The organism is Paenibacillus sp. EPM92 (assembly GCF_016586185.1).
GTDB classification, from domain to species: Bacteria; Bacillota; Bacilli; order Paenibacillales; family NBRC-103111; genus Paenibacillus_G; species Paenibacillus_G validus.
Genome location: NZ_BCPS01000081.1, coordinates 112,648 through 225,796 on the forward strand (window position 1 = coordinate 112,648; position 113,149 = coordinate 225,796).

106 protein-coding genes, 4 pseudogenes and 1 riboswitch (1 of these 111 cut by a window edge) are annotated in these 113,149 nt (G+C 53.6%); of the genes and pseudogenes, 28 read left to right on the forward strand and 82 right to left on the reverse strand.

What is annotated here, in order from left to right:
• The 3 genes from JMF85_RS20565 to JMF85_RS20575 form a co-directional block, all read right to left on the reverse strand.
• Positions 1 to 448 carry the beginning of an LLM class flavin-dependent oxidoreductase gene (locus JMF85_RS20565; protein WP_127605567.1) on the reverse strand. The gene continues 653 nt to the left of window position 1, outside the view, so only the first 448 of its 1,101 coding nucleotides appear in the window; the start codon lies at positions 446 to 448; the stop codon falls past the left edge of the window.
• 558 nt (positions 449 to 1,006) lie between these two features.
• Positions 1,007 to 2,383 (reverse strand): phosphoglucosamine mutase, encoded by a 1,377-nt coding sequence (gene glmM / locus JMF85_RS20570; protein WP_127605569.1) that lies wholly within the window; start codon positions 2,381 to 2,383, stop codon positions 1,007 to 1,009.
• A 177-nt stretch (positions 2,384 to 2,560) separates the two neighbouring features.
• Complete coding sequence (locus JMF85_RS20575) at positions 2,561 to 3,499, reverse strand: hypothetical protein (protein WP_201318817.1); 939 nt, start codon at positions 3,497 to 3,499, stop codon at positions 2,561 to 2,563.
• Positions 3,500 to 3,879: 380 nt separating this feature from the next.
• Here JMF85_RS20575 and JMF85_RS20580 point away from each other — a divergent pair, with 380 nt between their 5' ends.
• Positions 3,880 to 4,761, forward strand: coding sequence for a hypothetical protein (locus JMF85_RS20580; RefSeq protein WP_054795234.1), 882 nt, complete (start codon positions 3,880 to 3,882; stop codon positions 4,759 to 4,761).
• On the opposite strand, the gene JMF85_RS20585 is transcribed toward JMF85_RS20580, so the two are convergent.
• Genes JMF85_RS20585 through JMF85_RS20605 form a run of 5 tightly spaced genes read right to left on the reverse strand, consistent with a single transcriptional unit; the run spans position 4,758 to position 10,514 of the window.
• On the reverse strand, positions 4,758 to 7,016 hold the full coding sequence (locus tag JMF85_RS20585) for a hypothetical protein (protein WP_201318818.1): 2,259 nt from the start codon (positions 7,014 to 7,016) through the stop codon (positions 4,758 to 4,760). The two genes, JMF85_RS20580 and JMF85_RS20585, sit on opposite strands and share 4 nt — an antisense overlap.
• Before the next feature lie 17 nt (positions 7,017 to 7,033).
• Positions 7,034 to 8,716, reverse strand: coding sequence for a hypothetical protein (locus JMF85_RS20590; protein ID WP_127605577.1), 1,683 nt, complete (start codon positions 8,714 to 8,716; stop codon positions 7,034 to 7,036).
• A gap of 44 nt (positions 8,717 to 8,760) precedes the next feature.
• Positions 8,761 to 9,195: a divergent PAP2 family protein gene (locus JMF85_RS20595; protein WP_397376001.1), complete on the reverse strand. Its 435-nt coding sequence runs from the start codon at positions 9,193 to 9,195 to the stop codon at positions 8,761 to 8,763.
• Between the two features lie 18 nt (positions 9,196 to 9,213).
• Positions 9,214 to 9,567, reverse strand: coding sequence for an SMR family transporter (locus JMF85_RS20600; RefSeq protein ID WP_054795240.1), 354 nt, complete (start codon positions 9,565 to 9,567; stop codon positions 9,214 to 9,216).
• A 35-nt stretch (positions 9,568 to 9,602) separates the two neighbouring features.
• Entirely contained in the window at positions 9,603 to 10,514 is a 912-nt protein-coding gene (locus JMF85_RS20605; protein ID WP_054799074.1) for a decaprenyl-phosphate phosphoribosyltransferase, read from the reverse strand.
• Positions 10,515 to 10,822: 308 nt separating this feature from the next.
• On the opposite strand from JMF85_RS20605, the gene JMF85_RS20610 reads away from it, so the two are divergent.
• The 6 genes from JMF85_RS20610 to JMF85_RS20635 all read left to right on the forward strand — a co-directional run bounded on the left by JMF85_RS20610 (position 10,823) and on the right by JMF85_RS20635 (position 18,842).
• Positions 10,823 to 11,164 (forward strand): helix-turn-helix domain-containing protein, encoded by a 342-nt coding sequence (locus tag JMF85_RS20610; RefSeq protein ID WP_054795296.1) that lies wholly within the window; start codon positions 10,823 to 10,825, stop codon positions 11,162 to 11,164.
• 2 nt (positions 11,165 to 11,166) lie between these two features.
• A complete protein-coding gene (gene glmS / locus JMF85_RS20615) occupies positions 11,167 to 12,993 on the forward strand; it encodes a glutamine--fructose-6-phosphate transaminase (isomerizing) (RefSeq protein WP_054799073.1) in 1,827 nt (608 codons plus the stop codon).
• A gap of 44 nt (positions 12,994 to 13,037) precedes the next feature.
• Positions 13,038 to 14,234, forward strand: a complete 1,197-nt coding sequence (locus JMF85_RS20620; protein WP_127605583.1) for a HEAT repeat domain-containing protein — start codon at positions 13,038 to 13,040, stop codon at positions 14,232 to 14,234.
• Between the two features lie 13 nt (positions 14,235 to 14,247).
• Positions 14,248 to 15,708 carry a glycosyltransferase family 2 protein gene (locus tag JMF85_RS20625; protein WP_127605585.1) on the forward strand — a complete coding sequence of 487 codons (1,461 nt, stop codon included), beginning with the start codon at positions 14,248 to 14,250 and terminating at the stop codon, positions 15,706 to 15,708.
• Positions 15,709 to 15,778: 70 nt separating this feature from the next.
• Entirely contained in the window at positions 15,779 to 16,585 is an 807-nt protein-coding gene (locus tag JMF85_RS20630; protein WP_127605587.1) for a response regulator transcription factor, read from the forward strand.
• Between the two features lie 31 nt (positions 16,586 to 16,616).
• Positions 16,617 to 18,842, forward strand: a complete 2,226-nt coding sequence (locus tag JMF85_RS20635; protein ID WP_236595936.1) for a hypothetical protein — start codon at positions 16,617 to 16,619, stop codon at positions 18,840 to 18,842.
• A gap of 122 nt (positions 18,843 to 18,964) precedes the next feature.
• Here the strand turns inward: JMF85_RS20635 and JMF85_RS20640 are convergent, their stop codons facing one another.
• The 3 genes from JMF85_RS20640 to JMF85_RS20650 all read right to left on the reverse strand — a co-directional run bounded on the left by JMF85_RS20640 (position 18,965) and on the right by JMF85_RS20650 (position 19,858).
• On the reverse strand, positions 18,965 to 19,300 hold the full coding sequence (locus JMF85_RS20640) for a helix-turn-helix domain-containing protein (RefSeq protein WP_054795244.1): 336 nt from the start codon (positions 19,298 to 19,300) through the stop codon (positions 18,965 to 18,967).
• Between the two features lie 155 nt (positions 19,301 to 19,455).
• Positions 19,456 to 19,614: an anti-repressor SinI family protein gene (locus tag JMF85_RS20645; protein WP_127605589.1), complete on the reverse strand. Its 159-nt coding sequence runs from the start codon at positions 19,612 to 19,614 to the stop codon at positions 19,456 to 19,458.
• Between the two features lie 76 nt (positions 19,615 to 19,690).
• A complete protein-coding gene (locus tag JMF85_RS20650; RefSeq protein WP_127605591.1) occupies positions 19,691 to 19,858 on the reverse strand; it encodes a XapX domain-containing protein in 168 nt (55 codons plus the stop codon).
• Positions 19,859 to 19,998: 140 nt separating this feature from the next.
• Here JMF85_RS20650 and JMF85_RS20655 point away from each other — a divergent pair, with 140 nt between their 5' ends.
• Positions 19,999 to 20,796 carry an exodeoxyribonuclease III gene (locus JMF85_RS20655; RefSeq protein ID WP_054795245.1) on the forward strand — a complete coding sequence of 266 codons (798 nt, stop codon included), beginning with the start codon at positions 19,999 to 20,001 and terminating at the stop codon, positions 20,794 to 20,796.
• Here JMF85_RS20655 and JMF85_RS20660 read toward each other — a convergent pair.
• The 22 genes from JMF85_RS20660 to JMF85_RS20765 form a co-directional block, all read right to left on the reverse strand.
• Positions 20,777 to 21,466, reverse strand: coding sequence for a GntR family transcriptional regulator (locus JMF85_RS20660; protein WP_236595944.1), 690 nt, complete (start codon positions 21,464 to 21,466; stop codon positions 20,777 to 20,779). The two genes, JMF85_RS20655 and JMF85_RS20660, sit on opposite strands and share 20 nt — an antisense overlap.
• A gap of 168 nt (positions 21,467 to 21,634) precedes the next feature.
• Entirely contained in the window at positions 21,635 to 21,841 is a 207-nt protein-coding gene (locus JMF85_RS20665) for a hypothetical protein (protein WP_054795247.1), read from the reverse strand.
• A gap of 52 nt (positions 21,842 to 21,893) precedes the next feature.
• Entirely contained in the window at positions 21,894 to 22,151 is a 258-nt protein-coding gene (locus JMF85_RS20670) for a YciI family protein (RefSeq protein ID WP_201318820.1), read from the reverse strand.
• A 23-nt stretch (positions 22,152 to 22,174) separates the two neighbouring features.
• On the reverse strand, positions 22,175 to 22,942 hold the full coding sequence (locus tag JMF85_RS20675) for an SDR family NAD(P)-dependent oxidoreductase (protein ID WP_127605597.1): 768 nt from the start codon (positions 22,940 to 22,942) through the stop codon (positions 22,175 to 22,177).
• A gap of 59 nt (positions 22,943 to 23,001) precedes the next feature.
• Positions 23,002 to 23,520 carry an aromatic-ring-hydroxylating dioxygenase subunit beta gene (locus JMF85_RS20680; RefSeq protein WP_054799067.1) on the reverse strand — a complete coding sequence of 173 codons (519 nt, stop codon included), beginning with the start codon at positions 23,518 to 23,520 and terminating at the stop codon, positions 23,002 to 23,004.
• 48 nt (positions 23,521 to 23,568) lie between these two features.
• Positions 23,569 to 24,915, reverse strand: a complete 1,347-nt coding sequence (locus JMF85_RS20685) for an aromatic ring-hydroxylating oxygenase subunit alpha (RefSeq protein ID WP_201318821.1) — start codon at positions 24,913 to 24,915, stop codon at positions 23,569 to 23,571.
• A gap of 494 nt (positions 24,916 to 25,409) precedes the next feature.
• The gene (gene hpaD / locus JMF85_RS20690) at positions 25,410 to 26,351 is read right to left on the reverse strand and encodes a 3,4-dihydroxyphenylacetate 2,3-dioxygenase (protein WP_155614260.1); all 942 of its coding nucleotides are present in this window, start codon (positions 26,349 to 26,351) and stop codon (positions 25,410 to 25,412) included.
• A gap of 13 nt (positions 26,352 to 26,364) precedes the next feature.
• Positions 26,365 to 26,628 carry a hypothetical protein gene (locus tag JMF85_RS20695; RefSeq protein WP_201318822.1) on the reverse strand — a complete coding sequence of 88 codons (264 nt, stop codon included), beginning with the start codon at positions 26,626 to 26,628 and terminating at the stop codon, positions 26,365 to 26,367.
• Positions 26,625 to 27,506, reverse strand: coding sequence for a VOC family protein (locus tag JMF85_RS20700; protein ID WP_155614258.1), 882 nt, complete (start codon positions 27,504 to 27,506; stop codon positions 26,625 to 26,627). The genes JMF85_RS20695 and JMF85_RS20700 overlap by 4 nt, the downstream gene beginning before the upstream one ends.
• A 13-nt stretch (positions 27,507 to 27,519) precedes the next feature.
• Positions 27,520 to 28,038, reverse strand: coding sequence for a cupin domain-containing protein (locus tag JMF85_RS20705; RefSeq protein ID WP_127605607.1), 519 nt, complete (start codon positions 28,036 to 28,038; stop codon positions 27,520 to 27,522).
• Positions 28,039 to 28,055: 17 nt separating this feature from the next.
• Complete coding sequence (locus JMF85_RS20710; protein ID WP_054795256.1) at positions 28,056 to 28,844, reverse strand: SDR family oxidoreductase; 789 nt, start codon at positions 28,842 to 28,844, stop codon at positions 28,056 to 28,058.
• A 13-nt stretch (positions 28,845 to 28,857) separates the two neighbouring features.
• Positions 28,858 to 30,318: a 4-hydroxyphenylacetate 3-hydroxylase family protein gene (locus JMF85_RS20715; RefSeq protein WP_127605609.1), complete on the reverse strand. Its 1,461-nt coding sequence runs from the start codon at positions 30,316 to 30,318 to the stop codon at positions 28,858 to 28,860.
• 2 nt (positions 30,319 to 30,320) lie between these two features.
• Positions 30,321 to 31,184, reverse strand: a complete 864-nt coding sequence (locus JMF85_RS20720; RefSeq protein ID WP_127605611.1) for an alpha/beta fold hydrolase — start codon at positions 31,182 to 31,184, stop codon at positions 30,321 to 30,323.
• A gap of 429 nt (positions 31,185 to 31,613) precedes the next feature.
• Positions 31,614 to 32,840 (reverse strand): hypothetical protein, encoded by a 1,227-nt coding sequence (locus JMF85_RS20725; protein ID WP_201318823.1) that lies wholly within the window; start codon positions 32,838 to 32,840, stop codon positions 31,614 to 31,616.
• Positions 32,841 to 32,918: 78 nt separating this feature from the next.
• Positions 32,919 to 33,110 (reverse strand): hypothetical protein, encoded by a 192-nt coding sequence (locus JMF85_RS20730; RefSeq protein ID WP_054795259.1) that lies wholly within the window; start codon positions 33,108 to 33,110, stop codon positions 32,919 to 32,921.
• Between the two features lie 25 nt (positions 33,111 to 33,135).
• Positions 33,136 to 33,750, reverse strand: a complete 615-nt coding sequence (locus tag JMF85_RS20735; protein WP_201318824.1) for a TetR/AcrR family transcriptional regulator — start codon at positions 33,748 to 33,750, stop codon at positions 33,136 to 33,138.
• Between the two features lie 354 nt (positions 33,751 to 34,104).
• Positions 34,105 to 34,983 (reverse strand): alpha/beta fold hydrolase, encoded by an 879-nt coding sequence (locus JMF85_RS20740; protein WP_141334025.1) that lies wholly within the window; start codon positions 34,981 to 34,983, stop codon positions 34,105 to 34,107.
• Between the two features lie 220 nt (positions 34,984 to 35,203).
• Positions 35,204 to 36,787, reverse strand: a complete 1,584-nt coding sequence (locus JMF85_RS20745; protein WP_201318825.1) for a long-chain-fatty-acid--CoA ligase — start codon at positions 36,785 to 36,787, stop codon at positions 35,204 to 35,206.
• Positions 36,788 to 36,899: 112 nt separating this feature from the next.
• Positions 36,900 to 38,081, reverse strand: coding sequence for an acetyl-CoA C-acetyltransferase (locus tag JMF85_RS20750; RefSeq protein ID WP_201318826.1), 1,182 nt, complete (start codon positions 38,079 to 38,081; stop codon positions 36,900 to 36,902).
• A gap of 11 nt (positions 38,082 to 38,092) precedes the next feature.
• A complete protein-coding gene (locus JMF85_RS20755; protein WP_201318827.1) occupies positions 38,093 to 38,416 on the reverse strand; it encodes an enoyl-CoA hydratase/isomerase family protein in 324 nt (107 codons plus the stop codon).
• A gap of 161 nt (positions 38,417 to 38,577) precedes the next feature.
• Positions 38,578 to 40,800: a helix-turn-helix domain-containing protein gene (locus tag JMF85_RS20760; RefSeq protein ID WP_201318828.1), complete on the reverse strand. Its 2,223-nt coding sequence runs from the start codon at positions 40,798 to 40,800 to the stop codon at positions 38,578 to 38,580.
• Positions 40,801 to 40,996: 196 nt separating this feature from the next.
• Entirely contained in the window at positions 40,997 to 41,536 is a 540-nt protein-coding gene (locus tag JMF85_RS20765) for an HXXEE domain-containing protein (protein ID WP_127605627.1), read from the reverse strand.
• Positions 41,537 to 41,776: 240 nt separating this feature from the next.
• Here JMF85_RS20765 and JMF85_RS20770 point away from each other — a divergent pair, with 240 nt between their 5' ends.
• Positions 41,777 to 42,751, forward strand: coding sequence for an MraY family glycosyltransferase (locus JMF85_RS20770; RefSeq protein ID WP_230875987.1), 975 nt, complete (start codon positions 41,777 to 41,779; stop codon positions 42,749 to 42,751).
• Positions 42,752 to 42,840: 89 nt separating this feature from the next.
• Here the strand turns inward: JMF85_RS20770 and JMF85_RS20775 are convergent, their stop codons facing one another.
• The 7 genes from JMF85_RS20775 to JMF85_RS20805 all read right to left on the reverse strand — a co-directional run bounded on the left by JMF85_RS20775 (position 42,841) and on the right by JMF85_RS20805 (position 52,410).
• Positions 42,841 to 43,983: an AbrB family transcriptional regulator gene (locus tag JMF85_RS20775; protein ID WP_141334030.1), complete on the reverse strand. Its 1,143-nt coding sequence runs from the start codon at positions 43,981 to 43,983 to the stop codon at positions 42,841 to 42,843.
• A gap of 33 nt (positions 43,984 to 44,016) precedes the next feature.
• A complete protein-coding gene (locus JMF85_RS20780; RefSeq protein WP_155614249.1) occupies positions 44,017 to 45,132 on the reverse strand; it encodes an aminopeptidase in 1,116 nt (371 codons plus the stop codon).
• A 155-nt stretch (positions 45,133 to 45,287) separates the two neighbouring features.
• Positions 45,288 to 45,761: a nucleoside-diphosphate kinase gene (ndk, locus tag JMF85_RS20785; RefSeq protein WP_054795267.1), complete on the reverse strand. Its 474-nt coding sequence runs from the start codon at positions 45,759 to 45,761 to the stop codon at positions 45,288 to 45,290.
• Positions 45,762 to 45,847: 86 nt separating this feature from the next.
• Positions 45,848 to 48,538 (reverse strand): pyruvate, phosphate dikinase, encoded by a 2,691-nt coding sequence (gene ppdK / locus JMF85_RS20790; protein WP_155614248.1) that lies wholly within the window; start codon positions 48,536 to 48,538, stop codon positions 45,848 to 45,850.
• Between the two features lie 442 nt (positions 48,539 to 48,980).
• Positions 48,981 to 50,270, reverse strand: coding sequence for a UDP-N-acetylglucosamine 1-carboxyvinyltransferase (gene murA, locus JMF85_RS20795; RefSeq protein WP_155614247.1), 1,290 nt, complete (start codon positions 50,268 to 50,270; stop codon positions 48,981 to 48,983).
• A gap of 72 nt (positions 50,271 to 50,342) precedes the next feature.
• The gene (locus tag JMF85_RS20800; protein ID WP_236595937.1) at positions 50,343 to 50,951 is read right to left on the reverse strand and encodes an FHA domain-containing protein; all 609 of its coding nucleotides are present in this window, start codon (positions 50,949 to 50,951) and stop codon (positions 50,343 to 50,345) included.
• A gap of 226 nt (positions 50,952 to 51,177) precedes the next feature.
• The gene (locus tag JMF85_RS20805) at positions 51,178 to 52,410 is read right to left on the reverse strand and encodes a DUF2087 domain-containing protein (RefSeq protein ID WP_155614246.1); all 1,233 of its coding nucleotides are present in this window, start codon (positions 52,408 to 52,410) and stop codon (positions 51,178 to 51,180) included.
• A 234-nt stretch (positions 52,411 to 52,644) separates the two neighbouring features.
• On the opposite strand from JMF85_RS20805, the gene JMF85_RS20810 reads away from it, so the two are divergent.
• Positions 52,645 to 54,201: an LTA synthase family protein gene (locus JMF85_RS20810; protein ID WP_230875986.1), complete on the forward strand. Its 1,557-nt coding sequence runs from the start codon at positions 52,645 to 52,647 to the stop codon at positions 54,199 to 54,201.
• 179 nt (positions 54,202 to 54,380) lie between these two features.
• Here JMF85_RS20810 and JMF85_RS28170 read toward each other — a convergent pair whose 3' ends face one another.
• The 4 genes from JMF85_RS28170 to JMF85_RS20825 form a co-directional block, all read right to left on the reverse strand.
• Complete coding sequence (locus tag JMF85_RS28170; protein WP_230875985.1) at positions 54,381 to 54,629, reverse strand: hypothetical protein; 249 nt, start codon at positions 54,627 to 54,629, stop codon at positions 54,381 to 54,383.
• Between the two features lie 42 nt (positions 54,630 to 54,671).
• Positions 54,672 to 55,532, reverse strand: a complete 861-nt coding sequence (locus tag JMF85_RS20815; protein ID WP_230875984.1) for an ABC transporter transmembrane domain-containing protein — start codon at positions 55,530 to 55,532, stop codon at positions 54,672 to 54,674.
• Between the two features lie 24 nt (positions 55,533 to 55,556).
• Positions 55,557 to 56,009: a GNAT family N-acetyltransferase gene (locus JMF85_RS20820; protein WP_306439332.1), complete on the reverse strand. Its 453-nt coding sequence runs from the start codon at positions 56,007 to 56,009 to the stop codon at positions 55,557 to 55,559.
• 104 nt (positions 56,010 to 56,113) lie between these two features.
• Positions 56,114 to 56,464, reverse strand: coding sequence for a response regulator (locus JMF85_RS20825; protein WP_155614282.1), 351 nt, complete (start codon positions 56,462 to 56,464; stop codon positions 56,114 to 56,116).
• A gap of 429 nt (positions 56,465 to 56,893) precedes the next feature.
• On the opposite strand from JMF85_RS20825, the gene JMF85_RS20830 reads away from it, so the two are divergent.
• Positions 56,894 to 57,892 carry an acrylyl-CoA reductase family protein gene (locus tag JMF85_RS20830; RefSeq protein WP_155614245.1) on the forward strand — a complete coding sequence of 333 codons (999 nt, stop codon included), beginning with the start codon at positions 56,894 to 56,896 and terminating at the stop codon, positions 57,890 to 57,892.
• A gap of 102 nt (positions 57,893 to 57,994) precedes the next feature.
• Here the strand turns inward: JMF85_RS20830 and JMF85_RS20835 are convergent, their stop codons facing one another.
• From JMF85_RS20835 to JMF85_RS20845, 3 genes are all read right to left on the reverse strand, one after another.
• Positions 57,995 to 58,171, reverse strand: coding sequence for a hypothetical protein (locus JMF85_RS20835; RefSeq protein WP_155614244.1), 177 nt, complete (start codon positions 58,169 to 58,171; stop codon positions 57,995 to 57,997).
• A 101-nt stretch (positions 58,172 to 58,272) separates the two neighbouring features.
• Positions 58,273 to 58,356: riboswitch (cyclic di-GMP riboswitch) on the reverse strand.
• A 76-nt stretch (positions 58,357 to 58,432) separates the two neighbouring features.
• Positions 58,433 to 58,570, reverse strand: coding sequence for a hypothetical protein (locus tag JMF85_RS20840; RefSeq protein ID WP_155614243.1), 138 nt, complete (start codon positions 58,568 to 58,570; stop codon positions 58,433 to 58,435).
• A 185-nt stretch (positions 58,571 to 58,755) separates the two neighbouring features.
• Positions 58,756 to 59,397, reverse strand: coding sequence for a sensor domain-containing protein (locus tag JMF85_RS20845; protein WP_127605641.1), 642 nt, complete (start codon positions 59,395 to 59,397; stop codon positions 58,756 to 58,758).
• A gap of 251 nt (positions 59,398 to 59,648) precedes the next feature.
• Here JMF85_RS20845 and JMF85_RS20850 point away from each other — a divergent pair, with 251 nt between their 5' ends.
• The 3 genes from JMF85_RS20850 to JMF85_RS20860 all read left to right on the forward strand — a co-directional run bounded on the left by JMF85_RS20850 (position 59,649) and on the right by JMF85_RS20860 (position 61,355).
• Positions 59,649 to 59,897: a DUF1450 domain-containing protein gene (locus JMF85_RS20850; RefSeq protein ID WP_054795275.1), complete on the forward strand. Its 249-nt coding sequence runs from the start codon at positions 59,649 to 59,651 to the stop codon at positions 59,895 to 59,897.
• 456 nt (positions 59,898 to 60,353) lie between these two features.
• The gene (locus tag JMF85_RS20855; protein ID WP_127605643.1) at positions 60,354 to 60,989 is read left to right on the forward strand and encodes an FMN-dependent NADH-azoreductase; all 636 of its coding nucleotides are present in this window, start codon (positions 60,354 to 60,356) and stop codon (positions 60,987 to 60,989) included.
• A 192-nt stretch (positions 60,990 to 61,181) separates the two neighbouring features.
• Complete coding sequence (locus JMF85_RS20860; RefSeq protein WP_155614241.1) at positions 61,182 to 61,355, forward strand: hypothetical protein; 174 nt, start codon at positions 61,182 to 61,184, stop codon at positions 61,353 to 61,355.
• Positions 61,356 to 61,564: 209 nt separating this feature from the next.
• On the opposite strand, the gene JMF85_RS20865 is transcribed toward JMF85_RS20860, so the two are convergent.
• Entirely contained in the window at positions 61,565 to 62,410 is an 846-nt protein-coding gene (locus tag JMF85_RS20865) for a D-2-hydroxyacid dehydrogenase family protein (protein WP_236595938.1), read from the reverse strand.
• 58 nt (positions 62,411 to 62,468) lie between these two features.
• Positions 62,469 to 62,723 (reverse strand): YkgJ family cysteine cluster protein, encoded by a 255-nt coding sequence (locus tag JMF85_RS28175; protein ID WP_127605646.1) that lies wholly within the window; start codon positions 62,721 to 62,723, stop codon positions 62,469 to 62,471.
• A gap of 242 nt (positions 62,724 to 62,965) precedes the next feature.
• Between JMF85_RS28175 and JMF85_RS20870 the strand changes: the two genes are divergently transcribed.
• Both JMF85_RS20870 and JMF85_RS20875 read left to right on the forward strand, forming a co-directional pair.
• Positions 62,966 to 63,493 (forward strand): type 1 glutamine amidotransferase domain-containing protein, encoded by a 528-nt coding sequence (locus JMF85_RS20870; RefSeq protein ID WP_054795277.1) that lies wholly within the window; start codon positions 62,966 to 62,968, stop codon positions 63,491 to 63,493.
• Between the two features lie 198 nt (positions 63,494 to 63,691).
• Positions 63,692 to 64,723 carry a Leu/Phe/Val dehydrogenase gene (locus JMF85_RS20875; RefSeq protein ID WP_054795278.1) on the forward strand — a complete coding sequence of 344 codons (1,032 nt, stop codon included), beginning with the start codon at positions 63,692 to 63,694 and terminating at the stop codon, positions 64,721 to 64,723.
• 90 nt (positions 64,724 to 64,813) lie between these two features.
• Here the strand turns inward: JMF85_RS20875 and JMF85_RS20880 are convergent, their stop codons facing one another.
• The 11 genes from JMF85_RS20880 to JMF85_RS20930 all read right to left on the reverse strand — a co-directional run bounded on the left by JMF85_RS20880 (position 64,814) and on the right by JMF85_RS20930 (position 76,397).
• The gene (locus JMF85_RS20880; RefSeq protein WP_127605648.1) at positions 64,814 to 65,602 is read right to left on the reverse strand and encodes a DeoR/GlpR family DNA-binding transcription regulator; all 789 of its coding nucleotides are present in this window, start codon (positions 65,600 to 65,602) and stop codon (positions 64,814 to 64,816) included.
• Positions 65,603 to 65,741: 139 nt separating this feature from the next.
• Entirely contained in the window at positions 65,742 to 66,785 is a 1,044-nt protein-coding gene (locus JMF85_RS20885) for a galactitol-1-phosphate 5-dehydrogenase (protein WP_054799092.1), read from the reverse strand.
• Positions 66,786 to 66,790: 5 nt separating this feature from the next.
• Positions 66,791 to 68,284 (reverse strand): xylulokinase, encoded by a 1,494-nt coding sequence (xylB, locus tag JMF85_RS20890; RefSeq protein ID WP_141334031.1) that lies wholly within the window; start codon positions 68,282 to 68,284, stop codon positions 66,791 to 66,793.
• Positions 68,285 to 68,318: 34 nt separating this feature from the next.
• Complete coding sequence (locus tag JMF85_RS20895) at positions 68,319 to 69,173, reverse strand: class II fructose-bisphosphate aldolase (protein ID WP_141334032.1); 855 nt, start codon at positions 69,171 to 69,173, stop codon at positions 68,319 to 68,321.
• A gap of 29 nt (positions 69,174 to 69,202) precedes the next feature.
• Positions 69,203 to 70,141, reverse strand: coding sequence for a sugar kinase (locus tag JMF85_RS20900; RefSeq protein ID WP_201318829.1), 939 nt, complete (start codon positions 70,139 to 70,141; stop codon positions 69,203 to 69,205).
• Positions 70,142 to 70,152: 11 nt separating this feature from the next.
• Positions 70,153 to 71,163 (reverse strand): alcohol dehydrogenase catalytic domain-containing protein, encoded by a 1,011-nt coding sequence (locus tag JMF85_RS20905; RefSeq protein WP_127605654.1) that lies wholly within the window; start codon positions 71,161 to 71,163, stop codon positions 70,153 to 70,155.
• Positions 71,160 to 71,978 carry a carbohydrate ABC transporter permease gene (locus JMF85_RS20910; protein WP_054795283.1) on the reverse strand — a complete coding sequence of 273 codons (819 nt, stop codon included), beginning with the start codon at positions 71,976 to 71,978 and terminating at the stop codon, positions 71,160 to 71,162. The genes JMF85_RS20905 and JMF85_RS20910 overlap by 4 nt, the downstream gene beginning before the upstream one ends.
• A gap of 6 nt (positions 71,979 to 71,984) precedes the next feature.
• Positions 71,985 to 72,878: a carbohydrate ABC transporter permease gene (locus JMF85_RS20915; RefSeq protein ID WP_155614238.1), complete on the reverse strand. Its 894-nt coding sequence runs from the start codon at positions 72,876 to 72,878 to the stop codon at positions 71,985 to 71,987.
• A gap of 65 nt (positions 72,879 to 72,943) precedes the next feature.
• A complete protein-coding gene (locus tag JMF85_RS20920) occupies positions 72,944 to 74,263 on the reverse strand; it encodes an ABC transporter substrate-binding protein (RefSeq protein ID WP_127605657.1) in 1,320 nt (439 codons plus the stop codon).
• 113 nt (positions 74,264 to 74,376) lie between these two features.
• Positions 74,377 to 75,324 (reverse strand): 1-phosphofructokinase family hexose kinase, encoded by a 948-nt coding sequence (locus JMF85_RS20925; protein WP_054795300.1) that lies wholly within the window; start codon positions 75,322 to 75,324, stop codon positions 74,377 to 74,379.
• A 323-nt stretch (positions 75,325 to 75,647) separates the two neighbouring features.
• On the reverse strand, positions 75,648 to 76,397 hold the full coding sequence (locus JMF85_RS20930; RefSeq protein ID WP_127605661.1) for a hypothetical protein: 750 nt from the start codon (positions 76,395 to 76,397) through the stop codon (positions 75,648 to 75,650).
• A gap of 246 nt (positions 76,398 to 76,643) precedes the next feature.
• Here JMF85_RS20930 and JMF85_RS20935 point away from each other — a divergent pair, with 246 nt between their 5' ends.
• From JMF85_RS20935 to JMF85_RS20950, 4 genes are all read left to right on the forward strand, one after another.
• Positions 76,644 to 76,874 carry a hypothetical protein gene (locus JMF85_RS20935; RefSeq protein ID WP_054799049.1) on the forward strand — a complete coding sequence of 77 codons (231 nt, stop codon included), beginning with the start codon at positions 76,644 to 76,646 and terminating at the stop codon, positions 76,872 to 76,874.
• A gap of 91 nt (positions 76,875 to 76,965) precedes the next feature.
• On the forward strand, positions 76,966 to 77,949 hold the full coding sequence (locus tag JMF85_RS20940; RefSeq protein WP_201318830.1) for a zinc-binding dehydrogenase: 984 nt from the start codon (positions 76,966 to 76,968) through the stop codon (positions 77,947 to 77,949).
• A 577-nt stretch (positions 77,950 to 78,526) separates the two neighbouring features.
• On the forward strand, positions 78,527 to 78,886 hold the full coding sequence (locus tag JMF85_RS20945) for a response regulator (RefSeq protein WP_127605665.1): 360 nt from the start codon (positions 78,527 to 78,529) through the stop codon (positions 78,884 to 78,886).
• Positions 78,887 to 78,997: 111 nt separating this feature from the next.
• Positions 78,998 to 79,774 (forward strand): SDR family oxidoreductase, encoded by a 777-nt coding sequence (locus JMF85_RS20950; protein ID WP_201318845.1) that lies wholly within the window; start codon positions 78,998 to 79,000, stop codon positions 79,772 to 79,774.
• Between the two features lie 21 nt (positions 79,775 to 79,795).
• On the opposite strand, the gene tenA is transcribed toward JMF85_RS20950, so the two are convergent.
• Positions 79,796 to 80,461 carry a thiaminase II gene (gene tenA / locus JMF85_RS20955; protein WP_127605667.1) on the reverse strand — a complete coding sequence of 222 codons (666 nt, stop codon included), beginning with the start codon at positions 80,459 to 80,461 and terminating at the stop codon, positions 79,796 to 79,798.
• Between the two features lie 209 nt (positions 80,462 to 80,670).
• On the opposite strand from tenA, the gene JMF85_RS20960 reads away from it, so the two are divergent.
• A complete protein-coding gene (locus tag JMF85_RS20960) occupies positions 80,671 to 80,850 on the forward strand; it encodes a hypothetical protein (protein ID WP_127605668.1) in 180 nt (59 codons plus the stop codon).
• A 112-nt stretch (positions 80,851 to 80,962) separates the two neighbouring features.
• Here JMF85_RS20960 and JMF85_RS20965 read toward each other — a convergent pair whose 3' ends face one another.
• Positions 80,963 to 81,766 carry an RDD family protein gene (locus tag JMF85_RS20965; protein WP_201318831.1) on the reverse strand — a complete coding sequence of 268 codons (804 nt, stop codon included), beginning with the start codon at positions 81,764 to 81,766 and terminating at the stop codon, positions 80,963 to 80,965.
• 71 nt (positions 81,767 to 81,837) lie between these two features.
• Here JMF85_RS20965 and JMF85_RS20970 point away from each other — a divergent pair, with 71 nt between their 5' ends.
• Positions 81,838 to 82,863: a stage II sporulation protein M gene (locus JMF85_RS20970; protein WP_201318832.1), complete on the forward strand. Its 1,026-nt coding sequence runs from the start codon at positions 81,838 to 81,840 to the stop codon at positions 82,861 to 82,863.
• A gap of 23 nt (positions 82,864 to 82,886) precedes the next feature.
• Here the strand turns inward: JMF85_RS20970 and JMF85_RS20975 are convergent, their stop codons facing one another.
• The 7 genes from JMF85_RS20975 to JMF85_RS21005 all read right to left on the reverse strand — a co-directional run bounded on the left by JMF85_RS20975 (position 82,887) and on the right by JMF85_RS21005 (position 91,723).
• Positions 82,887 to 84,263: a DUF58 domain-containing protein gene (locus JMF85_RS20975; protein WP_236595939.1), complete on the reverse strand. Its 1,377-nt coding sequence runs from the start codon at positions 84,261 to 84,263 to the stop codon at positions 82,887 to 82,889.
• Positions 84,214 to 85,134 (reverse strand): AAA family ATPase, encoded by a 921-nt coding sequence (locus JMF85_RS20980; RefSeq protein WP_201318833.1) that lies wholly within the window; start codon positions 85,132 to 85,134, stop codon positions 84,214 to 84,216. Before JMF85_RS20980 ends, JMF85_RS20975 begins: the two co-directional genes overlap by 50 nt.
• Positions 85,135 to 85,140: 6 nt before the next feature.
• Complete coding sequence (locus JMF85_RS20985; protein WP_201318834.1) at positions 85,141 to 86,268, reverse strand: DUF4350 domain-containing protein; 1,128 nt, start codon at positions 86,266 to 86,268, stop codon at positions 85,141 to 85,143.
• The gene (locus tag JMF85_RS20990; RefSeq protein WP_201318835.1) at positions 86,252 to 86,893 is read right to left on the reverse strand and encodes a DUF4129 domain-containing protein; all 642 of its coding nucleotides are present in this window, start codon (positions 86,891 to 86,893) and stop codon (positions 86,252 to 86,254) included. Before JMF85_RS20990 ends, JMF85_RS20985 begins: the two co-directional genes overlap by 17 nt.
• Entirely contained in the window at positions 86,886 to 87,986 is a 1,101-nt protein-coding gene (locus JMF85_RS20995) for a DUF7847 domain-containing protein (RefSeq protein ID WP_201318836.1), read from the reverse strand. The genes JMF85_RS20990 and JMF85_RS20995 overlap by 8 nt, the downstream gene beginning before the upstream one ends.
• 178 nt (positions 87,987 to 88,164) lie before the next feature.
• Positions 88,165 to 89,934: an ABC transporter ATP-binding protein gene (locus tag JMF85_RS21000; protein ID WP_201318847.1), complete on the reverse strand. Its 1,770-nt coding sequence runs from the start codon at positions 89,932 to 89,934 to the stop codon at positions 88,165 to 88,167.
• Between the two features lie 13 nt (positions 89,935 to 89,947).
• Positions 89,948 to 91,723: an ABC transporter ATP-binding protein gene (locus JMF85_RS21005; protein ID WP_127605682.1), complete on the reverse strand. Its 1,776-nt coding sequence runs from the start codon at positions 91,721 to 91,723 to the stop codon at positions 89,948 to 89,950.
• Between the two features lie 437 nt (positions 91,724 to 92,160).
• Between JMF85_RS21005 and JMF85_RS21010 the strand changes: the two genes are divergently transcribed.
• The 4 genes and pseudogenes from JMF85_RS21010 to JMF85_RS21025 all read left to right on the forward strand — a co-directional run bounded on the left by JMF85_RS21010 (position 92,161) and on the right by JMF85_RS21025 (position 95,648).
• Positions 92,161 to 92,922 (forward strand): sulfite exporter TauE/SafE family protein, encoded by a 762-nt coding sequence (locus JMF85_RS21010; RefSeq protein ID WP_127605683.1) that lies wholly within the window; start codon positions 92,161 to 92,163, stop codon positions 92,920 to 92,922.
• A gap of 128 nt (positions 92,923 to 93,050) precedes the next feature.
• Positions 93,051 to 93,826 (forward strand): annotated as a pseudogene (locus JMF85_RS21015) (ABC transporter permease).
• A gap of 74 nt (positions 93,827 to 93,900) precedes the next feature.
• Positions 93,901 to 94,637, forward strand: a pseudogene (locus tag JMF85_RS21020) (ABC transporter permease).
• A gap of 17 nt (positions 94,638 to 94,654) precedes the next feature.
• A pseudogene (locus JMF85_RS21025) lies at positions 94,655 to 95,648 on the forward strand (ABC transporter ATP-binding protein).
• 86 nt (positions 95,649 to 95,734) lie between these two features.
• On the opposite strand, the gene JMF85_RS21030 reads toward JMF85_RS21025, so the two are convergent.
• From JMF85_RS21030 to JMF85_RS21075, 10 genes are all read right to left on the reverse strand, one after another.
• Positions 95,735 to 97,198 carry an amino acid permease gene (locus JMF85_RS21030; RefSeq protein ID WP_127605687.1) on the reverse strand — a complete coding sequence of 488 codons (1,464 nt, stop codon included), beginning with the start codon at positions 97,196 to 97,198 and terminating at the stop codon, positions 95,735 to 95,737.
• A gap of 329 nt (positions 97,199 to 97,527) precedes the next feature.
• Positions 97,528 to 98,733: an anhydro-N-acetylmuramic acid kinase gene (locus JMF85_RS21035; RefSeq protein WP_201318837.1), complete on the reverse strand. Its 1,206-nt coding sequence runs from the start codon at positions 98,731 to 98,733 to the stop codon at positions 97,528 to 97,530.
• Positions 98,730 to 100,490, reverse strand: coding sequence for a beta-N-acetylhexosaminidase (nagZ, locus tag JMF85_RS21040; RefSeq protein WP_236595940.1), 1,761 nt, complete (start codon positions 100,488 to 100,490; stop codon positions 98,730 to 98,732). Before nagZ ends, JMF85_RS21035 begins: the two co-directional genes overlap by 4 nt.
• Before the next feature lie 39 nt (positions 100,491 to 100,529).
• Complete coding sequence (locus tag JMF85_RS21045) at positions 100,530 to 101,699, reverse strand: exo-beta-N-acetylmuramidase NamZ family protein (RefSeq protein WP_127605691.1); 1,170 nt, start codon at positions 101,697 to 101,699, stop codon at positions 100,530 to 100,532.
• On the reverse strand, positions 101,696 to 102,385 hold the full coding sequence (locus JMF85_RS21050) for a DUF2189 domain-containing protein (protein ID WP_127605693.1): 690 nt from the start codon (positions 102,383 to 102,385) through the stop codon (positions 101,696 to 101,698). The genes JMF85_RS21045 and JMF85_RS21050 overlap by 4 nt, the downstream gene beginning before the upstream one ends.
• 35 nt (positions 102,386 to 102,420) lie before the next feature.
• Positions 102,421 to 103,527, reverse strand: a complete 1,107-nt coding sequence (locus JMF85_RS21055) for an ABC transporter ATP-binding protein (protein ID WP_127605695.1) — start codon at positions 103,525 to 103,527, stop codon at positions 102,421 to 102,423.
• Between the two features lie 15 nt (positions 103,528 to 103,542).
• Entirely contained in the window at positions 103,543 to 104,376 is an 834-nt protein-coding gene (locus JMF85_RS21060) for a carbohydrate ABC transporter permease (RefSeq protein ID WP_054800397.1), read from the reverse strand.
• A gap of 14 nt (positions 104,377 to 104,390) precedes the next feature.
• Entirely contained in the window at positions 104,391 to 105,311 is a 921-nt protein-coding gene (locus JMF85_RS21065; protein WP_127605697.1) for a carbohydrate ABC transporter permease, read from the reverse strand.
• A 165-nt stretch (positions 105,312 to 105,476) separates the two neighbouring features.
• Positions 105,477 to 106,877, reverse strand: coding sequence for an ABC transporter substrate-binding protein (locus JMF85_RS21070; RefSeq protein WP_127605699.1), 1,401 nt, complete (start codon positions 106,875 to 106,877; stop codon positions 105,477 to 105,479).
• A 24-nt stretch (positions 106,878 to 106,901) separates the two neighbouring features.
• Positions 106,902 to 107,756 carry a MurR/RpiR family transcriptional regulator gene (locus tag JMF85_RS21075; RefSeq protein ID WP_054798416.1) on the reverse strand — a complete coding sequence of 285 codons (855 nt, stop codon included), beginning with the start codon at positions 107,754 to 107,756 and terminating at the stop codon, positions 106,902 to 106,904.
• Positions 107,757 to 107,926: 170 nt separating this feature from the next.
• Here JMF85_RS21075 and JMF85_RS21080 point away from each other — a divergent pair, with 170 nt between their 5' ends.
• Together JMF85_RS21080 and murQ are read left to right on the forward strand one after the other, a co-directional pair.
• Positions 107,927 to 108,973, forward strand: a complete 1,047-nt coding sequence (locus tag JMF85_RS21080; RefSeq protein WP_201318838.1) for an N-acetylglucosamine kinase — start codon at positions 107,927 to 107,929, stop codon at positions 108,971 to 108,973.
• A 118-nt stretch (positions 108,974 to 109,091) separates the two neighbouring features.
• Complete coding sequence (gene murQ / locus JMF85_RS21085) at positions 109,092 to 110,006, forward strand: N-acetylmuramic acid 6-phosphate etherase (RefSeq protein ID WP_054800401.1); 915 nt, start codon at positions 109,092 to 109,094, stop codon at positions 110,004 to 110,006.
• A 206-nt stretch (positions 110,007 to 110,212) separates the two neighbouring features.
• Here the strand turns inward: murQ and JMF85_RS21090 are convergent, their stop codons facing one another.
• From JMF85_RS21090 to JMF85_RS21100, 3 genes and pseudogenes are all read right to left on the reverse strand, one after another.
• On the reverse strand, positions 110,213 to 111,292 hold the full coding sequence (locus JMF85_RS21090; RefSeq protein ID WP_155614227.1) for a glycosyltransferase: 1,080 nt from the start codon (positions 111,290 to 111,292) through the stop codon (positions 110,213 to 110,215).
• Positions 111,289 to 112,380 carry a glycosyltransferase gene (locus JMF85_RS21095; RefSeq protein WP_201318839.1) on the reverse strand — a complete coding sequence of 364 codons (1,092 nt, stop codon included), beginning with the start codon at positions 112,378 to 112,380 and terminating at the stop codon, positions 111,289 to 111,291. The genes JMF85_RS21090 and JMF85_RS21095 overlap by 4 nt, the downstream gene beginning before the upstream one ends.
• Positions 112,381 to 112,475: 95 nt before the next feature.
• Positions 112,476 to 113,149 (reverse strand): annotated as a pseudogene (locus JMF85_RS21100) (NTTRR-F1 domain); the annotation flags it as partial.

Below are 113,149 nucleotides of genomic sequence, written 5' to 3' on the forward strand. Positions count from 1 at the left end.
CGATTTTCTCCTTGAACAGCTCTTCATAATCGTCCAGCTTATAGCCGAACAGCGGGAAAGATTCAACAAACGCCCCGCGTCCGGCGATGATCTCCGCGCGGCCGTCCGAAATCAAATCCAAGGTCGCGAAATCTTCGAACACCCGCACAGGATCGGAGGTGCTGAGCACCGTCGTGGCGCTCGTCAACCGAATGCGCTTGGTCACCTGGGCAATGGCGGCCAAGACAACGGGTGTGGAAGAAGCCGCAAAATCCAGCCGGTGATGCTCGCCGAAGCCGAAGACGTCGAGCCCCGCCTCATCGGCAAGCTTGGCCGCCGCCACAATTTCTTCCAGACGCTGCCTGGCGCTCAGGGTCCGTCCGGTTTGCGGATCGGGCAGCAAATCCCCGAAAGTGTACACGCCGAACTCAAAATCCGGCCCATGCGCTCTGTTTGATTCGTCATTCATAGGGATGGATCAGCTCCTCGGAAAAGTAGTCAATCTCGTAACAAGTGCTATGAGTTTATTATGCATCTAAAAGGGAAATTCCGGAAGTAGGCTTTTGGCTGCTGATCTTCATCGCCGTCGTTCCTTCCAAGCCTCGCGATGGAAGATGTGATTTAAATCACTTACCTTTTTATTTCACTCCGCTATGATGGTTCTAAGGACGACAGAGGCAAACAATACGATCTGAAATGGGGGAGTATACGAATGCAAACGGTAATAAAAACGGAGAAAAAGAAACAATTTGACGGCCTTCCGCTGGTTATCCTCGTATTCTGCGCGGTCCTTTCGTCACCGTTAGTTTATTTCTTAATTCACCTTATGCTTGGGAACGAAGAACTTTTTATTTACGTTAATTAATAAAGCTGATCGAATAGCCTGACTGCAGGAGACAGTCAGGCTATTTGCGTTCAATATGAATTCGAGCCCGCGGGAGCGATGCATCCTGTATGCATTTACCTCTTCCTTTAACTCAACAAGGAAACATGGGCAACTGAGCCGAACGAATGGCCCCCTGCGGTACTAACGCGATGAAACCGGATGAAATGCAGGGTGCACCAAGCCTGTTTCCGAGCGAATGACGCGAGCAATTCGCTCGGCATACCCCTCCAGCAAAGCGGCATCGGGGCCCTCAACCATAACACGAATGAACGGCTCCGTTCCGGAGGGACGTACAAGCACACGCCCTTCGTCCCCAAGCTCCGCCTCAACCGCCTCTATCGCCCGCTTAATGCGGACATTGGCATCCCAGCCTTGCTTGCTTGCGGCCGGAACATTCACAAGCAGCTGCGGGTACGAGCGCATGATTTGGCGTAACTCGCTCAAGGGTCGCCGTGTTTTCACCAACACACTTGCCAGCTGGACAGCGGTTAGAATACCGTCTCCTGTCGTGTTGAGATGCAGCATAATCGTGTGACCCGACGGTTCACCGCCCAGTACATAGCCTCCTTTACGCATGGCCTCCACGACATAGCGATCTCCGACAGCCGTCTGAATCAGGTTAATATTCAAGGCTCTCATGGCTTTAACAAAGCCCATATTGGACATGACGGTGGTGACTACTGTATTCCGGTCCAGCTTACCGGCGTCAAGCAAACTGCGTGCCAGAATTGCCGTTATATAGTCGCCATCCACAAGCTCCCCTGTCTCATCCACCGCAATCAAGCGATCTGCGTCGCCGTCGAATGCAAGGCCTAATTGCGCCCCTTCCCGCACGACTGCCTTCCGCAGTTCATCCGGATGCGTAGAGCCGCAGTTTGCATTGATATTGATCCCATCCGGCTCTGCAGCCAAGGGAATGACATTCGCTCCCAGGGCACTAAACACAGCCGGCGCAATCCGGGCTGCCGCGCCATTCGCACAATCTACGACAACCTTCATTCCGTTCAGACGAACAGACGCTGTATTCTCCAGAAATTTCGCATACATTTCAGCTGCATCTTTACGCACAGACAGACGCCCAAGATCAGCTCCAACAGGACGCGGCAGCCGGTCATCCGGCTGATCCATCAAATCCTCAATCTGATCTTCCAGCTCGTCAAGCAGCTTAAAGCCGTCACTGCCAAAAAACTTAATTCCGTTATCCGCTACAGGGTTATGCGAAGCGGAAATCATCACACCGGCATCCGCTTGCAAGGTTCGAGTTAAGTAGGCAACGCCTGGCGTTGGGATAACACCCGCTTGAATAGCCGTGGCCCCTACCGAAAGGATCCCGGCAATTAAAGCAGACTCTAGCAGATCGCCCGAAATACGAGTATCTTTGCCGACTACAATCGACGCCTTGGCTTTCTGTTTCGTGATCAGATACGCACCTGTACGCCCGAATTTATAGGCTAATTCCGGAGTCAGTTCCTGATTGGCCAAGCCTCTCACACCGTCTGTTCCAAAATAACGTCCCATTATGCATTCCCCTTTCCTTAGCGCCACCGCAATGGTTCGGCGTATTCCAGTTTGGTTACTTGTTCCACTGCTTCAAATAAGACGGAGTATCTCTCCTCACAATGGCAATTCGTGCTGCTCTATGCCCAGCCGTTCGGAATTGCGTTCGTGGAGTCCCAACCTTGTCCCGATGCCGTCCTATTCCTTTAAACGGCTCCAGCCGTCATAATCATGCACGGCATATCCGGTAAAAGGAGCGCGGCTGATAAGCGCTTCGCCCACGGTGCCGAGCTCGCGCATCATTTGCAAGCTGCCTTTGTCGAAATAGGAGATGGGGCCCTCGGAACTCGGCAATGTTTCCACCGCCACGATGACGGACTTGCTGTTTCTCTCCGCCTCGCCCAGCTCTGTAGCAATGCTGCTGATGATGTCTGCCGCATTGTCGCGGTAAGCCATGAGGGTCGTTTGGTCAAGCTTGCCGATCATCCAGTTGGACAAGGTTGTCCGCCCCCCCTCCCCGTCCGGCACGTTGAATTGCTCCAGCCAGACCGGCAAATCCGCACCGGCGATCAAATCGGGGGTTTCAATTTTCATTTCTTCGACAAATCCGCTCACCGTATCCCGCCAAAGCCCCAGCATCGTATCCGTATCCTCATACCATGCCCGCATGACGTACGGCTCGACATCGAGATGGATTCCTCTAAACCGTTCCTCGGCTGCAACGCTGTTGTTGTATGTTTTCACCCAATTGATCAGCTTGTACATCTTAATCTGTTTGTCCTGAAGGATCCAATCTGGAGCTCCTCCCAGAGCATGAACCTCAATTCCGCGGGCGGCAGCCTCCCGGATAAAGCCGCTGTAGTCACTCGTCTGAACATCCGGATCGGCCTGCAAAAAAATAAGATTGACGCCGTTCTGCCGGAGAAATTGGAATGTGCCTTCTCTGTCCTTCAGCAGCGTAGCTGTATTCCACAGCCAAGTGGCTTTATGTATCGGGCGATCCGCTGCCGCGGCATATACCTGACGGGTCAAACCGGCTTCCGCCGGAAGGGCGACAAGGGCCTGGGTAAAAGCTAAACAAATGACCAGTACTTTTCCAACAAAGCGGGATCTTGACCGTAGACGTTGTCTTTTCACTTATGAACTCCTTCGATATCGTATTTTTCAGCTGCACACAAGGTAAATTATACCATTCTAGTTCGTTATAAAGAATGTTTCCTATGTCATTTTTTTATGTATAGTAAAAATAGCTCAACTTTTGCATAGGGATGATAGAAGACTGCACCCAAAAATGCGTTATAACGAATCCCTTTAACTGCGAAACTATCGTTTGGTATAATGGATGCAAGCTTTCTATTTAATCACCCAAGAACGAAAGAACGAGACCGGACGATCGCTATCCATGCTTAACCCCGCGTACATCGATTCACAAACTTTGGGAGAAATACAATAGTGGCGGCAAAGGAGAGCTGAATCGGATATGTTGCATAATTGCAGTAGCGGGGTAAGGATTTGATATGATTATAGTGATGGTGATGCTCATGTGGTTATCGGCAGGCTTTACAACTTCGTCCCTTTCCTCGGCAGACTCCTTGCCATCCAACATGCCAAGGGCAACCTGGCTGTGGGATACTTCGCTCATCGGTACGAACGCAGGGCGAACCGACATTTTGCAATTTGCCAAAAATGAGCGGGTCGAACGCATCTACTTACAGGTGAACCGGGATGTCGCCCAAAGCGATTATCGAAGCTTCATCCAAGCGGCGGCGGACAGCGGTATTCAAATCCACGCGCTGGACGGCGCTCCGAAGTGGGCACTTCCGGAAAACCGGAAATACATGACAGCTCTGGTCGATTGGGTAAAGTCCTATAACGCATCCGTGCTTGTTAACGAACGGTTTGCGGGCATTCAAGTGGACATCGAGCCTTATCTGCTGCCGGATTGGACCGCGGACCAACATGCGGTTGCCGTGAATTGGCAGCAATCCATTGCCTATTTTCATGATCTGGTGAAGAAGGATTCCGCCGCTTTAACGACATCCGCCGCCTTACCGTTCTGGCTCGACGGCATTCCGCTATCGGACGGCAGCGGCACGCTCAGCGAAGCGATGATGGGCAAGCTGGATGAAACCGCCTTGATGACCTACCGCAATCAAGCGCTGGACGTCATTGATTTGGCAGCGGAGGAAATAGCCTTAGCCGACCGTCTTGGCAAGAAGGTATGGATTAGCGTGGAAACGAATCCGGCGCCGGATACTCCGTATATCACCTTCAGCGGGGAAAGCAAGGCAGAAATGGAGCGCCAGCTGGCTGTCATCGACGGCTTGCTGAAAGCTCGCCCGTCTTATTCGGGCATCGCCGTTCATGATTACACCGGCTGGCGCCATATACGCAACTAAGGCTTGGCGGCTGCCGCTCCGTCCGGAGGAGTCGCTTTAGGCGGCTGTTTCCCGAGCTTGCCGAACGCCTCCTTCAGAATCGGATAGCTTTGCTTGAGACGCTCATGCGATGCCGGCTTGTTCCAGTTATCCCACTTGTAAGCGACAGGCTCTGCCGGGTTCGAATTTCCGGAGAGATGCGGCTCAACCCGGACCGCCTTGCTTTCCTCCATCTTAAACGCCGCTGCTTGATAAGGGTAACGCCATACCTTGTGCGAGCTGGGATCGGTAAATCCGAGCAGCATCCAGGGCACGCGAACCTCGATGACAGACCCGGCGGCGTGCCAGTCGGCCAAATTGTTGAACTCGGCGCTCTTCGGGTCTGTCGTGCCGTGATGCAGCCGGCCGATCTCGACATCCTCGAACGGCACCGGCTTCTTGCTTTGCGGGAGCACCAGCGGTTTGCTGACCGGCAGCCTCCACGGCAGGAAGAGACCGTTCTCTGCCTGAGACCAGGCTTCCTGCCAGGGCATCATACGGTTCACGAAGCCATACTGCCAGGAATGGTAATCATACGCGCTTTGCACATAGATGGCCGAGTCGTTCTCCCCGCTCAGCTTCATAACAAACTCCTGACCGCCGCTGAAGGTGATGCCAGGCGCTTTATCCGCCTTCGCGCTCCCGCTATCCACCGTATCAAAGCCGATATAAAGCGGCTGTTCCCCCGGCTTCCAATCGCCGTTCTTATTTTTCAGCAGCAAGTACAGGTAAGCTTCATCATGCGAGACGGTGAGGCTGTACCCCGGATAATCCCGGCTTTCGGTGTTTTTTCGGCGGTCCCAATCATCCGTCTTCCCGTCAAGCACGATCGTGTCCTCCTGCGATTTGCCCGGTTCCACCGCAAGCAAGCCGAAATGCTCCTCGTTCGTCAGCATGTTTCGCCACATGGGACGGCGGTCGATCGGCGAATCCAGCTCCATCGTGTTCCAAGTGATCTTGAACCATTCATCCTGCCAGGCGAACAGGACTGCGCCATCCAAGTTCTCGTTGTAAATACTGCGGTACAAATCGGCGTCGATTTCCCCCTGTTCTTTTTCCGAATGCATGCCTTGATTGCGGTTTAGCGGACCGTAGTGGGCCATACCGCGCGAGCTCGGCACGCCGTATTCCGCCACGATCAGCGGGATGCCCTTGTGATGCTCCCGCAACTCGTGCAGGTACCCCGCATACGGATTGATGTTCCCTTCGCTGTCTTTGTAGGTTTGATACTTCTCCTCGTACCGCAGCAGGTCCGGGTAATACGGGTAAATGTGATAGGAGGCGAAATAGCCGGCCTTCCAGCCCGCTTGCGGACGAACCTGCATAGGGTCCACCGAGACCAGGTCTTCGGTATCTGATGGTTCGTTCGGGTGGGTCAGCGGGTCGGTGGTCACCCAATTGGTGAACGAAACCGGATGCTGCCAGCCGAATTTCATATCCTCCTGCGCCAACGTGTCCAGCATTTGAGCCAGCCAGCTTTCAAAAGGGGAGGCCCCGGAAGCCGCCTGAAAATAGGTACCTTGAAACGGCTTCATACCGGGATGCGCATCGTTCGTCGCTTTCACGGTGTAAGGGTCCCACTCGATGCCAACCACCCAGCCGAGCACATAAGGCGATACGTCGGCTTCGAATTTGCCCGAAGCATGACCGGACTCCGCCTTCCTCTTCAACTGCCCGTGGATGACCTGAACGGCATCCCGGATCTCTTTCCGGAACTGGTCGATCGTGTCCTGCTGCAGCGCATCATAGCCCTGCCCGCCCGCGCCGACGAGCTGTTCCTCAGGCGCCCAGATGCCCTGCAGGATGTAAAGCGGGTCCTTGCGTCCGGCATTGAATTCGGCCAGCGCTTCATAGAAGTGCGGCGGCAAAATCGTATAAATCCGGACGACATCCGCATGCATAGCCTTGATTTGTCCGAACCATCGCAAGTAATCCTCCTTGGTCGGACTGAGCTCTCCGGGCGCATGCCCCGGAGTCGTAGCCCCCATGTTCACGCCGGACCAAAACTGCGGTTTCCACGCCTTCCCGTCGTAGACCTGCAGATGCCCGTCCTTAACGGCGGAGGTTTGCTTCACGCCCCCCTCATCGTACACCGGCAGGGCTGACACGGGAATGTCTTTGCTGCCGCCGGCAAACAGGTTTCGGGCCGTTTCGCCCCATGGCGGGGTGCAGCCCGCCAATAAGGCGAGAAGGACCAGCCCGGGCAGGATTCTTTTTTTTACCGAAATGACGTGCATGATACCCTCCTTGATCTTTACTTCGCTTTAACCTGCATCTCCTGTTTATCCTGATCTACGCAGAGGGTGGTTCCTGATTTAATCAGCGTCACCTTCTCGCTGCTGCAGACGAGCGGCGTTTCCTCCTTGAATTCGATGCCGTACGCTTTAAGCCGTTCCCGGTTGGACCAGCTGTAGGTAAACTCAGCTTTCACCGGCTGGGACGCCGACTGCAGCTGCGCCAGCTGGCCGCGGAGCTCCTCGCTCATCGCCCACTGCCTGGTCGTGAACGAGCCGCCGACCAACAGCGCATTCGCGGCAATCACGACAGCCAGCGCGATGCCGACGCCGTTCAAGAACCGGTAGCCCTTCACACACAGGGCAAGCCATACGCAAATCAACGGCACGGTCCAGAGCTGGGGCACATAGCGTGCCCACCAGGCCGCCGGGTTGATCAAGGAAGTTACCACCACCAGCGCAATGACCCCGATGGCAGCCAAGGTGATTCCGGGGCGCCGCCGCAAGGCCAACGCCAGCACCAGCAGAGCAAGCAGCAGCGCACCGCTGAACAAAGGCCCGAAGCCGGCTACCGCGACATCATTCTCGGCATAGGTCGGCAGCGCTTGGGCGCTGAATATAAACGGCCATTGGAACTGCGTTGGCTTCTTATCCGTGCGGTTGCCCATCGGTTCGGCGAAGTAAGAGGCTGCCACCCGCTCGAAGCGGTTCATCCGTTCCAGATTGCGAGGCGTAAAGTTCTTCACAACATCGATGGCATTGTCCCCGGCAAGCGGATGAAAAGGATGCCCGTAGTGGAGCGTATTGGTCACGTAAGGATTGTATCCGACGAGAAGCACGCCGATCAGCCCCCCGACTGCCGCCATGCGAAACAGATGCTTCAGCCGGGCAAACTGCTCACCCATGTACAGGGCAATGAGCAGCCCCACGGTCAGCACACCCGCGTAACCGACGGCGGTGAATTTGAGGTTCATCATCATGATCATCCCCAGCGTATACACCGTCGTCAGCAGCCAGCCCGGACGGGTGAAGATCAAGCACCCGAGCGCAAGCAGACATAGCAGCAGCGAACCCAGCAGTCCATCGACATAAAAGGTGAACGACTGGTAAACGCTGACCGGGTTAAGCGCAAGCAGCAGGGCCACCACCCAAGCGGTGACCTTGTTCTCAGGCTTCAAGGTCAGCAGCGCCGCCAGACTGAGCAGGCCGGAAGCCGCCATCATCATCAAGTTGATGACCTTGCTTGGCTCGAGCAGACCGGTTGCCATATAGATGGAAGCCGCGGCAATCTCGGCCGCCTTCGCGTAATGGTTAACCCAGATACTGTTGCCCGTCGGCATGGAAATTTCCTTATCGTAGACGGGGTTCCATCCTTCCGCCAAATGAATGATCGCTTCTTGGTGATAAGCCTGGCCGTCATAGGACAGATCGTAGAAATACCCGCACACCACGAAGCCGCCTATAAACAGCAAAGCGCTCAGTCCCGCCGACATGGCGAACACCTTCATGTGCTGTTCCTCCGCCAGCTTCTTCGACGCGATCCAGGAGAGCAAGGCGGCCAGAGCCGCCGCGAGCCAAAAGTCCGCCTTCATCACCGGCAGCCCGGCAAGAAACAGCAGCGCCGGGATCATAAAGGCGGCGACGTTGAGCGTCAGGAGCGTCATTCCGCTGACCAAACTAATAGATGCCATCCGGTTTCTCATAATGCCCACTCCCATTATCCGAAAAATCTTTGTATGTACCTGGACTAACCCGTCAGCTGCGAGGCGAGCCAAGCAAGCAGCGTGCCGACCGCCAGGCCGCCAAGCACCTCTGACCGGGTATGCCCCTGCCTTTCTCTCAGGCCGGCCCCGCCGGCGGCGGCAATTTCGCGGGTCAGTTCGTTAATGCGTTTCGCGCTCTCCCCGACGGCGCGGCGGATGCCCACCGCATCGATCATCACGATGTAGGTCAAGGCGACGGCGAGACCGAACAGCGGCGTCCCCCAGCCCTGATCGAAGCCGATCAGCATGGCGACAGACGATACAACCGACGTATGCGTACTCGGAAAGCCGCCGTTGCCGATCAGCTTCCGGGCATCGCGGCCGTGCCGCACCCTGTTCACCGCATACTTCAGCGTCCCGGACACGAGCCAGGCGATGAAAGGCAGCGCCGGATACAAGAAGCCTGCACCGATGTCCACATCCACTCCCCCTTTCCGTTATGCTCGCGCAATGAGCAGCACGCCGAAGGAGATGAAGGCGGCGCCGATCCATTTTTGCATCGATAACGATTCATGAAACAAATAAAATCCTAGCACCATGACGACAATATAGCCCAAACTAACCATCGGATAAGCGGTGCTGAGCGGGAACTTCTTGAGCGCAAGCAGCCAGAACACCGAGCTTAAACCATAACAAGCCAGCCCTGCCGCAATCGGCCCATAAGACGCCATAGAGGACCAGGACAACATGGCGGCGCCCGCCGGTTTGGGTGTACCGACGCCCCATTTCATCAGCACCTGCCCCGCGGCGCCTAGCAATACGGATACGAATAACCATACATAATGGATCACCGCAGCTTCTCCCTTCCCAACCGAGCTTGTTTTAATTAATTGAAGAACAGCAGAATGCACACGACGGAAAATCCGTACAAAATCACCGTCAGCAAAATATGCTTATCCTCAAGCAGCAGCTTTTCCGGGCGGCCGCCCTTTCCTTCCATGTGAATCAGATACAAGTAGCGGAACACGCCGTAAAGCACGAAGATTAACGTCCACATCAGCTGGATCGTATGGCCCGAGGTAAAGGTGAACAGCGCGTAGCTCATAATCGTCGCCGTCGTCACGATCCCCGACATTTGGTTCAGCATCTCCATCGAATACGAATCCAGCACTTTGCGGTGCGAGCCCATGCCGTTCTGCATCAGCGCCAGCTCGTGCCTGCGTTTGCCGATCGCCAGAAACAAGGCCAGCAGCATCGTGCAAAGCAGGAACCACGGCGTTAACGGTACACCGATGACGAGACCGCCGCCTACCGCGCGCAGCACGAACCCGGAGGCGACGATGAGCAGGTCGACAATCACGACATGCTTGAGCCGCAGGGAATACAGCACATTCATGCAAAAATAGGCGGACAGCACAAGCCCGAAAGCAACCTGGAAGCGGAACGCCAGCATCAGGCAGCATGTCAGCAGGACGAAGCCGAACAGCAGCGCCGCCTGCGGATGAATCGCGCCGGAAGCAAGCGGCCGGTTCTTCTTCTCCGGATGCATCCGGTCCCGTTCCCGGTCTACGTAATCGTTCAGCACATACACGCAGCTGGAGACGAGACAGAACAGCACAAAGCCGACCAAAGCTTGACCGAGCATGTGCATGTCCGCCTGTTGAATGGAAAAGATCAGGGCAGCAAACACGAGCAAATTTTTCGTCCACTGCCGGGGCCGCATCAAGGCCAGATAGCGGATGGGAACCGGCCGGCTTCCCCAGCCTTCCAGCTCGGCGTGCGCTTTGGATTGGGACATGACCAAACCTCCTTTGTCATCGATTAGGTGCGGCTTATGTCTGATAATTACGGGTATACCTCCATTCCGCAATTCATTATAACGAACGAAAGATTCTTTATAAAGAACGATATTTGGTAGTATTTTGGAGAATATGGCAGGAAATCCACGTTTTTTGTTCTTTAAAACGGAATAATCCGAGCTGTTCAATTTTTAATTTGACGTTTTTTACGTTATACTCCAATTATTCGTTCGTTATAAGGAACGTCGTGACGAACGATACGCCTGTGTTTTTGCGCAAGGAAACTACAACAAAGGACCGATGGAGCATGTTGGGAAAACGAGTGAGGAAGCTTCGCATGGAAAGAGGGTTAACGCTCTCTGAACTGGCGGAGGCCGCTGGTGTTGCCAAATCTTACTTGAGTACCATCGAACGGGACATTCATTCGAATCCGTCCGTCCACTTGTTGGACAAAATTGCGGCCGCGCTGGACGTTTCATTGAAACAGCTGGTTCAACCCGATACGCCGGAGCGTGATCCCATGGTGATGCAGGAGTGGTATGACCTGTTTCAGGACGCTCTGAACTGCGGCATCAGCCGGGAAGAATTGAAGAGCATTATCGAATTTCGAAAATGGCAAGTAGGCCAAAGCGAACAAGAGGAGGAGTAATCATGTGCGGCATTGTAGGTTATATCGGCAACCGGAATTCACAGAACATATTATTGGAAGGTTTGAAAAAACTGGAATACCGGGGATACGATTCCGCCGGGGTGGCCATTCACACGGAAGCTGGGCTTGAGCTCCGCAAAACGAAAGGAAGAATCAGCGAGCTGGAAACGCGGCTGGAGGCGCAGCCGCTCACGGGCTTCGCCGGCATCGGTCATACCCGCTGGGCCACTCACGGGAAGCCCTCGGATGCCAATTCGCATCCGCATACCGACAACGACATGAAAATTTCCGTTGTACATAACGGTATCATTGAGAATCACCTGCAATTAAAGGAAGAGCTCGAGCAGCTCGGTTACCGGTTCTTGTCGGAGACCGACACCGAGGTCATCTCTCATCTGATCGCCCACCATTATGAAGGAGATTTAACCGAAGCCGTCAGGAAGGCCGTCAGCCAAGTGCGGGGCGCCTACGCCATCGCCGTGCTTTCCGAGCACGAGCCGGACAAGCTGGTTGCGGTCCGCTGGGCCAGTCCGCTCATTATCGGCGTCGGACAAGGTGAAAATTTCATCGGCTCCGATATTCCGGCCATTCTGGAATATACGCGCGATGTTTACATTTTGAATGACGGCGAGATGGCCGTGCTGACGCGGGACGGGGTCGAACTGATGACGCTTGAGGGCAATTTCATCGCCAAGCAGCTGTTCCACATCGATTGGGATCTCATGATGGCGGAGAAGAACGGGTTCGATACCTTCATGCTCAAAGAAATTCATGATCAGCCGCGCGCCTACCAGGATACGATGCGCGGAAGAATCAACGAGGGGAAGGAAATCGTGCTTCCCGGCATGACGCTGTCCGCAGAGCAAATCCGCGGTCTGAAGCAGATCCATATGGTCGCCTGCGGCACGGCTTACCATGCGGCGCTCGTCGGTAAAACCGTCATCGAACGACTGACCCGCATTCCGGTTGAAGTCGACCTCGCCTCCGAGTACCGCTACCGGATGCCCGTGATCCGCGAGAACACGCTCGTCATCGCCGTCAGTCAATCGGGAGAAACCGCGGATACGCTGGCCGCCATGCGCGAGGCCAGGCAGTGCGGCGCCCGCGTCATGGCCATCACGAATGTAATCGGCAGCTCGGTGGCCCGCGAAGCGGACGATGTCCTGTTCACACTGGCCGGTCCCGAGATCGCCGTCGCCTCGACCAAAGCTTACAGCTCGCAGTTGATCGCCTTCTATTTACTCGGTCTGTTCATGGCCCAGTCCATGGAGACGCTGGACCAAGCCTCGCTCATCGAGCTGATTGCCATGCTGGAACGGCTGCCTTCCCAAGTGGAAGAAATGCTGGAAGGCCTGGAACCGGTCCGCCAGATCGCCGAGCAGATTTCGAATCAGAATCACCTTTTCTTTATCGGCCGCGGACTCGACTACAGCCTGGCGATGGAAGCGTCGCTTAAGCTGAAGGAAATATCCTACATTCATTCGGAGGCGTATGCCGCGGGCGAGCTGAAGCACGGCTCCTTGGCGCTGATTGAAGAAGGCACGCCGGTCATTGCGCTGGCAACCCAGGAGCTGCTGCTGGAGAAAACCGCGAGCAACATCAAGGAAGTCAAGGCACGGGGCGCTTACGTGATCGCGCTGGCTTTGGAAGGTCAAACCGAGCTGGAGAAAACCGCAGATCAAGTGATCTACGTGCCGCGCACCTATTCCCTGCTGGCGCCTGCCCTTGCCGTGGTGCCGCTGCAGCTGCTCGCTTACTACACGGCTTCGATTCGGGGGAATGACGTGGACAAACCTCGCAATTTGGCGAAAAGCGTAACGGTCGAGTAGCCAAGCTGAACACGCACGGATAGAGAGTAAGGAGGATAAACCGTATGTGGATGGAGCCATTAGACCAGGCCGACTCCGTGTTGACCGCTTTGAGCTTGACGATCGCCGGCGGTTTTACCGCACTATTCCTGCTGCGGAGCCGGCACAGGACCATCACCGAACGAATGAAACAAAGCCTGGAAAAGCATCAGGATTACTTTACTTACCTTAGCGCCAACATGCACGGGGCGGACGCGCTGTTCCCGCCCCCCGGGCGTTTGACCCCCGTAGAGCTGAAAGCCATTCAGTCGAAGCTGCTGCAGTGGATCGAGGCGATCGACGGCGAGCAGCGGGGCAAGCTTACCGCCCTTTGCCGGGATCTGGGACTTGTGGAGCTGGAGCGTCAGCGGCTGCGCAGCTCCAGGCACGGGGTACGCATGGAAGCCGCTTATCATTTGGGTGTCATGCGGGCGGCCGAATGTACCGGTGAACTGCTGAATCTCTTGGAACGGGAAGGCAGCGAACCGACCGCATTCGTCGTCGGACGCGCCGCCGCCAAGTGCGCCGCAACGCTCGAGGATTTGCGCCGCCTGATGCAGCTGCTTACCGAACACCATCCCAAGGCTCATCAGCTTATCGCCGATACTATCGCCTCTTCTTCCTTAGATCCGGCACCGCTCTTTGCCGAGCTGCTTCGCAGCGAAAATAACGAAGCGGTGCTCACGGTGGCTTTGATCAGTCTTTCCGGACGAAACGATCCGCATGTGTTCGGCGCATTGGACCGGTTGATCATGTCCGGGCATAAAGAAATCCGGGTCAAAGCGGCAAAAATGTTCCTGCAGTATCCTCACCTGCTGCCGCTCGAGCGAATCGGCGAGCTGATCCGCCATCCGGATTGGGAAATCCGTGCCGCTGCGGCCAAGGCCGTGGGCGAACAGCAGCTTGACTTTTATCTCGAAGCGCTCACCCGCAGTATGGCCGACGAGGAATGGTGGGTCCGCTATTACAGCGCCAGAAGCTTATCCAAGCTCGGCTCCGCCGGTTTTGAGGCATTGTGCGAGACGGCCTGCAGCTCCGAGAACGGAGCCTCCCGCGAGTCCGCCTGGGAGGCTGTGCATGAAGAGCTGAACCAAGCGGAGGTTTCGGCTTCACAGGAGGCGCTGCAAATGCCTCACTACAACCGGCTGAATTTCATTTTCCGGCGAACACTTGGTGAACACGGCGCGTCCCGGCCATCCCATAGGCCCCGGATCAGCTCGTAGAAAGGGGACCCGGATGAGATCGTTTTTGCTGAACTACGGAATCATTGCCTTTTATCTGATTATCGGATCCAGTTTACTGCACTTATTCATACTCGCGATCTCCCATCAGAAGATACTCTCCATTGTCAAAAGCACCATGAACTCGCGCTTCCGGGAGCTGGCAGGCTCGGAATACGTCCCTCCCGTATCGATTCTGGTCCCCTCCTATAATGAGGAGCTGACCATCATCGAGAGCGTGCGTTCCTTAATGACGCTGGAATTTCCCATGTATGAAGTCGTCGTCATCAATGACGGCTCAGCCGACCGGACGCTTCAAGTGCTGGTGGATACGTTCGAATTGAAGCCGACCCGTCTGACCGGCTTCCGTCCTCTGGTGCAATCCAAACCGATCCGGGGAGCGTACCGCAACCCCCTCTATCCCAGACTGGTCGTCATCGACAAAGCGAACGGCGGTAAAGCCGATGCGCTGAATGCCGGTATTAATGTTGCTAAATATCCGCTGGTCTCCACCATCGATGCCGACAGCCTGCTGGAAAAAGACGCCTTGATCCGATTGGTTAAAGTCTATATGGAAAACCCCGAGCAGCATATTGCTGTCGGGGGCAATGTCCGGATCGCGAACGGGAGTACCATTGAGGACGGCCGCGTGCTGTCGGTCCGGCTGTCGAACAAATGGCTTCCCGCCCTTCAATATGTCGAGTATATGAAAGCCTTCCTCGGCGGCCGGATCGGCTGGAGCGCTATGAACGGGCTGCTTATCGTGTCCGGGGCCTTCGGCCTGTTTCGCAAAGATTACTTGGTCAAAGTGGGCGGCTATCAAGAGGACTGTCCCGGCGAGGACATGAACATCGTGATCAAGCTTCACAAATATATGCTGGACCGCAATTTGCCCTACCGGATCGTGTTTTGTCCGGACGCCGTCTGCTGGACGCAGGCGCCCGACACGCTGAAGGTGCTCAGCGCCCAGCGCCGCCGCTGGATCCGCGGCAGCTTATGGAACGTCAGCCGATTCCGCGCGATGCTGTTCATTCCGAAGTACAAGGTGATCGGCTGGTTATCCCTGCCCTACACCATCGTGTACGAGATTCTGAATCCTTTTGTCCGGCTGTCCGGTTTGGCGGCGCTCGCGGGATACGTATTGCTGGACATGACACAGCTGCCGGTGCTCCTTATCTTCCTGCTGGTCAATCTGCTTATTGGCATGATCTTTACTTGCGGGTCGCTGTTGATTGAACAATTGGCTTTCCGCCGCCCCATTCGCACGTACGACCTGCTGCGCATGATCGGGTTATCGGTGGTAATGGCGGTCGGTTACGATCAAATCAATGCACTCTGGAAGCTGCTCGGACTGTGGGATTATATTCGCCGCAATAATGCTTGGGGCAACATGGTACGCCGCAGCTGGCAGGATGAAGCGGCCCATCAGGCCGGATCCTCTTCCTCAAAAAAGACTACCAAAGCACAGGCCGTCTAATGGACGGCCGCTCCCCTATATGTGCGTATGATCGCCACCTCAATATGAATGGAAATGGAGTGAAAGAACAATGAACAATGCGTTATTAACCGGTTCCCGCTTGTCACAACGTCTAACCAATCGAATGAACAGCGTCCTTCAAGCAGCCGTCCCTTGGACGGAGTGCGGACTGATCGCAGCTTCAACGCACGGCATCAGCCCGATATGGCTTCAGGATTTGGAGACACGTCTGGCCAAGGAGAACGAGAACCTGGCCGTTATAGCCAATTACGAAACGGATGAAGGGACATTGACTATCCTGCTGCCGGGGCAATCGCTGGCTTTCACCCATTTCGTGTCTCTGTCGGTCAAGGCTTACCTGCAGGATGCCGGACTGTTGAACGGCGCCATGGCCGTTGCCAGCTTCCCGGAGAGCGCTCCCGCTTCCGATGAAACCTTGATCGACTTCCTGGCTTTGCTGGATGAGAAAGAACAATCGGACATCGCCGTTTATCAGGGCCAGCCTCAATCCCCGGAACCACCGACGGTCGTGATGATCGATCCGAACGCCGATTTGCTCGATTTCCTGAACGTCCGGCTCGGACTTCAAGGATACGATGTCCGTCCAGCACATGACGGCATGGAAGGGCTCCGGCTCGTGGAATCGGTCCAGCCGGACCTGGTCATCACAGAGCTGGCGCTGCCTGCACTCGACGGCTACCAGGTGATACACCGCATCCGGCAAACCCAGAGCCGGGCGTGCAAAGTTGTCGTGCTGACCGACCTTACCGTCGAGCAGGACATTTGCAAATGCTTTGACCTGGGCGCCGCCGATGTGATCAAGAAGCCATTCTCACCCATGGAGCTTGAAGCGCGCCTCAGGCGGCTGCTCGCCTAACTTAGCTTGTGGATAAAAGGAGTTCGTGCCCATGAAAGGGAACACTTCACCCATCGCCTGGCTGATGCGCTTTGCCTTGCTGTCCGTCGCCTTTTTCCTGGTCTGGCATTACTGGCCAACCAAGAAAGTGGAGAGCGTCCAAAGCGCGGACGGATCGCAAATCAAGTTCCGTACGCTGGGGGATCACATCGAGATGTACGATAAGCAGCAGTGGACTCCTTTTTTTGTCAAAGGAGTCAATGTGGGTGCTGCGCTTCCCGGGCATGACCCGGGCGAGCTGCCGATCAGCAAGGAAAAGTATTTGGAATGGTTCAAACAAATTCAAGAGCTCGGCGCCAATACGATTCGGGTATATACGATTCTAACGCCGATTTTTTATCAAGCGCTTGTGGAATACAACCAGCGTCATGCGGACCAGCCGCTCTATTTCATTCAGGGCGTATGGACTCCGGAAGATGAGCTGATCGAATCAAAAGACGCCTACCTCGAAGCGATTTACTCGGAGTTTCAAAGCGAAATCACCTACGCCGTAGGAGCGGTGTACGGGACCGCCGATATTCCGGAGCGGCTCGGCAAGGCGACCGGCTCCTACCGTTACAATGCCGGCCCTTATTTGCTGGCGTGGCATATCGGGACGGAATGGGATCCGAAGATGGTTCAGAATACCAACGACCTGCATAAAGACAAGACCGGCTTCCAAGGCACCCACATTTCCGCTAAACCGAACGCTTCCCCTTTTGAGAACTGGCTTGCGGAAATGCTCGACCATTTGGCGGTGCTGGAGTCGGAGAACGGTTGGAAGCATCCGTTGACCTTTACGAATTGGGTTACAACCGATCCGCTCAAGCATCCCGGCGAGGTCCTCGTTCAAGAGGATATGGTAAGCGTCGATGCGACCCGCCTGAATGCGCACAACTGGCCTGCCGGATATTTTGCATCCTTTCACGCTTATCCTTATTATCCCGACTTTTTCCTCTTGGATCAAACATTGATGGATATGAAGGACAAGGACGGAACGGCCAACACCTACTTAAGCTATTTGACCAAGTTGAAGGCCTACCATAAGGACATGCCGGTTATGATTACGGAATTCGGCGTTCCTTCCTCTTTGGGAATCGGACATCTGGCCAATAAAGACCGGCATCAAGGAGGGCATGACGAGACGCAGCAGGGACAGATCAACGCCTCTCTCCTGCAGGATATTGCAAGCGCAGGCATGGCGGGAGGTATCGTCTTTTCCTGGCAGGACGAGTGGTTTAAGCGCACCTGGAACACGATGCACTTCGAAATCCCGCAAAGCCGCCGCAAGCTGTGGAACAACGTCTTGACGAACGAACAACATTTCGGGCTGGTGGCCGAGATGTCCGGCAAGGCCGGGACGCTCCAAATCGACGGAGACGCAAGCGACTGGCAATCGCTTAAAGAGGACGAGAAGCGAACGCTCGCGGGCGGCTATCCGGGATGGAAATCCATTTGGATGACCCATGACGAGGCCTACGTCTACATCGCGGGCGAGCTGGAGCAGCCGTTTGATCCGGAGCGCGAGAAGCTCTACTTCGGCGTCGATACGATTCCCGGCGGCAACCGGCATGCGAAGGAACTGGGCGGAGCCAAGCTCGACGAAGGGCTGGAAACGCTCATTGAGCTCGGAAAAGACAATGAAAGCCAAGTGAAGATCGCATCTAACTACGATTTTCACACCCGGTTATACGGCAATCAGTATGGAATGCTGAAGGTCAAGACCGAGGACATGAAAGACGATTCCGGTATATTTAACCCGTGGAAGCTGGCCGTGGGTCTGGAGCAGATTCCGCCGGATTCCACCCGGTACAATCCGTTTCAGGATGTACCTGCCGGGATGCTGAAGCGCGGATCGACGGATCCGGCCTCGGCGGACTTCAATTCCTTAACCATGTGGCAGGCCAAGGGCAGCGTCGTAGAGATGCGTATCCCCTGGATGTTGCTCGGTTTCACCGACCCCAGTTCCCTGCAGGTCATGAGCTACGGCGAGAAGGATGGTAAACTGGCAGCCACGACAACCCAAGGGATTCGCTTGCTTCCTTGGATCGTTCAGCGCTCGGACGGTTCCGTCCGCGGATTGGTGAAAGACGCCGGCGCCGAATACCCTGTCTCCAAGCTGCCGGCCTATACATGGCCTGCCTGGAACAAGGTCCAGTACGTCGAGCGCCTCAAGAAAAGCTACGACCTGATGAAGGACGCTTTTCATCAGATTGACGATCACGTTTCCCAACCATAGCCGTACTTTACCGGCGCACAGCTTAAAGCAGCAAAAATGCCCCCATAGCCGATGAGCGGAAACTCATAGGTTATAGGGGCATTGGTACAACCATTCACTCGCCCGCACCAGCTTTATCTCTATCATTCCTCGGAGCGTTTCTGCCTGTTGCGCCACTTGTTATACTCCAAAAATTCCACAAACTGCTCTTTGCTGATGCCCGAATCCATGGCCTCTCTTACCAGACCAAGCCATTCCTCATCCAACTGCTCATGAGGATGGGGGTGATGTTGAATAAACGTTTCCAGCGGAACGCCCAACACCGCACTAATCTTTTCAAGAAACTGGATCGATGGATTCGACTGGACCTCGCGTTCGATCGAGCTCAAATAGGATTTCGCTACCCCCGCTTTCTCTGCCAATTCGGTAAGGGTAAAGCCTTGTTCCAAGCGCAGCTGCTTGACTTTCTTGCCAATCATGGTAGTGACCCCTTTGTCATCCTGCAGTATAACAATATTTTAACAAAAAATGTTCATAGTGTGGATGATTATTTTTTATATCATAACCATGTAAGCGCTATCAATACAGGTTAAAAAAATTTTGTTTACCTGCGCAGCTTTTTTCTCTCTTGAAGTTAACGTTTCAGCTCATCATCATCTTCGTTTTGTTTGCATTCGCGGAAAAATTGCCGGACTTCCTCCGTGGAAAGCCCTGAATCGCGAGCTGCGATCATCAGGTAGACCCAGTTCTCGTCCAGGTTCTTGTTGGGTACAAGCGTTTGTTTTACGGACATAGCCCGGTCCCTCCAGATTTCCGGTAACTTGACGCACCATACTATTCGTGTCCAAGTTCTATTTTACGCGGGTCTATCATTTCAACCATTCCAACAAGCGCTGCGTGAGGATACCGCCCAAATATATGCCTACGATGCCCAGTATCCCGGGCAGGACAGGCGGGGCTGGAAGCGGTAATTTGAGCAGCTTAAAAATGCATCCAACGATAAGCCCTGCCAGCAGGGCCAGTATCCATTCTCTCATTCTGCTCACTCCATTATCAACCGACTTGATTTGAAATTCGATGTTATAGATATCATATCCTTTTTACTATCCATGCAACCGTGGGCATGTCTAAATATGATATACTACTAGAAACGTGCGCTGCAAGGAGATGAACGACAATGAAGCTGGTATCATGGAATGTTAACGGTTTAAGGGCGTGTGTGAATAAAGGATTTAACGACTACTTTACAAAAATGGACGCCGATATTTTCTGTATTCAAGAAACGAAACTGCAAGAAGGGCAAATTCGTCTGGAATATGGTACGGCGTATGATCAGTATTGGAATTACGCCGTTAAGAAGGGGTATTCCGGAACTGCTGTATTAACAAAGATCAAACCGCTTTCCGTACGATTCGGCTTGGAGGAGGATCAAGAACCTGAGGGGCGGATCATCACGCTGGAGTTCGACGCCTTCTATTTAGTCAATGTATACACGCCGAATGCAAGACGCGATCTGTCCAGGCTGGAATATCGACTGGAATGGGAAGACCGGTTCCGAAGCTACCTTCAGCAGTTGGATGCACATAAGCCTGTTATTATTTGTGGTGATCTCAATGTGGCCCACCACGAGATTGACCTCAAGAATGCGAAGTCCAATCGTAACAACTCTGGCTTTACCCCGGAAGAACGAAGCAAAATGACCCAATTGCTGGATGCCGGCTTTATCGACACCTTCAGACATTTCTACCCCGACCAGGCAGATGCCTATACATGGTGGTCGCATATGCCTAAGGTGAGAGAGCGGAATATCGGATGGCGAATCGATTACTTCCTCGCCTCTTCAAGACTTGCTCCCTCCTTACTTGACGCACAGATTGATGCCCATGTTACAGGCAGCGATCATTGCCCTGTTATCCTGACAATCGCAGATAACTTGAACGAGGGTGCCGGTCCGGTCAGCGTTGTGAATCAGTAGCCGACGATCTCGAGCCCGCTGAGTTCGGCACGATTTTCTTTTGAACGAGTGTTGCAAAGGTATGAATATGCGTTTCCATTAATGTCCGTGCACCTACAGCGTCTTTATCTGCAATCTTTTCAATGATCATCTCATGCTCAGTGATTGTACGGTTTAGATTTTGTTCAAATAAAGGGATGTTGCAAAGGAAAAAATCATTTAAATCCCATTGACTCTTCGTCATACTTAACAGCTTTTCCGATCTGGACATTTTCAAAATCACATAATGCAGCTCCCGGTTCTCATGAAAATACCTATCCCTGGAAAATCTTTCATTAATCACTTTTTCCAGTTGTTCATTGATCAAATATAATTCATTGACCTCCCGGTCTTCTCTTCTTTGTGCAGCCAAATAAGCTGCCATTCCCTCCAGGGCCATAACCGTCAAAAAATGGTCAGCCATTTCATCCTGTGAATACTTCTTTACACGACACCCGGTTTGCGGAACAATTTCAACAAAATACTCCGCTTCCAGTTTCTTTAGAGCATCGATGACAGGACGCCTGGAAACCTCAAGCTCATCTGCTACTTCAACAACCGATATTTCATCCCCAAAAACCCATCTTCCGGACTTCAGGCCATCTTTTATATATTCATAGGTTCGAATGGTTTTGGACAAGGATAGGTCCATTTTATTCACTGCGACGTCCTCCATGTAAAGCTTCTCAACATAATAGGATATTATAACTCTTTATCATAAATTTCTCAAATTAAGGTATTTTATGTCAATAATAGTAAACCGTGTCCTGTAGATCTAAAGAGATCTACGAAGGACACGGCTACTTGTTCATATTTAGCCTTATTTACCGAATGGTTTAGCTAAAAATTCCGTAAACACTTCAGGCTCCTGCCAGGTCAAGCTTTCAAGGGCTAACGGATCGAGTAGAATCGATTGATTTAACTTTGGCGAAGTAATTTCCAACCTCTCTCCGTTTCTTGTATATACCTTCTTAATGAGCACTTGGGTAAACTCATTACCCACTATAATTTGCGGTTCGGCTGGCATTTTCCTCCTCCTTTCTATGAGTTACGCAAGTACAGACCGCTACTGATTTCGCTTAAAACGCAGCGTTCCATTCTTTGTACTCGTAGTCAACAACGCCATTGACAACTAAGGGGTCGGATTCGATAATGGACACAAATTCCTCTTTTGAGCAGTTGTAAACAATACAACCGCCGCTTCCATCGGCAAAGGGCCCGTTAGCCGCTATGACGCCTTTTTCGCGTAATTGTTGATTGCGGTTATTATGTTGTTCAAACCATGACGGATCGATTTGATCCATCGATTTTTTTATACCTAATTGAACTAACCACATGGAAACCACTCCCTTAACTGGTTTTAAACGATCGTCAATCCTCCGTCGGCGACAATCACAGAACCTGTGACAAACGAAGATTCGTCGGAAGCCAGGAAAAGAGCAATATTCGCAATTTCTTCCGGCTGTGCTCCTCTGCCAAGGGGAGTTGCTTCGGAAGCCACTTTGTCTAACTCTGGCAAAACTTCTTCCATGGCCTTCGTCATCGCTGTAATTACATACCCCGGGGCAATGACGTTAGCGCGAATCCCTTTTCTCGCATAGGATGCAGCGACTTGACGCGTAAACGAAATGATGGCTCCCTTAGATGCGGAATAGGAAGGACCGCCTGGACTGTTGATTAAGGCAGCTGTGGATGCTGTATTGATTATAGTTCCACCACCTGCGCGTAATAGTTCAGCAATGCCATACTTCGATACAAAGAACAACCCTCTTGTATTTACATTTTGAATTTTATCCCATTCTTCCACACTTGTGTCTTCTACCGATATCATAAAGTTTTTATGAGCAATCCCTGCATTGTTGTAAATCGTAGTCAACTTCCCAAAAGCATCCACCGTCTTTTGAATCGCTTGCTTGACTTGTTCTTCATGGGTAACATCGCATTCAATAGCGATGGCTTCACCACCTGCTTCGCTTACTAGCCTGACCGTTTCCTGGAGACCATTCGCATCCATGTCGATGGCCGCCACTTTCGCTCCTTCACGGGCAAAAACAACTGCCGCCGCTCGCCCTTGACCTCCTGCTGCCCCCGTAATAAACGCGACTTTGTTTGCTAATCGATTTGTCAACTTCGGTTCCTCCCAGTGGATTCATATCCAATCTCAGAATCATTGCTGAACCATCAGATTTAGAAAAAGACCGCTATATTGTCCATCCCTAATGTCGTTTGATCGATCAGTATTTCTCTTGTTTTTAATTTAATTTCTTGCCCGGCACGCGTCAGGATGTCGTTACGAACACAAGTAATAAGGCCATATTCAGGTTCGTTACCACGGCTGCGGGTTAGAAGAAGGTAGCTCTTTACTTTAAATTCATGTTCAGCCGTTTGCTCGACACGAACATTATTGATAAACCTTCTTGTACGAGACGGCGGATCTTCCGCCCAAGCAAATTCCGTCTCAAACCGCTCTACCCTTTTCCTCAGAGAAGCAAAGTTCTCCTCAAAGTGATACATATTTCCAATAAAACCTTCTCCGTGTACTCGCTCGCGATTCGTCCTTACAGGCATGATGTACTGAATCTCTTGATCTAACATGTTTAACCATTCCCGAAAGTCCCCGCTGTCCAGTACTTCTGCTTCATTTTGTAGAAATTCCACAATTTCGAAGTAAACAGGATTTCCGATTCTAATGCTGGTAGAATGCATGTACTCTCCTCCTCTGCATGTTATTTTCCAATTCGTGTTGAACGATGATCAATCATTGCTGCCAGTCAACAGTTTTTGCCATTGATGCCAAATGTTCAATTGGTTAGCCTCGCTGTAATCCCCTTGATAAACCGTTCCTGGCCCTGGCCAATCGCCTTGCTCGGGCTTTCGATCAATACCCATGCGATAAATAAACTTTAATTTCGATTGCGCTATATATCCCTTTGTGGCCCGAGTAATGTTTTTCCACATTTCCGTATCGTCTTGTTCCAGCATACCGCTCGATCCAAATGTTCGGACATACGTCTCTCTTGCAAGCTCTTTCCACCAATCCGGCGCTTCTTTCTCGATAAGCACCCAAGAGAAGACTTCCATTTCATGCGGTCCTTTCGGTACCCATTGTCTTAATGTCAAATAGGAACCCGGATGCTTTCCATCTTCCGTTGCCCAAGAGAAATATCCAAACGACATGTTCGGGTATATGTTTCCATGAATATAAGCGAGTCGTCTAAACGCTTTTTGATGTTCAGGTGTTAATTTCTGTTCAATCTTTTCGACGATATCTTGGGGAACGCCGTAGAAAGGCGGAAGCTCATATTCGGGTGGACCGCCGATCAATCCAAGACCATTTCCATTCTCGCAAGAAACATGTACGCCATAGAACGCAAACTTCGGATCCCCACTCGGAACAAGCTTTAATTGCACAGCTGACTGGTGGGTCATAAATGTATGATAAGCATCCCCAACAAAGTTGTCGGCACCTAGCTTCCAGTTCGACTTTACGGTCCAACGCTGTGGTGCTCCGATCACTTCCATGCCCTCATTCGTGTGCTGCAGCATCATATCCAGGTACCACTTCAAGCTTCCCAGCTGCTCTTCTAAAGGAGGAGCTGATTCGTTAAAGGTCCCAAAAATAAGCCCTGCATAGGTGGCGGCCCTCGCCTTTACCAGACTGTACTGACTTTTATCAAAGCCATCACCGAAGGCCTCCTTATGGGCCGGAACTCCGATGAGATCTCCATTCTGTTTAAACGTAAATCCATGGTAAGGACATCTGAAATGGGAAGAGTTTCCCATTTCCGAGCGGCATACAGGAGAACCTCTATGCGTACAAGCGTTCAGTACAATGTTGACGACACCCGCCTCTGAACGCGAAACAATCACCTCTTCGTTTCCAATAAATCTCAAGACATAATCGCCTTTATTCGGTATTTCAGATTCATGAGCAACAGGAATCCATATTTCGGAAAATATTTTTTCAATTTCCATCTGATGAATTTCGGGATCACCGATGACTCGCGATGAGATATACCCTTCATCCAAATCCAACAAATCTTTAACCTTTGTACCATCCGATAAACAAACATCTTCGCCCACTTTTTTTGGAATTGTCACTTGTTAATCGCTCCCTTCTCTTCATCAACGGTTTACGTTTTGACTTAAGTTCAGATTCTAGAATCTTAAATCGGTTATTAATTTTCTTGGATTCCGATATGGATAGCTGTTCTTTGCTTGCTGACTTTAGCGTGCGGCTTGGTTGAGTGTGTAGAATACTGCTGTGAAGGTAGTGTAAGATAGCGATCGTGCTGGCGGTGGTTCCTGCGCTGGGGTTGCTTGTTGTTTGTTGAGCAATGGCGAGTTAGTTGAAATACTAGAATATTAGAACGTTTCGGGAGATTTTGTATGCGCTTACAACTTCAATAATTTCATTATACATAGATGGATATAGATAGTCAATATATGACCAACCGGCTGCTATGGCACGACCCCGCTCGGGAACCAATGGAAGAGAAACACAAAGCCCAGCGCCGAACCCTCCTAACGTCTTAATTTTCAGCAAGGAAAACGTAAGAGTGAAATGAACGGATATCTCAGCAGCCTGCTGCCTGTTACAGCCAATTCTGGTTGACCGGTCTTGTTTCCTGGAATCGTTCAGGATGAGCGGCTCCCCACCAAAGTCTTCCTCTGGTGCTGTAATCCTCCCAGGTCCATTTTACAGGCGGCATATCTAGATCCCGTAAATAATCCCCGGTATAAATTTCCATTCTATTCCCATCCGGATCGCGGATGTACAAGAAGAACGCATTGCTCAAACCGTGTCGTCCCGGTCCGTATTCAATCGAATCTTGATAGCCGGCATCAGCCAGCAGATCGGCGGTTCGAATAATTTCAGCCGGCCCCTGCACCGTGTACGCCACATGATGCAATGCCGCTCCGCTTGCTTTCACAAGTGCGACATCGTGCGTACCAGGGAAACGCCGGGTCCACGCTGCGAAAGTTTCTCCGTCCCGCTCCACATATTCAGAAACACTAAAATTCAATTCGTCTCTCCAGTAATTTAATGCCTTGTCAACACTGGCTACACGCAAATTGACATGATCGATCCGCAGCGGTGGAATTCCTTTATCCGTATGAGTAAAACGCATCGGCAATCTTTTTAACCGCCCGGTTTCGTCAAATATATCAATTTGTTGCATGTCGTGGTAAAATTCAATCGGATGTCCGTTCGGTTCCACGATTCGCAATGAAGCACCTTGCCCGGGCTCGGCACCATCGGGTACCCTCGTATACGGAATTCCCAATTTTTTGTGATGGTAAGCCAATCGTTCCAAATCTTCAGGATCCGAAACCCGCAGAGCGAAATGACCTAGTCCACTGTAGCTATTTTTCGTAAGCGTAAGCGTATGGGTATCGAACTCGTCTACCCCCCGCAAGTATATATGCTGCTTGTCAGAATCATGTTCGCGAAAGCCCAATACATCAACATAAAATTCCCTGGCCTTTTCCAAATCGGTAACGAAAAGTTCCGTGTGTCCCAGTCGTAAAATCATCCTACTGTCTCCTTCACGCCACATGGGCAATTATAATTTTGGCGAATTGATCTTCTATAATCAAATATTCCGACCATTTATTGGCTAACCAAGCATCCGCACGGGCCGGGTGTCCCAGCACGGCTGCACCAGCAGCCGTACCGGTAACATTACCGTTTCTTTCAAGCACCAAACCGATGTTAGGCCAATCCAATCGATCAAAATGAAAGCGATTACAGATTTGAGTCCAAGTACACTGCGGTTTTGTTTCTCCATGAATTTCAATTAAATGCCTCAAGACCCCTTACCGAATGATTCGACTGGAAATGCCCCCCATGAACTGAATGCGGTCGGGAAATCCTCCCACACTCTATGGGAAATAGCGTGATCCGCTCTTGGCATTTCAGCAGACAGCTCCATTCGGTTTCCGCTCGGATCCATAAAATACGTATACAGATTGCCGCCTACCGAATGTCTTCCCGGACCAACTTCAATTTTATAACCGGCCTGCGCGAGCAAATCTGCGGCCCGCTTCATATCCTCTAAACCGTTTACCTGAAATGCGTAATGATGCAGGGTCGTATGTTCCGGAGTGCCTATCGCAGCCACGTCATGATGGTAATCGGAAGCATGCGTCCACGCTGCTCCCCATATGCCGGGCGCCGGCTCGAACACATCGGAGACGCTAAAATCAAGAGCATCTTTCAAAAATTGCACAAATCCGTTGACGTCCTTGGTATGTACCGTGATATGATCGGCATCCAGCAAACCAAGACCTCTGCTTCCTTTATTGCCCACTACAGGATGAATGTATTTGGGCCGGTGATCCAGAAGTACCAGTTCCATTTGGTGATTCGAGGGGGCCGCAAACCGCAGCGCTGCCTTTTTCCCTGGTTCCGGATCCGTCAAACGTTGACTGGGTACGCCCAGTGATGACAGTTTTTTCTCAAAATAGCTGAGATCCTCTTCGTTCACTACCTGCAGTGCAAAAAGGTCTAAACCTGTTCCACCTTGTTTAATGGCTAGGTCATAGTTATGATCAGCCCCACAGCCGAAATAAACCGTATCTTTCTCTCTTGCAATTTCATGCAATCCGATAATATCGCGGTAGAATTCAATTGATTTTGCTAAATCGATGACATTAATTGTTCCGTTGGCAAATTTAAAAATCCCCATTTCCTATACCTCCTTAATTTTTCACGCTATTATTTTTAAAATATTGTTCAAAACTAACCATCCCTAGACTTTCCCGGCGATTAGCGTCAAGTGCGTCCAAGGCTCTGGAGTTTTCAACCAACAGCATTTGTACTTCAGCAGAATGCGGATTGTAGTGTCGATGCCAAATCCATGGAGGAGTATAAACAAAATCTCCCTTTGACCACGTTACAACCTGATCGCCGATTTCCGAATAGCCTTCCCCTTCGATTACATAATGGACCGATTCATGAACATGACGCTGCAGATCTGAACTGCTGTTTGCCGGTATTTTTTGCAAATAAAATTCCAACGATTTGGCAGGAATATCTACTAAAATTCCAATTTCACTTGGGTTCCCTGTTGCTTGGCTATCAAGCCAAATTGCGTCTTCGGAGTGCACGACCAGACCATCGGAAGAAATTTCTTGATGGTCACGCTGTTTCAACTTTTTTAAATTGGCAAAGAAAGAATTCAGTTTTTGTTCGCTTGTCGGTTTGTTCCCATGATGCATTTCTTTACCTCCCCAGTTCAGAGTGGACTTACAATGGTGAACCCCCCGTCAATAACATGGGTTTGACCTGTTATGAAGGAAGCGTGCTCCGAAGCAAGAAATGCTACGAGGGAGGCCACATCATCCGGCTTGCCGAACCGTCCGACAGGAATGCTCTCCTGGTCTTGCCTAAGAACCTCTTCTAGAGGTATCCCTGCTTGTTTCGCTCTGTAATCAGCGATTTGCCGGATGCGATCCGTATCGATATGAGCTGGCGCAATCACATTAGTTGTCACGCCGTAAGGCCCTACTTCGCAAGCGAGCGATTCTGAAAGCGCTTTAACACCAGCCCGCATTACATTGGACAAGTGAAGGTTAGGCAGCGGACGAATCACAGAGGATGATGTCATATATATTAAACGTCCCCACTGATTTTCCTGCATGCCAGGCAACACCGCTCTTGTCAGACGAATTGCAGCATCCAGAATTAGACGATAAGAGAAATCCCAATCGGAACTGCTCAAGTTGAGAAAGCTGCCCGGTTTTGGGCCTCCGGTATTGTAGACAAGGATGTCAATGCCGCCCATTTCGGCAATTGCTGCGCTCGCCAATTCATCTACCGAAGCCGGATTTGTGAAATCGGAGGGTTGGTAAAACACTTGCGAACCTGTTTCCCTGTGAATTTCCTGTGCTGTTTGTGGAAGCAGATCCCTTTCAATACCGCTTAAAAATACGGTAGCTCCCTCTTTTGCAAGCCGTTCCGCAATCCCTCTACCAATACCTGAGCTTGAAGCTGTGACCAACGCTTTCTTTCCTTTTAAATCCATATGCATATCCCACCTATAATTTGCTGTTATTTTCAATCCCATACGATGCAAGCATTTTGTCTACCAGAGCCAAAGGTTCCCGTTTGTCATAACCGGAATATTGTGTTTGAATACGCAGGAACATCGGATCCCCTGCATAGAAGCGCTCATATAATTCATGGCGAGATCCAAAGTCTGAAACAGCAATCTCCGCAGCGGCTTTGAACAGCTTCACTTTCTCTTCGGCTGTCACTTCGGCTCCCCGATAATACTTGCGGACATCACTTGCAATCGGACTATTAAACACATCCACACTTGCCGGTTGATACATCAACCCGCCTGCGACCACAAACTGAATGATCTCCCTGACGCGGGGGTACCAACGGTTACCCGAATTTCGAATCGCATACAAAGGAGTAACATTCGGTAAATAGATGCCGTCAGGACTTTGTTCGCTGGTAGCTTCTGAAGAATGTACCGCTGCTCTAATTAATTCAATATAGGTGGTTATTTCACCTATCATATCCTGAACATGAGGAAATTGATTGGTATTCACCATTTCGGTCGCTCTCATGACGAGTCCAGCCAGGAACTGCAGCTTAGCTTGCAAACGGATAGCGGATTGATGCCCCGTAAATGCGTTTGAATTTAGTTTCCAAATCGTGTTTACACGTTCAACATCCTGATAGATGAACACTCGCTCCCATGGAACCAGCACATCATCAAATACAACTACACTATCCAGTTCATCAAACCGCGAAGCCAACGGATGGTCAAATACGGATTGGCGGACGAAAGACTCTCGGGCAATTAATCGTACGCCGGGGGTGTTTAGAGGAAGCGCGAAGGAAATTGCATATTTGTAATCTTTTTCGGTTGGTTTTCGCAAATGGAACGGCCACACAAGCATCTCATCCGCATATGGGCCTGCGGTAGCCAGCATTTTGGCCCCGCGAACAATAATACCGGCATCCGTTTCTCTTACGACTCCCAGATATGTGAATTCATCCGGCTGTTCAGACGGCGCCTTACCGCGATCTACCTGAGGATCTATCAGCACATGGGTTAAATACAAATCATTTTCCCGTACATATTCAAAATAATTCCGGGCATTATCCGCGTAAGGGCCAAAGAAATCCGCATGGATATACCATGCTGTCAGCATGGCGCTCATAAAATCAGTGGAGCGCCCCATCATCCCAAACGTTTCTTCCGCCCAATCTTTATGCATCAACCGGCGGCGGACCAGATCTTCCTTCGACTTCGGAACAAGAAAAGAGGTACCGATTAGGTCGCCCGTTTTAGGTGATTTCGACAACATATAAGAACGCTTATCCTTTTCCCATTGTGAATCATACAGTCGTGCTATCGATTTTACAGCCGGCGCTACAAGCGGATGGGTTGTTGGATCCTTTACTTGTTCATTGCCGATCCAAGTTTCCGGAGGATTGTCCTTCAACCTTTGTATATAGTCCGTTCCTCTTCTTGCCCCCATGTTTACAATCTTCCTTCCTTAAGAAATCTGTGATGTACGTCATTGAACTCTCCAGGCTTCTCCCATTGCGGCCAGTGGCCGGCTTCGCTGATTACATATAACTGGCTGCTAGGTATCCATGACTTTAATATGAATGCTTCATCAACCGTCCCTGTGGGATCGTTATCTGTCCATAACAGCAAAGTTGGACACTTGATCTTTCCGCACCATTCAGGCCCCCAGGCATAATCTTTCCTGACTTCCCAATCCTGTAGACACACAATATTGTAGACTGCCCTTTTAAACTCCCGTTGGGTATATATCTGATAACGAATGTTCACCAGTTCATCCGTCACAAAACTCTTATCAAGAAACAACCACTCCAACCGCGATCTTACATTTTCATAAGTCGCTTCCACTACAGCGCTAATTGTGGAATCTTTTACTTTCTTCATGACTTCCGGCTTATTGGTAATATTACCGGGAGTGTTTAGAATCACTTTATCGACCAGATCCGGGTAATGAGCGGCTGTCCAAGCCGCGACCCATCCTCCCAATGACTCCCCGGATAGATTGAATTTCTGCAATCCCAAAGCCTCCGCCAGACCAACCAGATGATCACTCAAATAATCGATGGTGTACGGTCTATCAGGTTTGTCACTATATCCGTGTCCAACCATATCGTAAGCGATTACCCTGAAGTCTTCCGACAGTCTCCCTATGTTCCTGGCATATGCTTCAAGATGTCCACCCGTACCGTGAACGAAGATGAGAGGATCTCCTTCTCCTGCTTCCAATATGCGCGTTCTAATTCCTTTTACATTGATATAGTCCTGTTTTAAAGGGACACCCGCTAATTGTGACCACATGCCGACCTTCTCTCCCATGGTTCACCTCATTTTTGGTATACTAGTATCTTAGTAATAGAATACCATAATTTCCTTTTCTATGCAACCGCTTTTTTCTGCTGAACGCGGGTATCGATTAATGCTCTGCTTTGATAACACCTGCTTTCCTTTTGGTATTTTCCTATAGTGAGGCCACATCACCTCCTTATATCTGATATACTAATATCTTAGTTGTTTGTTGTCAACCGGTTTTTGAATTTTCAATTGAATAGAAAGCGCTATAATGAGGCTGAGGTCTGTCCGTTAGCGCAGCAAAGGACTGCCATGTGGCAGCCCTCACGGTATTTAACCAGCTTCTTTGGCGGACATCACTACATAGTTGTGTGATCATGATCCAACTGGAATACTTGCGTAAAACATGCATTTCATGAGAAATATGAAGTGTCCGCGCACGGGGATTACGCCTGCTCAGGGCCGTACCCATTTAGGGCCCTGCCACGTATGGATGTAATACCAGGACTCCCCGTTAGGGGACGTCCATACGCGTGAAGCGGTAATGGTTTGCGGTGTGAAGGTTAGCGCGTTGTTCAGCAACGAACTGTCTACATAAGGCGTATCGAGTGCAATCGATGATTCGGTCAGGTCGAGGCGGGCATTACTCTGCTTCACTCCGAGCTTGGCATCGTTCTCAAAATCCCCTGTCAACTGCGAGGCGATTTCCTTGGCCGGGTTGATCCACTTGCCTGAATCGTCCGCTAGCACGAAGTACCAGCCGTCTCTTCGGCCAATCGCATGAACGGCTTGCGGCTGCTGCTGCTCCGATGGCTCCGCGTAGTAGTCGAAGGGTGACCTGTAATAGTAGAATGGGACGGGAATGTCCAGCTTAAGGTCGACGCTTTCTACACCCTCAAATCCGTACCCATAAGAGTCAAGGTGGATCCATCTCAGTCCTTTCGGGGTATCGATCTGGTACCAGACGCTTGGAGGAACCATGCGCGTCTGCTGAATATACTTCGCGACAGGCTTCACCACCTGAGGAGGCAGCTTTGGCTCGTCAGTCATCGGATTATCGAAGGGAAATAGGTACACCTCGCTCTCCTGAGCAATCGCGATCATGCCTTCGACCGGATCCCCTTTGTATTTCTCGGCAAAATGATACGGACGAATCCATTTGTTTCCAAGCCAGGAGGTCTGGATCAAATACCACTTATCGTTCGCGTTCGTATAGCAGGGGGTGTAAGGATCGCACACGCTGATGGAAGCAACCGCCTGAACCTGTTGCGGAGAAAGTCCATACGCTGTCATTTTCATCGGTGATTCATATATTGGGGTCTCCTGTTCAAGTAAAGTCAGCGTCTGCTCCTGAAGCTCCAGCTTGCCGTACTTGTAGGAGCCTTCCTTCAAGTTAATCCATGCTTCGCCAAGCCACGTCTCAACCCGCACCTTATCCATACGTGTGATGTCAAGCAGCCTGCTGCTTTCGATCGGGGCTAGATGTACCGATTGGAGGGCACTCAGCGCGCCGATGGCCTCATCCGGTCTTGTCTCGCTGCTTGCATACAGCGTAAAGTCGTCAAGCAAGGTTACATAAGGCATAACGCTTGGCGCGGCGAGCTCCTGCTCTGCGTGAGAGAGCTGCGGTCCGGACAGGACGGCCATGGCTGTGGCCAGCAGCAAGATGAACCATTTGGTCATACCACTCACCTCCTTTCCCTATTTAGACGAAAATTCAACTGAAAAGTTACGTGCGGTGTCTCGCACCGTTCAGTCCTGTTATTGCGTTTCGTCTTTCTCTACGACTTCCCAATGAATGCTGATCATCTTGTCCACCCAGTTGCGGATATTCATTTCGATCGCTTGTTCGACCTCTTCGTCCATGAGCTCGCCAAGCTTGTTTTCCTCGAGCACGAGTTCATCTACCTTTGCTATTTGACCACCAATAGACAATTCGACTTTAATTCGCATCTACAACCCTCTTTTCGTCTTTTCTCTACATGCATTCTTTGGCATGATCATCATCTTTTCGATGCGATAAAATTCCATAAAGTATGACGTCAGTAATGTCATTTGCAAGGGAAACCGGATTTGTTTCTTCGTTCACAATCTTGGTGACCATTCGTTCGAGCATGGCAACCATACATTCTGCGGCCACCTCGATCGGCAGGTCTTTTCGGACGTGCCCCGCTTCCTGGTTGCTGCGTAAGTTATGAATGATCATGTCCCTCATTTCTTTTTTGATTTGTTCGCTATCAGGCGAATCATAAAGTGCAATTTTGGTCAGCTCAGGGGAAGCATTAAGAAATAAGAACAAATTTTTTAAATTTTCCTTTACTTGCTCTGGAACGTCAGAGCTTGGCAGTGGTGTTACCAGTCTCCCTGCATTGGCCAGAACCTTTAAGCGCATTCGATATTCATTGACCAGTTCGGAAAAAATCGCATCCTTGCTCGGGAAATACAAATAAAATGCGGCTTGCGTGAGTCCCGCAGCTTTTACGATGTCGCTTATTTTTGTAGTAAAGTACCCGTTCAGAGCAAATTGTTGAGTCGCAGCCTCCAATAATCGAATGCGGCTTAACTCCCCTTTTTTCGTTCGATTCCTTTCCATATAGGCACCTCTTCAATTACTGAACGATAAGTTAACATTTGAACAGAAAAACTAACTATGAATTCACATAACTAATCAGTTAGTTTTATCACATCTTTCAAATTTTGTCAATGATCTATACGCATACTCGCGGAACAACCATGATCAGGACAAACATGACGACTTTGGAGAGGAAAGCACGGATGCGTAAGCGAATGTCAAACCACAAATCACAAAAAGACACCCCGGAGCATTTTATGATGCTTCGGAGGTGTCTGTTTATACGCCGGAATGCGTTCCCATGCAACTGCCATTACAACAGCCATTGATTCGACGTCGGTTGGAGGGAATTAGACAGCTCGTTTAATTATGGCTTTAATAGTAGACCGTTAAGAACTGCTTGATATCGCTATTTATTTTTTGCAGAAATGGTTCCGACGGGAAATGGCCCATTTCATAGACGGTTGCTGCCGCTAAGTTGGGTATGATCGCTTCTGCGGCCGCGATCACCTTTTCACTTGGGAAGAATATATCCTTTGTACCTGCTAGCACCATAGTAGGAGAGGAGTAATTCACAAGCTCTCTTTTTTCGGTTATTTTCGGCATGCCTTGTTCTAATTTTACATGTGTAAAAATGTCGCCGATTATGTTTTTATCTATTTCCTTCATGCTGTTGAAAGACATCGTATCCGCTATTTTTTGCAATTGCTTTTGCGATGAGCTGATAGTAAACCCTATCATGGGAATTAAGATTTTCTGTATCATTTTCATTTTGGAGCCTAACTTCAATCCAGACGGAGCGACCAAGACCGAGCATGCAATTTTCTCCGGCAGAAACGCTGCTATTCTTAGTATGATGCCCGCGCCATAAGAAGGTCCGATAAATGCACTTTTGTCAACTCCAAAATGCTCCATTAAATCGGAAACCCATAATGCAAAACTGTCATCTTTAGCTGACATTCTTGTTTCCGCACTGTAGCCCGGATGCCCGATTGTGTCTGGAGCGTAAATCCGATACTCCCCAAACAAGGATGAAAACCAGGATAACGTCATCGGGTTAATGCAATTGCCGCCCTGAAAGATAAAGACGGGTTTTCCGTCAACAGGCCCTGTCACTAAGGTATGCGTTCGACCAAAGCGCGTGTCTACGAACACTCTTTCAAATTCAACATGAAATCGCTTCAGGTACGACTCATAATCGTTTAAGATTTTTTTCTTTCCTTCTTCGCTTTTATAAATGGCAGGTACGCTCACTGAAACACCTCAGGCGTTTTTATTAGTTCGTCCTTCAGATTGTATCATTATAGCAACGGTCAGCATACCTGTAAGGAAGAAAAATACGATTTGAACATGAAAAAGGCCTCTTGGAGTCGTAAGTGTTGTCCTAAGCTTGCCGGCCCAAAGGACGAGGTACTTAAAATATCAGGAGGCTACCCGGCAAGGGGTGTATCGTGCCGTTTCATCGTTCTCATTTTCACCGCAGTTGATCCTCCAATTCCGTTTTTAGTTGTTGTTGAAGATCGATTTTTTTGATTTTCCCGCTAGCCGTCATAGGAAGCGCATCGACAAAAACGAACTTGTCGGGAACCTTGTAATCGGCAACTTTCGATTTGATGTAATTTTTAATCTCTTCCGTTTGCAGCTGCTCTCCGCTTCTGACACGAATGGCAGCGCATGAAATTTCGCCCAGCACAGTATCGGGCAGACCGACGACGGCCGCCTCCATGACGGAAGGATGGCCATATAAAATTTCTTCGATTTCCCTCGGATAGATGTTGTATCCTCCGCGAATAATCATTTCTTTGATTCTCCCGACAATCCGGATATAACCCTGTTCGTCCATGGTTGCCAGATCACCTGAGTAAAACCACCCTTCTTGATGGATTGCCGCTTGAGTGGCCTCAGGCATGTTGTAATAACCTTTCATCACGCCAAAACCTCTGCAAGCCAGTTCTCCAACTACTCCCGGACCGACCGGTACCCTGCGGGGGTCTACAATTTTGACCTCCGCACCAGGCAGCACCTTGCCGACGGTCTCGGATCGAATCATATCGTCGTCATTAAAATCGGTAATCGTTAAAGTCGGCGAAGTTTCGGTCAATCCGTATGCGACTACAATATTGCATCCCATTTCCGAGCGAATCCGTTTGACGACTTCCACCGGACATGGAGCCGCAGCGATAATGCCCGTTCGCAAGGAAGAAAGGTCAAAGGAAGCAAAATCCGGGTGATTCAACTCTAAAATAAACATCGTCGGTACGCCGTTATGCACCGTCACCCGCTCTTGCTGGATCAGTTCGAGCACATCCTTGGCTTTATACTGATCTACGAGCACCATGCTCCCCGCACAAGCGAACGTGCTTAGAATACTCGGCGTAATTCCGAAAACATGAAAAACCGGGACCGCAATAAGAAAAACATCCTCCGGCGCACATTTCATGGCTTCCGCCGAAATTGTACCGGTGTGAGCGATATTGGAGTGTGTCAGCATCGCTCCTTTCGGTCTCCCCGTCGTTCCAGACGTATACAAAATAGCAAAGACATCGTCTTTGGGTTGAATGTCTTCGGGTACGAACAAGGAGTTTTTGCCTCTTTCTATCAATCGTTGATAGGATATGAGCCCTTCCTGTTCGAAGCGTACCGATACGATCTGGTTCAGACTGTTAACCATATTTTTCGCTTGTGTAAACTGATCAGCGTGAGGAACACCGCTGAATTCTTTCGTACAAAAGGCAATCTTCGCGCCGGAGTTCGTCAGTATATATTCTACTTCATGCTGCTGGTACCTGGTGTTACAAGGAACGATGACTGCACCCAGAAACGCCGCAGCAAGATAGACGACCACAAACTCGTGCCAATTGGGCAAACAGACAGCTAACTTGTCGCCCTTCCCGACGTTCAGATCACGAAGAGCGGCGGCCACATATCTCGACTCGTTCCAAAGCTCCTCGTATGTCATTCTTCGCGTCCGGTCGAAAATGACTTCTTTCGCCGGATTCCGTTTATATGCCCGTTCAAATACTTGCGCAACCGATAAGTCATACTCATATTTATACATGGGAACTTCCCCCTATGCTCTGGTATCAACCAACCGCAACAAACAATATAAGCACTTTCAATTCAACCGAGAACCGTGACTGATGTTCATTCGTTCTATGGAAAAGGGGGGATTACAGCCGCTCCCAAATGGCTGCAATCCCTTGACCTCCGCCGATGCATAAAGAAGAAACGCCATATTTTTTGTTGCGGCGCCGCAATTCGTATAGAAGCGACAATGTAATTCTAGCGCCGCTAGCGCCTAACGGATGGCCCAATGCGACCGCCCCGCCATTGACGTTGCCGATCTCCGGATCGAAGTCGAGCTCTTTCTGACAAGCGAGATATTGAGCGGCGAATGCCTCGTTAATTTCAATCAGGTCCAAGTCTTTGATCGTCATTCCCGCTTTATGGAGCGCATGCCGGATCGCCATGACCGGTCCGATACCCATAATCTTCGGTTCTACACCGACAATGCCCCAGGAAACTAACCGCGCAAGCGGTTTCAGGTTCCGCCGCTTCACATATTCTTCCAAAGCCACCACCGTTACTGCCGCGCCGTCGTTGATTCCACTGGCGTTGCCTGCCGTCACTACCCCGTCTTTCGTGAAGCGGGCAGGCAGCTTCGCCAGCGTCTCCAGGGTAGTCGGACGGGGATGTTCATCACGGTCCACAACTACACTTTCCTTTCTTCCTAGAATCGTATAGGGGACGATTTCTTCGGCAAAGCGGCCATTATCTATGGCCGCCTGGGCTCTGTCATGGCTTCTGACGGCAAACGCATCGACCTGTTCCCTTGTGATCCCGTATTGCGAGGCCAGATTTTCGGCGGTTATGGCCATTGTGCAATCCCCGTAAGGATCGTACAGCGCCTCCCACAAGTAATCTTCCATCGGCGCTTTGCCGAGGGGGATTCCCCATCTTGCTCCACGAATCACATGAGGTACTTGGCTCATATTTTCCGCGCCGCCTGCAAGCGCCAGGTCGGATTCTCCCAGCATAATCGATTGAGATGCATTCACAATCGATTGAAGTCCGGAACCGCAAAGCCTGTTCACCGTTAATCCGGGTACGTGTTTCGGAACGCCTGATTTCAATCCGACATGGCGGCCCATATAGATGGCATCTGCACTGGACTGGATCACGTTGCCAATGACGACCTGATCCACTTCTTCCGCCGTCACATTCGCTTTTTCCAACGCTTTTATGGCGCTGGCAGTCGCTAATTCGATGGCGGATACCTCTTTGAATGATCCTCCAAACTCACCGAACGCGGTGCGCGCGCCTTCGATCAAGAAAACATGACGGTTTCCCATGTTACGCCCTCCTAACATCCTGAAAATTGCGGCTTTCGTTTTTCTATAAACGCTCGCATGCCTTCTTTGCTGTCATCGCTTGCATAGGCGTTGCCGAAGCATGCGATTTCCAGATCCAATCCGGTTTGAAGATCCGCTTGACCGCCCGAGTTGACCGCCGTTTTCATCATCCTCATGGCGACGATCAGCTTCCCGGCAAGCTTTTTCGCGGTCTCTAACGTTACCTTCATCAGTTCCTCCAAAGGCGCCACCCGATTGGCGAGTCCGATGTCCATAGCTTTCTGCGCATCAATCATAAAGAGCAACCCGAGCTCCCGAAACAACTGCCCGTTCAACGGATTGATCCCATCCTCTGTTATTTGTGGTAAACATACTTAAATTCATCGTAGAAATAATCCATGACGCGATCTAAGATGTAACCGCTTACTTAAATTCATGATAAAGCATTTTTCCAGCTTCTATAATCGGCGGATTGCAGGAATCTGCAACGGAACATTCAGCAGATTTGCGGAGGAGACAGGTCCAGCAGATCGTATAATTTATAGGCCATCAGCAGGCTGAACCGCTGCTCGGCTTGCTCAATATCGATTTGCAAAATTTCCCTGATTTTATCCAAACGGTATTGCAGCGTGCTCCGATGAATATATAACGCCTCGGAGGTCTCTCTCATACTTCCGTTGTTTGATAAATAGATCCGGAGGGTTTGAAACAGATCAGCTCCGCTTCCCTCCGTATAACGCAGCAGCGGTGCCAGCTTTTTTTGCACAAAAATCGTTGAAATTTTGTGATCGGTTAATTGATGAAGAAGAGAGTAAGACTCGAACTCTTCAAAAATGGCGAATCCCGCTTCCGGGTAACGAAGGCGAATCAGGTTCGCGGTTTGAACGGCTTGTTTGTACGCAAAATAGTAATCTTCCATCCGTTCGGTACGTCCGCCAACACCCAAATAAACATGACAAGATGGCATTTCAGCTTTGGCGATTTTTTGTACCTGCTGATACATCGACTGCCAATAAGCTTTGGCATTTGTCTGCTCGTTTGTCACGCGGCTGATGAGGATAAACTCATCGCCTTTTCTCGTCAAGATTACCCCTTGATCTTGATTCGAGAGCGCCATTTTCATAATATCCCACAATCTTGATTTCTTCTCCTCCACTCCAATGAGATCGCTTTCCCGCTCCACTTCCATATCAAGCTTCACTGACAAATACGCCACCCGATGAGAATCATAGACGTTCCAGTTGATAAAGGTGGTATACTGTACGACTTTCTCCGGATCCTCGATTTTTTCGGAAAAAAGCTGATTCATGAAACTTTCCTTCACCTGTTCTCGCGTATCCATCACCAGTTTTTGCTTAATAAACTCGATGGCATACACATTGAGCGCGTTATTGACGGTTAGTCGAAGAACATCGTCCCAGTACTTGCGGTCTGAGAACACCGCTAAATAACCTAACTGCCTGCCGCCTCCAATAATCGGCCAGATGCACACATAACATGGCCCTTCGTCCAGCTGAAGCCATAATTCATCGGATTTAATCTGCCGGATTTGCTGTTCATGCTCTTTAACGAGATGCAGCAAATTGGGCAGCGATAGCTGTTCTTCCTTCATAGCATGATGAGACAGCAGCCGCAGAAGCCGATCGAATAGAAAAACCGAATAACCGAAAATGGAGCTGACGGTTCTGGTGATCTCGTATAGACTCTCCTCCTCGATGGTCTTTTTTACAAGTTCCTGTTGATGGATCATGATGTTCTGCAGTCTTAATCTGCGCTCTTGTTCGTTCTGAACTAATCGGGCGTTCTCTATCTGCATAGAGACATGCGTCGATAAAAACTCAAGCAGCTCCAAATCATCTTCGGTAAACACTCCATCTTGCTTTCCCGAGACATGAAGAATACCGATCGTTTTCAAATTAACGACCAAGGGCACCGTTAATTGTTCGCCCCCGGCCTTCCCGAAATACGGAAACAATCGCGATAGATTGCTTTCGTTATCGATCACCATGTTATCGGGGGATACGAATGTCCCATAAGACGGGGGCTGATAAATTAAACAATTGTTTTTTTCGTCATACAAAAAAATGCTTGCTGCCGCTGCCATCGTTCCTTTCCCAGCACGGTCGACCATTTTTTCCACCATATGTTCGATTGACGTACCGGGGAAAATATTTTCCCTCAACCACTCCATGCCTTTGATTTTTCGCTTCTGGCGTTCTTTATCCCGGGCTAACTCCATAGCTACAGCGACATCCCGGCCAAATTCCACGAAATAGTTTTCCGCTTCGACAATGAGAGGGACAAAATTGCGAAATCCGATGATGCAAATACCGAATGTCTTCTCTCTTTCCTTCAAAGGAACGGTAAACCAAGTCGAGAGCTTCTCGTTCTCCAACGCTTTTCTGAAATCGCTATCGCTCATTCCACTCTCGTTCGGCCACCAAAGCGCGTCTTGAAGAAGCCTGGAATAAGGATCGACAGTCAGATGAAGGGTATGCTTGACTTGAAGGGTTTCTCCCCTCCACACCTTAGGAATGAGCTGATCCCCTTCTTTCAATAAAATGGCGACAAAGTCGGAAGTAAAATCCATCCAAAAAGAGTCCATTAAATAGTGAAGCGTCTCTTCCAAGGTGTCGAACTTGACGAGCTGCCTTGCGAGATCACGAAGATGAGATTCGATCTTCTGCTTCAGCCGTTCACGCTTAGTCAACTCGTTCATTTCATTCACTCCCGAAACTATTTATTATGTTTTTTGAATGATAGTATTTTTTACATAATTAAATTTGACGTCTTTATGTAAATTCCTTTAATTTATAAAAATCATTTTGGCAAATAAAAATCGATGCAGCGTCGCACCGACATTTTACCCTTTGATTGGACATGGATATCACCGTTCTCCGTCGTTCACACATTTCTCAACCATTTGGAACCAGTTTCTCGCCCGCCTTATGACCCAGTAACAAAATGGGAATCAGCAGTAATCCTAACGGAAGACTCAGTCCTATATCGGTCAACGTTATCAGTTTCTCACTTAGCAGCCTGTAAAAAACATAAATCGTATAAGGAAGGATGATGAGGACACTCGTAACCACTCCCGGCACCAGCATTCTTACGAATACGGCCTGACCGATATGCATAAAAACATGAAGCAGCATAACCGCATTGAAACCCAGGAACAGCAAGTAACTGCCATGTTCAGCCGCCATAAACGTACACGGAACAAACACTACAAATTCAAGGCAAACGGCAACGGAAAACTGCGGCGCCGTCATTCGTGAGAATGAATCGAGCGTGTTTCTGAACCGCCTCGGCACCTTCCGGTAAATGCTTGGTTGATGCCTCCGAAACCAGGGCTCGATCCGGATGATCTCCTCAAAGTCATGAAGCATAAAGGCAACAAGAAATAACCAAATTACCGAGTTGATGCTGATAAAGGAATCCAGAAATTCAACCATGTCATATAACCTCGCTTCCGTCCTAATTTGTGTGAATTCGAACACCACAAAACTAACTTTAAAGTTATATAACTTTAAAGTTAGTTTAGGACAGCATGAAGTAATTGTCAATTGTTTTTGCAAAGTTTGCCATCTTTATGATCCCGAGACTGACGACTGCCTGATAATTCCGTCATGGATGGATTCATCCCGCTCCTGTATGTTATAATTTCTAAAGATTTCCACGAATCATGCCGAATATTGGAGGGACCGATTATCGCATACTTCGCCGCCTTTCTCGTATCGTTTCTCGTCGTACTGCTGCTCATTCCACCGCTTCGCAGATGGGCGTTCCGCATCGATTTCGTGGACAAGCCCAAGCCCGATGTCGAACGTAAAATTCATCGCGATCCGATTCCGTTAACCGCCGGTATCGCGATCTTCGCCGGGTTCGTCTGCGCGTACATGACGTTTATCACGTTCCAAGGCAGCCGCACCGTATCGCTGCTCATCGGTTCGCTGCTCATCGTCTGCATCGGGCTCGTTGACGACTGGTACAAAACGCACGGCAAAGAACTTGCCGCTTGGCCGAAGCTGATCGTACAGCTCGCCGCCGCGATCATTGTGTACAAATCCGGCGTCGTCTTCTACGGTTTCAACAACCCGTTCGGCGGCGAGGATATTTTACTGCCGGTTTATTTGCAATTTTTCTTAACGGTTACCTGGATATTCGGCGTCACTACGGTCATTAACTTCTCGGACGGCATGGACGGATTGGCCGGCGGGTTGTCCGCCATCTCCGCCGTCACGCTGTTCGTCGTCGCCTTGGCCAAAGGCCAGTCGGACTCCGCGATGATGGCTATCATTCTCGTCGGCGCCGCGGTTGCGTACCTGCGGTACAACAAACCGCCTGCGAAGGTGTTCATGGGTGATGCGGGTGCGACGCTGTTCGGATTTCTGCTCGCGGTCGTGGCGCTGGACGGCGCATTCAAGCAAGCGACGGTGCTGTCGCTGCTCATCCCGATTCTTGCGCTTGGCGTGCCGATCTTCGACAACATCTTCGTCGTCCTGAAGCGGCTTCGCGAACGCAAGCCGATCTATCAGGCGGATGCAAGCCAGGCGCATTACCGGTTGCTGCGCAGCGGACTGAATCCGAAACAAGTCGTCCTGTTTCTCTGCCTGGTCAACATGTGCTTCGGGTTAAGCTCGATCATTTTGCTTTTACTCAACGTTTAATGAAGCTGCTTATCCGCGGTCCATATGCAATAAAATTCAAACGGCCTTCCCGTACGGTTAACCCGCGGGAAGGCCGTTTCTCGTACGCGCTATCCTTCTACACCCGTTCCTTTCGGAACGCGAAATAAACGGCGCAGCGCATAAGGGACAATAAACAGAATAAACAAGATGCGAAACATCTGGTACGCCACCACCATCGACACGTCCGCATGGACAACCGAGGCGGTTACGCCCATCTCCGTCATGCCTCCGGGCGATAAGCTCAAGAACGCTGTAGCCATGCTGATCGGATGAAGGAGACTGAAGATGTAAGCCAGCACCAGGCAGAACGCGACGATCGCGAGCCCGCCCGCCAGCGAGTAAGGCAGCAGCCTTCGCCAACCGGCCAAGGCGCTAAAGCGAATACCGAGTCCGAGATAAATCCCGAGACTCCATTGTGCGGCGAGCACAAGCACGGAAGGCGGATGCGGCGGCGCCCAATCCGCAATCATCATGAGCGCCGAAGCGATGACAGGGCCGAGAAACCAGGGCGTCGGCATTCGCAGCCGGACGGCGGCCAACCCGGAGACCAGCGCCGCAAAGGCCGCAACCACGGCCATGAACGCTCCGCCCCCGGCGAAGCCCGACCCGGTTGAGTCAGCCACGGAAGCTGTAGGCATCGCCGCAGCCTCACCGCCGCTCAAGCCGTGCACCGCCAGGAACGGGACGATGAAAACGACCGTGAGAAGCCGGATCGTCTGCATGAACGTGACGATCGTTCCATCCGCTTCGGGAAACTCCTCTCCCAGCACGACCATCTGCGAAAGCCCGCCCGGTATGCTGCCGAGCAAGCTGCTCTGCGGCGTAATCCTCGCAGCGCGGGCAATCCACACCGACATCAGCAAGCTGAAGCCAACCGTCAGCACGGTCGACGCGAGCATCGACGGCAGCTGGCCGACGATTTGGCGCGCGCTTTCCATCGTGAACGACAGCCCCATCCCGTAACCCAGCAGCAGCAGGCCTCCGTTGCGAAGCGTTACCGGCCATGCAAGCTGTCTTTTGGTCAAGCCCTGCCACAGCAAGGTAGCCGTTAACGGTCCCAGCATCCAACTCAGCGGGACGTGCATCAGCGAGAACAGAAGCCCCCCGGCGAACGTGACCGCCGCCGTTTCCAGCAAGCGAACCGCTGCTGTTTGTAAGCTTTCTTTCTCGTGAGATCGATTTGAACGATTCGATTCATTCGAGTCTTCCATGAAGCCATCATTCCCCTACGTCAGCGCTCGGCTTTATTTCAAATTCTCCGGATTCAATTTCTCCAAATCCGGTACGACAAAACGTCCGTCCTTGCGGATGAGCTCGCCGTCGAAATAAATTTCGCCGCCGCCGTATTCCGGCCTCTGAATGAGCACCATGTCCCAATGAACCGATGAACGGTTGCCATTGTCCGCATCCTCATATGCGTTCCCCGGTGTAAAGTGAATACTGCCGTCGATTTTCTCGTCGAACAAGATGTCTTTCATCGGCTTCTGAATATACGGATTGACCCCGATCGCAAACTCGCCGATATAACGGGCGCCATCGTCCGTATCCAGTATATCGTTCAGCTTTCTCGTATCGCTGCCGGTCGCTTCGACGATCTTGCCGTTCTCAAACCGGAGCACGATGTTCTCGAATCCCGTTCCGTTGTAAATGGTCGGCGTGTTGTACGAAATGACGCCGTTCACCGAATCTTTCACCGGCGCAGTGAACACTTCGCCGTCGGGAATGTTGTTCTTCCCGGCGCATTTGATCGCCGGAATATCCTTGATCGAGAAGGTGAGATCGGTTCCCGGGGCAACTAGCCTTACTTGGTCGGTACGCAGCATCCGCTCGACGAGGGCATCCATCGCCGACGACATCTTGCTGTAGTCCAAATTGCAGACCTGGAAATAAAAATTCTCGAAAGCTTCGGTGCTCGTATTGGCGAGCTGGGCCATCGACGCGTTCGGGTAACGCATGATGCACCACTTCGTATGGTTGACCCGCTGATCCGTAACCGGACGATGGAATATTTTGGTATACAAACGCATCTTTTCATCCGGTACATCGGACGTTTCGGTAATGTTGTCGCCGCTGCGAACGGCCAAATACGCGTGCATTTTTTTCATCCGCGCTAGCTCCAGCTCAGCCATTTGCGCGTAAAGCGCCTCGGTTCCGCCGAGCATCAGGCTGCGGGTCACTTCCGGATTCCGGAACTCCAGGAACGGATTTCCTCCTGCCGCATACACTTCTTCTATTAGACACTTGGTCAATTCCTGATCGCGAAGCCCAATCATTTCGATCAGCACGTTTTCTCCCGGCTGGAGATCGATCGAATAACGCACCAAATTTTTCGCAAACTGTTTCAGTCTTGGATCCCGCATCTGCATACGCTCCTTTGGCAACTGCCCTACAATTCTACTTCCAATGTAACGAATTTCCGTTCAAAGTTCAAATTCAGCAACCCGCCCTTCCAAAAAAATGAGTAAAAAAAGCCGACTCCTGATGAAGGGGTCGGCTTGGTCGTCTATTCGTTATTTCAATGAATGCTTACCGGAGAATCGTCGCTGCGGTCCGCCGTACCGTCTAAATAGGTCGAAGTCAACAATTCTTCCGGCTTAAAGAAGTTGGCGATCTCCCGCAACGCGCTTTCAGGCGAATCCGAGCCGTGAATGACGTTCTTGGCCACCTCGGAGGCGAAATCGCCGCGAATCGTACCCGGAGCCGCATCGGCCGGGTTCGTTTTGCCCATCATGGCGCGGGAAATTTGAATGATGTTCTCTCCCTGCCATACCATCGCGAACACCGGTCCCGACGTGATGAAATCGACGAGCTCGCCGAAGAACGGCTTCGCTTTGTGCTCCTCATAATGATATTCTGCCTGTTCTCTCGTAATCCGGATGAGCTTGGCACCGATCAGCTCGAATCCGCGCTGTTCAAAGCGATTCACAATATTTCCGATTAATTGGCGTTTCACGCCATCAGGTTTCACCAATAAGAACGTCTGCTCCATAAACGACTCACTCCATCCACTAATTTGTACGCGATTCAACCCAAGTCTCTTCAATCAGTATTCCCATTTTTTCTCATTTTTATGAGTTAAGCAATATGTTCGCTCAAGCTCCGTTCGGCATCGGACTGAGGATGGCCGAGCGCCAGCTGCGCTTGAGCGGCTGCAATCCGGGCAAGCGGCACTCTGTACGGGGAGCAGCTTACATAGTCCAGTCCCGCCGCATGGCAGAAGAAGATCGATGACTTATCGCCGCCATGCTCGCCGCATATGCCTGTTTTCAATAACGGCTTAACCGCTTTGCCCTGCTCCACCGCCCATTCGATCAAGCGGCCGACGCCGTCCTCATCCAGCACTTGGAACGGGTTTTCCGGCAGCAGCTTCGTTTCCACGTAATGCGCAAGAAATTTCCCTTCCGCGTCGTCCCGGCTGTAGCCGAACGTCATCTGCGTCAAATCGTTCGTACCGAACGAGAAGAAGTCTGCGTGCTTGGCAATTTGCGCCGCCGTAATCGCCGCTCTCGGAACTTCGATCATCGTCCCCACATGGTAAGGGAACGTGGCCGCCTTATCGCCCAGTATCGCCTCCGCCCGCTTCGTTACAAGCTCACGCATCCGGATCAGCTCGTTCGCATGCCCGACCAGCGGAATCATAATATCCGGCCGTACGTCGATACCTTCCTCCAAGCAGCGCACCACGGCGCGGAAAATAGCATCCGCCTGCATCTCGTAAATTTCCGGCAGGACGAGTCCGAGGCGGCATCCGCGAGTCCCCAGCATCGGGTTCATCTCGTGCAGCGACCGCACTTTGCGCAGCAGCTTCTCGTTTCGGTCGATTTCCTCGGACGAGGCATTCGGGTCATTGCGCAATCGTTCATGCTGAAGCACCAGCTGCTCCATGTTCGGCAAAAATTCGTGCAACGGCGGATCCAGCAAACGAATCGTAACCGTCAGCCCATCCATAGCCCGGAACAACCCTTCGAAGTCTTGCTGCTGCATCGGCAGCAGCTTCTCGAGCGCTTCGGCCCGCTCCTCCGCCGAATCCGCCAAAATCATGGCTTGCACGACCGGCACCCGCGCCGCCGACATAAACATATGCTCCGTACGGCACAGCCCGATGCCTTCCGCGCCGAAATCCCGGGCTTTCGCCGCATCTTCCGGCGTGTCCGCATTGGTATATACCTGCAGCGTACGGATATCGTCGGCCCACCGGAGCAGCTGCTGCAGCTCCTCCGTCAGCTCAGGCTCGCGCAAGTTAACTCCGCCTCGAATGACGCGGCCGGTCGAGCCGTCGATCGAGATCGTGTCGCCTTCCCGAATCGTAACGAACTCGCCACCGGCGTGTACGACGAACGATCGGTCTTCGATTCTTACGGCCTCGCATCCGCATACGCAAGGCTTACCCATGCCCCTGGCGACAACGGCCGCATGGCTGGTCATGCCGCCCCGGCTCGTCAGTACGCCTTCGGCGGCAAGCACGCCGTGTATGTCTTCCGGCGTCGTCTCCGAACGCACGAGAATCGTTTTGCGGCCGGCGCGCGACCACGCTTCCGCCAGGTCGGCATCGAACACGGCTTCTCCCGTCGCAGCGCCCGGCGATGCCGGAAGCCCCGAAGCCAATACATCCAGCGCCTGGTCCACGTCAATGGCCCGGTGCAACAACTGATCCAAATGAAACGGCTCGATTCGCTCGACGGCGTCTCCCCGGCTGATTAACCCCTCGTTGGCCATATCCACGGCGACCTTGACCGCCGCCTGCGCCGTCCGTTTGCCCGAACGGGTTTGCAGCAAATAGAGCGCCCCTTGCTCCACCGTAAATTCAATATCCTGCATATCCTTATAATGCTTCTCCAGCATCGCCGCCGTTCGCTCCAACTGGTCGAACACGAGCGGCATATCCGCACCGAGCTGTTCGATCGGTACCGGCGTGCGAACCCCCGCAACGACATCTTCCCCTTGGGCGTTAATCAAATATTCCCCGTACAGACGCCGTTCCCCGGTCGAAGGATTGCGGGTGAACAATACGCCCGTACCCGAATCTGCCCCCAAATTGCCGAATACCATCGCCTGGATATTGACCGCCGTTCCCTGTTCGTCGGGAATGCGGTGGATTTTGCGGTACACTTGGGCCCGCGTATTGTTCCACGAACGGAATACCGCTTCGACCGCCAGCTCCAATTGTTCGCGCACGTCTTGCGGAAACGGACGGCCCGTCTCTTTCACTACGATTGACCGGTACGATTCGATCAGCTCTTGCCAGCCTTCGGCACTTACTTCGCTGTCTTGTCCGACACCCAGCCGCTGCTTCAGTCGGGAAAGCTGACTTTCAAAGTGATGCGATTCAATCTGAAACACGACGTTCCCAAACATTTGGATCAAGCGCCGGTAGCAGTCGTACGCGAATCGCGCATCCCCCGTTAATGCAGCCAGCCCGGCAACCGTTTCATCGTTTAACCCGAGATTGAGAATCGTATCCATCATCCCGGGCATCGAGGTGACGGATCCGGAACGCACCGAAACGAGCAGCGGCTTCGCAGGATCGCCGAATTGCTTCCCTTGGGACGACTCCAGCACGCGCAGCGCGGACGCCACCTCTTCGCGGACTCCGTCCGGAAGCTGGCCGCCCAAGGCGTAGTAGGCGCGACAAACGTCAGTGGTCACCGTAAACCCCGGAGGAACCGGCAGCCCTACCCGGGTCATCTCCGCCAAGTTTGCCCCCTTCCCGCCAAGCGTCGCTTTCATATCCGCATGCCCCTGATCAAACGGTACAACGAACTTCATGCAAATGCCTCCTCTGAACAATTCGGTCATAGTCTGAATTAACGAAATTAACGTGCGTTTTATTCCACTTGTAAATCACATCTAAAACATAACATACAACAATTTCTTTGTAAATAGTGTGTACTATTTAATTTTAATGACACACTATTAAACAAACATCTCGAATTTATCTGCTGTCGCTCCATGTTCACTTTTTCTTGGCGCAGACCCCTTGTTGAACGAACCCCATATCGCGAAAGTCCAGGAAGCTGCGGAACTACGGCGGCCCTATGCGCCTCACCCGTCACGTTCACACAAAAATAGCGGAGCTCCGATGCCTTATTCGCCCAAACCGGGGATTTCCCCCGGCTTTAGAGCGAATGGCTCATCGTAACTCCGCTATCATACATTCAGCCGGTCTAATCGGCGATATAAGGAATCAGGATTCCGCTACGGCACACCGTCACCTCACAAAGACGGCATGTACGCGCTCATCCTCGGCCTCGCATAACGTTAAACGCGCGCCGAGCGCCGCAAAGCTGCCGATCACGTCGTCGTAACCGCGCTCCAGGTGCTCTACGCCGGTAATTCGCGTCACCCCATCGGCCGCCAGAGCGGCTAGCACCAGGCTCGTTCCGGCACGCACGTCCGTCGCATGAACCCAAGCGCCGAAGAGCGGCCGTCCGCCGCGGATAAAGGCGCTTTCCTGCCGAACCTCAATGTCGGCGCCCATCCGCCGCAGCTGCGGCACATGGTTGAAGCGGTTCGGATAGACGCGCTCGGTGATGATGCTTTTGCCCTTTGCCTGCGTCAACAGCGCCGTCATCGGCTGCTGCAGATCGGTAGCGAAGCCGGGATACATCGACGTCCGCACCCGCGTCGCTTTAATCGAACCGCGCCCGTAGGCGGTAATGCTCGTCTCGTCCACTTCCAGCTCCATCCCGCATTCCTCCAGCTTGGCCAGGCATGCGCCCAAGTGTTCGGGGATGACCTCGCCTACGGTTACACGCCCGCCGGTGATGCCCGCCGCCATCAGAAAGGCGCCGGCGATAAGCCGGTCCGGGATCACCATATGGCAGCCGCCGTTCAAATACGGCACGCCCTCAATCCGGATGCGGTCCGTGCCCGCTCCGTATATTTTGGCGCCAAGCGCATTCAAGAAAGTTGCCGTATCGACGACCTCGGGGTCGACCGCGGCATTATACAGGTTCGTTCGCCCTTGGGCTCGAACGGCCGCCAGCATGCCGTTGATCGTAGCGCCCGAGGTGACCGTGTCGAAATAAATGTCGGCACCCTTCAGCTGTCTCGATTCCACCACATAGTGGTCTTCGTGAAAAATAACGGTGGCGCCAAGCGCTTGAAATGCTTTAACATGCTGATCGATCGGTCGCGACGAGAAATCGTCTCCGCCCGGAAATCCTACCGTCACACGGCCGAACTTGGCGAGCAGCGCCCCCGCGAAATAATAGGAAGCGCGGTATGACGCCGCTTTGCCGGGATCGATGGTTGCACTATGAATAAACCGCGGATCAATCACAACCTCGCCCGTCGGCTTGCGAACGAGCGACATTCCGATATCCCGTGAAATTTGCGCGATCACCTTGACATCGTCAATCAGCGGAATCCCCTCCAGCGTGACGACGTCATCGGCCAAACAAGCCGCCGCAAGCAGCGCCAGCGAGCTATTCTTCGAGCCGGGAATTTGCACCGAGCCTTGCAGCGGCCCGGCAGGCTCCACTTGGATATAGCGCATGCTTATCCCTCCCTGGTTATAACGGTTACGGCGCGTCATGGCGACAAGGTAGTCAGTCACCATGGCAGCCGCCTATTTGGAATCCAGCTCGAGCACATATCCGCTGCCGCGAACAGCGCTGATCAGGAACGTGTCTTTCCCGTACTTTTTACGGATACGATAGACGAGCGCGTTCAGTTCGTCCATCGTGACATCCGGCACACCGTCAGGTCCGGTCGTGCGTTCGGACCATACGTTTCGTTTAATGTCATCGATGGCGACAAGCCGGTTCGCCTGCTCGTATAACAAATGAAGCAGCAAATATTCCTTCTCCGACATCGCGATTCGCTTCCCGTCCACGACGCATTCCCGCTTCTCCCAATAGATCATCGAAGGTCCGCTCGGCTCTTCCCATGCCTGGGTCATGCTGAGCGGTTCGAACTCCAGCGTCTGATCGGCGAACAAATAGGAAAAATGCAGCACGGTCATCCCTTTCGCCATCTTAATAATGTCGAACGATTGGAGCGGGTACGGCACATGCGGTTCCACCAATACCCCGTTAAGCTCGGTACCGTGGCGTGAATCCAGATCGTATAACACCGCCTTCTCCCCTTCCCGGCGGATAACGACGTGCTTTCTTGAAATAAATGCGTTGGAAAAAGCAAAGTCCGGGGCGAAGTTGTTCGTAGCGCGCCCGATCACCGTCTCTGCTGAAGTCAGATGAAGGCACGTGCCCGAACGAAACGGTTCTCCCCGGATCACATATAGACAAGCGTAAGTATCCAGAACGTTTCCCTCCACTATCACAGCAAAAATACGAGTATGACGTATAAAGATTGCAGTCTTTATCATCATATCGTATTTTCAAGAGTAAGGGAAATATCTGCTGGCTGACGTAACGCTTACTTTTCAGTTATGGCTGCTTCGTTTAGACGTCCCTCTCGTCCTTCTCGGCGTCTCCGGCCTGACCTCGTTTCTTTGGCTGCGAATTGTACCCGCGCTCCCCATAAGGCTGAAGCTCGTTTAGCCACTTGCTCTCCATGACGTGCAGCTCATGATTGACGTCCTGGAAACTGTCCTTGCGAAGCTTCAGGCGTTCCAGCACCTCGAACGTAAAATCCCCTTCATCCGCTTCGTTCCAATCCTTTTGAAGCTGTACATTCCGGCTCGCACCCATCTTTAGCTCAAAAGGCAAGCGCCGCTCCATCGCTTCCAGGTTTTTACTGGCGCCGACAAGCGCCTTGCCGTTCTTTCCGTTCACAAATCGAAACACGCCGATCTGCTGCTCTTTCTCCTGGTAGGCCCTCACCAGCTCCTTGCGCCGTTCCTTACTCATAGACAACCTCTCCTCCTCTTGCGCTGCTGCCGGCGCCCGCTCCGATGACGAAACGGCGGCGCCAACCCAATATCGGCGTCCGTCCTCCGTCCGCTCCAATAACCCATGATCGACCATATACCGGCGGATGACGGCATAGTCGTGCCAAGCCTGCTCCAACACTTCGTTAATGTCGGCTTCCGAATAGATACGGCCAGGCTGAAAACGCCTGACGAGTTCTTCGGCGATCAACGCGCGGACCTTCTCCTTACGCGGCCATGCCCGAAGCGGACCGTCCGTTCCGTACGGAAAATAATCGTTGTCACGCTCCACCGTCTCCTGCAGCGGCTGTACACCTGCCGGCTTCTGCTTTTTCTTGTCTTTCACCGGGCTACCGGCCGAGGCCGCCGCCCTGCCTTTTTCCATCAACGACATCAGCACCAGAAAAAGCTTCGCCTGCTTCTCCTTCTCCCGCAGCGTGAACCGATGATTGCGAATCGTCGACGCGCTTCCGCCGCCCAATCGCTCGATCACCTCGGCATCGCTCATCCCTTGATGGAAAAATTGCAGCAGCTGCCTTTGCAGCACGGACAAACCGGTCCACTTTTTGTCCAAATGCAGCAGTGCGTGAAAAACCGACCCGTGCTCCCGCACGATATGCTTCGTCATCCATTTCTCGGCGTCCCACCAAGCTTGTTCGTCCGGAGACGGATAAATAACCCCTTGCTCGGAAGAGCTGCCGCATATTAAACACGTGTAACGCCCTTCCTCCTCCTCATAGATGTAACCCCGTTCGATCTCTTCAAGCGAGGCCCGCTCCATCCCGTCGATAAACATGCCATCCATCGCAAACCCTCCTATTTATATAGACATATTAATAGTACGTTTATATATTGTCAAACATTAATTAAATATGTCTATTAATTTTCCATTAGCCCTGTGAAACATACATAGAAGTCATCGTCCGGATCTTTGCTTCTCTTCAATGCGTCAAGCTTCTACCTCCCTGTCTCCAGAAATGATATAATGATCATGACATTGCGAAAGCGATTACCGTTACTTCATCTTAGGAGATCAACCATGCGCCTATCCCGAACCGTCCGTACTTTATCCGCATCTTTACTAACCATGATGCTTCTTCTCTTACCGACTTCCGAATGGATAAACCCGGATCGCGTGCCGGTACGGTCGATCCCCTCGCTTGACATGGAACCGGCGACCGACTGGGAGCCCGAACAGCTGAACAAACCACCGAACATTATCGTTGTGCTGAGCGAATCGTTCTGGGATGCCACACAGCTGCCCGGGCTTGTGTTCAGCCGCGATCCGGCGCCGTTTTTCCACAGCTTGCAAAAACGGTATACACACGGCACCATGCTCTCGCCGATGTTCGGCGGCGGCACCGCCAATGTCGAGCTTGAGGTGCTGACCGGGCATTCGTACCGTTTTTTCCCGAAAGATTCGATCGTGTATGAGCAATACATCAAACAACCGACGGCCTCGCTCGCCAGCCTCCTGGCCGGCCAAGGCTATGCGACAACGGCGATCAGCCCGTTTCACGGATGGTTTTTCAACAGCTCCGAGGTGTATAAATATTTGGGTTTCTCCCAATTTATCAGCCTCGAATATTTCAACCCGGACGAATACGTAGGTCCGTATATCGGCGATCACGCCGTAGCCAGACGGATCATCGAACAGAGCGAGCAGAGCCCGGGCTCGGACTTCATTTTCGCCAACACGATGGAGAATCATTACCATTACTGGCCCGGCAAGTTCAAACGGAATAAGATCGACGTGAAAGGCAAGGTTTCCCCGGAAGCGATCGGGTTAACGGAGACGTACGCGCAAGGGATGGAAGGCGCAGATCGGATGCTTGAGGAGCTGATCGTTCATTACAGCCGGTTGAAGGAGCCGACGATCATCGTCTTTTTCGGGGACCATCTGCCGTCGCTCGAGAAGTATACGGTTTATGAGGAGACGGGCTACATTACCGGCGAGAACGACCCGGACTTCTTGACCAAGATGCACGAGGTTCCCGTGGTTATCTGGAACAACTACTTGCCGCGCGAAAAGAACGAAAAGCTTCATTTCAGCCCTTCGTTTCTCGGTCCTTACGTGCTCCGTCTCGCCCAACGGGAAGGCAGCCCGTACACGGACTATTTGTACGATTTATCGCAAAAAATGCCGCTTGTTCCGCCCGAAGAAGCGTATGCCGAGATGGGTATCGACCCGGCGATGGTCGCCGACTACCGCAGCCGGCAGCAGGCGATCCTGGAACAGGAGCAGCAGCGCGCCGACGAAGCGAAAGCGAGGCTCTCCGGCTTCAAGCTCGGCTATGGAGCGCCTGAAATCCGGCGGGTCGAACCATCTGTCATCAGCGCCTCCGAGGATGCCTTAGGACGCACCACGCTAACCGTCGAAGGCGGACGCTTCGGACTCGGCTGCTCGATATTCGTTAACGGCAAGCAGCTGGAGACGGCCTGGCTAAGCGAGTCATCGCTCAGTGCCGCCCTGCCGCGGGAGTTGACCGCCAAGCCCGGCGCGCTGACCGTGGAAGTGAAGGTGATCGACTCGAAAAAACAAATATTAGCCGTCTCCTCGCCGGCCACGGTTACGGTTCAAGCGATGAACAAGTGACGGCATCCGGGAATAGGCCTTAAGTTGAAAAGGACAGGGAAGCGTCGGCTTCCCTGTCTTTTTCGCGTTCAAATTCGGTTGCAGCTCCGGCGAAATGCGAATGAGCGTAGCCGTGATGCGCCTGCCGTCCAGCCGATCCACTTGCGCTAGCAGACTTGACGGAATAAGGGCGCAGACTCCTAACTGCCTCCCCCCGCATGCCTCCAGACAGCGTCATTCTGTGCGGTTCGCATGTTGAAGGCTGTCGAGTCCTGCGCTTGCCCGGGAAATGACGTAACCTTATTCCCCGTCATCCCCCGCCGGTGCCCCCGCCTGCTCTTCGACGCCGTACCAAATGCGGCGGAGCTCCTCGCTGTTTGCAAATCCTCCATCTGGGTGCGGATTTGTTCGATCGGCTTCGCCATCAGCTCCGTATAATAAAAGATCATGTAGACGGTGCCCAGGGTGATCGAGCCCTGCTTCCATAAATATTAGCTGATCGCGAAAGCAACCGCGTTGCCGATGGCGAACACGATAATTGTCGCAATCCACATCGACGCCCATCCGAAGAACGCGCGCACCCGAAGCGGCAGCCACTCCCGCATCATGCAGTAGAAGCGGTGCATCACGTAATTCGTCGCTCCGCTGGCCCGCGTATCCTCCGTCCCCTCCAGATGTTCGCCGAGAAAACCGTAGAAGCTCGCGCTCATTTGGCGCAAGCGGCTCCAATGCGGGACGGCGAGCCGGCGGATGTAACGGATCGCCAGCAGCGCAAACACGACGAACACAAGCATCCCTGCGCCAATAAGCCAGCCTTCCCGGAACAACAGGACGAGCATAGCGGCGACCAGAATAACGTTGCTGACGAGCATGACGGCAAACTGTAAGAAGAAGTTGGACAAGTTGTTGATATCCCCGTCTACCCGCTCGATAATCGCGCCGGACGTTTGCGTTTTGTGAAATGTCATATCGAGCTTCAAGCAATGCTCCGCCACGTCTCCGCGCAGCTGATTGGTCACCGTCCAACCGGCGTTCGCCCCGATGTACGAAGCGCCCACCGCTATCAATTGCTGTACGAGGCTAACCCCGATAAACAAAGCCGCCGCCAGAACGAGCGGCCTCCCCGAATGCAGCGAGTGCGCGCTATCGATGAAATAGCGAATAATTTGCGGATTCACGAGCTGCAGCGCGATACCTGTCAGCAGCAGCACGCTCAACGCCAGCATTCGTCCCCGCTGAGGCCGCAAATATTGCCGGAATAACGATACATATTCTCCAATCGGAATATGTGGAAGCCGCATTTCATCCCTGATGAGCGGCCGTATTCGCGGAACGTCTTCGCCTGACGACATAAAAAAACGGCCGCTGCGGGCCGTTCACTCCGTTATCGTTTTTGTCATCCGTACATGCCAAATGCCTGCATCCAGAAATGGTTCTTCAGATACTGTCGCATATCCCAGCTTCTCATAAAACCTTGTCGCGTGCGTCTGCGCGTCCAACATGATCGACGCGATTTCCCGTTCGCGAATATCGTCTTCCATCATATCGATCATCATCTTGCCGATGCCCTTGCCCCGATAAGGCTGGCGGACCGCAATTCGCTGAAGCTTGGCCGTCCGTTCATCGTACATCCGGTAACGGGCCGCTGCAATCGGCAGTTCGCCGTCCCGGATCAGGAAATGGCGGCAAGCCGATGTCGAAGCGTCAAACTCGTCCAGCTCCAAATCGAGCGGCACCTGCTGCTCATCGACAAATACCTCTTTACGAACGGACAAGCATTGCCGCAGCTCTTCCTCCGTCGTTACGACAAGCCCCTGTAACCTCAACATGAACCTTCTCCTCTATCTCTTAGCCGTAAGGGGTACCCTTCCACGCTTCGTATCACAGTCCATTGTACCAAACAAACCGCTGCTTCCTCAAGGATTCGCGTGCGTTATCCGGCGAACGCCTTCTTCAGTGCTTCGCGGACGCGATCCTTACTGAACGGCTTGACGATAAAGTCGCTCGCTCCCATACTGACGGCGCGAATGAGCAGCGCTTGCTGGCCCATCGCCGACACCATGATAACCTTCGCATCCGGATTCAAATCCTTGATTTTCTCCAGTGCTGTAATGCCGTCCATCTCCGGCATGGTTATGTCCATCGTGACGACGTCGGGCATCTCTTCCGGGTATAATGACAGCGCTTCCACTCCATTGCTTGCTTCAACGACTTGTTCATAGCCAAGCTCATGAATGACGTTTTTCAATAACATGCGCATAAAGAGCGAATCGTCGACGATCATAATTTTCTTCACGCCGGAACAGCCTCCTCTTCGATTGGGTAGTATGGAAAAGCGTCACGCCTAGTTGTCCCGAAGATGTGCGGTTATACAATATTTTCACGGCAGCACGGCATATTAAAAAGACCCCCAGCATGCATCAAAGGAGCCTCAAATCACGTATTCCTCTGTCCTTCGGCAGTTGGCTGACTTGGTAAAGACGGTAGTGGCTGTGGCTTTGCGGCCTTGAATTTCGCAAAGCTCACCTGATGCGGGCGATACCTTTTGTACATTAAATTATACCATCCTGCCGGAAAAATACAAGTATGGAAATATGAAATCGACGTCCTCATGTTCTCCTGATCTTGCCGGAAAGCGTCTATTTTTACATTTAAATTATCGGTAAATAATGCTAACATAGAAAGTAACATGAACATAGGGAGATGCGATCCAATGGATAAGTTCCAAGCATTCGTGCTAGAGAAACAGGGCGATCAAGCCGCCGGCTCCATCCAAACGCTCGGGCATGATCGCCTGCCGGACGGAGAAGTCACCATACGGGTACGATATTCCAGCATCAATTATAAAGACGCGATGGCGGCGCAACCCGTCAGTCCGATCGTCAAGTCGTACCCGTTCGTACCGGGTATCGATTTAGCCGGAGAGGTCGTTCATTCGGACGACCCTTCTTTTGCCGTGGGCGATGAAGTGCTTGTCACCGGCTACGAGCTCGGCGTCTCCCACCCGGGCGGTTTCAGCCAACTGGCGCGCGTTCCTGCCGGTTGGGTCGTTCCGCTTCCCGATGGGCTGACGGCCCGGGAAGCGATGTCGCTCGGCACCGCCGGCTTTACGGCGGCCCTGTCGGTGCTCCAGATGGAGCGCAACGGCCTCCGGCCGGAGCAAGGCCCGGTACTCGTCACCGGTGCGACCGGCGGCGTCGGGAGCGTAGTGGTTTCGCTTCTGTCCAAGCTCGGTTACCGTGTGACGGCCAGTACGGGCAAGCTTGCCGAAAGCGAGTATTTGCTGGGCCTGGGCGCTGCGGAAGTCATCGAGAGAGACGCATTAATCCCGCCGGACGGCAAACCGCTGCGTAAGGAACGCTGGGCGGGGGCGGTCGATCCGGTCGGCGGCGCGTCGCTGCCGTTTATTTTAAGCACGCTTCGTTACGGCGGTTCTGCTGCGGTCAGCGGTCTGACCGGAGGGGCGGATTTCGCAACGACTGTATATCCGTTCATTCTGCGCGGTGTGAAGCTGCTCGGCATCGATTCGGTATACTGCGATACGCTGACGAGACGGGAAGTGTGGTCCAGGCTCGCAGCCGACTGGAAACCTGTATCGTACCTGGAGACCGGTGCGCGGGAGATCGGCCTGGGCAATCTGGCCGATACGCTTGCGGCGATTCGCAGCGGTCGGCTTCGCGGCCGGGCTATCGTCAATCTCGACCTTTCATAATAACGCCAAAGAGTCCTGTGGAGCCATTGCTCCACAGGACTCTTTTTCTGCTGGGAAAGCTTTTTTGACAACGCGCTTCCATATCTTCAGAAATCGGGCGGGTTACGCTTCCACCGCGTGCATCGGCTGCACCGACTCCATATAGCGCATCAATGCTTCAAACGCGTGACGCAGATCATGCAGCTCTTCCTTGGACGCCTTCTCCAGCTCTTCCATCAAACGGCTGGCCGTCGTTTCTCCAAGCCATTCCTCCAAGCCCATTGTTTTCACCGGATTCATCCTTCTACCTCCGTAATGAGATCATTCCGAACGCTTCACAGAGGGATAAAAAAACTCCCCTGTACGCCAAAAGGGAGGTGTTACGACATATTCCTCATACTTTCGGCAGCTGGCTGACATCGTTTATCACTTTAGTCCCTATAGCTTTGCGTCTCTGACTTTCATCAGATTTGCCCTTGTCGTGTTGAAATCACCCAACAGGCCTAGTATAACATGAACCCAGCCATAAATCGACATGATTTGCTTTGCCCCATGGTACTCTCATGCGGATGCGTCCTGCTCGCTTCCGGCTTTGCGACACCGGCCGTCCCGAGAAGGCGGAACGATGGCAAGCATGAGCGCAAACGCCAGCAAGCTGGTTAACAACCGCCCTCTCTTTCGTCGAAGCACATCAGACATGGAATAAATCTCCTCTCTACCTCTATGCGCCTATGCGCCGCTGCGGGATCTATTCCACATCTTACCTGTTTTCGGGGGTGAATAATGTTTAAGAATTTACACTTTTACGAAATAGCACTTTTGACGCTAGGCCCGGAGTCATGTCATGCTGCCCTTGCACCTTCAACTCGGTTACCGGACAGTACCTAGCGCCGGAACACGGATACAAACCGTACGGAAGCGCTGAACATCCGATTGACCACGTAGAACCCGACGAGAAACCAGATCAGCCCGAGCCCGGCGACGGCATACGATCGCTGCGCCGGCGACGCCATCGGAAGCAGCACATCCATCACGATGTCGTTGTTAAACAGTTCGTAGCCGTAACCCTGCAGCGCCGCCCAGTAAACGAGCGGTGCGAACAAGAGAACAAAACCGGATACCGGGAATGCCACGGCCAACGTAAATTGAATGATGCTCAGAGGCAGCTTCAGCAGCCAATACAGCAGCGGCAAATACGATTCCACCGAGAGCAGCACTTGGCGCATGCCGGGCTTGGCAGCCGTATCCGCAGCTTCAACTGCAGCTTCGCCCCGGAGACCCGAGCCTCCCTGCAACGCCTGCGCGTCCAAGGACAGAAGCGCCCGGCTTCCGATAAGCGCCACGTAAAGAATTGGAATGCCGATCCCAAGCGGCGTCAGCGCGACGCCGACAAGACCGAAGGTAACGGCAAACACGAACCCGAGAATGCCGAGCGGTAATGTCGTGACCACGAAATATTGCATTTTCAACAAAAAAGACGGTTTCCATCCCATAGACGGGGCGGGAGCAGAGCCAGCATGTAACATGTGCGATCCTTCCTTCTTCCATATCAGTTACGTTTATTATAGGAGAATCGGGAGTCGCTTCCTACCAACCTATGTTCAGGTTATGCCTGGACTTTGGTCGGGATTTCAGAGATTGCCGGCACCAAGCTTTCCTCCGATGATGAAGCTTTTCTTTCATGCTAAGGTGTTGACATACGGCTTGGATTGCCTATATAATGATCGAGAATGATTATCATTACCGCAAGTAAACGGATATCCGGGGAGGCGACCCGATGAAGATCAAGTATTGCTGCAAGAACATTAAGAACGGCTCCAAATCGGTTTACAAAACAATGAAAGACGAGTTTCCCGAATTCGAGCACAAGAAGAAAGACTGCCTCGGCTGCTGCAAGCTGTGCTCCAAGCAGTGCGTAGCCAAGGTCGGCAAGTCAGGCATTATTTGCGCCGAATCCCCCGACCAGCTCTATTTGCAATTGAAGCAGCTTCTTCATGGTTCCGTCGAAGAACCGTTGTCCGTGTAATACATAATTGGTAATGCTGAATACAACCTGACCGATGGTCAGGTCTTTTTATGGAGGCGAGCTTGACTGCCTAAACTTTTCCAATATTTGTAACACAATTGAAATCTGGTTAACATCTGTTCTTAATGAAAGCAGCCTATACTATTCCTTGACCCCCTTTTTCAATATATCTTGAAGACCCGCAGCCCGCTGCTGCGGGTCACTTTTTTGTCTATGTCATCCCGCCGGATACTCAACACGCCGGAGTCCTGATTCACTCCGTGAGCGACGAGCGCCGCCCTAGTATAAGAACAATTTGTTCCGCGAACAATACGCAGGGTGTAGTGAGCAAATCTATACTTATTTGTTAATTTTATCGGTTAGCGAATAATTATTAATTTGCAACTTACATAAAATTAGTTATAATAAAAACGTACACATCTCACATCACAATTATGGAAAGGACGTTTTCAGATTATGGCAACTGTACTGTACATTACTGCACATCCTCATGACCATCAAGCTTCATTCAGCATGGCTGTGGGAAAAGAATTTATCGAGGCCTACCGTGAAGCAAATCCGACAGATGAAATTATTCACCTGGATTTATACAAAACGGACATTCCACATATCGACGCTGACGTATTTAGCGGATGGGGAAAACTTCAATCGGGCTCTTCGTTCGACCAACTGTCCGATGCGGAGAAAGCCAAAGTCGCAAGACTAAATGAAATTGTCGGTCAATACGTGGCCGCTGATAAATATGTTTATGTTTCTCCAATGTGGAATTTTTCGTTCCCTCCTATTTTGAAAGCCTACATTGATGCAATTTGTGTTTCAGGCAAAACGTTTAAATATACCGAGAACGGGCCGGTCGGCTTGCTTACGGACAAAAAAGCGATCCATATTCAAGCTAGCGGCGGTGTCTACTCCGAAGGACCGGCTGCAAGTTTCGAAAGCGGCCACAGCTACCTGAGCAAAATTATGCAATTTCATGGTGTTCCATCCTTTGAAGGAATCTTTGTTGAAGGCATGGCCGCTATGCCGGATCAAGCCCAATCGATTAAAGAGAAGGCTATCGCGCAAGCAAAAGAAGCTGCAAAACGTTTCTAATCCACAACATGCATGTGAAAAAGATACAGAGGCCCGCTGCTTAGCGGGCCTCTCTTTTTATCTATTTCAATGGATAATATTGCCTTATCAGCATTATTATAGTAATGTGAAATTAAACAATGCCAATGAATTACAGTCGCGGCTTCCGTAAATAATAGGTTTGATAGGAATACAAGCCAAGGAGATGAGCGCATGTCGAAATCGGAGAATGATTTTCCCAATTATTACGACGGTTCCTCGAATGTTGAGTTTTCTCAAGAAATTACGGAAGGGCCCGATGTACATCTTAAAGAAGCTCCGGCCCAGGACGAAGAATGGCGCCGGTACATCAGCGCGAACCCTTACGGGATGCACGGCCATCTTTAATGCGTAACCGGCTTCCGTTATCGGCAGCTTCATCAAATTCAAGAGAACAAGAACCCCACTGCTTGCTGCTGTGGGGTTCTCTTTATGAAATCATGATGAGGTCAGCTGCCGGATTGGCGATCCGGACAAATAAGCTTGGATGTCTTCCACCGCGTCCCGATAATACGTATGGTAATTCGCTTGTGACACGTATCCGAGATGCGGTGTGGTCAGAACATGGGGCAAGGACCGGAATACGTCGTCTTCGGCAAAGGCTCGATCTCGAATACGTCCAAGCCTGCACCGGCGATCCAGCCGTTAAGAAGAGCTTCCGCGAGGGCGGTTTGATCCACGATCGGAGCCCGGGAAGTGTTGATCAGATAGGCGGATGCGCGCATCCGCCTGAGCTCTGAGGCGCCAAGCAAGCCTCTCGTCCGTTCGCTGAGCACAAGATGGATGGAGACAAAATCACTGCTTTCCAGCAGTTCTTCCTTGGAGGCTGCCAGCCGCACGCCGACCTCATCGGTCCGCTCTTGGGTTAAATGCTGGCTCCAGGCCATCACATCCATGCCGAAGGCCAACCCGATGCGCGCCACCCGACTGCCGATCTTACCGAGTCCCAGCAGGCCGAGTCGTTTGCCGTAGAGGTCAGTCCCGATCGAGCTTTGCCAAGGGCCATTCGATCGGAGCGCGTTATGTTCGGGCACAATCTGTCGGGCCAGCCCCAATATTAAAGCCCAGGTAAGCTCAACGGCGGGCTCCGTTTTGCCCGCTGTGCCGCAAACGACCACACCGTGCGAAGCAGCGGCTGCAAGATCGATTGCCGCATTGCGCATGCCTGTCGTAACGAGCAGCTTCAACCGCGGCAGACGTGCGAGTAACGAAGCCCGAAAAGGCGTGCGTTCGCGCATGATCACAACGATATCATAATCGGCGAGCGCTGCCGCCGTTTCATCCTCCCCCTCAAAATGCCGATGAAAGGATTGAACCTCAATTCGATCTAGGAGCGAGGACCAGTCGGCCATCGTCCGTGCTACCTGCTGGTAGTCATCAAGTATCGCACAGCGAAGTTTCATTCGCGGGCAACCTCCTTCTGATTGGGTGTACATGCTCTAACCTGTATCTTCGATTTCATCAAGGCCTTGTCGCTTGTTCCAAATCCGATAAAAGGGCAAAAGCTTCCTCATTCGACCGCCCGCACATTTCTACCGACGCCTTCAAGCTGCTGCAAACGGCCGGACGCTCCGGCTTCCCAAAGAGGTTGCAAGTATTCTCATCGGAAAGCTGCGAACAGCGGACTCCCGCCGGCTTCCCGTGCGGCATTCCGGGAATGGGAGAAGAAATGGAAACGACAATACAGCAAGCTGCGCAGCCTACCCGGCAGTCCAATACGGAGTCCCCCCGTTCTTCAAGTAATGTAGGAAGCTTGGATCGATCATTTCTTCCATCCCTTGTATAATTCCACATCGACAACATTTATCCTTTTCTTACCCGGATTTTGCGCGAACGGGTGCTGGCCCGCTGTGCGGCGAATGCGCCTTTGACTATCTTTTTTGTTTATGGAAATCCAAAAAAGGGTATTGTACAGTATGGGCACCAAATCACCATTTTCAAAAAGGAGTGTTAACGAGATGAAGAAAGTCGCTTTCCTGTTAGCCAACGATTTTGAAGATTCCGAAATGCAGAAACCGTACGATGCGATCAAAGCGGACGGGCATGAAACCGTCATTATCGGGTTGAAAAAGGGCGAACAGCTGACAGGCAAGAACAAGACGATCACGTATACGGCTGATGCGTCCATCGATGAAGTGAAGGCTGACCAGTTCGACGCGGTCGTCATTCCTGGCGGGTCGTCGCCGGAAAACCTGCGTCTCAACAAGCAGATCCAGCAATTCGTCAAAGACATGGACAGTCAGGGCAAACCGATATCGGCCATTTGCCATGGGCCGCAAATTCTGATCAGCGCCGGTCTTGCTAAAGGCAAAACATTGACGTGCTACCCTCCATTGAAGGATGATCTGATTAATGCAGGCGCCAACTACGTCGATCAAGAGGTCGCCGTTGACGGCAACTACGTCACGTCGCGAACGCCTGCCGACGAACCGGCGTTCATCCGCGAAACGCTGAACAAATTGCGTACGCCCGTCAGTCAGCCTTAACGCTAACCGTGAAAAAGTAGAGGTCACCCCATTCACGCCCCAAAAATCCGGAAGAACTCTTTCGGATTTTTTTGCGTTTTTTTCATTTCCCATCGCGCTCATGTTCGGAACTGCTCATGTACCCCCTTTAACCCTAAATGAATACTTTAATAGCAAGAGGCAGAATCATCCGGTCTGTTCTATAGAGGAGGACTCAGCATGGAGGTATGGAAGGAACATTTCGAGCAACTGATTTTCCTGCAGGATCAGCCAAGCGGTTTGAAAGCCATTATCGCCATTCATAATACGAAGCTCGGGGCTGCGCTTGGCGGATGCCGGATGTGGCATTATGCCTCCGAAGAAGATGCCGTCCGGGATGCGCTCCGTTTAGCAAAAGGCATGACCTATAAATCAGCGATTTCCGGTCTTCCATACGGCGGAGGTAAAGCGGTTATCCTTGGCCCTCCCGATCAACGGAAGCACGAGCTGTTATTTCGCGCCCTCGGCCGTTATATTGAAAGCTTGCAGGGACGCTATATAACGGGCATGGACTTGGGAACAAGCGTTGCGGATATGGACTGGATCCGATTAGAAACAACCTATGTGACGGATACTACCGGTTCGCTCGGGGCTACCGGCGATTTAACAGCTGCTATGACGGCCTATGGCGTTTACCTGGGTATCCGGGCTTCGCTCAAACGCGTATTCGGTACGGAGACGTTCATCCATAGAACGGTTGCTGTTCAGGGGTTAGGGAAGGTAGGCTATCAGCTTTGCCGGTATTTGAAACGTTCGGGCGCCAAACTAGTCGTATCGGATGTGAATCCTAGCCGAAGGAATCAGGCTGTCAAAGATTTCGGCGCACATGCGCTGCGCCCGGATGAAATCGTTGAAGCCGCCTGCGATGTCTTCTCGCCTTGCGCTCTAGGCGGGATCATTAACGATCTCACCCTGCCCCGGCTTCGATGCCGGATTGTAGCCGGAGCCGCCAATAACCAATTGGCCGAGAAGCGGCACGGTCATCAGCTTCATAAGCTCGGCATCCTTTATGCGCCCGACTATATCATCAATGCCGGGGGCATTATTGTCACCTCTTGCGAATTGAACGGCAGCGACGCCGCATTCGCAAATAAACAGGTAGAGAACATCTACCGTACGCTTACGAACGTGTTCGACTACGCGGGTCGGAAGCGAATCCCGACATCGGAAGCTGCAGACGAGCGGACCGAACAACTTCTGGCAGCTCCCTGACGGACCCCTCTGTTGAATTATGGAATGGCCGAAAGCCTATAAACGTGAAATAGTCGGGGAGGAGTTTATTCCTGCCCGACTGTTGTTTGGTTAAGCGGTAATCACGTGTACGCCTCTCGCGCGAAGCTTATCGATTTCTTCGGGCGGCACTTTACGGTCCGTAATGACCGTATGAACCTGATCGACGTTAACAATCCGGTAAAAAGCTACCTTATTGAACTTGCTGTGGTCCGCGAGCACCACAACATGTTTCGCGTTCTCAATAATTTTCCGGACGACTCTTGCTTCCTCCATACTTGGAGTGGTCAAGCCTTGCTCGAGGCTAAACCCGTTAATTCCAATGAACGCATACTCGCAATACACGCCGTCCAGCGCTTTCTCGGCCGCCTCTCCAATTAAGGCGAACGTATTCGGACGAATGTTGCCTCCGGTTAAGAACAAATGATTTTCATTCGATCCCATTAAATCTATAGCCACATTGATAGCATTGGTCACGATGGTAAGTCCGGTGCGATCCTTGATTTTTTTCGTCATATGACTGACGGTTGTCCCTGTCGACAGGGCAATCGTCATCCCGTTTTCGATTAACTTTGCGGCCTCTGAGGCGATAGCCTGCTTCTCATCCGTAAATTGATCCTCCTTCTCTATAAAAGAAGGCTCGATAAACAGATTCTCGTTTAATATCGCCCCGCCATGACTGCGCAGCAGCAATTTATCGCGTTCCAGCTTCTCCAAATCTTTACGAATGGTAACTTCCGAAACGTCCAATTCGGAGCTTAGGAAGGATACGTCCACGCTCTTATGAATTTTCAAATAATCCATAATGAATTGATGTCTCTCAATGCTTCTCATTCTTCGATTCGCATGATCCTCTTCCATATAAGTTCCCTCTCAGTGTTTCGTTTTGTTCTGAATTGTTTCGTTTCGTTATTATAGTAGTAGTATAGATAATTTTGTCCGAGTTGGCAATTCAGAATTCCTGAGAAAGCGGCTTGTCTACAACCTTCATCCCCTTATTTTACGCGTTCAACAGCAAAATTTTACCTTTCACGGTACTCGGATCGCGATATAATTCGAAAGCTTTGCCGATGTCCTCCAGCGGGTACTGTTTAAACACCATATCTTTAAAGTTCAACAATCCACGTTTCAGGAAATGCAGCGTTAATTCCCATTCATCCCCAGGGAACGGAGAGCTGTAGGACATCCAGGAGCCCGTTAACGTAAATTCTTTGCGATTCAACAATTCAAACTGCTTATGCGAGAAGGTCAAATCCCGCACGGGCGTCCCGATAAAGCAAACCTTCGCTTTATTGGCGGCGATCTCGAAGCTTAATCTCATCGTAACGTCGGACCCTGCCGTCTCCATGACAACGCCAAATCCATGATTGCCCGTGATCTGCTTCCATCCCTCTTCGAACCCTGCTTTGGCCGAATTAATCGTATAATCGGCGCCAAGCCTTTTGGCGGTAGCCAGTCTCTCGTCATCGATATCAAAAACGGTAATATCTTTGGCGCCCAACACTCTGGCCCATTGGAGCGTCAGCAATCCGATATTCCCCCCGCCCAGAATGGCGACATGCTCCCCGCCTTGATATTGAATTAACCTTAGCGCGTGCAGAGCTACGGCCGACGGTTCAACAAAGGCGGCTTCCTCGAAGCTTATGCTCTCGTCGAACGTAATCGCGTTTGCTTCCGGAATGACCACATATTCAGCCCAGCTCCCGTTAACCCGGGAACCTACGAAGGAATAATGCTTGCATTGGGCGAAGTTGCCGCTAAGGCAATCATGACATTCGTAACAAGGCTTGAGCGGAACTCCCACGACCCGGTCGCCCGCCTTCACGCGGGTCACTTCGCTTCCGATGCTCTCCACAACGCCGGAAAACTCATGACCGAGCACTATGGGATAGTGATGAGCGGCATCTCCCATTACGCGGGGCAAATCGGAACCGCAAATTCCCGTCGCTTTAACCTTAATCAATATTTCATGCCGTTGTAACGAAGGCGTATCCATTTCCTCTATTCGTATATCGTTCTTCGCATAAAGCACGGCAGCTTTCATGCTCCTCACCATCCCATCTTCGGAAATACATCTCTAAGTTTGATATAGGTCTCCAGGTATACGTCGTACACCTGCCGGTAAACCTCTTGGTTTGTTGGGTTGGGCGTTTGCTCGCGCTGGATGCGGACCGTCTTGCTCACCGCATCCTCACAATCCCGATACACTCCCGTTCCGACACCTGCCAAGATGGCTGCGCCTAACGTGGCGGCGGAATCCGAAGAAGGAATACGGAACGCTTTGCCTGTAATATCCGCTTTAATTTGCGTCCACAGCTCACTGTTCGCGGCCCCGCCGACACTATGCAGCGTATGCACGGGTACGCCGCTTTGCTCGGCCGTCTTTATATTATGCTGCAGGGACAACGCGCACCCTTCCATAATCGCTCGAATCATATGCCCTTTGGTCTTGTCGAAAGACAAGCCGATAAAGACGCCCTTCGCGTCAGGGTCCCAAATCGGCGAACGCTCCCCGGCCATATACGGCAGGAAAACAAGCCCTTCGCTTCCCGGTCTGATCCGGGAAGCTGCTTCGTTGGCATACCGGAAAAAATCGGACTCGGTTCCCCCGAATTCCCGCTTCATCCAGTTCAAGCTGCCGCCTCCGACCGTTCCCCCCTGCAGAATCCACCTGTCTTTAACAACGTGACAGCTTAATATCAGCTTCTCGTTCTTAACCGGACGGTCCATGACAATACTCATGCCCCCGGCCTGGCCCCCCTGCTCCTGCACTTCCCCGGCATAGACCGCTCCGGCTCCCAAGGTTGCACAGGCGGCGTCCAGCCCGCCGGCGACAACAGGCGTTCCGGCGGCAAGACCGGTCTCGGCGGACGCGAACGGGGTCACCGCCCCGACAATATCACTGCAGCCGTAGATGTCGGGAAGCAGTTCGGGTGCTATGCCCATCCGCTCGGCGAGTTCATAGTCCCACGATGCGGTTTCGATATTAAACGCATGTAAGCCGTTGCCTTGCGAGACGTCCTGGGTGTATTCCCCCGACAGCTTGTAAACGATGTAGCTGTTGCACTGCAGCACTTTGCGGGTCTGCTTATAAAGATCCGGCTCCTGCTCGCGCATCCAGACCAATTTGCCGGTCACATACGATGGAGACATCGGGTTCCCCGAAACCGCGAAGAGCCGTTCCTGCCCGATGGTTTGAATTAAATGCTCGCATTGCTTCACGGTTCTGCGGTCGAGCCAAATGAGCGCGTTGCGCAGCGGCCTGCCGTGCTCGTCCATCGGAACGGCCGCGCCGCTTTGACCGTCAACCCCGACACCCTTGATCTGCCGGGGATCGATGCCTGTTTGCTTCAGCATGTCGCGCAAGTTATCGCATACCGCGCTCCACCAGTCCTCCGGATTTTGCTCGGCGTGCCCCGCATGGGGATAGTAGGTTGTATAAGACTTTGTTCCCTGGAACAATACGGTGCCGTCCGCCGCAAACAGGGCCACCTTACAGCCGGAAGTCCCGATATCGATTCCGACCAAATATTGATTCGTCATGATTGACGCCACCTTTCAAACGACCGCCGGCTGCCTAAGCCCGATTCGTGCAACCGCACAGCTTCATCTTCTCAAGAGCCATCTGCTTCACTGTCTTTTTGGCAACAGACATATAGGAACGCGGATCAAGATCGTCCGGATGCTCGGAGAAAAATTTTTGTAAGGACAGCGTAAACGCGTTTTTCAGCTCTGTCGCCACATTCATCTTCGCCATGCCGAGCGATACGCAGCGTTTGACCTGCGCTTCCGGAATGCCGGAACCGCCGTGAAGCACAAGCGGCACCGAAACTCGTTCGGCAATCTCTCCGATTCGCTTGAAGTCGATGTTCGGCTCCCCTTTGTAAATGCCATGAGCGGTGCCGATCGCGGGAGCTAACGTGGTGACTCCCGTCAATTCGACGAATCGCCGGCACTCCTCAGGATCCGCCAACGTTGCCATATCCTCCGACACCTGTATATCATCTTCAACGCCGCCGACTTTGCCGAGCTCCGCTTCTACGTTAACGCCGAGCGCGCGGGCAACCTCAACGACCTTTTTGGTCATCTCCACATTTCTTTCGAACGGATGCATGGATTGATCTATCATAACGGAAGTATAACCGGAACGGATACACTTCAGGATTAATTCAAAGTCTTGGCAGTGATCCAAGTGCAGCGCGATAGGTACGCTGGCCTGCTTCGCCGCCGCCTGGGCTGCGCCGACGATATAGTCGATGCCCAGATGTTTAACGGTGCCAACCGTGGTTTGCAAAATTAACGGCGAACGGGACTCCTCCGCCGCCTCAACGACAGCTTGAAGCATTTCGAGCGTATGCACATTAAAGGCGACAATGCCGTATCCTTGTTTTCTTGCCTCCGTTAATAAAGGCGTCGATGAAACTAATGTCATGGTTAACTCCTACCTTTCATCTCTATCCGCTAAGTCCTGTTCATAAACTCCAGTATCGTTTCCAGATCGCGCGTGCCCTCCATGGGGCCGAGCGCCGTCGTAGACAAAGCGCCTACCGCGTTGGCAAATCGCAGCGTCTCTTTCCAGGTCCAGCCTTGAAGATAGCCATAGACCACACCTGCATTAAAGCAATCTCCCGCTCCGGTAGGGTCCACGCAATGGACGCTAAAACCAGGAACAGCTTCCGATCTCACGCCATTCTGATACAACTCGCATCCATGCTCGCCCATCTTCCGCACAACAAGGCTAATTCCTTGCTCGAACAACCGCTGCGTCCCCTCTTCGACATTCGGACAGCCGGTAAGCCGTTCCACTTCATCGCCGCTTGGAAGCAAAATGTCGGTATGCTGCAAGACAGGGCCGTACCAACCGATCCATTTGCGATCCAAGGCAAGCTCGGGTCTAAGATTCGGATCAAACGTCACGATCCCTCCGCCGCGCTTGACTACACGGACCGCTTCATTGCAAAGTTCCCTGATCGAATCGTTGATGGTCAGGCTGGTGCCGCTGAGGTGCAGCGCCTTCGTCCCCTGCATAAATTGGAGGTCTATGGGCCAAGGGATCTCCACGGCCGCTGAATCGTTCATATGGAACAGAAAGTCCCGCGAGCCGTCGTCGGAATAAGTGACAAACGCCATCCCAGTCGTCTTGGCATCGCTCCGGTACACGTGCGCACACTGAATTCCATCCTTCATCAGCCGATCCGTGAGGCAGCGTCCGAACGCATCCTGCCCGACCGCTCCAATGATTCCACAGCTTAAGCCCAATTTGGCAACGGCGTCGATAAATATAGCCGGCGCGCCGCTCGGATAAGGGCCTGCGAACATCGCTGGCTCCGAAAGCGGAACATTCGTCTCCGTTCGCATGATCTCGACGAGCAGCTCTCCGATTGTATATACGTGCTCCATGAACTCACCTCTTATGGCAGTCTGACGACGCCTTTGATCACGGCTTGATCCCGTTTCCCTTCCAATAGCCCGGTCACATCCTCCAGGGAGAGCTCGGATATAATCGGATCAAGTTCGAATTGCCCGGATTCGATCATGCGGATCGCCCGAACTTGCGTGTCCGGATACGTAAAGGAACCGATGATCCGCAGCTCTTTACGGAACACCTCGAACGGCTCGATCGCAACGGCTTTATTCTCCGGATACGCTGCGAATAACAGGATGTCCCCGCCGCGTTTCGTTGCTTTCATGCATTGCATGAGGACATCGCCGGCGCCGGCGCAATCGACCGTCACGTCCAGATCGATTAATTCCTTGATTTTGTGCTTCTCGTTTACGGGGTCTATCGTTCGGAAGCCAAGCTTCTCCGCCACATTCCGTTTAATCGCCTGCGGCTCGACGAGCGTAACCTCGCTGGCTCCCTGCAGCCGCATCGCCTGCAGCATCAACTGACCGATAAAGCCGCCGCCGAAAACAGCCCCGCGATAGCCCGCCTTGACTTGCAGCCGGTCAAGTCCGTGAAGTACGCACGAAACCGGTTCGGCTAAACAAGCCTTAAGCGGGTCAGTCCCCGGCTTCATCTTGTAAATCAGCTCCTCGGGAACCGCGCAGTACACGGAAAGTCCTCCGTTCACATCAACGCCCAGCGCCGTCATGCCGCTGCATAAATGCGGCACCCCTTCCAAACAAGAAACGCAGTTGCCGCACCACCGGTTCGGATTGACCGAAACAAAGTCTCCGACCGCCGTGTGACGAATGTCTTTGCCGATTTGCTCCACGACCCCTGCGAATTCATGCCCGATGGTAACGGGAAAGGATGCCGGGTAGGTGCCGTGGTAAATATGCCGGTCCGTGCCGCAAATCCCGCAAGCGTAAACTTTCACCAGCACCTCCCGGTCTCCAATATGCGGGCGCTCGACATGCCGATATTCCATGACTCCCGGTTGATGAAGCAGCAGGGCTGCAAACGTTTCTGTGCTCATTTGACGCCTCCCATGGTCATTCCTTGCACCAAATATTTTTGAATGCAGATGCCGAATATGATTACCGGAAGAATAACCATCGTTCCTGCAGCTGCCACCTCACCCCATCGGATTCCCTCAAAGGTGATAAAGCTGGTAATCGCGACCGTCGCCGTCTTGGTCTTGTCACCCGTAAGGATTAACGAGTACAAGAACTCATTCCAGGACATGATGAATGAAAATATACTTGCCGCGGCAATCCCCGGAGCGGACAACGGTATAGTGACTTTAATAAAAGCCATTAACCGGGATACCCCGTCAATTCTTGCCGCGTCCTCCAGGTCAACCGAGATGCTTTCGAAATAACTGCGCATCATCCATAAGATGAACGAAAGGCTGAACGTCATATAAATAAGGACGAGTCCCAAGGTCGTATCCAGCAAATTGAATTGCTTGAACACCAGGTAAAAAGGCAGTATGACCATAATCGGCGGCGCCATTCGGGTAGAAAGCACCCAGAACGCGAAGTCCTCTTTCTTGCGCATCGGGAAACGCACCAGCGCATAGGCAGCCGGAATACCGATCAGCAAACTGAACAACGTGCTCAGGAAACCGACTTTGACGCTGTTGAAGTAATAATGTAAGAAAGAACCGTCTTCCAGCACCTTGGAGTAGTTGGTATACGTAGGTGTGAATATGAACTTGGGCGGCAAGCTGAACGCGTCCACCCGCGTTTTTAAAGACGTCATCACCAGCCACAGGATCGGGAACACAAATGCGGCAATCATCGCCCATAGCAGGATGTTAAAAATAACGTCTTGAACCTTTCTAGGCACGAATGATCACCCCTTTCTAGCTAAATTAATGACAAATTTCGAGATCGTCGTAATGATGAACAGCATCGTTAAACCCAAGGATGCGGCATAACCTACATTCATGAAATTGAAGCCGGTCAAATACCCGAACATATTCAACGTCTCCGTTGCGGTTCCAGGTCCGCCCTTCGTCATCACGTAGATCGTATCGAACCACCGGAACAAATCCATAAACCGGAAGACGAAGGCTATGACCAGATAAGGTTGAATAAGCGGCAGCGTCAAATGCACGAACTTCTGAACGCTGGAAGCGCCATCCACCGTCGCCGCTTCATAGGGCTCATCCGGAAGCGATTGAAGCCCCGCAAGGACGACAAGCGCCACGAACGGCGTCCATTCCCAAACATCTACGGCAATAACCGCCCAGATCGCCGTCTTCTCGCCCGCCAGCCATGCCTGCGGTGCGAATCCGAGCTGCCCTAACGTATAATTAATGATCCCGAATTGAGGGTCAAACATCATCACCCAGATTAACCCGACAACGACGGGAGTCGTGATCGTCGGAAGCAAGAACAGCGTCTTGGCGAGACCGCTGCCGAAAAACTTTCTCGACATGAGGAGTGCAAGCGCGGCCCCCAGAATCATTTCAATGAAGATCGAAGAGAGCATGAAGGTGAACGTGGTAGACAACGACCCCCAAAAGCGGGAATCGTTAAGCATGAACCAATAGTTGCCTACTCCTGTAAAATGCTTATTATAGGGCTCCGATAAGAAGTAATGCTGCGTGCTTGTAAATAAAGCATAGACGGTCGGAAAAACCGTTACAGCCAGCAAAAATATAAAAATGGGGGCCACCAGCAGTTTAGGGGCGGAATCCGTCTCCAGCGAAAATAACAACTTCAGTCTTTTTTTGGATAACATTATGCGGATCGAACCTCCATCATACCGGGCGGCACCTTATCGGAACCGCCCACCCGAATCCTTCATTATTTAAAGTATTGTTCGATATCCTTCTGCGCTGCGTCGAGCGCCTCTTTGGCATTCCGGTTGACCAGCACTTCGCTTACCGCGATGCCCAGACGGTCGCCCATTCTTTTCCATTCCTTGATTCTCGGACGATAATCGGGATTTGCTTTATCCATGCTTTGCACCGTTACGTCAATCCAGCCCGGGTAATTGTACTTGTTGCGGAAGCTCTGGTCTTCCCACACGGATTTCCGGGTGGCGTCGCCGCGCATGCCGTCAATTGCCGTTTTGAGCTGAATCTCCTTGCTGGTCGCCCAGGACATAAATTGGAAGGCGGCCTCTTGATGCTTGGAGCCTTTCGGGATCACAAGACCCGCCGTATAGACGCTCGGAGAGCTGCCGGCCGGACCGCTCGGAACAGGAGCATATCCGATCTTGCCTACAACCTTCGAGTTTTCAGGGCTTTCCAGCCTGGATGCGAAGTTTGTGGCATCGATCGCCATAGCCACGGTGCCCTGCTGAACCGCCAGCTGCACTTGGTCCCAACTGAAGTTGGAGGCGCCCGGAGGGGCAGAATTTTTCAGCAGCTCCGCATAAACCTCGGTTGCCTTAATCGCTTCGGGGCTATTGACGACCGGTTTGCCGTCTACCAGCCATTTGCCGCCGAACGCGTTATAGAATCCGGCCCAAACATAAATGTTCATGCCTTCTCCGCGCATTCCGCGCAGCGCGATCCCGTATTTGCCGTCTTTCGTTAATGCTTTCGCCGTTGTGACAAGCTCGTCAATCGTTCCCGGAGGCTTCGTAATTCCGGCCTTCTCGAACATTTCTTTGTTGTACATCAGCATCGTGCTCTCGCCGTAGAAAGGCAGTCCGTACGTTTTGTTGTCCGTTTTGAAAGCATTAAGAAATCCTTCAAGGAAATCCTTCGATTGCACGGTGGCTTCGTTTTTGGCGATCATGTCATCCAGGGGTGCTACCCAGCCGGCCTTGGCATATTGCGTAGTGAACATCATATCCATCATAACGACGTCATATTGATCGGAATTGGAAGCAAGCGCCAGCTCCGTCTTGGAATGCAGTTCTTCTTGCGGCAAAATATCAAATTTGACCTTAATACCGGTTTGCTTCTCGAAATCGGGCAGCATGGCTTTAATCGCATCTACGGCCGTATGCTGCTGCATGGCAGCGGTAATCGTCACCGCCTGCTTCGCTTCCCCCTCTTTGGCAGCACCGCCGCCTTCACTCTGACCGCCGGCGGAACAAGCGGCAAGCAGTCCGGACATGACCATCATTCCTGATAAAGCAAAGGCTGATTTGCTTTTCCATGTTTTGCTCATTTTTTCATCTTCCCCTTTTAGAAAGTTATTAGGACGATTCCAAACGTTTGGTCCAGCACCGCGTATGTTTTTATCATCACCTCCCACAAGATTAAAATAAGAAACGCGCCAATCTACAAAGGCTTGACCGTTACCTGCCGCAGCATCTCCTGCATGCCGGCTGCATGCACGTGCCCGGCAATCGGATATAAGGCGTTGGAAGCGGCGGCGGCGGTTCCCCATGCAACGGCTTCGATCATGCTGGACGCTGCAGGCTTATCCCCGAGAAGATCGAGAAAGTTGGCTGTCCCCCCCACCAAAGCGTCCCCGCAGCCTACCGTATTCACCGCATCAATAACGGGCGGCAGAACCTGCCATGCCTGATTCTCCGATACGACGAGCGATCCGTCTTTGTCCAGGGAAACGACTACCCATGAGATGCCTTGGGCGATCAGGGTTCTGGCCATATGGATTACGCTTTCGGCACTGTCCGCGCGTTGACCGGTCAATTGGGCCAATTCGTCCCGATTAGGTTTAAGAAGGAAGGGAGCGCTTTCAATTGCTGCACGTAAGCTCTCTCCGCTGGAATCGAGAATCGTGAGCGCCCCCGCCTCCTTCGCAGCCTGGATAAGCTCCGCATAAGCGTGAATCTGAAGACCTCTCGGCAAACTGCCCGAAAAACTGATCACGCTGCTCTTGGCCGCCAAATCCTTCACTTTGACCTTCATCTCTTGCCATTCAACCGCGCTAATCTCAGGGCCGGGCTCTAAAATCTCGGTTTGGGTTCCCAAACTTTGATCGATGATGTTGAATGCTTCCCGGGTTTGACCGGTTACCCAGACGGGATCGCTTGCAATTCCTCTGGCGCGCAATTGCTGATCGACGAATCGCCCCGTGTCTCCGCCGAGGAAACCGGAAGCGGTTACATCGGAACCCAATAAACGCGCAACCTTGGCCACGTTATTGCCTTTCCCTCCAGGCTCGGCGGCAATTTCCGCAACGCGGTTCACGCTGTTTATCCGGAAACGTTCGATATAATGAACTTTGTCTATAGCGGCATTTAAAGTAATGGTTGTAATCATCAAATCATCCCCTATGAAGTCGCTCACTTGAACAATGAAAATATGTTTCGTAATCATATGTTTTTAGTTTCGTTTTGTTTCGATTTAATTCAATGATATTTCGTTTAATTATTTTTGTCAATCCTTACTTTGCAAATTTTACAATTCGAAAACGCAGGTATATGATGCGAGCAAAAAAACTTGATGGCTCCAAGGCTGCCGGCATTCCTTAGACAAAAAAATGCCCCTGTCTGCGTCAGCAGCCCTAAACGGGGCTATTGACAACAGAAGGGGCTTGGGAAGCAGCTCAAGTCCGCGGCAAGAAGCTGTCGCTTTGCCGGATGTTACCTGACGTATTTGTTAAAATCAACGGCAAACTCGACATAATAACTGGTGTTGCTCTTATCGAACACCTTCAGCACAGCCGGCTTGGTGAAATCAATCTCGCTGACAGGAAAGTTCGCCAGTTTGTACCGGCTGTAATACTCATCGACCGATACGTCGGTCGGCTCAATCACTTTGTTTCCTTGTACCAACACGACGGCAAACCCTTTGGCGAATCCTTTATAAAAATTAACATGAAAACCGAGCTTATTGTAATCGATGTACTTTTTCGCCGTCGCTGCATCGATGAGCTTGTCTTCCTTATAGTAGGATAAGCCTGAGGCTGACGCTACCATCTCGTACGGCGGTTCAATGTTGGCCTCGTATACAAGCGGGCTTTCGTATTCGCTCTTCTTGGGCGGCGAATAGGTCACAGGAAGCATAAAGGGCTTGCCGCATTCCAGCAAACAGCTCTTCCCCAGCGCAATCGCCTCTTTGATCTTCGCGTCGTCGATTGCGTATATATACGCCGGCTTGACGGCGGCAGCCGGCGGGGCCGATTGCTGCTGCGGCGCAGCTTGTGTATTCTCCTTATTGGGCGCCTCGGTTTGTGGAGCGTTCGCTATCACGGGTTCTTGTTTCGGAGTCGGGACGGACTGACTTGCGGTTTGCACGGCAGGCGCTTTCTTGGAGTCGGTGACGATAATAAACGCGACAACACCCCATACGCCGAGTACGACCAAAGCGAGAAAAGATAGTACATATTTCATTGCATTGCATCCCCCAAGTTGTTAGTTACGTTACATTATTAGTTCGTAAACCCTATTGACTTTCCTACGAGCTATTATATAGGAGTAACTTAAAAAATCAATATATGCGATATTCATAATTTCATCCGTTTCCATAAAAATCCACGACGATGTATTGATTAATCGTTATGAAAGCGCTACAATAAAAGAAGCATATCTCAAATTTATACTTCATCTTAATCCTCATAAGAAGGGAATTGATTAGCAATGCCCCCACTGAAAACTTATGAAGGTTTTAAAGAAAGGTTCGAAGAGATGCAGGATTTGTCTTTCGATTGCTACCGAACCGATCCTCAGTTGTTTGGCATTATTGATAGCTTAGTCAGGCTCGGCGGTATGCTAACCGAATCAGCTCCGGAAACTTATGTTCGCAGTCAATTGGAAACGGCCTACAACGGCTTGAAGAAGTATAAGGAAGAACGGATGAGCAGCCTTTAGCGCTGCTCTTTTTGTTTGTGTCTCCGGCATTTGCATGCTGAAATACATTTGGTATCATGATAGGGACGACTCATGACGAGGAGAGGTTCGAATGAAAGCCTTACTACTGAAAGCCCCCGGTAAACCGGATACACTAACCGTATCGGAATTACCGGTGCCGGAACCGGGTCCGGGAGAAATTCGGGTGCAGGTTCGCACAGCAAGCTTGAATCCCATTGATTATAAAGTTTCACTGAACGGGCATCCCGACTGGGTCTACCCTTTCGTGCTCGGCGTGGATGTGGCCGGGGTCGTCGATACCGTCGGTGAAGGCGTCACGCAGTGGTCGCCCGGAGACCGCGTGGTGTATCACGGCAGCTTCGTTAAGCCGGGAGGCTATGCGGAGTACAGCGTCACCAAAGCGCACACGGCTGCTTCCATTCCTGAGGGCATAACGTTCGTGGAAGCCGCAGCTTTTCCTTGTGCGGGATTGACGGCTTATCAAGCACTGCAAAGAAAAATGCGTCTCCAGGCGGGCCAATCCATCCTGGTGCACGCCGGAGCCGGGGGTGTCGGCGGCTATGCGATTCAATTGGCGCGGACGTTCGGCGCTTCCACCATCATCACCACGACTTCCCCTGCCAACTTTGATTATGTGAAGAGCCTCGGAGCGCACTTGGCGATCGATTACAACCATGAGAACGTACGCGAAAGGGTCATGGAGGCGACTAACGGCCTTGGCGTGGATTGTATCCTCAATTCGATCAATCGAAGTACGGCCCAGGAGGATTTATCCATGCTGTCATTCGGAGGACAACTGGCTTGCATCGCCGGCGCTCCGGAAACGGTTGCCGACTTCCAGCCGTCCCACCAAACGTTCACGGTTCACAAAATGATGCTGGGTGGAGCACATGTATCCGGAGATGTCCGAGCCGAGCAAGAGCTTGGCCAAATGGCGGCCGAATTCATGGAGCTGATGACAGCTAAGAAGGTGGAGCCGATGGTAACGGAAGTCATCTCGCTGAAGGATGTGCCGGAGGCGCTGATCCGCTTATCGCAAAGACATGTCAGAGGCAAAATTGTAGCGGAGCTGTAAGCTCAGCCTGCCGGAGAAGGGTGTCCGGGACAAGCGTCCTGAGCCCTTCTTTTTTACTTTAGAAAAGGTTAGGGCGTGATTTTGTTGTTTCTGTTGAAAAAGTTTGCCTTTTGGCTCTCGATCATTAGCCTTGTCATAGGCTTAAACAACTACTGGGGAAATGACGATAAGAACATTCTCCTTATTGGACTTAACCCGTTCTTGAATTCGGCTGCATATACGGAGCCATTGCGACATTGGATATTCGATTATGATAGTGCGAAACTGGCTGCCGACAGTGCAAGTATCCGGGTTCGGTTTCCTGCTTACCTGATCCATGTCAGCTCTTTCTTCTTGGCAGGACTTATCATCGATTTTCTAATCTACCTGTTCAAACGCAAACAAACTTTTAAATAGGTTGGTTAGCACGTTTATTGTTCCATCCGGTCTCCGGAAGATCCCGTCTCACACCTGGGCGCTCTGTTTCCTTAGTCGGGTTCTCCGGTTTACTTTCCTATCATATAATCATTCTATGCCGATCAGCTCCTTCCAATTTTATTATGAAATCCCATATAACGAATGTAGGGGGAATCCAGTAATGGCTGCCATTATGATTGTTGACGACTCAGCGTTCATGCGGCTTATATTGAAAGATATGATACAAAAGTCGGGACACCGGTTGGCCGGGGAAGCGGAGAACGGCTGGACAGCGGTTCAAACTTACCGGGAGGTCGATCCGGATTTAGTCATCATGAACATCATCATGCCGGACTTAAACGGAATCGAGGCTCTCAAAAAAATAAAGAGCATCCATCCTTCTGCAAAAGTCGTGATGTGCTCCGCCATGGGAAATCAATATTATGTCATCGAATCCATTCAGGCGGGAGCGATCGATTTTATTATGAAACCGTTTGATGAGGCCAGAATGATTCATGCCATTCATAAAGCTCTCAGCTAGCAGGCAGGAAAAAATAACTATAGTTATTTTTCAATTGGCAAGCCGAGGGTGATTCCGGTTATTATGGGATCAAATAGGGATTAAATAGGAGCTGCATCAGATTTGGATCCAATGAAAAGCGATAAATTAAAAGGTAAAATAGCACTCGTTACAGGCGCAAGCCGGAGTGCTGGAATTGGGGCGGCTATTTGTAAAGCGCTGGCTGGCGAAGGAGCCGATATTTTTTTTACATACTGGGTCGGCTATGATGAACAAATGCCATGGGGCGGCAATAGCGCGGAACAAGAGCAGCTAAGAAAAGAAATTCTCCGGCTTGGCGTTCGCTGCGAACATGCGATGGCCGATCTTGCCGATGTAAGAAGCATCCCTCACATCCTGAATCAGGTCGAGGAAGCTCTCGGAAAGCCGGCCATCCTTATTAATAACGCTTGCTATTCCGTGAATGATAATGCGGATACGATTACAGCAGAATCGTTAGACGCCCATTATGCGATTAACATAAGGGCCGTGACCTTGTTAAGCGTGGAATTTGCAAGAAGGTTTAATCAAGGCACCGGAGGAAGAATCATCAATATGACTTCCGGTCAATCTCTCGGCCCTATGGTCGGCGAGCTTTCGTATGCCGCGACGAAAGGGGCTATAGACGCTTTGACCCGAACTTTGGCAGCAGAGATCGGGTCAAAAGGCATTACGGTTAATGCCGTTAATCCCGGGCCGACCGATACGGGCTGGATGACGCCGGAAGTGCGGCGGGAGCTTGCCGGCCGTTCCCCTTTGGGCCGAGTAGGCCTGCCTCAAGACGCGGCGAGCCTCATCGCTTTTCTGGCGACGGAAGACGCCGGGTGGATGACCGGTCAAATCTTCCATTCCGATGGTGGATTTCAATGAGATAAAGAGAATGGCATAACCCTACGGCCACATCTGCCCGTGGTACGACATGTCCCAGAACATGTACTCGAACCGGGTCGTGTTCAAGAAGACCGTCTCCAGCTTCGCCAGCTCGGCTTCGGTCTTCCCGGCCGCGAGCGTATCGAGCAGGTCGATGCACCAGCCCGCCAATTCGCCATACTCCGGCGAGCTGTACATCCGGATCCATTCGCCGTACAGCTCATGTTCGGCCGCGCCGGGTATGGCGTTCAGTTCTTTGCCGATCTCCCAATACCCCCACATGCACGGCAGCAAGGCTGCCACCAACTCCGCGAGCGAACCTTTCTGCGCCTCATGCAGCATGTAATGCGTATACGCGAGCGTAATCGGCGAAGGCTCCGCCTCCTCCAGCTCGTCTTCCGAAATGCCGAAGCGAGCGGCGTAACTGCGGTGCAGCGCCATCTCATCGTGCAAGGTTGCATGCAGGAGCGCCGCAAACTTGCCCATCGTCCCGAGGTCTGCCGCTTTCACGGCGCCCAGCGCGAACAGCTTCGAGTACTCGATCAAATACAAGTAATCTTGAATCATATAAAACCTGAACTTCTCTTTCGCCAGCGTCCCGTTCCCCAGCTCTTGAACGAACGGATGATCGTGGTTTTGACGCCAAATCGGCCTCAGCTTTTGCTGCAAACGCTCTGAAAATTTCATGGCTAATCCCCTCCTGGACTTCCGGCACCGGCTTGTTGGTTGGATTGACATACAAAAAACCACTCTCCGCCGTGAAAGTGGTTGAACATGTCACCCTAAATTGTAACATATCGATCGGGAAGAAGAAAATTTTATCAAACGATGTCAAACTCGATCCTGGCTGCATATATATAGGAGGGTTCATTTTTAATGATGAAGGAGCTGGCATTGTGGTAGAAACAACGGCAAGAGATGTACGTGAGGAAAAGGAATACGCAGAACGTGTATTGGATGACATGGGCTTGAATCAGATTGCCAACTGGCTGCGTGTGCTGCCCGAGGACCGATGGGAGGAATTGTTCGTCTTCTACTGGCCGACGCTGGCCAGGAAATGCGGCATCCGGACCTAATATCTTCTACATAAACACGCTCGTTTGCGCCGTCCGGCGCCTGCGGCTTGCCGGGTTTCCTCCGCAGAAGATGCGTCCGGCAAAGCCGCTTTTTTGTGTCGCCTGGCTGCCGCTAAAGCGTCCATTCGCCCGCAAGCAGTACGTAAAGCTCCATCAAGAACGCCTCCGCCGATACGAAACGGAGTTCGGCTTCGAGCTCCAGCTTGGCGGCCAGCCGCCCGGCGATCTCCGCGGCCAGAGCGTCGCGCTTGATTCCCGTCAGCGACGGAATCCGTTCCACATAGGCGGACAGCAGCAGCCAGTCTTCGCGCTCCACCCGTCTGCGCTGCAGCTCCGTTAACGGAAGGTTGGGACGACCGGCCATCTCACGCTGATTCAGCCATTTCTCCGTTTGGCGGCGTCGATGCAGCTGTTCCCGGCGCGTGTCGCGCACAACGAGCGTGCCGGCGGCGAGATCGCCCAGCCTTTTATCCATCGGATGGAAAAAGATCCACAGCCCCCCCAGAAAATATAACCAAGGCAAGAAATCGATAAGCCGGAAAAAATTGCGGATGATCGCGGACAAGAAGGTGACCGGTTGGCCGTTCTCTTGAATGACGCGCAACCCCAACTGCTTCTTGCCTACTGTCTGGCCGTTCATATAATACTCGGCTAACACGAAGTACCCGCCGCTCAGCACCGAACTGAACACGATGATAAAGGCGAGTGCATATTCGCCCGGCATATCGTTCACGCCGATGCCCATGACCATGAGCGCCAGCCCGATCAGCAGGCACACCGCGCCGAATACGAGCATCAACAGCAGCACGTCGATCAGTTGTGCGGCCGTGCGGCTGCCGAGTCCGGCTGTACGGAATTGCAGCCGCACGTGCTCCGGCGTGATAACCGTCGCTTCCCGGTTATAGCTATCGTTCATTTCCCCACTCTCCTTCTTCTATTCATTGTGGTAGTATGAACTTATCGTCTTGAAGGAGGATGCTCCGTCTTATGGATATTCAGTACTTTATTCGTGAGCATAAGCCCGTTTGGTCCGAATTGGAACAGCTGCTCGAGCCGTTCGAGCGAAGCAAGCGGACGGTGCAGGCGATGCAGATCGATCGTTTGACACTGCTTTACAAAACCGCCTCGGCGCATCTGGCGTTCGCACAAACGTACTACCCGGGCGACGAAATCGTCCCCTTCCTGAATCAGCTCGTTTCGCGCGCGCATCAGGCGCTCTTTGCCGGGCAGCGCCAGCCGGCCGGCCGGCTGGCCGACTTTTTTAAAAGGCAGTTTATCGGCTTCGTGCTGGAGCGCAGACGGTTCATCGCCGCAGCCCTCCTGCTGTTCATCATCGGCGGACTTTCCGGCTTTCTCGCCGTTTGGTCCGATCCGTTGAATTTGTACACGGTAATTCCCGCTCAAATCGCGGAAAGCATCAATCCGCATCAAGTCGGACGGGGCCACGACGATCTCCAGAGCGCGGTCATGTCCTCGACGATCATGACCAACAACATCCGCGTCGCCGTGATGGCGTTTGTCAGCGGTATTACGTTCGGCCTATTAACCGTCTACTTGCTGCTCTACAACGGCCTCTTGATCGGCGCCTTAACCGCCGTGTTTTGGCAGTCCGGCAACAGCTATAGGTTTTGGGCCTACATCCTGCCACACGGCATCATTGAGCTGGCCGCTATTTTTATCGCCGGGGGCGCCGGTTTGTATATGGGCTACCGGATGATTAACCCGGGACCGTATACGCGTAAATATATGTTCCTGCGCTCCGTAAAAGAATCGGCGCTGCTGCTCGTCGGTACGATCCCGCTGTTCGTCATCGCCGGTATCATCGAAGGGTACATCACCCCGTCCGGACTTTCGCTCGAAGCGAAGTACGCCTTCGCCGGGTTAACGCTGCTTGCGCTGGCCGTGTACGTCCTCTACGGCATCGCGAACGGGCGCAAGCTGCTGTTGGACGAAACTTCGCACGGACTTCACGCGCCGGACGTACAGCCGGAGCCGAAGCGCTCACCCGTCTAATTCGGCCGACGGTTTCGAGGCGCCTACAGCCTGTCGCCGGCCTTCACGTCCAAGTACCGGTTGACGGCCGTCCAAGCGAGCTCGCCAACCGGGACGTCGACCACATCGATGCCCCCGGACGCCATCTCAGCCGCGTACGCTTGACGCTTCAACGTCATCTTGTGCGCCAAGCTTTTGACGAAAGCTTCGCGTTTGCCCCCCGTCTCCATGATCGTCCAACGGTGCAGCGCCTCGTCCCGAAGCCCGAGCAGCAGCAGGAGGTGCTGCTTTTGCATGCGCAGCAGCAGCGGACGGAGCTGGTCCTCGTACATATAATTGTCCATGTCGGAGAACAGCACGGTCAAGCTGCGCTTCTTCTGCACACGCATCAGATGATGCAGGGCGGAGGCGTAGCTGGACTCCACAAAATCGCTTTGCAGGTGGAAGAGCGCTTCCGTAATCGCCTGCAGATGGCCGGTACCCGTGCCGGGCGGCACGTAAGCTTTAACCCGGTTCGAGAAAGCCATCACCGCGACTTTATCCCCCTGCTTCAAGGCCACGGCCGCCAGCGACAGCGCCGCTTCGAGCGTCGCATCAAGCTTCGCGCGTCCGTCCAGTTCTACGCCCATCATGCGCCCGCAATCCAGCATAATCGTGACGACCTTCCCGCGCTCGGGCCGAAACACGTTCGTCATCAGGGCCCGGGACCGGGCCGACGCCCGCCAGTTGATCAGGCGCGTGTCATCGCCCTCCACATACTCGCGAATCATGTGAAACTCCGACCCGGCACGTTCCTTGCGGAACACCCGTTTCCCCTCCAAAATCAATTGATGCTGCACGGAAGCCAATATACCGCGAGCACCCGACATGTCCGGATAAATGCGAATGTCCTGTGCAACCGGCGCAACCAGCTGTTTCGCCCAAAGTCCAAGCGACCCGCGAATACGCAATCGGGCAAACCGGAACTTATGAATCCCGCGCTCGCGTCCGCAAGTCGTATACAGGATCTCGGCCGATCTCCCCTGCCAGTCGGCAGCAAGCGATTCGACCGGCACGGCAAGGAACGACTGCGGCACATCGTCGGCAAGCTCAAGCCGCAGCGAAACCGGCCGGTCCGTCTCGACGCGCACCGCAACTTCGAAAGGCGCGTCCCGGTCCGCATGGCTCGGCAGATCGCGGCTCACCCGAACATGCCTTCTGCGCGGAAGCAGCGACAGGTCCAGCACGGATGCGCCGAGCAGCGCGCCGTTGACGAGCAAGAAGGCCGCTGCGCCCGCGCCGAGCGCATACCCGGCAGCGATCAACGCCGCGCCGCTGGCGGCGGCGGCCGCCATGCGGGGCGTCGGTACGATCATGCGCCGCTGTATCGCATCAGCGAGGGACCGGAATCGAGGCCAACGTTTCCTGGATGAAGTGGTCACTCGTCTCTCCCTCCAATTCAATCTGCGGCGTCAGCAGCAGCCGGTGCCGGAGCGCCGGTCCGGCTACCGTCTTGATGTCGTCCGGCGTCACATAGCGGCGGCCGTCGAGCAGCGCCCATGCCCGCGAGGCCATCAGCATCGCAATCCCCGCACGGGGACTTGCGCCAAGCTGCAGCCTTTTATCCTCCCGCGTCTTGCGGATCAGGGCGGCGATGTAGCCGATCAGCGCGTCCTGAACCACGACATGCGGCAGTTCAGCCCGCAGCGCCTTGAACTCGTCGAGCGACAACACCGCCTCTTGCGGCTGTTCCTGCACTGCGTAGAACGGCTTGTGGCCTTTCAATATGTTCAATTCCGCCTCCAGCGACGGATACGACACCGTTAATTTGAACAAAAACCGGTCGAGCTGCGCCTCCGGCAGCGGATACGTGCCTTCGTACTCCACCGGATTTTGCGTGGCGACGACAAAAAAAGGATCGGGCAGCGGATAGGTCGTGCCTTGAATCGTCACCTGCCGTTCCTCCATCGCCTCCAGCAGCGCCGCTTGCGTCTTGGGCGGCGTACGGTTGATTTCGTCGGCCAGCAGCAAATTCGTAAATACCGGCCCCCGTATCGTCTGAAACTCGTTGTCCCTCATATTAAAGATTGCGCTGCCGGTCATATCGCCCGGCATCATATCCGGCGTAAATTGAACCCGGCTGAACGACCCCTCCGTCAAATCGGCGAGCGTGCGCACCATCTTCGTTTTCCCAAGCCCCGGAACCCCTTCCAGGAGCACGTGGCCTCCGGCCAAAAAAGCGGTCAGCAGCAGGCGGATATTCGTCTGCTGTCCGATCACGATTCGTTCCATTTGCTGCAGCAGCTGTTGCATCGAACTTCACTCCTTCTCCAGATTGCGGATGACTTCATCGGCCTTCCGGCTGTCCATCTCCAACTGCTTCGGCGTATACGACACGGCTTCCTCCGCCGCCCTCCAGCAAGCGAGCAGCGCCGCGAGCCGGTCCACCGCAGCCTTATCCCAGTGACGCTTGGCTGCGGCCAGCACCTGGGCGTCGGATGCGTCGGTGCGAACGCCGAATCTGGCGCGCAGCCGGCTGCGCACGTACCGCTCCTGGTGCGCCAGCGCTTCACGGGTCAGCCTGCCCCGCTCGTACCAGCCTGCCGAGGCCAGCAGCGTTTCGTCGCCGCGCCGCACCGTCCATGCGCGCGGCGTGAAGGCAGGTCCGAAGCGGACCGCTTTCCGCCACAGCCATAGCAAGACGGCAAGCAGCAGCTGCAGCAGCACGGCGAGCAGCCAGTCGGGGTACACGGCAAGCAGCCCCGGTTTGTCCTGCAGGCCGTGGTGGTATTCGTCAACCCAGAGCGCGCCGCTCGGCCGGTTCAAATACGGCCACAGCAGCTCGAAGTGCGAATGCTCAAGCACATGCTCGTTCATGGTCCATTCCGGCACGACGAACAGGCTCAGGCTGCCTTCGCCGACGGCAAGATGGCCGCCGATCACCCCGCGCGCATCGCGAAGCACCGGCTCCATGCCGCTCGATGCGTCCAGCCGGTAAGCGGACGCGACGCTGCCGGTGAACCCCGTCTCGGCCGGACGGCGCAGATCGGTTACCGGGACTACGCCGGGGTCCGGTTCGTCCAGTGCCGCTGCGGGAAACGTCGTCCAGCCCTCAGGAGAACTGTCGAACACCAGCAGCTCGTTGCCCCGCTCCACCCAGCCCGCGATTTCTTCCCGCTCCCGCTCCGTCAAGCTGTAAGGCTGAAGGAGCACCAGCGTTTGTCCGGAGGCCTTCGGCAAGAACCGCCAAGGCTTCTGCCATCGTTTAACCGGGACGTTCTTTTCTTCCAACAACGTATATAACGCTTTCGTTCCGTCGCGATCCGCCGAAACCGACACATAGGCCGGCAGATCCGGCAAATCGGGCCGGACAAGCAGCCAGCCGATGCCGAGAAACGCGGCGACGCTAAGGACGAGAGCAACCGGCGTCTTATTTCGTTTCAGCATGACCCGCCCCTTCCCGGACAAGCGAAGCCAGCAGCTCCGTCATCCGCTCGTAATCGCGCGCCTCTGCTTCTCCGCGTCCGTAATACACATGCTCGAACAGCCGGGCCGCTTCGATAAAGGACCGGGCGGCGGCAGGCTCGCGGTCGTGCAGCTCCTCCGCATATTCGCGGTTCGTCTTCCACGTCTGGGCCCGTACCCAGTCCCGTTCATTCATGAGCAGCAGCAGCGCCAGGAACGCGTGCCGCACCGCTTCGGGGTAATCCCCGGCGGCGGCGAACCGCTGCGCTTCCTTGGCCAGCCTAGCGGAAGACCGGTCCAGCTCGACTGCGCTGCGGAAAACAATCCGGCGCCGGCTGCGCCGCTCGAGAATCAGAAGGCGCATCATCCGCAGGATGGCGGCGGCCAGCGCGGCCAGCAGAAAGCCCAACAGGAGGTAGGCGACCACATTCGGCGTTCCCGGCGCTATATCCAGCTCCGGGAACAGGTCGGCAATCTTCTCCAGCTTCTCCTGCAGCCATTCGAAGATCGGGTTGCCGCTGCGTTCCCGCATATAGGCGGTATATTCGTCGCGGTTTAGAATCTCCTGCAGCTTCTCTTTATCCGTCTGGACTTCGGCTTTATTCATCGGTCTTTTTCGTCTCGGTCATTTTCGTCTCCACGGCGCTCCAGTCGGTCGGGCCCTCGTCCTCCGGACGATCATCAACTGCATTGCCCGGCATCGCCGCATCCGGGTCCTTATGCCCGTTCACGTTCGGCAGGCTGCGGGCAAGCATCTGTTCCAAATCGGCGCCCTCGCTGCGCAAGCGCAGATCGAAATAAATGACCGCATACGGGATCATGTAGAACGGCGTGATGAGCAGAGACAACAGGACGTAGATCAGCTGGCCGAGCAGCGACATTTTGAACACCGCCACAAGAAGCGCATAGATGCCGAGCAGAAATACGGTATAAATGACCGTCAACACCAAATAAATGGCGAATATACGCCAAAAGCTGCCCCTCGTCAGCCTCCAGCTGCGGCGCAGCGCCTGTCCCTCCTTCTCCACGGCGACAACCGGCAAATAAAAGCCGAATCGCACGACGAAGTAGCTGACAACGGCCAGCACGGCGAAAAGCGCAAGCAAATAGAGAATGACGATCAGCGCCACAAACGCGATGCCGCCGCCTAACGGATCGGCGCCCATCCTCGTAAAGGCCGCTCCGAAACCCGTGCCGACGATGGCCAGCACCCCGAACACAGCGACAAACACGATAATTAGGCCGATATAGATCCCGGTTACAATCAAGCCGAACAAAAACGTATTGCCGACCATCCGCCAATAGGGCGTGAACGATTGGCGGAACAGGTCTCCGAAACGAATGCTCTCGCCTTTGCCTGCCGCGTTCACCAAGTGCAGCTGCGCAGCCACCGACGACGGAAAGAACGCCAGTATATACAGCGGCATGAGCAGGGCAAGCCCGGCAAGCCCGCCCGACATTTCCGCCTGTCCGCTCCTGTTGCCATTCAAGAAAAGATCGAATGAACCGGAAATCGAATGCTCGCTTTGCGGGAGGAACGAAACGCCGCTCATGTCGTACAACAGCACGTTTTGCACGAAATAAAACGGTCCGAAGAACAATAACGCAAGAAGATATGTCATGGTGAAATGTTTGCGGTACAGCTGAAAGCTTCTGTCCAAAATCGTCCCGACGCCCATCGGCTTGTTGAATAATTCCATCCTGGCATCCTCCCGCTTACATATTCGCCATAATTATACACGAAGGCAGCAGCCGTGGCACCAAAAATTACAGCCGCCGCAACAAACAGAAAGCCGGCTTTCCCCGGGCAGCACCGGGCAAAAGCCGACTTCTTTGTTCGTGTAATGGGCGCCAAGCTCTGAAAGCAGCGCGCTTGCCTTACCCCGCGCTCTGCGAGTGCAAATACAGCTGCTCGTAGTAGCCGTGCAGCTCGAGCAGCCCGCGGTGGTCGCCTTCCTCGACAACTTCGCCTTGGCGCATGACGAGGATGCGGTCCGCCTGCATGATCGTGGACAGCCGGTGCGCAATGACAAGCGTCGTCCGGCCTTGCGAGACGACGTGCAGTGCGGACTGGATGAGCTGCTCCGTATGCGAGTCCAGATTGGCCGTCGCTTCGTCGAGAATCAAAATTTTCGGCTGGAACACGAGGATGCGCGCGAACGAAATCAACTGGCGCTCGCCCGCGGACAGCCCGCTGCCCCGTTCCGACAACCGCGTGTCGTAGCCGTCCTTCATGCGGCGGATGATCGCATCCGCTCCGACAAAGTGACAAGCGTCGATGACGGCCTCGCGCGAGATCGATTCATCGAACAGGCGGACGTTGTCGACGATGCTGCCCGAGTACAAATACGGCTCCTGCTGCACAAGTCCGATCATCCGGTGCAGCGTCGCCTGCGGGATATCGCGAATGTCCGTACCGTCAATCTTCACGCTGCCCCGGGTCACGTCGTAAAACCGGCACAGCAAGCCGATCAGCGAGCTTTTGCCCGCGCCGGTCGTACCGACAATACCGATCATTTCGCCCGGCTGGATATGTAAATCGACATCGCGTAAGACCGGGACGCCTTCCTGATAAGCAAAGTGCACATAGTTAAAGTCAATCCTCCCGCGCACCGAACCCAGATCGATGCGGGCAGGCTTCGCCGCATCCCTCACCTCCGGCCGTTCCGAGAAAATATGCCAGATCCGGTTCACCGACACCGTAGCCGATTGCAGCGTGTTCCACTGCTGCGTAATCGTGTTGATCGGCTGGAAAAACAGGCGGATGTACGTGATGAACGCATACAACACGCCGAATTCGATACTTTTGTCGAACACGGCGATGCCGCCGAGCCACGTGACGAACGCGACCGACAAGTTGCCGAGCATATCGAACGAGCGGTTAAACAGGACGCTCGTGCGGATCTCGCGCAAATTCGAGCGATAGTAGCTGCGGTTTTTATCGGTAAACTGCCCCTGCTGCTCCTGTTCCTGATGGAACGCTTGAATGACATTCATCCCGGCCAAATTCTCGGCGACGAACGCCACCATACGCGATAAATTCGTCCGCGCCATCTGGTACGTCTTGCGCATATACGAGCGGAAAGAGACGGCAATCAGCGCGATCACCGGCAGCAGAATCAAGCAGTACAAGGTCAGCTCCACGTCCAGCTGAAACATCATCACGATGATAAACACCAGCGTCATCCCGTCGCGCACCAGACTTAAGAGCACTTGATTAAAAAATTGGTTCAACGTCTCGGTATCGCTCGACACGTGCGTGATCAAGCTCCCGCTCGGCATCCGGTCGAAGTAGGACATCGACAGCTTCGAGTTGTGCTCGAACAGCTCCTTGCGGATTGTCGCGACGATGCTCTGTCCGGCGTGCTGGAGCAAATTGTTCTGCAAGTACGTGAACAGCAAGCTCGTCAACGACAATCCCAAATAGACGGCGCTGATCATCACCAGCGTCCCGTAATTCGTATCCCCGATCATGAGATGATCGTCGATCGCGATTTTGACCAAGAACGGCTGGAGCAAGTCGGCGGCGATCGCCAGCAGCACACAGACGACCATCAAGCCGAACGTCAACCGGTGCGGCTTCGCGTAGCCGAGCAAGATACGAAACGCCGACTTATACTGCGTCGGCGTCTCCGGAGCGCCGTCCATGGTCGAATCCCTTCTAGGATCCGGAACCGGGCGTCCGAATTCCTTCGGCATAGTGGCTCCCCTCCTCTTGAATGGCGTGTAAAACCGCATAAATCCCCGGCTGAGCCAGCAGCTGCTGATGAGTTCCCCGCTGCACGATGCGCCCTTCGTCCATCACGATAATTTCGTCGGCGTGCTGAAGCGCGCTGATCCGATGCGCGATCAATATCGTCGTCTTGTTCCGGCGTTCGGCGCGGATGGTCTCGATTATTGCCTTCTCCGTTACCGCGTCGACCGCGCTCACGCTGTCGTCGAGAATCAGAATCGGCGAATTTTTGATCAAGCCGCGGGCCAGGCTTGTTCGCTGCCGCTGCCCGCCGGATAACGTTACCCCGCGCTCGCCGAGCATCGTCTCGAACTGATCGGGGAAAGCGATAATACTGGCGTAAATTTGCGCTTGCTTCGCCGCGCGTTCCACCTCGCCAAGCGACGAGTCCCGGCGGTAGAAGGCAATATTGTCGCGAATCGTCGTGCTGAACAGGAACCCTTCCTGCGGCACATAGGCGATTTGCGTCCGCAAGCTTTCCAGCGTCATCTCGCGGATGTCGACGCCGCCGATGCGGATCGCGCCGGCCGGCGGATCGTAGATGCGCAGCAACAGCTTCGCCAGCGTCGTCTTGCCGCTCCCCGTCTTGCCGATGATACCGAGCGTCTTGCCCGGCTCAATCGTCAAGTCGATGCCGTGCAGCGCATCCTTGGCCGCATCCGGATAAGCGAACGACAAGCCGCTGACGCGAATGCCCGAGCGGTCTAAATTGACCGGCTTCGCTCCCTCATCTTCCGCAATGTCAGCCGGCCGCGCCAGCAGGTCGTTGATCCGTTCCAACGAGGCCCGCGACCGCAGGACCGTGTTGATGACATTGCCGATCTGCTGCAGCGGGTTGACCATCATCCGGATGTACAGCGTCAGCGCGACGAAATTACCGAGCGTAATGCGGTTTTCGATGGTCAAATACCCGCCGTATGCGATCGTCACGACAAGTGAAAGCGCGCCGAGAAACGGGATGATCGCCTGGAATAACGACGATACCCGTACCAGGCGCAGCTGGTTGTCGCGAATGCGGTCCACGGACTCCCCGAAGCGCCTGATCATAATCGGCTCGACGGCGAATTTCTTGGTCACGCGGATGCCGGCGAACTGCTCCTCCGCCGACTCGGTCATCTTCCCAAGCGATTCCTGTACGCTTAAGGATCGAATACGGATGACAGGCCCAAGCTTGACAACGACGAACGGGATGATCAGCAGCGGCGCGATACAGACGGCGATCAAATAAAGCGGGATCGCGCTGATTGCCATCATCGTGACGGCGGCCGCAATCAGCATGACCGCGTTTGTCGTCTGATTGATCCCGAGCGAGATCGATTCCCGAATGGAGGTTACATCGTTCATCACGTAGCTGAGCAGCTTGCCGACCCCGTGCTGCGAATAGAAGCTTTCGCTCAGCTGCGTGAAATGGTCGAACAGCTTTTTGCGGGTCACAAACTCGAAATAACGTCCGATCCGCATAATGATGTACTGGCCGACACCCCCGAACAACGCGAACGTCACCCCGATGCCAAGCAGCATCAAGCTGTAATCGACGATGACGGGCGGTGTTAACTCTGCCCGCTGCAGCTGATCCGTAAAGCTGCCGAGCAGCTTCGGGTAGTAGGACTGAACAATGTTGGCCGTCGCAATGAGCGCGATTGCAAACGCAAACTGACGCCACTTGGATCGTACGAAATCGAACAATAATCGTTCTGAACTCAAGACGCGTCACATCCTATGGGTGGTTTTGGGCGGTCGTTCGACCAGAACCCAACCGACTGTCGGTCCTGGAGGTTGATTCGGCCGCACTTCATTCGGAGCAACGGCATCATGGCCGCCCGCTGCGGCCCTTGCATCCGCGAAGCCTGCAGCCCGGGAATCTGATGAAAACGGTTTATGCCGATCATAAGCTGCTTCAATATTTTAACATACGATCCGCCTCTGCTGAACACCTTGCGAAAAAAGTTCCGCCCGATGAGCCTAGCGCGTGGCGCGATGACGAGGCGACACAGACGACCGCCATTGTACATGGGCTTCAACAGGGGATGAGTGCGGGGCCAAAAATAAAAGCAAGCCGCCCCCTTGTCCCGCATAGATTAGACCGATAAGCACTAACAAGGATACAAGCACTTAATCCATACACATGGAGGGGATGCCTTATCGAACCCAGCCTTATCCTGATCGGCGCCTTCGTCGGGATGCTCGTCGGACTGACAGGCGTTGGCGGAGCCGCACTCTTAACGCCGCTTCTCATCACCATTGGCGTACAGCCGGCAGTGGCCGTCGCCACTGATTTATTTTACAGCTCGGTCACGAAGCTGTTCGGCAGCGTTCAGCATGTCCGGCAACAAACCGTAAACCTGCCGTTAGTGAAGCAATTCGCGCTAGGCAGCCTACCGGGCGCCGCGGCTTCGATCCTGCTGCTGAAAACATACCCGCCCCTGCATGCCTATCAAGATACGATCATCAGGAATACGCTCGGGATTATGCTCATTGTCGTTGCGCTGCTTAATTTGGTCAAGCTGTGGCTGGGGGACGAAGCCACCGGCGCCATTCAAGACAAGCCGCTGGAAGGGAAGCTGGTCCTGACGATCAGCATCGGCTTTGTCCTCGGTTTTCTGGTCGGCCTCACTTCCATCGGCTCAGGCTCGTTGTTTGCGCTGGCGATGATGTTCTTTTACCGGCTTACCGCCGCCGAGCTCGTCGGCACCGACATCGTCCATGCCTTCCTGCTCGTGTCGGCGGCAGGCCTCATGCATGCGGGTCTCGGGCATATCCATTACGGACTTGCTTTCCAGCTGCTGATCGGCTCGGTTCCGGGCGTTCTACTCGGAAGCCGTCTCTCGGCGAAAATCCCGGCGAAGCCGCTGCGCACCGCCATGGCCGCCATCATTCTGCTCAGCGGCATCAAGCTGCTGTAATCCCTTGTTTTTCGGCAGAGCGATTGCCTTCATAGACCTGTTTTGCTATGATGGTTAACGTCTCTTTCGCGTTGCGCCTTGACTGAAGTTGACGGACAGCCGTCGCCATAACTTATCGGAGGTGCTCTATGCTTTATGCCGTTCTGGCGGCCAAATCGTATGCACGCAATTTGCAGTACCGCGGCGCACACATGGTGCATAACGTTGCAAGCGCCATGTTCGGGTACATCTATGCCTGCATCTGGACCGGAATCGGGGACAACCGCTCCCTCGGCGAGTACGGTCTGCAAGGCATGATCGGTTACATCGCATTCACGCAAGCTTCTCTCTGGGTGTCCGGCTTTATTACGAACGGATTGGGCATTCCGCAATCCGTACGCACCGGTCACATCGCCCTCGACCTTATGCGTCCCGTTCATCTGTCACTCACCTGATGAGCCGGGAATGGGGTCAAATCGCGTATCAATTCGTATTCAAATCCATCCCGATTTACGCGCTGTACTACTTCTTGTTCTCCCTTCAGCTGTCCACCCAATTACCCGTCGTGGGCTTCACCTTTCTCGGATTGGCATGCTCGGCTTATTTAGCGATCTGCATGAACTATTTGATCGGCGCCGCCGCCTTATGGACGACGGAATCGCACTGGCTGTATTGGGGGCATCACGCGCTCATCATGCTGCTGGCCGGCTTCTTCATCCCGCTCGAATGGCTGCCTGACTGGCTGCAAACCCTCAGCTGGCTTTCGCCGTACCCGTACCTGCTCTACGTGCCGACCCGCATTTATTTGGGCTTTGAAGGCAGCTCCGCGCTGATCGGGTCCGTGCTCTGATGCGGCTTCATGACGGTCGTTTGTTTAGCGGCGACACGGCTGCTGCGGCGGAAGGTCGAGGTGCAAGGCGGGTGAGCCGATTCGGATTTTCCTGGAAGCATGACCTGCGGTTGTTCGGCCTGCTCATTCGAGCCAGCGTTCGCAGCCGGATGCAGTACAAATTCAATTTCATCCTGGCGTCCGTGCTCGCGGCGCTCATTCAGATTGCGGACTTTCTGATCGTCGCTATCGTCCTCCACAAATTCGGGGCGATTCGTGGCTGGACGCTGCATGAGGTCGGTTATTTGTTCGCAGTTATGACGTTATCCAAAACCTTGTATCGTTCGCTGGCGAGTGACGTCCATAACCTGGAAAAGTATTTGGTCGGCGGAGAGCTTGACCAGCTGCTGACCCGGCCGGCTCCCGTACTGCTGACGCTCATGTCGCAAAACTTCCGCATCATGACCGGCGAGCTGCTCCAGGGCGGCTTCGTGCTCGGCTGGGCGATGACGGCGATGATCCGGACCGGGCAAATCGGCTGGACCGCGGTGCCCTGGACCTTATTCGCCATCGGGACCGGGGCGATCCTTTTATTCTCGATAGGTTTGGCCACAGCGACTGTCGGCTTCTGGATCACCCGGATCGCCGAGCTGCAGAACATCACCGAGGACGCCGCCCGCACGGCCGCGCAATATCCGCTTGCGCTCTATCCCAAGTGGCTGCAATCGCTGCTCCTTGTCGTCGTGCCGGACGGCTTCGTCAGTACATCCCTTCGCTTTACATTGTGCGGGGCGAATACGGCGTCTGGCTGCTTGCGGGGACGGCATTGGCCGCTCTTCTGTGCTTGGCGGGCAGCTTGGCGTTCTGGCGATACGGATTAACAAAGTATCAAAGTACGGGGAGTTAGGGAGGCGGCAATAAACCATGAGCGCTCCATCGAGGATAGAAGTCAATCATATGTCTAAGCCATTTAAAACCCCTGTCGTTCGCGAAGGTCCATGGGCCGGGCTGCGCACGTTGTTCTCCCGCGAATATCGGGTGAAGGAAGCGGTGCGCGATATCAGCTTCTCGATCGAACCGGGCGAGTTCGTCGGGTACATCGGTCCGAACGGCGCCGGCAAATCGACGACGATCAAGATGCTGACCGGCATCCTGCATCCGACGTCCGGCACGGTGCGCATCGGCGGGGACAGCCCTCATCGGGACCGGCGGCGCGTCGTCCGCCGGCGCGTCGTCGTGTTCGGACAGCGCAGCCAGCTGTGGTGGGATTTGCCGGTTAAAGACTCGTTCGATATTTTAGCGGAGATGTACCGGGTCGAGAGCTCGGTAAAACGCCGTCGGCTCAAGGAGCTGTCGGACCTGCTCGACTTGCGTGAATTTTGGGAGACGCCGGTGCGCAAGCTGTCGCTCGGCCAGCGGATGCGCGCCGATTTGGCGGCGGCCCTGCTGCATGACCCCGACCTGCTATTCCTTGACGAGCCCACGATCGGGCTGGACGTCTCGGCGAAGCGGAACATCCGTGCATTCCTGAAGACGCTGAACCGCGACTTCGGCAAAACCGTCCTGCTCACGACTCACGATATGGACGACATCGAACAGCTGTGCGGCCGGGTGATGGTCATCAACCATGGCAGGCTCGCCTATGACGGCACGACCCGTCAGCTCCGCGAGATGATCGGACTGCCGACCGTCATCCGCGTCACCTTCCGCGGCGCCTTCCACATTCCGGCGCCGTCCGAGACGGAATCGCTGCCGTTCCGCATCGCCGAAACGTCGGAAAGCGGGGTCGTCATCGAGGGCAACCGGCAGGACGCGAAAGCGATGGACATGCTGCGGGAGCTGAGCCGCTGGGGCGAAACCCGACGATATTCTTATGGAGGACCCGGCTTTCGAAGACGTGATTCATCGCGTTTACTAGCCTAACAACCGGGAGATAAGGGGCATCCGCTGTAAAAAAGCCGTTGAACTCCAGCTGGCCGGAGTTCAACGGCTTGTTCATCTTGTTCAGTCGGTCAGCTTACACTGCCCGAGCGGAACGACTTTCGTTTTATGCTTCAATTTATAGCCGATCCAGATGGCGGCAAACAACGGCAGGCCGATGAACGAGGAAAGCAGGCCGTACCAATCGATTTCTTCCCCGGTTACCGCCGCATACCCTTGCCCGAACATGACGAACAAACAAAGCACCAAGGCAAATAACGGCCCGAACGGAAACCACTTGGCCTTGAACGGCAGCTCGCTCAGCGAGTGACCTTGCAACAGGAAGGCTTGGCGAAACCGGTAATGGCTGACGGCTATGCCGAGCCAGGCGAGAAACCCGCACATCCCCGACAAATTCAGCAGCCAAATGTACACGATCCCGTCGCCGAACAGCGAGGTGAAGAACGCGAGCATCCCGATCGCCGCCGTCACGGCAAGCGCCGCAACGGGTACGCCGCGGCGGTTCAACGACGCCAGCAGGCGCGGCGCCTTGCCTTCCTTGGCGAGCACCCAGAGCATCCGAGTGGAGGCGTACATGCCCGAGTTCCCGGCGGACAACACCGAGGTCAGAATTATCGCGTTCATGACCGAAGCGGCGAACGCAAGACCCGCATTTTGAAATACGATGGTAAACGGGCTGACCGCAATGTTAGCGACATCGCCGTTAATCAGAACCGGGTCCGTATACGAGATCAGCATCCCGATAACGAAAATCGCAAGGATGTAGAACAGCAGGATGCGCCAAAACACTTGGCGGATCGCTTTCGGAATGTTGACACGCGGGTTATCGCTCTCCCCTGCCGCAATCCCGATCAGCTCCGTCCCTTGGAAGGAGAAGCCTGCCGCCATAAAGACGCCGAGCACCGCCATGAAGCCTCCGTGAAACGGCGCGTCGCCTTCCGTAAAATGACGGAAGCCTATGGCCTCGCCGCCGATAATGCCGACGATCATCAACAGGCCGACGCCGATGAAAACGATAACCGTCACCACTTTAATGAGCGCAAACCAGTATTCCGATTCCCCGTACCCCCGTACGGACAAGTAATTGAGCCCGAACATGAAAGCCAGAAACAGGACGGACCATGGCAGCGACGGCGTATCCGGAAACCAAAACTTCATTATAAGCCCGGCCGCCGACAGCTCCGCCGCGATCGTAACCGCCCAGTTGAACCAATAGTTCCATCCCAGCGCAAAACCGAGCGCCGGATCGACAAACCGGCCGGCATAGGTGCTGAAAGAGCCGGATACCGGCATCCATGCCGCCATCTCGCCCAAGCTCGTCATCAGGAAATAAACCATTAAACCGATGGCCGAATAGGCCAGCAAGGCCCCGCCCGGACCGGCGGAATGAATCGCCCCTCCGCTGGCCAGGAACAGTCCGGTACCGATCGATCCCCCGATCGAGATCATCGTCAAATGGCGGGCCTTCAATCCGCGCTTCAATTCGTTCGCCCGCTGCGGCGCTGCTGTGTGCTTCTTGTTGTCCATAGTCGTCCCCCGACATCGTTCGCCGTGATGCATTTTCTTGCTGCAATCAAGGGTCTTCGTCATGTTATGTTCTTCTTTTTACAAAACATTTATTAGTTTACGGAAAATTAGTCGGGGAAACAATAAGTTAATTCTTCCAGAAATGATTCCAGCAGATCGGTCGGCCCCGCAGCGACCAAATCTTTCAGCGCTCATGAAAAAAAGCCCCCGATGGTCATCAGGAGCTTCGTCATCCACGATATAACGATTTTGCAAACCGTTTTGATTGTTAGTCACGAGGTTCGGCCCCGTTGGGCTGACGTTTCGGGATGTTCACCTATTCGCCGGCGCTATTCCGGCAGCGCCAGCTTGCCCATGACCGTCTGCCGCGCGGCTCCCGTGGCGGACGGAAGATTGTTCGGCTCGCCGTGAAGCAGGTTGTTGCCGAACACGGCGAAGCAAATCGCTTCCTTGGCGTCATCCGAGACGCCAAGCGATGCAGCGGTGCGCACCCGCTGCCCCGGCAGCAGGTCGCCAAGCATGCGCAGCAGCGTCCGGTTGTGCGCGCCGCCGCCGCTGACGACGACCTCGGCGATCGCCTGGCCGGGCAGCACGAAGTCGCGATAGCTCTGCGCGATGCTGCGGGCGGTGAACGCCGTGAACGTGGCGACGATGTCCTCCGGCTGCAGGCCCGCCGCCCGCATGCGGGACATCCACGCGTTCGCATACGCTTTGCCGAACAGCTCGCGGCCGGTCGTCTTGACCGGCTCCAGAGCGAAGTACGGATGACTCAGCATCTCGCCGAGCAGCGCCTCGTCTGGCCGTCCGGCCGCCGCCCAAGCGCCGTCCGCGTCATACGTCAGCCTGCCGTCCGTCAGCTCGAGCACGGCCTGATCGATCAGCATGTTGCCCGGCCCCGTATCGAAGGCCGTCACCTGCTCCGGCTTCGCGCCCGCGGGCAGCACCGCGCAGTTGCCGATGCCGCCGATATTTTGCGCGATGCGGCCGACGTGCTCGTCACGGAACAGAATCAGGTCGCCATAAGGCGTAAGCGGGGCTCCCTGCCCGCCGACGGCCATATCGGCGGTGCGGTAATCGCCGGCGACCGGCCGGCCCGTCAGCTTCGCGAGCACCGACAGATCGCCGATCTGCAGCGTTGAGCGAACGCCGAACGGGTCGACCGCCGCTTCCGCCGCGACCGGGATATGCCAGATCGTCTGGCCGTGCGAACTGATCAGATCGATGTCCTCCAGCCGCAGCCCCGCGGCCGCGGCCGCTTCCCTCGCCGCCTCGGCAAAGCGCTCCGCCATGTAAAAGTTCATCGCGCATATGTCCGGCGTCGAAGACTGATCCGGGCTGCAAAGCCGCTTCAGCTTCTCCCGAAGCGGTTCCTCATACCGGACGCTGTGATAATGCACCAGCTCGATTCGCGAATCGAGCCCGCTTCCGGCGATCCTTACGACGGCGGCGTCGATCCCGTCGAGCGAGGTACCGGACATAAGCCCGACGATGAGACGCTCCGGCTTGTGTAAAGCGGCCTGCAGCCAATGGATCATACGGCGTCTCCTCCTTGGCTGCCGTCAGCACCCGAACCCGCCGTAGCTTGCCCGCCAAGCGAGATCGGCAGTCGGCCGGCGGCAGGAATGCCGCCAGTCAGCACCTTGGCCGCGCTGCGCAGCGCCAGCGGCCGGCTCTCGTAAACGGCCATGAATGCGCCGACATCGGGAAACGCAAGCAGATCGTAAGGGCTGCGCAGCGCGACGACGATCGGATCCTTCCCTCTTGCCTGCAGCGCCCTTATCAATTCAGCCTGATCCGGCTCCAAATAGGCGTTATACGTCGCCACGACGACCTGATCGGCGAACAGCGCGCTGCGCACCAGCTCCTCCTTGAGCTCGCCAACTTTGCGGAGTGGCACGAGCCATTCCGTTTCGCAAGCGCCGAGCTCCACAAGCGCTTTGCCCAGCGAAAGCGGGGCCTCCAGCAGCTCGTCGACCTCCGATTGAACGGCAGCCTCCACCGAGATCACGACCAGCGAACGGTCCTTCGCAAGCGGCAGCAGTCCGCGCTCGTTGCGCACGACCGTGATGCTCGCTTCGCTGATGCGCTGCGCCGCCGCCAGATGCGCCTCGCAGCCAACGAGCGGCGGCACAAGAGCCGGCTCGACCGCTTCGTCTTGCGGCTCCTCTGCCGCTGTTCCCCCCGGCACGCCGCCAGCCGCGGCCGGTGCCAGCACGCCGCGCCGCGCCTTCAGCGCCAGCAGCCGCTCGACCGAGCGGTCGATGCGCTCCTCGCGGATGCGTCCGGCTAGCACCGCCAGCCGCAGCGCTTCCAGCGCCCCCAGCTGACGCTCATGGCTGTGGCTGATGAGCACAAGGTCGGCCCCCGCTTCGACCGCCATAACGGCAGCCTCCACCGTGCCGAAATGCTCGGCGATTGCGTTCATCTCCATACAGTCGGTCATGATGACGCCCTGATAGCCGAGCTCCCCGCGAAGCAGACCGGTCAGCGCCGCATGCGACAGCGTCACCGGCAGCTTCGCCGGCTCGTACGCCGGAAATACGATATGCGCCGACATGATGGCGTCGACGCCGGCCGCGATCGCCTCCCGGAACGGCCGCAGCTCAACCTGCTCCAGCCTTTCGAGCGGATGCGCGACCGTCGGGAGAGCGAGATGCGAATCCACATGCGTATCCCCGTGGCCGGGAAAATGCTTGGCTGTCGCCACAACGCCGGCCTCTTGCAGCCCGCGGATCGTCGCAACGCCTAATTCCGCCACGCGGCCCGGATCTTCGCCGAAGGAGCGCACCCCGATAACCGGGTTGGCCGGATTGTTGTTCACATCCAGAACGGGGGCAAAGTTCAGGTTAATTCCAAGCGCCTTCAGCTCGCGGCCGCTGATCGAAGCCGCTTCATAGGCGTCTTCGGCGGAGCCGCCGGCCGCAATCGCCATGGCACCCGGCATCAGCGCAACCCCGTCGGTGATCCGCGCGACCATGCCGCCCTCCTGGTCGATGCTGATCCACAAGGGAAGCCGCCCGGCGATCGATGCGGCCGCTTGCAGCGACCGGTTGAGCCGGGCCACCTGCTCCGTGCTCTGCACATTACGGGCGAACAAGATGACGCCGCCGACCGCTTCGTCGCGAATCAACCGCTCGATATCGGCCGACGGCTCCGTGCCGGTGAAGCCGCACAGCACCATTTGCCCGATCTTCTCCTCCAGCGTCATCCGTTTCACGAGTTCTGCAGCCGCTACAGCCGCTGTTTCCGCTTTGTCCCCTGCTTCCCCCGCGCTCCGTTCCACTACGTCCATCCCGATTTCCTCCCCTTCCGGGTTGTTAAATAAAGTGCATTACATATACAGTAAATAACCGCTCCGCTCCTTCTTCCAACCCTCTATGTCGGCTTCGTAACGGTCCAGCACCCGGCGCAGTCCGCCGTCTTCCGCCAATTCGGCGGCTACCAGCGAATCCCCCGTCAATAAATCGATGAACGCCTTTCCGCCTTCGCGGACCGGGGGTAGAAACCGGAACGTCTCCGGGTACAGCTTCTGCATCGACCGGAGCAGCGTCAGACCTGCCCGGACCGATTCGAAAACATCCGGCTCGGTCACATACAGCCGAACCCCTCCGCACAGCTCGCCCTGATGCTTGGAGAACGTCGGCGAGAAATAAAGCGGATGCGCGTGCACCCCGGCCAGTCCGAACGAAGCGAATTCGCGCGCGAGCCGTTCGCCGTCGATCCAAGGCGCTCCTACCGTTTCGAACGGACGCGTCGTGCCTCGTCCTTCGGAAACGTTCGTGCCCTCGAACAAACAGGTGCCTGCGTAGACGCGAACCGTGTCAAGCGTCGGCACGTTCGGCGACGGCACGATCCACGGCAAGCCCGTCTCATCGAACCGCATGCCCCGCTTCCACCCTTCCATCGGTACAACCGTCAGTGCGCACGGCTGCTCCAGCCGGTCGTTAACCCACCCGGCGTACTCGCCGATCGTCATGCCTGTCGCATACGGCGTTCCGGCGACCGCCCCGACCATTGACTCGTATCCGGGCTGCAGCAGCCCGCCTTCAGCCCGGAGGGCGCCGAGCGGATGCGGACGGTCCAGCACGTACAGCGCACGCCCCGTTTGGGCGCAAGCCGCCATCATGTACACAAGCGTCGATAAATAAGTATAGAACCGGACGCCGATATCCTGAATGTCAAAGAGCACGGCATCGACGCCTTCCAGCATGGCGGCGTCAGGCTTCTTGCGCGTGCCGTACAAGCTGTAGACCGGGATGCCGAGCTCCGGATGCTCTTCGTCTTCGAAGCGAACGCCGGCCTGCCGTTCGCCGCGCAAGCCGTGCTCGCAGGCAAAGAGCGCGGACAACCGCACCGAAGGCATCTCCGCGCACGCGGCAAGCGTCGTCCGGAAACGGGCGTCCACGCCCGTCGGGTTCGTCAGCAAGCCGAGTCGCAGCCCGCTCAGCTTCGCCGCGATGCGAGGAAGCAGATCGGCGCCAGCCGCAACCCGCGCCTTCATCCGGCTATGCCCCCCCACGTCTTCCCGCCTTGGTTCTCCGCCTTCTCCTCGCGCCCGGCGAGCACGTTACGGGCAACCATATTCGAGTATACCGCCGCCATTCCGGCAAACAGGAAGGCGAAACCGACGACGGTCAATCCGAGCAGCACCGTGACGCACAGCAGCTGCAGGAAAGCCCCGATCGTATACCCCGGATGGGTGACAGTCAGCTTCACGCTGCGGCCTACGGCGCGAAATACAGGCTCGTTCTCCTGCACGATGAGCGGCAGCGTATACAGCTGAGATACGAAGAACATCGTCACAAAGTAAGTCTGGAAGATGGCCAGGGCCCAGTGCAGCATACCGTCCTTCTGCCCGTAATACCACCAGGTGGAGGCCAGAATCAGCACGAACAACGAGCACAGCAGGCCGAAAACGGCCGACGGGATGAAGAAACGAACCGCCCCGGCGAACACATCCTTCAGCCTCGGCCGTTCGCCCGCCACCATCCGGTGAGCCGCATAGAAGACGCCTGCCAGCAGCGGAGCATAGACGACCGGCACCAGCAGAAGCGCCGTTCCCGCCGAGAACAAAAATACGAGCGGCATCAGTACGGCCGAGCTGACCGCGCTGAACAGAAATATCGCGATCATCTCCCGGTACGCCAGGCCGCCGGCCTGTACGATCAGTTGACTTAAACTGCGCATGCAGCCTTTCCCTCCTTATTCAAGCCCCGCAATCGTTACAGTATGATGCGCACTTCGGTATCCGGATTGAAGAAATGCGCCTTGCTCAGATCGATAATGAACGTCTTCAGCTGTCCGATCGAAGCATTCGTCTCCGGGTGCACCTTAGCCGTTACCATCCGCTCACCGACACGGAAATAAACCAGATTTTCCGAGCCCAGGTGCTCGACGACCTGTACGGTAGCCGACAGCTTGTGCTCGGGAGAGACGTGCAGCGCAAAGTCTTCGCCGAAAATGTGCTCCGGGCGAATGCCCAAGATAACGCTCCGTCCTTCGTACGCCTTCATGCTCCTTGCCATCCGCTCCGGCAGCGTGAATGCCGCGCCTTCCACGATCGCCTTGTCCCCTTGGATCTGCGCGTCGATGAAGTTCATCGCCGGGGAGCCGATGAACCCGGCGACGAACATGTTGCTCGGGTTGTTGTACAGCTCCGTAGGCGGCGCAATTTGTTGGATGACGCCGTGGTTCATCACCACGATGCGCTCCCCGAGCGTCATCGCCTCAACCTGATCGTGCGTCACGTACACGATCGTCGCGCCGAGCCGCTTGTGCAGCTCCGCCAGCTCCACGCGCATCTGAATGCGCAGCTTCGCATCCAGGTTGGACAGCGGCTCGTCGAACAAGAACACCTGCGGATCGCGGACGATCGCGCGTCCGACGGCAACGCGCTGCCGCTGCCCGCCGCTCAGCTCCCGCGGCTTTCGCTCGAGCATCTCGTCAAGGCCCAGGATCGAGGAGGCGGACTTCACCTTCTCTTCGATTTCGGCTTTGCTTTTTTTCAAATTTTTCAAACCAAACGACAGATTCTCGCGAACGGTCATATGCGGATACAGCGCATAATCTTGAAACACCATCGCGATATCGCGGTCTTTGGGATGAAGCTGGTTGACTACCCGGTCGCCGATCAGAATATCGCCGCTCGTCTGCTGCTCCAGTCCGGCGATCATTCGCAACGACGTCGTCTTGCCGCAGCCCGACGGGCCGACGAACACGACGAATTCTTTATCCTCAATGACGAAGCTCGAGCCCGCTACCGCCGTAAAACTGCCTCTTTTGACATCCTCATATTCCTTACGGACATTTTCGAAAACAACGCGAGCCATACGTTCTCCTCCCAGCTAGCCCTTAACGGCTCCAATGGTGATGCCCTGCAGGAAATACCTTTGCAAGGCGAAAAACAATACGATCATCGGCAGCGCCCCGATCGTCGCCCCGGCCATGATCGCGCCGTAGTCGGTCGATTCCGCAAACTTAAAGCCGGCCAAGCCTACCTGAATCGTCCGCATCTCATTGCTGCGCGTGACGAGCAAAGGCCAGAAGAAATCGTTCCAATGCGCTACGAACGTGAAGATCGCGAGCACCGCGAGCCCCGGCTTCGCCATCGGAAGAATGATTTTGTAGAAAATGCCGAATTCGCTGCACGCATCGATCCGCGCCGCATGAATGAGCGACGTAGGCAGCGTGGACATGTACTGCTTCATCAGGAAGATGTTGCCCACCCCGACGAGCGCCGGCAAAATGATCGCCGTATACGTGTCGCCCAAATTAAACATGTTGATGACGAGAATGTAGAGCGGGATGAGCGTGACTTGTGAGGGAATCATCATCGTGCTGAGCAGCACCCAGAAAATCGACTTGTTACCGGGAAACTTCAGCTTCGCGAACGCGTATCCGGCCAAGGAGGCGAAGAACAGGTTCGTTACCGTCAGCACCGCCGATACGAAGAGCGAGTTAACCAGCCAGCGCCACGCCATCGTTTTGTCGAAGAAACGCTCGTATGGCGCGATGGACCAGATGTCCGGAATCATCTGCGGCTTGAACGTCGCGCTCGCTGCCGAATCCTGAAAGGAGCCGATGAACATCCAATACAGCGGAATGACCGTGATGAATGCCCAAAATGAAAGAATTACCGCGCCGAGAGCAATCAGTATCGTTTTGTTGGTTGTTTTCATCGAGATTGCCCCCTCTAGTACTCGATATCCGTCGAGAAGTATTTGAATTGCACGACGGACACGATCACGATCATCGCCGCCAGCACGAACGACTGCGCGGAGGCAAGCCCGAAATCGTAGTAGACGAATGCGGTGTCATAAATCAAATAGGCGATCGTCGTGGTCGCAAAGTTCGGACCGCCCTGCGTCATCAGGTACACGCTGATGAACACCTGAAACGATGTGATAACGCCCGTCACGAGCAAATAGAGCGTCGTCGGCTTAAGCAGCGGCCAAGTAATCTTCGTGAACTGCGTCCAGCCGCTCGCGTGGTCGATGTCCGCCGCTTCGTACAGCGACTTCGGGATGCCCCCCATCGCCGCCAAATACAAAATAATGCCGCTGCCATGTGAGCCGAGGTAGGTCATCAGCATGAGCGAAAACAGCGCCGAGCTCGATTGCCCGAGCCAAATGACCGGCTCCAAGCCGAAGAGGGCGAGCACCTTATTGAACAAGCCGCCCGAGGTCGGGTCGAACATCGCCAGCCAAACAAGCGACAGCGTGACGCCGGAGGCGACCGTCGGCAAATAAAGCGCTGCTTTGAAAAACGTCTGCCACTTGTTTTTCGTTTGAAATATAAGATAGGCGAGACCGAACGTAATGACAATATTGACGGGCACCGTGCCGACGGTAAAAATGACGGTGTTCTTCATCGATTTCCAGAACACTTCGTCGTGCACCAACCGCGAATAGTTGCTGCCCCCGACCCATTTGGACTGCAGAATGCCGTATTCCTGAAAGCTCATAATAAACGCTGAGATGACCGGATATAACGTAAACACGAGAAACAAAAGCACCGGTACCGCAATGAATGCATACGCCCACCCGTACTCCCGCCAAAAACGCTTGAGGGGACTTGGTGCCGGTACGGGCCGTGCAACCGAAGTTTGCTGCATGAGGGTCTCCTTTCCGCCGAAAAAGCCAATTCGTCCTTATTCTGAAAGGAAAGAAAGAAAGCACAAACGGGGAAGCCTTACCCTTTCGGGCTGTCCGTCTTTCGTTAAGCTTCATCGGACGGCTTCCCCTTTGTACTTCGCCTCAGTTTCCTGTTTTCCCTTGAATTATTGGCCGAACATTTGCTTGCCTTTGTTCTTGAAGTCTTCCACCGCTTGATCGGCGGTCTTCTCGCCGGCCAGCACCGCCTGGAACGTCGGTTTCACCACTTGCTCGTTAAACTGCTTCATCTTCGCGGCTTTATCGACATCGATGCTGAGATCGACCGGCATCGAGATGTTTTTCGCCATCGCTTGGGCGGCCTCCGAGTTCACTTGGCTCGCTTTGCCTTTGCCTTCGAATTCCTTCGCTTGCGACTTGCGTACGAACGGCAGGGACAGCTCGTTGGCGGAATTGCCCGCTTTGGCTCCGCTGAGCGCTTCCATCACGAGGAACGTGTTCTTCGCGTGCTGCTCGCCTTTATCGTTCTTTTGCTTGAAGGCCACATAGCCTTCGCCGCCCATCGTCGTCTTGGCCGGCTGGTTGTCGTGGTGCGGAACAGGCAGGAGAATGAACTCGATTTTCTCGCCCTTCACTTTACCAGCGTCGATGTCTTTGTTGCGGTTTTGGATCATGACATCGTAGTATGGAATCGCTTTACTGATGATCGCCGCTTGGCCGGCATAGAACATTTCGGTCCGTTTGAGCGGCGCCAGGGCAGCGCTCTCCTTCGGCATAACGCCGGTTTTGACCAGTCCTTCGATAAATTTCATCGTATCGAGAATCCGGGTGTCGTTCCATTGGAATTTCCCGTCTTTGTCCAGCACATCCGGCATCCCGGCGTTGCGTGAGAGCATTTGAATGAAGTCAAGGCTCGTGCCGTCTGTAACGAGACCGTATTGGGTAGAGCCGTCCGGCAGTTTTTTGGTCAGCTTCTTGGCCGCTTCGTTAAATTCGGACCACGTCCAGCCGCTCGCTTGTATTTTCTTCCAATCGATGCCGGCTTCCTCCAGGATGCGCTTGTTGCCGCCCCAAGCCCATTGGAATTGGTACAGCGGGAGGCCGTACTGTTTGCCCTGGATTTGTCCGAGCTCCAGCGTTCCCGGCTGGTAATCGTCTTTTATTTCTTTAGTTAGGAAAGAGTCCAATTGAAGGGCAAGGCCGGTGTTCACGTATTGACCGCTGACGGAGTGGAAATACAGGTCCGGCGGATCGCCCGCGTTAAGCGCGACGTCGAACTTCTTCGGACCTTCCGCCCAAGACAGCATTTCGTACTCGACTTTAATATGCGGGTTCGTTTTGGTGAAATCAGCGACAAGCTGTTTCAGATCGTCTTCGTACGCGGCATGCACCGGATACGTCCATACTTTGACGGTATCCGGCTTCTTATCTTCGGTCGGCGCCGCACTTTGCTCGCCGGTCTTCGTTCCCGCCGTTCCAGTCTCTCCCGCACCGCCGCCGGCGTTGTTACAAGCTGTTAGGGCCAAAGCACTGATTACCATTAAAGACAGCCATTTCGTACGCTTCATCGTTAAATCCCCCTTGGTTTGTGGTTATTTGTTCAAATCGCGTATGACCGCCCGGCTTCGGTCGAGGTATTGAACCGACTGGTTGTAGTTGCGGCTGGCGACTCCCAAATACAAAATGTCGATCACATTCAATTGTGTGATGCGGGAAGCCATCGCGCCGCTGCGAATTTCGTTCTCGGTGGAAGAGATGCAGAGCGGAATTTGCGAGTAGCTGTGGAGCGTCGTCGTACCGTATTTCGTAATGCTGATCGTCGTGGCGCCCAGCTCTGAAGACGCTTTCAATGCGGTAATCACTTCGCGGGTTTCACCTGTGTAAGAGATGGCTACCGCAGCGTCACGGGGAGTCAAGGTAACCGCCGTCATCAACTGCACGTGCGAGTCGGCGAACGAGAACGCCGTCTTGTTAATACGGAGGAACTTGTGCTGCGCGTCCTGCGCGATCAATCCGGAGGCCCCGATCCCGAAGAAAAATATGCGCTCGGCCCGGTCTAACGCCTCCACCGCTTGACTTACCATCGCTTCGTCCAAAATCTTGACGGTGTCGCGGATCGACTGAATGTTGTTCGCCGACACGTTCTGAATCAATGTCGAGATCGAGTCATGCGGCCGGATTTCCTGATAGCCCTGCATCTCCGGCACCTTGGCCGACTCCTGCAAATCGCCCGCGAGCTTCAGCTTCAGATCCGGGAACCCTTTCAGCCCGAGCGACTTGCACAACCGCACGATTGCGGCTTGACTGGACCCGCTGTATTCCGCGAGCTGCGCTACGGATAATGCAATAACGCCTTTGGGATCGCCCAGTATATATTCCGCCACCTTCTTCTCCGATGGCGTCAGATCGTGCAGGGCTTCTCTTAACCGGACGAGTCCGCCGTTCAACTCCCTCACCCCCTCTTGCCAGAATTCATTTCCAACTGACTCCAATTATAAAGCCTCTGAAACTTTATTTCAACATATATTTCAATCATAAAATTTTGTTTTACACGGACAAGCCTTTTCGTATATACTTTAAACATAATCTTACATGACGTGGCAAGAAGGTGATGTTCGTGAAGCTGTTTGTAGGCATCGACGGCGGCGGGACGAAAACGGAGATTTGCGTCATCAATGCCGCAGGACTGGAGCTGACCCGGTTGTCAGGAGGGCCGAGCAATCCGCAAGCAATTGGCTTCGACGACGCCGTTCGCGAGCTGATCCAGCTGTTGAATCAAGCGCTTTCTTCTATACGGGAAGACGACGGGGGAACGGGAACGCCGGGGCCGGAGAGGTCCGAAGAGCTTGGAGGGCTTGACAAGCGCGAAGTGCTTGGGGAGTGTGAAAAGCTTGACAAGCTCGGTGCGCCCGGACAACGTTGGGAGCTCGGCCTCTGTCTTGGCATGGCGGGCGTCGATACGCATGAAGATCGGGAACGCGTAACCTTCGCAATCCGGTCTTATTTCGAACAAACGGGCGTCGAGGCGAAGCTGCTCGTGACGAACGACGCGGAAATAGCGCTGATGGCCACGCTCGATCGCAGTTTCGGCGTGCTCGCCATCGCAGGAACCGGCTCGATCGTCTTCGGCCGCACGCCGGACGGGGACTGTTACCGTGTCGGAGGTTGGGGGCACTTGCTTGGCGACGAAGGCAGCGGCTACCGCATCGGTCTCGATACGCTGCATGCGGTCATGCGCAGCTACGACGGCATTGATCCGCCTACGGCGATGACGCCGATGATTGAACAGGCATACGGCTGGGAACGTATCGTCGAGCTGCGGAGGTATATCTACCAGCCGCACATTAAAAAGCAGGACGTCGCCGCCTTCGCGCGGTATGCGATCGAAGCGGCCGCTGCCGGCGATCCGCCGGCCAGGCGGCTGATCGAGCGCAGCGCCGCAGCCTTGGCAGAGCAAACGTCCGCGCTTGTGCGCAAGCACGCTTGGTTCGTGCAGGCGGACCTGGTGCTCAGCGGCTCGGTCTTTCGGTACAGCGAGCTGTACCGGAAGACGTTTCGCGAGCGGCTGGAGGCCGCTTGGCCGGATCTGCGGCTGCACGAAGCGCGGCAAGCGCCCGCCTATGGCGCCGCCCGGCTGGCGCTGCAACTCCTGCCAGGCGAGTGAGCATTCCCCTCTCCAGCCAACTAGCGCAACTGCAGCGGCTGGAGCAACTGCTATCGACACCGCTGCCTGATGCAGGAGCACGGTATCCCAAAAAATTATTCAAGAAGGAGCTATCTCCATGCAAATACATCAGCTACACACACTCACGACGGAGCAGGTCAATCCGCGGACACGACAAATCGACGAGCTGCCGACCGAGCAAATCCTGACGCTCATCAACGATGAAGACCGTCTAGTCGCCGACGTGCTGCGAGGGCTGATTCCGAAGCTGGCGCAGGCCGTCGACCGCATCGTCGCCTCCTTTCAACAAGGCGGACGCCTCATCTACATCGGCGCCGGCACCAGCGGCCGCATCGGCATCCTGGATGCGTCCGAATGCCCTCCGACCTACGGCACCTCGCCGGATATGGTGCTGGGTTTGATTGCCGGCGGCTTCCAGGCGGTGAAGGATCCCGTCGAGGGCGCCGAGGATAGCGAAGAGCTCGGCATGTCCGATGTGGATGCCCACGGAATCGGGCCGAACGATGTAGCCGTGGGCATCGCAGCCAGCGGACGGACGCCCTATGTACTCGGCGCGATGAAACGGGCCAAGGCGAACGGCGCCGGGGTCATCGGCATCTGCAACAATGAGGGGACGCCTATGGTTCCGCTGGCCGATATCGTGCTCGAGGCCGTGGTCGGCCCGGAAGTCGTACTCGGCTCCACGCGGATGAAAGCGGGCACCGCCCAGAAGCTCATCTTGAACATGCTGACGACGACATCGATGATCCGCATGGGCAAAGTGTACGGCAACCTGATGGTCGATGTACAGCCGTCGAACATCAAGCTCGTTGATCGCGCCAAGCGGATCATCCGGCTCGCCACCGATGCTTCGGAGGAAGCCGTAGAACAAGCCTTCGCCGACTCCGGCGGCCATGTCAAAACCGCCATCGTCATGCTCCTCGGAGGCGTCCATTGTGCCCAAGCCCAGGCCGCACTTGCCGAAACCGGCGGCTTCGTGCGCAAATCGTTAGAGCTGCTGCTGACGAAATAGGACTATTGAAATATCGTAAGTATGTTCGTGAACAACTCAAAAAGCTCACGTGTGCTATCCTTCCGTGGGCTTTTATTGATTAGATCATTTGTAACGCCGACCTCTATTTTCAAGCAGCCCCTGTGTCACCTCTGCCCTGTTCTTTCAAAGGGGCGCTCCCCCGCCTCAGCAGGCGGGGGCAGGTTACAACGAGATAAAGCCGGGAGCTATTCCCTGCTCCGCTTATAAAAAGAAATGACGGCTTCTTCCAAAAATTCCACAAGCCGATCGCTTTGATCTTCCATCGTGAGACGGTAATCGTTCAAAAAACCGGGATTGATTGGTATAAGGGAGGCGGCCCGAACCTGTTCGAATAGATGGCCGGACAAGTCCAAAATGCGGCCGACGGCATAGCTTTTCAAAAACTGTTGAAACGAGGTCAAATCGCTGAACAAAATGGGCAACCCCGCCGCCAAATAATCCCACGCTTTGTTTGGAAATGTACTGTCCAGAAACGGTTTGTTTCGTTCGGTTACATGCAATACGGTTAGCCCGACGTCATAGCGGGTCATCTCGTAAATCAGCTCGTTCGGCTCCCGGGTTCCTTCCCAATGCAGGTAAGGGGATTTCTGCTCCAGCATGCTGTAATATGAGCTCTGAAACGGGGTGTAATAGTGAACATGAACTTTCTCCTGCGCAAGGGCAAGTAAAACAGGTTCGATATAACGGTGATGATCGCTGCGATTCGTTAAGCCTCCCTCATAGACGCAATGGATCTCGCCGTCCGTTTGGCTTAATTTCGGAAGATATTGCTGGGGTAGCTGTTCACGAAGAACATAGTTATCCAGCACCGTGACCGGTTTATTCGACAGACCGAATCGTTGTACGGCAATTTCCTTGATTAAATCCGTCACATAGATGTTCGCGGACGCATATTTATTGGCGATGAATTCCAAAATCGCTTGATCGTTCGTAATATCCCCGCGGAGCGACATCATGTCGTGACAATCATGTATGACAGGTTTGGTGGAGCAGGCCAGCACGGCGCTGATGATGTCAGGCTCATTACAGCTAATGACAAGATCATAGGAGGATTGATCGACAAACTCGACGATTTCCTTAATCATCCGGAGTTTAAAAATCCGGGAATATGGCAGTGCATAGCCGCGATAAACTTCCGCAGGATGCGTCTTTAAATAGAGCAGATCGGTTTGGATGCCGGCTTGGCTTAACACGTTGGCGATTTTATTCGTTCGGATATCGGGAATGACTTGAATGAATAGCACGCTGTTAATACGGACATTCATTCATCCACCTTCTTTGGCAGCGTAAGGAGTCCCTCAAGCAGCGTTTTATTGTGGAGAACATTCGTGTCCTCGGGACGGTACTTGCGGGCTTCTTCGTTATGAACGTATGCGTTCTCGTATTCGCCCAACCGATAATAGCAAACGCACATATGCAAATGGGGATACCAGGTCCAGTAAGCGGGATAACTGAAGCCCCACTGATTCGTATCGGCCGGCAGCCGGGTCGCTAAATCATACCAGAATATCGCTGTACGATAGTCCCGCTTCCGGTAAAAATAAAACCCCATCCGGCTGGCCACTTCAGCTCTGGGCTTGCCGTAATCGAACGATTTGCTTAAAGCCTCCAGTTCTTTTTTCAAATCGCCGAGGAACCGGTAGCAGTCCGCCATGTTGATACACGCATTAATTTTATCCTCGACCCATCCTTCGGCAAGGTCCAAATTTTTTTGATAGTTATCTATCGCCTTCTCATAATGACCGTTTTCTCTGAGTTCATTTCCGTAGTAAAAATAATCCCGGGGACTGAACTTGTCGCCGCGTTCGATTTTACGCTCATAAATTTGCAGGTTACGACCTACTTTATGTCTCGTTTTCTTGTGCGTGATCGCCACGTCCGAATTAATAATGTAGCCGGAGACCTCCAAATAATTATGCACGTCGCCGCGCCATTGAAAGTTGCGGGCCGTCTTGATGAGCCGGTTGCGCCGGTAGCGCAGCGTGACGTTGCCGAACTCATCCGTGCCGGCGTTGTAAAACATGGAGACCGAATCGACCGCGGGATTCAACGTTTTCTTGAGCTCGAGAAATTGACGGCGATCTTCCTCCAAGATGACATCATCCGCATCCAAATAAAGAATGTACTCTTTCGTCGCGTAGGTGAAGGCATGGTTTCTCGCTTCCGAGAAGCTTCCTGTCCACGGAAAATGAAAAATGCGGTCCGTGTACCGTTTCGCAATTTCCACGGTTTGGTCTTCGGAGCCTGTGTCGATAATGTTGATTTCATCGACGATATCTTTGGCGGAATCCAGACAGCGGGCCAACACTTCTTCTTCGTTTTTGACAATCATGCACAAACTGATGGTTATCATGAATCATCCTCATTTCCGGAAGTTATAGAGAGGAGAAAAAATAAAGGGACGGATGCCTTCTCCTGAAGAAGGCATCCCGAGTCCCCAACCAAGTATTACGTGAATTGTATGACGTTCAATGCGCGAATGTTAACTTGCGCATCCGTAATATTGGTACCATTTACGGCGATTGCTATGGAATACGTATGCGCCCCAGCTCCAGGCGTATCCACCCAGGTCATGTTGGGAATTTCAATGATGGTACGGGCAATAGCGATACTCTGAGCCGAGTTGTCTTCTCTTGTTATGGTGGCAATAGGAGTTCCATCGAGCAGCAACTGGTACGTAATAGTGTATTCAACAGCATTGATGACAGCGCCGGATACAATTTCGACTTCAACCATGGAGTCGATTTTGAACGAATCGGTGCCTGTAGCGACTACCCCCAACGATAAAACCGTTGCTGGAGGATCTCCGATGGTAATGATTTGCGCTGCAACTGCATCTGTACTGGACAGTAACGAACCGGATCCTGTCGCTCCCGTTGCACCAGTAGCTCCTGTGGCTCCCGTGGCTCCTGTAACGCCCGTTGCTCCTGTTGCTCCTGTTGCTCCCGTCGCTCCCGTTGCGCCTGTTGCACCAGTGGCTCCTGTCGCTCCTGAAGCTCCTGTCGCTCCCGTGGCTCCCGTTACGCCCGTGGCTCCCGTTACGCCCGTTGCGCCTGTCGCTCCCGTTACACCAGTGGCTCCCGTGGCTCCCGTGGCTCCTGTCGCACCAGTGGCTCCCGTCG

Coding starts and splice junctions, on each gene's coding strand:
- glmM (WP_127605569.1), bottom strand. CDS start 2,383: ATGGGACGTTATTTTGGAACAGACGGTGTGAGAGGCTTGGCCAATCAG.
- JMF85_RS20580 (WP_054795234.1), top strand. CDS start 3,880: ATGATTATAGTGATGGTGATGCTCATGTGGTTATCGGCAGGCTTTACA.
- JMF85_RS20585 (WP_201318818.1), bottom strand. CDS start 7,016: ATGCACGTCATTTCGGTAAAAAAAAGAATCCTGCCCGGGCTGGTCCTT.
- JMF85_RS20590 (WP_127605577.1), bottom strand. CDS start 8,716: ATGAGAAACCGGATGGCATCTATTAGTTTGGTCAGCGGAATGACGCTC.
- JMF85_RS20605 (WP_054799074.1), bottom strand. CDS start 10,514: ATGTCCCAATCCAAAGCGCACGCCGAGCTGGAAGGCTGGGGAAGCCGG.
- JMF85_RS20610 (WP_054795296.1), top strand. CDS start 10,823: ATGTTGGGAAAACGAGTGAGGAAGCTTCGCATGGAAAGAGGGTTAACG.
- glmS (WP_054799073.1), top strand. CDS start 11,167: ATGTGCGGCATTGTAGGTTATATCGGCAACCGGAATTCACAGAACATA.
- JMF85_RS20620 (WP_127605583.1), top strand. CDS start 13,038: ATGTGGATGGAGCCATTAGACCAGGCCGACTCCGTGTTGACCGCTTTG.
- JMF85_RS20625 (WP_127605585.1), top strand. CDS start 14,248: ATGAGATCGTTTTTGCTGAACTACGGAATCATTGCCTTTTATCTGATT.
- JMF85_RS20630 (WP_127605587.1), top strand. CDS start 15,779: ATGAACAATGCGTTATTAACCGGTTCCCGCTTGTCACAACGTCTAACC.
- JMF85_RS20635 (WP_236595936.1), top strand. CDS start 16,617: ATGAAAGGGAACACTTCACCCATCGCCTGGCTGATGCGCTTTGCCTTG.
- JMF85_RS20640 (WP_054795244.1), bottom strand. CDS start 19,300: ATGATTGGCAAGAAAGTCAAGCAGCTGCGCTTGGAACAAGGCTTTACC.
- JMF85_RS20645 (WP_127605589.1), bottom strand. CDS start 19,614: ATGTCCGTAAAACAAACGCTTGTACCCAACAAGAACCTGGACGAGAAC.
- JMF85_RS20650 (WP_127605591.1), bottom strand. CDS start 19,858: ATGAGAGAATGGATACTGGCCCTGCTGGCAGGGCTTATCGTTGGATGC.
- JMF85_RS20655 (WP_054795245.1), top strand. CDS start 19,999: ATGAAGCTGGTATCATGGAATGTTAACGGTTTAAGGGCGTGTGTGAAT.
- JMF85_RS20660 (WP_236595944.1), bottom strand. CDS start 21,466: ATGGACCTATCCTTGTCCAAAACCATTCGAACCTATGAATATATAAAA.
- JMF85_RS20665 (WP_054795247.1), bottom strand. CDS start 21,841: ATGCCAGCCGAACCGCAAATTATAGTGGGTAATGAGTTTACCCAAGTG.
- JMF85_RS20670 (WP_201318820.1), bottom strand. CDS start 22,151: ATGTGGTTAGTTCAATTAGGTATAAAAAAATCGATGGATCAAATCGAT.
- JMF85_RS20680 (WP_054799067.1), bottom strand. CDS start 23,520: ATGCATTCTACCAGCATTAGAATCGGAAATCCTGTTTACTTCGAAATT.
- hpaD (WP_155614260.1), bottom strand. CDS start 26,351: ATGATTTTACGACTGGGACACACGGAACTTTTCGTTACCGATTTGGAA.
- JMF85_RS20700 (WP_155614258.1), bottom strand. CDS start 27,506: ATGGGGATTTTTAAATTTGCCAACGGAACAATTAATGTCATCGATTTA.
- JMF85_RS20705 (WP_127605607.1), bottom strand. CDS start 28,038: ATGCATCATGGGAACAAACCGACAAGCGAACAAAAACTGAATTCTTTC.
- JMF85_RS20710 (WP_054795256.1), bottom strand. CDS start 28,844: ATGGATTTAAAAGGAAAGAAAGCGTTGGTCACAGCTTCAAGCTCAGGT.
- JMF85_RS20715 (WP_127605609.1), bottom strand. CDS start 30,318: ATGGGGGCAAGAAGAGGAACGGACTATATACAAAGGTTGAAGGACAAT.
- JMF85_RS20720 (WP_127605611.1), bottom strand. CDS start 31,184: ATGGGAGAGAAGGTCGGCATGTGGTCACAATTAGCGGGTGTCCCTTTA.
- JMF85_RS20725 (WP_201318823.1), bottom strand. CDS start 32,840: ATGACCAAATGGTTCATCTTGCTGCTGGCCACAGCCATGGCCGTCCTG.
- JMF85_RS20730 (WP_054795259.1), bottom strand. CDS start 33,110: ATGCGAATTAAAGTCGAATTGTCTATTGGTGGTCAAATAGCAAAGGTA.
- JMF85_RS20735 (WP_201318824.1), bottom strand. CDS start 33,750: ATGGAAAGGAATCGAACGAAAAAAGGGGAGTTAAGCCGCATTCGATTA.
- JMF85_RS20745 (WP_201318825.1), bottom strand. CDS start 36,787: ATGTATAAATATGAGTATGACTTATCGGTTGCGCAAGTATTTGAACGG.
- JMF85_RS20750 (WP_201318826.1), bottom strand. CDS start 38,081: ATGGGAAACCGTCATGTTTTCTTGATCGAAGGCGCGCGCACCGCGTTC.
- JMF85_RS20760 (WP_201318828.1), bottom strand. CDS start 40,800: ATGAACGAGTTGACTAAGCGTGAACGGCTGAAGCAGAAGATCGAATCT.
- JMF85_RS20765 (WP_127605627.1), bottom strand. CDS start 41,536: ATGGTTGAATTTCTGGATTCCTTTATCAGCATCAACTCGGTAATTTGG.
- JMF85_RS20775 (WP_141334030.1), bottom strand. CDS start 43,983: ATGGAAGACTCGAATGAATCGAATCGTTCAAATCGATCTCACGAGAAA.
- JMF85_RS20780 (WP_155614249.1), bottom strand. CDS start 45,132: ATGCGGGATCCAAGACTGAAACAGTTTGCGAAAAATTTGGTGCGTTAT.
- ndk (WP_054795267.1), bottom strand. CDS start 45,761: ATGGAGCAGACGTTCTTATTGGTGAAACCTGATGGCGTGAAACGCCAA.
- ppdK (WP_155614248.1), bottom strand. CDS start 48,538: ATGAAGTTCGTTGTACCGTTTGATCAGGGGCATGCGGATATGAAAGCG.
- murA (WP_155614247.1), bottom strand. CDS start 50,270: ATGCGCTATATCCAAGTGGAGCCTGCCGGGCCGCTGCAAGGCTCGGTG.
- JMF85_RS20805 (WP_155614246.1), bottom strand. CDS start 52,410: ATGGATGGCATGTTTATCGACGGGATGGAGCGGGCCTCGCTTGAAGAG.
- JMF85_RS20810 (WP_230875986.1), top strand. CDS start 52,645: ATGCGCCTATCCCGAACCGTCCGTACTTTATCCGCATCTTTACTAACC.
- JMF85_RS28170 (WP_230875985.1), bottom strand. CDS start 54,629: ATGATCTTTTATTATACGGAGCTGATGGCGAAGCCGATCGAACAAATC.
- JMF85_RS20815 (WP_230875984.1), bottom strand. CDS start 55,532: ATGTCGTCAGGCGAAGACGTTCCGCGAATACGGCCGCTCATCAGGGAT.
- JMF85_RS20820 (WP_306439332.1), bottom strand. CDS start 56,009: ATGTTGAGGTTACAGGGGCTTGTCGTAACGACGGAGGAAGAGCTGCGG.
- JMF85_RS20825 (WP_155614282.1), bottom strand. CDS start 56,464: ATGATCGTCGACGATTCGCTCTTTATGCGCATGTTATTGAAAAACGTC.
- JMF85_RS20830 (WP_155614245.1), top strand. CDS start 56,894: ATGGATAAGTTCCAAGCATTCGTGCTAGAGAAACAGGGCGATCAAGCC.
- JMF85_RS20835 (WP_155614244.1), bottom strand. CDS start 58,171: ATGAATCCGGTGAAAACAATGGGCTTGGAGGAATGGCTTGGAGAAACG.
- JMF85_RS20840 (WP_155614243.1), bottom strand. CDS start 58,570: ATGTCTGATGTGCTTCGACGAAAGAGAGGGCGGTTGTTAACCAGCTTG.
- JMF85_RS20845 (WP_127605641.1), bottom strand. CDS start 59,397: ATGTTACATGCTGGCTCTGCTCCCGCCCCGTCTATGGGATGGAAACCG.
- JMF85_RS20850 (WP_054795275.1), top strand. CDS start 59,649: ATGAAGATCAAGTATTGCTGCAAGAACATTAAGAACGGCTCCAAATCG.
- JMF85_RS20855 (WP_127605643.1), top strand. CDS start 60,354: ATGGCAACTGTACTGTACATTACTGCACATCCTCATGACCATCAAGCT.
- JMF85_RS20860 (WP_155614241.1), top strand. CDS start 61,182: ATGTCGAAATCGGAGAATGATTTTCCCAATTATTACGACGGTTCCTCG.
- JMF85_RS20865 (WP_236595938.1), bottom strand. CDS start 62,410: ATGAAACTTCGCTGTGCGATACTTGATGACTACCAGCAGGTAGCACGG.
- JMF85_RS20870 (WP_054795277.1), top strand. CDS start 62,966: ATGAAGAAAGTCGCTTTCCTGTTAGCCAACGATTTTGAAGATTCCGAA.
- JMF85_RS20875 (WP_054795278.1), top strand. CDS start 63,692: ATGGAGGTATGGAAGGAACATTTCGAGCAACTGATTTTCCTGCAGGAT.
- JMF85_RS20880 (WP_127605648.1), bottom strand. CDS start 65,602: ATGGAAGAGGATCATGCGAATCGAAGAATGAGAAGCATTGAGAGACAT.
- JMF85_RS20885 (WP_054799092.1), bottom strand. CDS start 66,785: ATGAAAGCTGCCGTGCTTTATGCGAAGAACGATATACGAATAGAGGAA.
- xylB (WP_141334031.1), bottom strand. CDS start 68,284: ATGACGAATCAATATTTGGTCGGAATCGATATCGGGACTTCCGGCTGT.
- JMF85_RS20895 (WP_141334032.1), bottom strand. CDS start 69,173: ATGACATTAGTTTCATCGACGCCTTTATTAACGGAGGCAAGAAAACAA.
- JMF85_RS20900 (WP_201318829.1), bottom strand. CDS start 70,141: ATGGAGCACGTATATACAATCGGAGAGCTGCTCGTCGAGATCATGCGA.
- JMF85_RS20905 (WP_127605654.1), bottom strand. CDS start 71,163: ATGAGCACAGAAACGTTTGCAGCCCTGCTGCTTCATCAACCGGGAGTC.
- JMF85_RS20915 (WP_155614238.1), bottom strand. CDS start 72,878: ATGTTATCCAAAAAAAGACTGAAGTTGTTATTTTCGCTGGAGACGGAT.
- JMF85_RS20920 (WP_127605657.1), bottom strand. CDS start 74,263: ATGAGCAAAACATGGAAAAGCAAATCAGCCTTTGCTTTATCAGGAATG.
- JMF85_RS20925 (WP_054795300.1), bottom strand. CDS start 75,324: ATGATTACAACCATTACTTTAAATGCCGCTATAGACAAAGTTCATTAT.
- JMF85_RS20930 (WP_127605661.1), bottom strand. CDS start 76,397: ATGAAATATGTACTATCTTTTCTCGCTTTGGTCGTACTCGGCGTATGG.
- JMF85_RS20935 (WP_054799049.1), top strand. CDS start 76,644: ATGCCCCCACTGAAAACTTATGAAGGTTTTAAAGAAAGGTTCGAAGAG.
- JMF85_RS20940 (WP_201318830.1), top strand. CDS start 76,966: ATGAAAGCCTTACTACTGAAAGCCCCCGGTAAACCGGATACACTAACC.
- JMF85_RS20945 (WP_127605665.1), top strand. CDS start 78,527: ATGGCTGCCATTATGATTGTTGACGACTCAGCGTTCATGCGGCTTATA.
- JMF85_RS20950 (WP_201318845.1), top strand. CDS start 78,998: ATGAAAAGCGATAAATTAAAAGGTAAAATAGCACTCGTTACAGGCGCA.
- tenA (WP_127605667.1), bottom strand. CDS start 80,461: ATGAAATTTTCAGAGCGTTTGCAGCAAAAGCTGAGGCCGATTTGGCGT.
- JMF85_RS20965 (WP_201318831.1), bottom strand. CDS start 81,766: ATGAACGATAGCTATAACCGGGAAGCGACGGTTATCACGCCGGAGCAC.
- JMF85_RS20970 (WP_201318832.1), top strand. CDS start 81,838: ATGGATATTCAGTACTTTATTCGTGAGCATAAGCCCGTTTGGTCCGAA.
- JMF85_RS20980 (WP_201318833.1), bottom strand. CDS start 85,134: ATGCAACAGCTGCTGCAGCAAATGGAACGAATCGTGATCGGACAGCAG.
- JMF85_RS20985 (WP_201318834.1), bottom strand. CDS start 86,268: ATGCTGAAACGAAATAAGACGCCGGTTGCTCTCGTCCTTAGCGTCGCC.
- JMF85_RS20990 (WP_201318835.1), bottom strand. CDS start 86,893: ATGAATAAAGCCGAAGTCCAGACGGATAAAGAGAAGCTGCAGGAGATT.
- JMF85_RS20995 (WP_201318836.1), bottom strand. CDS start 87,986: ATGGAATTATTCAACAAGCCGATGGGCGTCGGGACGATTTTGGACAGA.
- JMF85_RS21000 (WP_201318847.1), bottom strand. CDS start 89,934: ATGGACGGCGCTCCGGAGACGCCGACGCAGTATAAGTCGGCGTTTCGT.
- JMF85_RS21030 (WP_127605687.1), bottom strand. CDS start 97,198: ATGGACAACAAGAAGCACACAGCAGCGCCGCAGCGGGCGAACGAATTG.
- JMF85_RS21035 (WP_201318837.1), bottom strand. CDS start 98,733: ATGATCCATTGGCTGCAGGCCGCTTTACACAAGCCGGAGCGTCTCATC.
- nagZ (WP_236595940.1), bottom strand. CDS start 100,490: ATGGACGTAGTGGAACGGAGCGCGGGGGAAGCAGGGGACAAAGCGGAA.
- JMF85_RS21045 (WP_127605691.1), bottom strand. CDS start 101,699: ATGAAGGCGCGGGTTGCGGCTGGCGCCGATCTGCTTCCTCGCATCGCG.
- JMF85_RS21050 (WP_127605693.1), bottom strand. CDS start 102,385: ATGCGCAGTTTAAGTCAACTGATCGTACAGGCCGGCGGCCTGGCGTAC.
- JMF85_RS21055 (WP_127605695.1), bottom strand. CDS start 103,527: ATGGCTCGCGTTGTTTTCGAAAATGTCCGTAAGGAATATGAGGATGTC.
- JMF85_RS21060 (WP_054800397.1), bottom strand. CDS start 104,376: ATGAAAACAACCAACAAAACGATACTGATTGCTCTCGGCGCGGTAATT.
- JMF85_RS21065 (WP_127605697.1), bottom strand. CDS start 105,311: ATGCAGCAAACTTCGGTTGCACGGCCCGTACCGGCACCAAGTCCCCTC.
- JMF85_RS21070 (WP_127605699.1), bottom strand. CDS start 106,877: ATGAAGCGTACGAAATGGCTGTCTTTAATGGTAATCAGTGCTTTGGCC.
- murQ (WP_054800401.1), top strand. CDS start 109,092: ATGCAAATACATCAGCTACACACACTCACGACGGAGCAGGTCAATCCG.
- JMF85_RS21090 (WP_155614227.1), bottom strand. CDS start 111,292: ATGAATGTCCGTATTAACAGCGTGCTATTCATTCAAGTCATTCCCGAT.
- JMF85_RS21095 (WP_201318839.1), bottom strand. CDS start 112,380: ATGATAACCATCAGTTTGTGCATGATTGTCAAAAACGAAGAAGAAGTG.